The sequence below is a fragment of the Conexibacter sp. CPCC 205762 genome (genome assembly GCF_030646155.1).
Taxonomy (GTDB): domain Bacteria; phylum Actinomycetota; class Thermoleophilia; order Solirubrobacterales; family Solirubrobacteraceae; genus Conexibacter.
In genome coordinates, this window is sequence record NZ_JAUTDN010000015.1 from 1 (window position 1) to 106,787 (window position 106,787).

A 106,787-nucleotide genomic window follows, 5' to 3' on the forward strand; every position below is an offset into this window, starting at 1 on the left:
GGCGCGGCGGGCGCCTCGCGCGGCGGCGCGGCAGCGCGGCGCGCCCTACAGCGCCGGCGCGTCCGGCAGCGGGTCGGGCAGCTGCCAGCCGCTCGCGCGCGCCCACGCCTCGGCGCGGGCGGTGATCTCCACGATCACGTCGCCCTTCGCCTGCGCGTAGTCGTTCATGTCGCCCCACGCGCGCTCGGCCAGCTCGGCCTTGACGGCGCCGTAGCGGGCGCGGTCGGCGCGCGAGTGGCGCAGCCAGTCGCGGAACAGCAGGTGGCGGCGCTCGTCGTCGCTGCCGGCGACCCAGACGTGCAGGTGGACGTCGTGCGCCGGCGTCCGGTACATCAGGTGGTCGCGCTCGCGCACGCGCAGCTCGAAGCCGAGCCGCGCCAGCCGCGGCGTCAGCGGACCCTCGTCGGGCAGGCCGTCGACGCTCGCCTGCAGGTCGACGATCGGCTTCGCCGCCAGCTCCGGCACCGCGGTCGAGCCGATCGGCTCGACCCGCACCGCGATCCCCGTCAGCGCCGCCGCGACCCGCCGCCGCAGCGCCAGCGCCCGCCCGGCCCACGCCGGGTCGTGCGGGACCAGCACGATCTCGCGCTGCTCGCGGCCGCCGATCAGCTCCATCCCGGCAGCCTACGACACGAGCGCCGACGCGTCAGCTCGTGCGCTTGACCGTCACCAGGATCGAGCCCTTGACCGTGCAGTCCGACGACTTCTTCGCGGCCGCCGTCGCCAGTCGCGCGGCGAACGTGATCTCGGCCTTCTTGCACGCCCCGCCGATGCGGATCACTCTGACGATCTTGCGCCCCTTCTTGAGGCTCGCGAAGCCGGCGTCGCTCGCGCCGAGCGGCACCACCAGCCCGCCCGGGTCGCTCTGCAGCACCGACAGCTCGCTGTGGTCGCGGTAGAGGCGCGTGTCGAATCCGCCGGACAGCCAGCCGAGGCAGTTCGTCTCCTGCGTGCCGCCGCCGGTGCGCGCCAGCGTCAGCGCGACCGGGTGTGTGAGCGGCGCCGGGGCGTCCGGGTCCGGGGTCGCAGCGCTGATCGAGCCGCCGAGTGAGACGAGCAGCTTGCCGGCGTGCCGTCTGCAGGCCGGATCGGGGATCTCGGTCTTGGCCGACGGCGGGCAGTAGTTGGTCTCGCGATAGGCCTTGATCGTGCCCTTGTGGATCGCGCCGCCGCGCGCCGCCACCTGCGCCGTTACGACGACGCCATCGATCACGGTCACTCTCGTCCTTCTCGGCCCGCCCAGCTCGAAGTTGGCCTCGAACTCGAGCGTCCCGTCGACGCCCGGGTAGCAGTCCTGCGCCGTGTCTCTCTCGGCGGTGACGACGACCTGGCCGGCGACGTCGATCGTCGCGTCGTAGGCGATCACCTTCGGCGCTCTCGGGAGCGACGGGAGTCTCGGCGCTCTCGGCGCCGCGGCGGCGCCCGGGACGAGCGCGACCGCCGTCAGCGCGGCGGCCGCGAGCAGCGGTGGGAGGAGCTGGCGTCTGCGCACGCTCCCACCCAACCAGCCGCCTGACGGCGCCGCATCAGTCGTTCCACGGAACCAGGGTCAGGTGCGCGGCGCGTAGCGTCTGTGCAGCATCAGCACGTTGCCGTCGGGGTCGGCGAAGTGGGTCATGTGACAGACGCCGGTGTCGATCGTGTCGCCGAAGAAGCTCACGCCCTGCGCCTCCAGCTGCTCGCGCGCCGCCTGCACGTCCGGCACCCGCAGCGCGATCGGGAAGCGGTGCGGCGAGGGCTCCTGCCCGATCGCCTTCGGGTCGATCAGCGCGATCGTGACGGTGCCGGTCTCGAACTCCATCCCCAGCGCCGGCTGCCCCTCTCTCTGCCAGACGGCCGACCGCTCCAGCCCGAGCACGTCGCCGTAGAAGCGCGCCGACGCCTCCAGGTCGCTCACGGGCAGTGTCAGGAAGTCGACGCCGATCACCAGCTCCGTCTGCGTGGACATGCCGTTCTCCTCGTCTCGGGTGTGTCGACTGCTTCTATCGCGCTAGGGTCGGAACCGCAACGAGCGAGGAGCATTCCGATGAGCCTCGCCCCGGTCATGTCGGCGGACGCCCGCCTGGGTCGAGCAGGGGGCCGGCCTACACGTGGTGGCGCAAGTACGACGAGTACGAGCGCTGACGCGCGGATTCGCGAACCGCGCTTGCGGGGAGCCTGGGGTCGATGCTTCCACGCGGCACGCTCACCCTCGACGACGGACGTGAGCTGCGCATAGAGATCGTGCGCTCCTCCGGCGACGGCCGCGCGCTGCTCGTGCGCGAGGCCGGCGAGCAGTTCGGCCGCTCGCGCGGCGCGCCCCGCACCGAGGCGATCGAGCGCTCCGCCGCGCTCACCCGCGCCAGCCGCGAGGAGCTGCCCGACGAGCCGGTCACGCCGGCCGCCGCGCGCGCCGTCGCGGCCGCGATCGGCGCCGCCGAGTTCCCCCAGCCGCCGGGCGTCGACAGCGCCGGCTCGATCGACTGGGAAGGGCGCTGCGGCGGCGACGCGATCACCTTGGGCGAGCTGCACGAGCTGCTGGAGCTGACCGCCGCGCGCGACTGGCTGCGCTTCGCCGCCCGCCACCGCCTGACGGCCGAGCAGCGGCTGATCCTCAGCGACGTGCCGCGCTGGCCGCGGCTGCGCGACCAGCCGCTCGGCGACGAGGTCGCGGCCGCGGTCGCCGCGCTGCTGGCCGACGGCGACGCCGAGCCCATCCGCGCGCTCGCCGACCGCCTCTCCCGCCCGGCCGCCTGCCGCTGACGCCCTCGCGCGCCGCGCGCCGCTGGCCGCCGCCGAACTCTGCGGCGGAGTGCATCGCATGGATGTACTCAGCCGCAGACTTCAGCGCACCAGCACCGGCGTGCCGGGGTCGGCGCGGGCGGCGAGCCAGCTGACATCGGCGCTGTTCATGCGGATGCAGCCGTGCGAGGAGGCCGAGCCGAGCGGATCCGCCAGCAGCGCGCCGGCGCGGCCGTGGAGGGCGACGCGGCCGGGGCCGCCGCCGTAGTCGTCGAGCACGTCGGAGTGGCCGGTGATGTGCAGCGCCCACGGCCCCAGCTCCGAGCCGCGCGGCTGGCGCACGCGCTCGTAGACGGCGAACAGGCCGCGCGGGGTCGGCGTCGCGGCGGTGCCGATCACGACCGCCCAGCGGCGCATCGCGCGGCCGTCGCGCAGGGCTGTCAGCCGCCGCGCGCGCAGGTCGACCTCGATCCGCCAGCGGGTCGGCGTCAGCAGCGCGCGGTCGGCGTCGATCCAGCCGGAGCTGCCGTTGGGCCGGCTCGGCAGCGCGACCCGCAGCCACGTGCGCTCGCGTTCGCGGCGCGTCTCCAGCACCAGCAGCTGCACCTCGCCGCCGTTCCAGACGGCGACCGGCGCGAGCCGCATCAGCTCCCGCGCCCCCGCCCGCGGCGCCGCCAGCACCGGCGTCGCCGCCACCAGCCGCGCCGTCCACGCCAGCGCGCGGGTGGGCGACGCCGGCGCGGCTGCCGCAGCTCGCGGCGCGGGTGTTGCAAATCGCGGCGCGGTTGTTGCAAATCGCGGCGCGATTGTTGCGAATCGGGGCGCGGCTGTTGCAGATCGCGGCGCGGATGACGCGGGGAGGGCGGGCGCGGGCTTCGCCGGGCCCGCACCCGCATCCCCTGCACCCGCCGCCGAGGCGGCGGGCACGCTTGACACGGCCAGCAGGGCGGCGGCGCTCAGCAGCGCCGCAGCGCCTCGGCAGCTCCGGCTCCGCGCCAGCGCCGCCACACCGCCGCGGCGCCGGCGCGATGCCGACGCCGCCCTGCCGCGCCGCGAGCCGCTAGCCCGTGACACCGCCGCCTCTGCCGAAGCCCGGCAGCACGCCGCCGAGCCCGCCGAGGCGGATCGTCGCCTTCGCGCTCACGCCGGCGGCGTTGCTCGCCGTCGCGTTCGCGACGTTGGTGATGCGCGTGCCGCTGGCGTCACGCAGCACGCGCGCGGTGAACGTGAACGTGCGCGACGCTCTTGCGGGCAGCAGGCCGACCTGCCAGCAGAGTCTGCCGGCGCGCAGTCTGCCGCCGCCCGTCGTGCGCAGCGTGAGGCCACGCGGGAGCGTGTCGCAGACGACCACGTCGGAGGCCGCGACCGCGCTCGCGTTCGTGACCGTCGCGCGGAAGCGGACGCTGCCGCCGCGTGCGACCGGCTGGCGGCCGAGCGCGCGCTTGGTCAGCTTCAGCGTCGCGCGCGGCGAGGTCACCCGCACCGTCACCGCGTCACGGTCGTTGGCCGGGTTGCGATCGGCGACCGCGGCCGAGACGACGGCCGCGTTTCTCACGCTCCCCGCTCTGACCGCCGTCACGCGCACCGTGACCAGCCGCGACGCGCCGGCCGCGAGCGTGCCGAGCGGGCAGCGCACGACCTGCCCTCTGATCGTGCAGCTGCCGCCCGAGCCCCCGCTGACGCTCGCCGAGCGCCCCTTCAGCGCCTGCGGCAGCGTGTCGGTGACGACGACCGAGGTCGCCGTCGCCGGGCCGCTGTTGGAGACTCTGAGCGTGTACGCGAACGAGCCGCCGAGGACCGCTCTGGCGCCCGCGGCGAGCTGCTTGTCGATCGCGAGGTCGTAGTTGCCCGCATCCGGCGGGCCGACTCTCGTCGGCAGCTCGGCGCGGTTGTTCGACGGCACCGGATCGGGCTCGGCGCCGCCGATCGTGGCGACGTTCAGCAGCTGCGCGCCCTCCAGCGAGGCCGGCACCTGCGCCGTCACCGTGATCTGCGCGCTCGCGCCGGAGGCGAGCGTGCCGAGCGCGCACGACAGCGTCGTGCCGGCCAGCGAGCAGCCGCCCTGCGAGGCGGTCGCGCCGCCGAAGACGACGCCGCCCGGCAGCACGTCGGTCACGACCACGCCGGTCGCCGTGCTGGGACCGTTGTTGGTCGCGATCAGCGTCCAGGCGATCGTGCCGTCGGCGGCGACGGTCGCCGGGCCCTGCTTGACGATCGCGAGGTCGGCCGCCGGGCCGACGGTCGTCGTCGCCTCCGAGCTGTTGTCGCTCAGGTCGGGCTCGAGCTCGTTGCCCGTCACCGACGCGTTGTTGACGAGCGTCGCCGAGCCGAGCGCGACCGGCACCGTGGCGCCGATCTCCAGCTCGACCGTGTCGCCGCTGGCGAGCGCGCCGACGGCGCAGCTCACCTCACCGCCCGCGACCGTGCAGCCGGCCGGGGCCGCGACCTCGGTCACGCCCGCCGGCAGCCTGTCGGTGACGGTCACGCCGGTGGCGTCGTCGGGCCCGTCGTTGCGGACCGTCAGCTGCCACACGATGCGACCGCCCGCGGCGACCGTCGCCGGCCCGCTCTTGACGATCGACAGGTTCGTGACCGGGCCGACCTCCAGCGTCGCCTCGTCGTCGTTGGGCTCGCCGCCGCCGACGGGCTCCGGCGTCGTCGTCGTGACCTCCGCTCTGTTGACGTAGGAGCCGACGAGGTCGCCTCTGACGACGACGTTCACGCTCGCCGACGCGCCGACCGCGAGGTCGCCGAAGGCGCAGGCGACCGTGCCGGCGGTCTCTCTGCAGGCGGCCGAGTCGGCCGAGACGAACGTCAGGCCGGCCGGCAGTCTGTCGCTCAGCTCGACGTCACGCGCGACCGACGGGCCGATGTTTCTGGCCGTCAGTCTGAACGTCGCCGTCCCGCCTCTGGGGATCGCCGCGGTCGAGACCGTCTTCTCGACGGTCACGTCGGCGATCGGGTCGGGCGCGGCGTCGTGGTCGTCGTCGTTGTCGGAGGCGTCGGTCTCGGTCGTGTCCGACGACACCTCCGCCGTGTTCAGCAGTCTGCCGGTGCGCGCCGGATCGGCTCTGACCGTCACCGCGTACGTTCTGTCGAAGCCGGGCGCGACCGTGCCGAGCGCGCAGCTGACGACGCCGGCCGCGAACGTGCACGGCGCGTCGGCGGAGACGAACGTCACGCCGGCCGGCAGCGGGTCGCTGACGACGACGTTCTGCGCGTCCGACGGGCCGGCGCTGGTCACCTGCAGGCTCCAGCTGTACTGCTCGCCGGGCGTGTAGCTGGCCGGGCCGTCCTTGACGATCGCGAGGTTCGTCTCGGCGGAGACGTCGAGCGTGCCGTCGTCGGTTATCGGGTCCGGCTGCTCGTCCGATCTGACGCTGGCGCTGTTGGTCAGCGTCGTCCCGTCGAGCACGCTCGCGGCGACGCTGACCGGGACCGTGATCGTCACGTCGGCGCCGGCCGCCAGCGAGCCGACCGTCCAGACGATCGTCGAGCCGCTCGCCGATCTCTCGGCGAAGCCGGCGCTCGGGGCGGCGGTCGCGTCACCGGCTCTGTACGTCATGCCGGCCGGCAGCGTGTCCTCGATCACGAGGTTGTTCGCGACCACGGCGCCGGTGTTTCTGACCAGCACGCTGAAGGTCGCTCTGCCGCCGGCGGTCACCGTGCCGCCGTCGGGCGTCTTGGCGATCGTCAGCGACGGGATCTGCAGCGTCGCTCTCGCGTCGTCGGCCGGCGTCCCGTACGGGCCGCCGGCGTTGCCGCTGTTGCCGGCCTCGTCTCTGGCCGAGCTGACGAGCGCGCTGTTGACGTTCGCGTCGACCCCGAGGCCGGGCGTCGTCGCCGCGTCCGCGGTCGGTCTCGCGCTGTAGGCGATCGTGACCGAGGCGCCGGGCGCGAGCGTCGCGACCGTCCACGCCAGTCTGTCGCCGCCCGCGTTCGCGGTCACGGCCGGCTCGCTGGCGCCGCCCGGCGTCAGCGTCGCCGAGTTGGCGACGTAGACCCAGTTGGCCGGCAGCGTGTCGGTGACGACGACGTTGGAGGTCGTCGCCGTCGCCGACGTGTTCGTGACCGTGACGCGCCACGGGAAGGCCTGCCCGACCTGCGCTCTGCCTCTGTCGGGGAAGCCGCTGAGGCCGGTCGTCTTGTCGAGCGTCAGCGTCGGGAAGTCGAGCACCACTCTGGTGCTGTCGCTGCCGCCGTCTCTGTACTCGCGGTAGTCGACGGCGGTGTTGGCGGGATCTCTCCGCTCGCTCTCCGGGACGCCCCAGTAGGAGGGCAGTCTCGCGGTGTTGTCGATCGCCTGGCCGTCGCTGAGGTTGCTGGCGGCGACCAGTCTCGCCGTGTAGGGGATCGTGACCGTGTCGCCGGGCGCGATCGGGCCGGCGACGTGCCAGACGATGCTGCGGTCGGCGCTGCTCCACGCCTTCGTGACGGTGACGCCGCTCGGCAGCGTCCCGATCGTGACGTTCTCCAGCTCCGCGTCCGGCAGGTCCTCGACCGTCAGGTCGTAGGCCGGCGCGTCGCCCGTGTTTCTGACGATCACGCGGTAGCCGAGCGTGTCGTTGGAGAGCGCGGTCGCGGGTCCGTCACCGAAGGCGCCGCCACTGACGCTGACCTGCTTGTCGATCGCCATTCTCGGCTCCGTCACGGTGACGGTCGCGCTCGCGTCCGGCGATCTGTCCTCGAAGCCGGTCGGTATGGCGGTTCTGTCGAACGTCTCTCTGTCGCTGCGGTTGGTGCCGACGAAGACCGTGTTGACGCCGGTGTCGCCGGCGACGACGTCAGTGCCGCCGTTGTCTCTGGCCAGCACATGCCCCTGGTAGGTCAATCTCAGCACGGCCGGCGCCGCCAGCGGGGAGGCGATGTCGCCGAGGTCCCAGGCGACGGTCGTCGTGCCGTTGCCGTTTCTGACCGGGTCGTACGTCTGCACGCTCGGGCAGGCGCCGCTGACGCAGCTCGAACCGGTGAATCTGTCGAAGCCGATGGTGTCGGGCAGCAGGTCGGTCACGGTCACGTCGTAGAGCGACACGTCCGCCGGTATCGTCACCGTCAGCGTGTAGCCGACGTGCTCGCCGACGGTCGCTCTCGCGGGCGTCACGCTCTTGCTGACCGAGGCGCCCTGGATCTGGATCGTGTCTCTCGCGTTCGCCGCGTAGCCGCTGCCGGTCGTGCGGCGGTCGGTGTGGGCGCTGTCGAGCGACGTCGCCGTCGTGTCGACGACGTTGGTCAGCTCGGCGCCGCCGATCGCCGGGTCGTCGACGCTGACGCGGTATCTGCGCACCAGCGTCGCGTCGGGCACGAGCGTCGCCGCTCTCCACGTGATCGTGCGCGCGGCGGTGTTCCAGACGCCGCCGTCGGCGGTGCTCGCGCCGTCGGCGAGCGGCGTGTTGCCGGGCGCGGGGCCGATCGGCGTCACGCCGATCGGGACTCTGTCGACGGTCACGAGGTCGTGCGCGGTCGAGACGCGGCCCGGGGCGCTTCTGTTCGTCGTCGTCAGCGTGTACTCGACGATCTCGCCGGGGACGACGCGATCGGGGTGTCTGTCGTCGCCCTTCGTCTGGCCGATCAGCGGCTCGACGATCTGCGTCGTGACGGTGTTCGAGTCGGCTCTCTTGCCGTTCTCGATCGGGTCGGTCCAGGTCAGCGACGCTCTGTTGGTGAGGTTGCCGGAGGCGCGCGTGTTGCCTGCGACGTCGGCGACGATCACGTCGAAGGTGAGCGTGATCACGCCGTCGGCGCCGTCAGGGGCGACCGCGTAGCCGCTCGGGAACTGCACGCCGGGCGTCGTGCCGCCGGTGATCGAGGCGGTGTTCGGCGCGGTCGTGCTGTATCTCAGTCTGGCGCTGCCGGCGACGTAGGCCTGGCGCGTCGTGCTGTCGAGCACATCGGTCACGAGGCCGTCTCTGGCGAGCGTCGTGCCGGCCGGGACGGTGATGTCGACCGTGTAGGTGATTCTCTCGCCGATCGACGCCTGGGCGCCGTTGTTGCCGTTCTCGGTGACGTCGGTCGCCGCGCTCTTTCTGACGAGCGCGAGGTTCGTGTAGACGTCGCTGGGATCGTCGGCGGCGGGCGCGTTGACGTCTCTCGGGTCGACGCTCGGGTCGACGTTGTCGGCCGGGAAGTACGGGTAGAGCGTGTTGAGGTTCGTTCTGCCGGCGTAGGTGCGGATGCCGGCGGTGTTCGTGATCGTGCGGTTGGGCCCGACGTCGGCCGGCACGACCGCGGTGTAGGTCAGCGTCGCGGTCGCCCCTCTGGCGACTGCGAGGCCGCTCCAGACGATCCGGTCCGGTCTGATGCCGCCGTCGATGCAGGCGCCGCCGTTGCTGATTCTGCTGACGACCGTGCAGTCGTAGTCGCTCGGCAGGTTGTCCCAGACCTCGCCCGCCTCGGCGTCCTGACCGCCGCTGTTGGTGACGTCGAGCCGGTAGGTGACTCTGTCGCTGGCCTCGACCGGTCTGTGGTCGTTGTTGGCGGCGTAGGGGCCGAGCACGACCGTGCCGGAGCGCTCGACCGTCTGCACGCCCTTGAGCAGGTCGAGCACCGGCGTCTCGACGACGATGTCGCGCTGGTCGCGCAGCGGCTCGGAGACGCCGGCCGTGTTTCTGGCCGCGAACTTCATCAGGTTGCCGAGCACCTCGCCATTCTGGGCGGTGGTGCCGGAGGGGCCGACGATCGTCGAGATCGTGCGCTCGAAGACGAGGCTGCCTCTCGGGACCGTTCTGCCGGTGATCTCCCACGACAGCACGCCGTTGGACGCGTTCGTCTCGTCAACGGTCGCGGAGACGGTGTTGGCACCGGTCGGCGGGTCGTAGGCGGCGTCGGTGCCCAGCTCGTATCTCGTGCCGGTCGGCAGGTAGTCGCTGATCACCTGCGGGTTGGTGTCGACGCCGGTCGGGAAGGTGACGTGCAGCAGCCAGCAGACGCGGTCGCCCGGGTGGTAGGTCGGGACCGTCTCGACGTACGTCGCCGTTCTGCAGACGGTGCCCGACTGGGCGACTCTCTTCTTGATCTCCGGCCGCGCCGCCAGCTCGCTCGCCTCGGAGGCGTCGGGGATGCTGACGCCGGTGCCGTAGCCCGCGTCGTGGTTGATCTCGGGCCCGGTCGTGGTGCAGTCGGGCGTGCCCGGCGCGATGCAGCGGACGATCTGGTCGGCGTCGGTCGTGACGCTGTTGGTGATCGAGTCGCGCGTGAGAATCGGCGTCGTGCCGTCGAAGTTGCTCTGGTATCTCGTGCGCGTGATCGTCGGGAATCTGAGCGTGAACGTCTGGCTGACGTTCGTCTGCGCCAGCTGCGGGAAGGTCGATCTGTCCCAGACGATCGTGAAGGTGCCGTCGGCGTTCTCGGTGACGCTCGTGTACGGCTGCGTCGGGAGGTCGCCGGTCGGCGCGCACTCGGAGTCGTCGGCGCTGTTGCCGGTCGTGAAGTTGACCGCGCCGACCGGGCAGAGGCCGCTCGGGACGGTGTCTCTGACGACCGCGTCTCTGACCGAGCGGTACTCGGAGGTCTGGAACGTCAGCGTCCAGATCGTCAGCGCGCCCTGGACCAGCTCGGAGGTGTCGCTCTCCTTGTGCACGACCCAGTCCTCGGCGGTGCGGGTCAGCCAGTCCTCGTCGCTGACGGCGAGCGTGCCGTTGTATCTGCCGGCGGCGGTCGCGTAGTTGGTCAGCTCCTGCTCGTCGCGCGTCTCGGGGCCGTTGTTGTTGTCGAGGTTGACGGCCTGCGCGCCGGTCGTCGCGGGCGTCGCGCCGCTCCATGTCATCGTGTTCTCGCGGATCGGGATCGCGGCGCGGTAGCTGATTCTTCTCGTGGTCGTGCTGGCGAGCGTGCCGAGCGACCACTCGACGCGCGTGTAGACGGCGGCCGGCAGCGGGCCGGCGCCGTCGGGGTCGACGTTGACCGTCTCGACTCTGCTCGGCGTCAGGCAGTCGCTGACCGCGCCGACGACGATCGGGCCGGCGCCCGGATACTCGACTCTCGTGCCGGGGTTGGTCGGCGCGTCGGTCGTGTTGTCGGGGTTGCCGGCGCAGCCGAGGAACTCCAGCCCGGCCGGCAGGTAGTCGACGACGGTGACGCCGTCGGTTCTTCTGATGCCGTTGTTTCTGACCGTCAGCGTGTACGTCGTCTGATGGTCGTGGACGCCGCGCATGATCTCGCCCTCCCAGGAGGGCTCGTCCTTCTCGATGTCGATCGCGTTGATCGTCGTGACGCCGTTGAGGACCGCGGTGTAGCCGGTGTAGCTGTCGGCGGCGGGGCCGAGCGGGAGGCCGGCTCTGTCGAATCTCGGGATCCAGCGCGGGTTGTCGTTCGCGAACGCCTGCGCCTGGATCGTGAATCTGTCGCCGACGTCGTATCTGGCGGTGTCGTAGACGACCTCGAAGTCGAGCGCCTGGGTGGCGTTCTGCGAGATGTCGGCGACGTTGCGGAAGATCAGCGTCGTCTCGCCCGCACCGGGGCCGGCGATCGTCGTCGGCGCGATCGGCGCGCCGCCGGAGTAGCTGACGCCGGCCGGCAGCACGACGCGGAAGGAGACGTTGTACCCGTACGCCCCGCCGCTGGGATTGGTCGCCCTGATCGAGACGGGGACTCTTTCACCATGAAGGATCGTCGGCGAGTTGATCTCGCCGGCGAGGTCGGGCGATCCTGCGGCGGTGGCCGCGGATGGCAGCAGCAGCACGCTGAGCAGGCCGAGACAGGCGGCCAGCGTGAGGAGGGCGGCGCGAAGGCGCACGGGGACGGACATGCGGAAGGGCACCTCTGTGTTTCGTTGAACGAAGCGGTCTGCGCATACGTCGCGCGACCGAGACCGCTTCCCCCCTGCCAATCGGCAGAACGCGCACGCGCCTAAACCCCTGGGGTTTTACGGTGACCTCGCCGCCGATGGACCTCAATTGCGAGCGCCGACGCGCCCGTGGCTCAGCGCAGGTCGAACTCTTCGGCGCCGTCGCGACTCGGCTGCGGCTCGACCGCTCTCGGCGCGGGCGTCGGCGTCGGTGCGGCGGGCGCCGGGTCCGGCGCGGGCGTCGCGGCGGGTGCGGGCGTCGCGGCGGGCTCGGTCGCGGCGGCGGGCTCGGGCGCTGCGGCCGGCGTCGTCGCCGCGGGCGGATCGGCGGCGGTCGTCGTCGCCGGCGTGGTCGCGGCGCCGGCACGGCGGGCGTTGCGGCGGGCCGCCTCGCGACGGGCGCGGGCTCTCGCTCTGGCGCGGGCCTGCGCGCGGGCGCGGGCTCTCGCGCGCGCGGCACGCTCGGCCCGCGCTCTCGCGAGCTGCTGCTGCGCGGTCGACTGCGCCGGCGGCGGCTGCGCGGGCTTGTCGTCGCCGCCGACGAGGTCGAGCGCAAACGCCCCCGCGACGGCAGCCGCCACGACCGTGACCGTCGCCACCGCCGCCGCGACCTTCGCTCTGACGGCCAGCCCGTGGCCGGCCAGCGAAGCCGCGCCATGCCCGCCCCCGGCAGACGCGCCAGAAGCCGCGCCGCCAGCTGCCGCACCGCCACCTCCGCCCGCCGCGCCGCCGGAAGCCGCGCCAGCGCCAGCCGACGCACCGCCTCTGCCCGCCGCCGCGCCGGTGCCGGACGCCGCCCCCACCACGCCCGCGCCCACCAGACCTCCGGCGAGCGCGAGCAGCGGCAGCGGCGGGGCGACGGCGGCGATGCCGCGGGCGCGCAGGACGGCGCGGCGGCAGGAGGAGCAGCCGTCGAGGTGCTCGCGCGCGAGCCGGTGGCGCTCGCCGGCGGGCTCCAGCAGCTCGAGCGCGTACGCCGTCATCAACGATCGGTGCTGCTCGCACCAGGCGCCAGCGCGGATCTCGCCGAGCAGCGGCGTGATCTTCTTCGAGACCGCGTCCATGATCTTCTCCATCCGCTTCGGCTTGACGCCGATCGCGGCAGCCGCCTCTGGACGGGTGTACTCATAGACGTAACAGAGCGCCGCCGCCTCCAGCTCGCGGCGGTCGAGCCGCTCGCGCAGGCCGGCGACGAACTGGCGCAGCTCGGTGACGTCGTCGAGCCGCTCGGCGACCGCGTCCTCGCGCGGCAGCTCGTCCAGCTCGGCGGCGTCGGCGCGACGGCTGGGATGGCTCGCGCGGTGCTCGTCGAGCGCCCGCCGGTGGGCGATCGCGACCAGCAGCCCGGCGCGGTTGCCGACCTCCTCGCCGGCGGCCAGCTTCGTGTGCAGCGCGTGCCAGGCGAGGTTGTAGACGGCGTCGAGGTCGGCCTCCGGCAGCCGCACCCCGCTCGCCGCCAGCTTCGCGCCGACCGTCCGCACGACCTCCGGCTTGAGCGCCTCGTACTCGCGCGCCAGCAGCGCGTCGGCCTCGGCGCGGGCACGGCGCTGTTCCGGGGTGAGGATGCTCACGCCGGCAGCGACTCCGTCAACGTCGTCGCCAGTAGGTAGAGCGCGACGACGTAGCCGAGCGCCGCCGCCAGCCGCATCGGCACGAGCACGCCGTCGCGCTCGCTCGCCGCCAGCGCCTCGAACAGCTCGCCCGCCGCCGCGCGCGCGATCGCGAGCGGCTGGCGCGGCGGCAGCTCGCCCCCGCCGGTGCCGCGCAGCACCCGCCGCGCGACGCGCGTCGCGCCCTCGCGCCCGTTGCCGAGCTCGTAGCTGGAACGCGGATGCGCCTCCAGCGCCCGCCACAGCAGCCGCGCCGCGACCGCGCTCGTGTCGCGCAGCAGCGCCAGCGACTCCGCCGCGCGCGCATCGCGCAACCCGGCCGCACCGGCCGCCTCGCGCCCACCGACGCCGGCTGTGTCGCGCAGCCCCGCCGCGCCGGCCGCCTCGCGCCCGCCGACGCCGGCCGCGTCGCGGAGCCCCGCCGTGCCGGCGATGTCGCGCGCGCCGGCCGCGTCGCCGGCTCCGGCGCCAGCCGCCGCGCCGCGCAGATCCCGCACCACGGGCGTCCCGCTCCACCCCCACGCCGCGCGCAGGTCGCGCTGCAGCGCCTGGGCGATCAGCGCCAGCTCCAGCAGCAGCTCGGCGCTCGCCGCCATCAGCGGGCGGCTGCCGCAGCGGCGCTCGGCGAACGGGTCGGCGGCCGTCGCGAGCGCGCCGTGGGCGACGGCGCCGTGGAGCGCGGCGGCGATCATGGCGTCGTCGGCGGCGGCGCAGACGGCGAACAGGTTGGAGGACGGCGACATCGGTGCTCCCGGGCGATCGAGCGGAGAGGGGTGCATTTGGACGTCGCGCCGGCGGCGCCCGCTCCCCCCTACCGATCGGCGTCGACGCGAACCTGCAGCGATCTGCTGCGCAGTTCCGGCCACGGCCACCCGGGGCTGCTGCGGACGAGCGCGCGGAACGAGAAGATCGTGTCGCGCGTCGTGTTGACGAAGCGGTAGCGCCAGCGATAGCGGCCGTCGGCGGCGGCGAAGACCGTGCCGACCGTCCGCCAGCGCCCGCGCACGACCGCCTGCAGCTCGACGACCGCGCCCTTGGCGGCGAGGCCGGCGCGCTCGATCCGCCCGCCGATCACGACCGCCTGGCCGCGCTTCAGCCGTGCCTTCGAGCGCGTCGCGGTCACGCTCGCGTCGCTGCGCACGACCGTCGCCGCCGACGTCGTCGGGCTCTCGATCTCGTCCGGCGAGAAGCTGACCTCGACCCGCTGCGCACCGCTGTCGCGCGCGGCCGGCGCCGGCAGCGCCAGCGAGAAGCGGCCGTAGCGATCGGTCACGACCGCGTCGCCGCCGGTGCGCCGCGCCGCGACCGTGCCGAGGTCGCGCGTGCTCAGCTGCAGGCGCGCGTCGGTGATCGGGACGCCGTCGGGCGTGCTGAGCGTGCCGCCGACGCGGACGGCTCTGCCGCCGCTGCGGACGTAGGTCGCGCGGTCGAACGTCAGCAGCGGCACGCGCACCGCCGGGAAGCCGTTGGCGCGCGGGTCGGGCAGCGCCGTGACCCGGTCGGGGACAGCAGGCGGCGGCGTGACGATCGTCGTCGCGCCCTCCCCGCCGCTCGGCGGATGCGCGACGGTGAAGGAGACCGGCCCGTACGGCGTGACGTTGCCGGCCGCGTCCACGACTGCGCCGGAAGCGCTGTGCGCGCCCGCAGCGAGCGCCGCCGTGTCGACCTCGAAGGCGCGTGCGGCGGCGGCCGGACAGGGCTGCGGGGCGGTGTACGGCAGCGCGCAGGCGCCGCGCGGCCCGGCCGGCGCGACGATCGCCGGCGCGCCGCCGTCGATCGCCAGCGTCGTCGCCGCGATCCCGCCGCCGTCGTCGCTGCTCTCGACCACGAGCGTGCCGCGCGCGTCGAGCGCCGCGCCGGCGACGAGCGAGCCGCTCAGCTGCGGCGTCGTCGGCGCGCTCGTGTCGGACAGCGTGATGCGTGCGCGGTAGAGCCGCACGAGCGCGCCCGGCGGATAGAACGGTCTGTCGCAGCCGGCGCTGTCGCAGGTGACGCGCAGCTGCAGCGCGTCGAGCGCGACGCCCGTGCGCAGGACGGCGTTCGCAGGATCGGCCGGGTTCGTGCTGGAGCCCATCGCGCTGCACGGATAGTCGGGCAGCGCGAGGTAGGAGGCGCAGGCGCTGCGCGTGTCGGTCGTCGCCGTCAGCTCGTGCACGGCGACGGTGAAGACGTGTCTGTCGCCGGGGACCGGCACCGCCGCGTTCATGTAGCGGTCGAGCTGGTAGCCGGCGATCGTCGTGCCGGGCGGCGCGGCGAAGGTCAGCATCCCCTGCGGGCTGCCGGGCAGCGCCTGGTCGGCGAGCCGCAGCTCCAGCGAGCCGCCGCCGGCGCAGCCGTCGCCGGCCGCGACCTCGCCGGCGCTCGCGCCGCGGCTCGTCAGCCGCCAGCCCTCGGCCGGCAGCGGCTGCCCGCTCGCGTCGCGACACGACCAGACGTCGTAGGAACCGGCCTGCGCGGGCGCGGCCAGCAGCAGCGTGGACGCGGCCAACGCGACCCCGCTCGCCACCCCGCGAGCGATTCGATGCGACATTCGTCCAGACACAGCGAGCTGCCGCGACCATACTGCACTCGCGCCAAGCCCGCCGCGCGAGCCGGCGCCGCTACGTCGTCTTGATCAGGCCGCCGTCGATGATCCAGTTGGCGCCGGTGACGTTGCCGGTGCGGGCGGAGGCGAGCGTGACGGCGAGCGTCGCGACCTCCTCCGGGGTCGTGAAACGGCCGGTCGCGAAGCCGCCGATCGAGGCGATCACGTTCGCGCGGGCGGTGTCGGCGTCGGTGCCGGACGCTCTCGCGACGGTGTCGGCGACGCCGCCCTCGCCGAGCCACAGGTCGGTCGCGACCGGCCCCGGCGAGATGCAGTTGACGCGGATACCGCGCGGCCCCAGCTCCTGCGACAGCGACTTGCTGAGGTTGAGCAGCGCCGCCTTCGCCGCGCCGTAGTCGATCGTGCCGCCGTCGGGCTCGAAGAAGGCGTTGACGGAGGCGATGTTGACGATCGCGCCGCCGCCGCTCTCAAGCATCGCGCTCACCGCCGCCCGCGTCGCCCGCAGCGCGATGAAGAAGTTGACGTCGAAGGCATGCTGGAACTCGGCGTCGTCGATCGCGAGGAAGCCGTCCATCCGCAGCTTGACGGCGCCGACGTTGTTGACGAGCACGTCGACGCGGCCGTGGTCGTCGAGCGCGCGCTGCACCAGCGCGGACGGCGCCTCCGCGGCGGACAGGTCGATCGCGACGCCGGTGACGCCGTCGATCCCGTCGAGCGTCGCGCTGCTGCGCGAGCCGGCGACGACGTGCGCCCCCTCGGCCGCGAGCGCCTTGACGATCGCCAGCCCGATCCCCTTGCCCGCCCCGGTGACGACCGCGACCCTGCCATCGAGTTCCAGGTCCATGCCAAGCGCTCCTTCGACGTTGTGCGGCGAGCGTACGGTCGCCGCCCGCCGTTGTCGAGCGATCGCCTGCCACCATCAGGGCAGGATGCGCGACCGTCTGCTCACCGCCGCCGCCGTCGCCTGGCTCGCCGCGGTCGTGCTGATCGCGATCTTCGGCTTCGGGGTCGGCCCCGACGACGTCGGCTCCAGCCCGGACACGCTGGTCGCCGGTCACGTCTGGCGGCTGCTGACCAGCTCGCTCGTCGTCGAGGACGTGCTGCCGTATGCGCAGCTCCTGCTGCTGCTGCTCGTCAGCGCGCTCGTGCTGCTGCGCGCCGGCCCGCTGACGTGGTGGCTGGCGGCGGTGCTGGGCCACATAGGGTCGGCGCTCGTCGCCTACGCCGTCATGGGCGTCGCCGTCCTGCTCGGCTCGCTGTCGGCGGAGGAGGCGACCGACAACGTCGACTACGGCATCTCGTGCGTCTTCGCCGCGCTGCTGGGGGCGCTCGCGCTCGGCGCCGCGCGGCGCACCCGCGTCCGCCGCGCCGGCGGCACGCCGGCGCCGGCGCCGTACGCCTCGCGCCGGATGGACCTCGTCGTGCTCGCCGGTGCCGCGATCGCGATCTTCTTCTTCTTCGTCACGATCGGCTGGTACGGGCAGGAGCACCTCTACGCCTTCGCGATCGGCTTCGCGGTCGCGGCCTGGCGCGCGCCCGCCCGCACGACCGCGCCCACGCGTCGCCGCGCGGCACGCTAGCCTCGCGCCCGTGGAGATCGTCCTCGCGCTCGCCGCCGCGCTGCTGTTCGCGCTCGGCACCGTTCTGCAGCAGAAGGCCGGCCTCGACGAGCCGGAGGTCGCTGCGGGCTCCAGCGGCGGGCTGCTGCTGCGGATGGCGAAGCGGCCGGTGTGGCTGCTGGGGATCGCCAGCGACGCGCTCGGCTTCGTCGGGCAGGCGATCGCGCTGACGATCGGCCGGCTGGCGGTCGTGCAGCCGCTGCTCGTCTTCTCGGTCGTCTTCGCGCTGCCGCTCGGCGCCCGCTTCACCGGGCAGAGGGTCCGCCGCGCGGACGTGATCGCGGCGCTCGTCGTGACGGCGGCGCTGGCGGTCTTCCTGATCGCGGCCGATCCCTCCGGCGGCCGCGACGACGCCCCGATCGGGCAGTGGCTGATCGCAGGCGGCGCGCTCGGCGGCGTCTCGGCGCTGCTGGTGCTGGCCGCGCGCACGGCCCACGCGGCCGCGAAGGCGGCGCTGCTGGGGATCGCGACTGGTCTCATGTTCGGCCTCAGCGCCGCGCTGACGAAGGCGGTCGGCGACCAGTTCGCGCAGGGGCCGCTGACGATCTTCAGCGACTGGCACACCTACGCCCTGATCGTCGTCGGCTACGCCTCGATGACGCTCAGCCAGCTGTCGCTGCAGACCGGCGTGCTCGCCCCCGCGATCGCGACCAGCATGGCCTTCGACCCGATCGCGAGCGTGATCCTCGGCGTCACGCTGCTGCAGGAGTCGCTCCACACCAGCGCCCTCGGCGCCGCCGCCGCGATCGCCGCCCTGCTCGCCGCCCTCGGCGGCCTCGCCGTGCTCGCCCGCACGCAGGAGACCGGCGTCGCCACCAAGCCCGCCCAGGGCACGCAGTCGGCGGCGCTGGCGAGTGAAACGACTTCTTCCTCATAACGCACCTCAAAGCAAGCACTAAACGGCACAGAGCCACTCAGTGCCTGCTTTGACAAGCACTACCAATAGACTTGATATCTTGTCGCCCATGGCCGCCGCCACCCTCACTGACGACGCCGTCCTGCGCCAGCTCGGCGAGCGCGTCGAGCGGCAGCGCCTGGACCGCAACCTGACGCAGCAGGTCCTGTCGGAGCGCGCCGGCGTCGCCCGCACCGTGGTGCAGCGGCTGGAACGAGGCGATCCGATCGCCACCACCGGGCTCGTCCGGATACTGCGGGCGCTGGATCTGCTCGCAGCGCTCGACGCGGCGTTCCCCGAGCCGCTCCCGAGCCCGGTCGAGGCGGCCGCGCGAGGCGGCAGACGGCGCCGTCGCGCACGCGCCTCCAGCAGAGACACGACGGACCAGGGCGGGTGGCGCTGGGGCGACGAACAGTGACGCTGGCGAGCGTCCGCCTGTGGGGCACCGTCGTCGGCGCCGTCTCGATCGAGAGCGGCCGTGCCGCGACCTTCCAGTACGACCCGGCGTTCACCGGCAGCGGGATCGAGCTGTCCCCCCTCGTCATGCCGCTGCGCACCGCGCCGTATTCCTTTCCAACACTCGCCCGCAGCAGCTTCAACGGTCTGCCGGGACTGACCGCCGACTCGCTCCCGGACCGCTACGGCAACGCGCTGATCGACGCCTGGCTGGCATCTCAGGGACGCACCGCGGCCAGCTTCGATCCGGTCGAACGCCTCTGCTACGTCGGCCGCCGCGGCATGGGCGCACTGGAGTACGCGCCCGCCCGCGGCCCGCGCCGGAGCGCGAGTCACGACCTGCACATCGCCGCGCTCGTCGCGCTCGCCTCCGACGTGCTCAGCCAGCGCGGAAGCCTGACCGCCTCGCTCGACCTCGACCACCGCGAGGCCGCGCTGCGGGAGATCCTGAGCGTCGGCACCTCGGCCGGCGGTGCCCGTGCGAAAGCGCTGATCGCGTGGAACCCGGAGACCGGCGCGGTCCGCAGCGGCCAGCTCGACATCGACCCCGGCTTCTCGCACTGGCTGCTGAAGTTCGACGGCGTCGCGACCGCCCCCGACCGCGAGACGCTCACCGATCCGCAGGGCTTCGGCGCGATCGAGCTGGCGTACGCACAGATGGCGCGCGACGCCGGCATCGAGATGACCGAGTGCCGCCTGCTGGAGGAGAACGGGCGCCGGCACTTCATGACGAAGCGGTTCGACCGCACCGCCGACGGCGGCAAGCTGCACATGCAGTCGCTGGCCGCGCTGCTGCAGCTCGACTTCGAGCAGGCCGGCGCGCACTCCTACGAGCAGGCGTTCCAGGCGATCCGGCTGCTGGAGCTGGGCGCGGCCGCGGCCGAGCAGCAGTTCCGCCGCATGTGCCTCAACGTCGTCGCCCGCAACCAGGACGACCACGTCAAGAACATCGCCTTCCTGATGGACCGCTCCGGACGCTGGCGGCTCTCGCCCGCGTTCGACGTCGCCTACGCCTTCAACCCGTCCGGGCGCTGGACGGCGCGCCACCAGATGTCGCTGGCGGGCAAGCACGACCGCTTCACGCTCGAGGACTTCCGCGCGGTCGGAACGGTCGCCGGCCTCAAGCGCGGCCAGGCCGTGCGGATCCTCGGCGAGGTCGTCGACGTCGTCTCGGAGTGGCGCCGCTATGCCGCCGCGGTCGACGTCGCGGCTGACGACGCGCGCCGCATCGAGCCCGCGCTGCGGCTCAGATTCCCGGCCCGCTAGGCGCGACCGCCGCCATCGCGCGGTCGATCCAGTCGCCGAGCGCGCCCTCGCCGTCGCTCGCCAGCCACCCGCGCTGCGCCGCCAGCAGGCAGCCGAAGGCGGCGCCGACGAGCGCGCGGGGGGTGACGTCGCCGAGGGCCCACGGCGTCCCGGCCGCCGCGGCGCGCTCGCGCAGCACCGCCACGACCGCCTCCTCGATCGCCTGCAGCCGCTGCAGGTAGACCGCCAGCAGCGTCGGCGTCTCGAACACGACCCGCTGGATCGGCTGCGACAGCTCGCGCTCCTCCGGCGCGTCGACGACGTCGAACAGCCGCCGCAGCGAGGCCCAGACGGGCTCGTCGCCGGGGCGGGCGCGCAGCCGGTCGAGCATCTCCTCCGCGCTCAGGTCGAGCTTGCCGACGACGATCTCCTCCTTCGTCGCGAAGTAGCGGAAGACGCTGCGCTGCGACATCCCGACCGCCGCGGCGATGTCGTCGATCGTCGTCGCCTCGAAGCCGCGCTCGACGAACAGCTGCAGCGCCGCGTCGCCGATCTCCTTCTGCACCGCGCGGCGCGTGCGCTCGCGCAGGGTGGGCTGCGGGCCGCTCATCGTCCGCCCAGCCTATCGCGCACAGACGTATCTGTCAGTTACTGACAAGTTCGTCATATACTGTCCAGCCATGACCACCAAGACGATCGTCATCACAGGCGCCAGCGACGGCATCGGCGCCGCCGCCGCGCGCCGGCTCCACCACGACGGCCATCGCGTGGTGATCGTCGGCCGCTCGCCGCAGAAGACCGACGCCGTCGCGCGCGAGCTGGGCGCCGACCGCTTCGTCGCCGACTTCACGCGGCTTGACGAGGTGCGCACGCTCGCCGCCGAGCTGGACGCCGCCTGCCCCCGCATCGACGTGCTCGCCAACAACGCCGGCGGCGTCTTCGGCGACCGCCGGAAGACCGCCGACGGCTTCGAGCAGACCTTTCAGATCAACCACCTGGCGCCGTTCCTGCTCACGAGACTGCTGCTCGGCAAGCTGATCGCCTCCGACGCGAGCGTGCTGCAGACCTCCAGCGTCGCCGCGCGGATCGCGGCCAGAAGGCTCGACCTCGACGATCTCGACCACGACCGCAGCTACTCGCCGATCCGCGCCTACGGCGCCGCCAAGCTGGAGAACATCCTCTTCACGCGCGAGCTGCACCGCCGTCACCACGCCGACGGCATCTCCGCCGTCGCCTTCCACCCGGGCAACGTCGCGTCGAGCTTCGGCAGCGGCACGACCAGCCGCGTGATGCGCTTCTTCACCCACAACCCGCTCGCCCGCATGGCGCTGATCACGCCCGAGAAGGGCGCCGACCAGCTCGTCTGGCTGGCCGCGGGCAGCGCGGGCGCCGACTGGCAGCCCGGCCTCTACTACGAGAAGCGCAAGCCGGCCAAGCGCGTCAACAGACAGGCCTACGACGCCGAGCTGGCGACCGCGCTGTGGGAGCGCTCGGAGCAGCTGCTCGCGCGCTAGTCGCCGGCCGGCGCCGGCTCGGCGTCGGAGCCCGCGGCCGTCGCGGCCGCCAGCCTGGCCATCCGCTCGGTCGAGCGCGGCTTGGCGTAGGCGAAGAAGATCACGAGGCCGATCAGCAGCCAGACGGCGAGGCGGATCCAGGTCGTGACCGGCAGCAGCGCGATCAGCAGCGCGGCCGAGATCATCCCGGCCGGCGCGACGACGTTGACCGCCGGCACGCGGAAGGGGCGCTCGAGGTCGGGCCGGCGGCGGCGCAGCACGAGCACGGCGCCGGAGACGATCACGAACGACAGCAGCGTGCCGATCGAGACGAGGTTGGTGAGCACGTCGATCGGCGTGAAGCCGGCGCAGAGGCCGCCGGCGACCGCGCACACGAGCGTCGCCGTCCCGGGCGTTCTGAAGCGGCCGACGGCGCCGAGCCGGTCGGGCAGCATCCCGTCGGAGGCCATCCGCATGAAGATCCGCGTCTGGCCGTAGAAGGTCACCAGCACGGTCGCGGCGAGGCCGATCACGGCCGCGATCGAGACCGCGCTCTCCAGCCAGCCGAGCGACGGCCCGGCGGCGCGCACCGCCTCCGCGATCGGGTCGGCGACGTCGAGCCGGTGGTAGTCGACCATGCCGGTCATCACGATCCCGATCAGCACGTACAGCAACGTCGAGACGCCGACCGTCGCCATCAGCCCGATCGGGATCGTCCGCTGCGGTCTGCGCGCCTCCGCGGCGGCCGTCGAGACGGCGTCGAAGCCGACGTAGGCGAAGAAGACGACGCCGGCCGCGCGCAGCACGCCGGTGATGCCGAAGTCGCCGAAGTGGCCCGTGTTGTCGGGGATGAACGGCTCCCAGTTGGACTTCGTCACGTAGAAGATCCCGAAGCCGACGAACAGCACCAGCACGCTCAGCTTCAGCGCGACCATCCAGTTGTTCGCCTTCGCCGACTCGCGCGTGCCGGCCCACAGCAGGCCGCAGGTCAGCAGCACGATCAGGATCGCCGGCAGGTTGATCACGCCGCCGTCGTCCTGGAACGGCGCGTTCGTCAGCGAGTGCGGCAGCGTGATGCCGATCGACTGCAGCATCGCGTCGAAGTAGCCCGACCAGCCGACCGCGACCGTCGAGGCCGCGAACAGGTATTCGAGCAGCAGGTCCCAGCCGATGAACCAGGCGAGGAAGATCCCGAAGGTCGCGTAGGCGTAGGAGTAGGTCGAGCCGGCGGCCGGGATCATCGCCGCCATCTCGGCGTAGCAGAGGGCGGTCACGGCGGCCGCGAGGCCGGCCAGCAGGAACGAGAAGACGACCGCCGGCCCGGCGTACTGCGCGGCGGCGGCGCCGGTCGTGACGAAGATGCCGGCGCCGACGACCGAGGCGATCCCGAGCGCGGTCAGCGAGCCGGCGCCCATCGCGCCGCTGTTGAGGCGGCTGCGGTCGCGCTTGGCCTGCGCGACGATCGCGTCGAGGTGGTCGGGTTGGGGCATCTCTGAAGACTCCGATCGACCGCAGGCGCCCGCACTTGACCAGCGCAGTCCGCCTGCAGCGGTTTCGCCCCGGAATCCTGCCAGCGAAGGCGGCGGCGCTTGACGCCGTCCGATCCGGCGAGGAGCATCACCCCGCTATGGGCGCCACGGACGAGACCTCAGACGCGCGGCCGGCGAGCGGCGCCGCCTTCGAAGACGCCGAGCGCGAGCGCCGGCTGGCGAAGCTCGACGCGCTGCGAGAGCGCGGGATCGAGCCCTACCCGGTCCGCTTCGACCGCGACGCGACCGCCGCCGAGCTGCACGGCCGCCACGGCGCGCTGGCGGCCGGCGAGCGCGCCGGCCGCACGGTCAAGCTGGCCGGTCGCGTGATGGCGCTGCGCCGCCACGGCGGGCTCGACTTCGCCGACCTGATGGACGAGACCGGCACGATCCAGCTGCTGGCCGAGCGCGACCGCATCGGCGAGGCCGCGCTGGCTGACTTCGCCGCGCTCGACCTCGGCGACTGGGTCGGCGTCAGCGGCGAGCTGATCGCCTCGCAGACCGGCGAGCTGACGGTCGAGCTGGCCTCCTTCGAGCTGCTGTCGAAGGCGCTGCGGCCGCTGCCCGACCTGCGCCACGGCCTCACCGACCCGGAGGCGCGCTATCGCCGCCGCTACGTCGACCTCGTCGTCAACCAGAGAGCGCGCGACGTCTTCCGCGCCCGCTCGATCGCGATCTCCGCCGTCCGCAAGGTGCTGCTCGACCGCGGCTTCCGCGAGGTCGAGACACCGGTCCTGCTGAGCCAGGCCGGCGGCGCCTCGGCGAAGCCGTTCCTGACGCATCACAACGCGCTCGACATCGAGATGAGCCTGCGGATCGCGCTGGAGCTGCCGTTGAAGCGGCTGCTCGTCGGCGGGATGGACCGCGTCTTCGAGATCGGCCGCGTCTTCCGCAACGAGGGGCTCGACACTCGCCACAACCCCGAGTTCACGCTGCTGGAGGCGTACCAGAGCTTCGGCGACTACAGAGACATGATGGAGCTGACGGAGACGCTCGTCTCCGAGGCGGCGCTCGCCGCCAACGGCACCACGATCGTCAGAGTCGGCGAGCGCGAGGTCGACCTCAGACCGCCCTTCCGCCGCGCCTCGATGATCGATCTGATCAAGGAGTACGGCGGCGTCGACATGCATCCGTCGATGCCGGTGCAGGAGGCGCGCGCGATCGCCGACAGATTCGGCGTCGAGTGGCTGGAGGTGTGGGGCTCGGGCAAGATCCTCTCCGAGGTCTGCGACGAGCTGTCGGAGGCGCATCTGATCGAGCCGACCTTCGTGATGGACCATCCGAAGGAGATCTCGCCGCTGGCGCGCACGCACCGCGACGACCCGCTGCTGACCGAGCGCTTCGAGCTGGTCGTCGCCGGGCGCGAGCTGGCGAACGCCTACTCCGAGCTGAACGACCCCGTCGACCAGGCCGAGCGGTTCGCCTACGAGGCGCGCCAGCAGGCCGGCGGCGACGAGGAGGCCGAGCCGGTCGACGACGACTACGTGCAGGCGCTGGAGTACGGCCTGCCGCCGACCGGCGGCCTCGGGATCGGGATCGACCGCCTGATCATGCTGATCACCGGCGTCGAGTCGATCCGCGACGTGATCCTCTTCCCCACGCTGCGCCCGCAGGAGGGCGGCGGCCAGCACGCGCCCGCGACGGCGACCGCGCCCGACTCGCTCGCGCTGCACGCGATCGGCGCGCCGCTGGCCGACAACGTCGACACCGACGGCGACGGGATCCCCGACGCGCCGCGCGCGCCGGCACCGGCGCCGGTCCCGGTCACGCGCCGGCCGCGCTCGCTCAAGCCGCTCGCCTGGCTGACCGCCTTCGTCGGCCTGCTGTCGTTGCTGCCGTCGCTGCCGCTGGCCGACTGGTCGTTCGGGATCGGCGAGCTGCTGGAGCGGCCCGGCCGCGCCACCACCTTCGTCATCTCGGTCGTGCTCGGCGTCGCGCTGATCGCGGTCGCGCGGCAGATCGCGCGCGGCAAGCGGCGCGCCTGGTGGATCGCGATCGGCCTCTTCGGCGCCGCGACGATCGTGCACGTGCTGAAGGGGCCGGACCCGGTCGCCGCGCTCGCGAATCTCGCGATGCTGCTCGCGTTCGTCTGGTACCGCCACGACTTCGAGGCGAAGGGCGACCCCGGCTCGTTCGTCGACGCGCTCGCCTTCATCCCGCTCTACGTCGGCGCGGTGCTCGTCTTCGGCGTCGTCTCGCTGCTGACGCAGGCCAACAACGTCACGCCCCACCTCGGCGCGGGCGGCGTGCTGCGGACGATCTTCGGCGGCCTCGTCGGCGCCAGCGGCCCGTACACCTTCCACCGCGACCTGTTCGAGGACTTCTTCGCCGACGCGCTGCTGGCGCTCGGCATCGCCGGCCTCGCGATCCTGCTCTACCTGCTGTTCCGGCCGCTCGTTCAGCGCACGCCGCCGGACGCAGGCGAGCGCGAGCGGGCGCAGGCGATCGTGCGCGAGTGGGGCTCGGACACGCTCGCCTACTTCGCGCTGCGGCGCGACAAGAGCTACTTCTTCTCGCGCGACGGCCGCTCGCTGATCGCCTACGCCTACGTGCGCGGCTACGCGATGGTCGCCGCCGACCCGATCGGCCCGCCGCGCGAGCGCGCGCGCGTGCTCGACGAGTTCCTCGCCCACTGCCACGAGCAGGGCTGGGGCGTCGCCTTCCTCGCCGTGCGCGAAGCAGACGCGCCTTTGTATCGGGAGCGCGGCATGCACGCGATCTACCTCGGCGACGAGGCGATCCTGCGCTGCGACACCTTCACGCTGGAGGGCAAGGCGATGAAGCCGGTGCGCGAGGCGGTCAACCGCGTCGGGCGCGACCACACGTTCGAGCTGCTGCGCGAGGACAGAGCGTCGCCCGAGCTGGTCGCGCAGCTGAACGCGATCTCGGCCGAGTGGCGCAGAGGCTCCGGCGAGCGCGGCTTCACGATGGAGCTGGGCGAGGACGTCAAGGGCGACGATCCCGACTTCGTGATCGCGCTGGCGCGCGACAGATCGGGCGCGCCGGCCGGCTTCCTCCGCTTCGTGCCGGCCTACGGCGCCGACCCCGGCTACTCGCTCGACCTGATGCGGCGCAGACTCGGCTCCGCCAACGGCCTGACCGAGTACCTGATCGCCAACGCCGCGCTGCAGCTCGGCCCGCAGGGCGTCAGACGGCTGTCGCTCAACTTCGCCGCCTGGGGCCGGCTGCTGGACTCGGCCGAGGACGCCGGCTGGCTCGGCCGCTTCGAGCAGAGGGTCGCCAAGGGCCTCAACCCCTACTTCCAGATCCAGTCGCTGCGCGACTTCAACGCCAAGTTCGGCCCGCAGTGGCTGCCGCGCTCGATCGTGATCGACGACGTCGGCGAGCTGCCGAAGGTCGCGCTGCTGTACGCGAGCGTCGAGGGCTTCCTCGACCTGCCGCTGGTCGGGCGGCTGTTCGTGCCGCCGGTGCGGGCGGCCGTCGCGGCGGGCGATGACCCGCCGGCCGGCGCCACCGCAACTTAAGATCTGAGTACGGGGTTGATGGGGCGTCCCTCGACTTGGAGGCAGCCCCGAAATGCCCCGACGCCCTTTTGCTTTCGCCGCAGCGCTCGTTGCGATCGTGCCGGCGATCGCTTTGCCGAGCGCCGCCTCAGCGGCCACGATCACCGGCAGCGACCGCGGCGAGCGGTTGCTCGGCACGAGCCAGCCAGACGTGATCAGCGCCCTCGCAGGCCGTGACCGCGTGATGGGCCGTGCCGGCGACGACCAGATCGACGGCGGTGCCGGCGCCGACGTGCTGCGCGGCAACCTCGGCAACGACACGATCTTCGGCGGTCTCGGCGCCGACCTGATCACCGGCAACGGCGGCGACGACGTGCTCGACGGCGGCCTCGGCCGCGACGCCGTCTTCGGCGGGCCGGGCAACGACACGATCAGAGGCGGCGACGTCGGGCCGGGCGCCGGTGCCTCCGCCGCGCACCGCGGCTTCCGCCCGCGCGGCTGGTTCTGGTTCGGCGGCGACCGCCTCCACGGCGGCAAGGGCAACGACACGATCAGCGGCGGCAACGGCCGCGACTTCATCTCCGGCGGCTTCGACGACGACACGATCACGGGCGGCGCCGGGGCCGACCGCATCATGGCCAACCAGGGCGTCGACACGGTCGACGGCGGCGACGGCAACGACGACCTGTGGGCGCTGTCGCGCAAGGACGTCACCGGCCCCGGCGACCCGGTCGGCGACACGCTGATCGGCGGTGCCGGCAACGACACGTTCCACACCTACGACGGCGAGGTCGACAAGATCACCTGCGGCGACGGCGACGACCGCGTGATCGCCGACGTCTACGACGTGATCACCGACGCCACGCCGGAGAACCCGAACGGCTCCTGCGAGCGCGTCACGCGGACCGTGCCCGAGTCCGACTCGCAGGAGAGCGCGACCGAGGCGCCGTCGGAGGACGGCGCCGAGCACGTCTGACGTTCAGCAGTTCCCCGTTCTGAAGCGGAGGTCCCAGGAGACGCCGGCGCGGGGCGCGCCGGCGTCGGGCCGGACGGTCGCCACGGCGGTGCTGATGCCGCCGCAGTCGTCGCCCGCGCCGCCGGCGTTGACGACGTCGAGCGTGCGCGCCGCGGCCGCCGCGGAGCCGGGCCAGCGGCCGACGATCACGCGCGTGCCGACCGTCCGCAGCGGCTGTTGGAGCCCGGCGCCGTTGCCGCCGCGCGCGCCGACCGTCCGCGGCCCGCGCTGCTGCGCCGGGACCGCCGCGACCATCGTGCCCTTCGCGGTCACCCAGGCGGCCATGTAGGAGGCGGCGGCGAGCGCGGTCACGCGGCCGTCGTCGAGGTCGCCGCCGGGGACCGGCGCGGCGTTGGAGAAGGTCGCGGCGCCGGTGCCGACGTCGACGCTGGTGAGGCGGTCGCGGATGCGTCTGCCGCTGCCGCTGCGGATCGTCCAGGTCGCCCAGCGGCCGTCGAAGGCGACCTGCGAGCCGCGGCCCCACGCGCCCAGCTTGCGCGTCACGGTGTCGCCGTCCTTGAAGAAGGCGGTGCAGCCCCACAGCGCCCCGTCTCTGAGGAACACGGCTCCTCTCCACGCCCGCTGCAGCTCCTGGCCCTGCTGGGGGCAGGTGGCGGCGGAGGCGCTGCCCGCGGTGACGGCGGTGACGGCGGTGAAGGACAAGGCAATGGCAAGAACTCGCATCGCAGCAGCCTTGCCAGCGCCGCCGACGCGCCAAACACCGGCACGTGTAACGCCGGCGCCGCCCCGCGCAATGAAGCCGCTGATGTCACCCTCTCCAACCATGACCAGCGACGCCGCGCTGCTGGCGCGGGCGCGCAGCGATCCGGACGCCTTCCGCGAGCTGTACGAACGCTACGCGCGGCCGCTGCACGACTGGTTCGTGCGCCGCACCCGCTCCGAGCAGGCGGCGCTCGACCTGACCGCCGAGACGTTCGCGCAGGCGTGGCTCGTGCGCGCCCGCTTCCGCGACGAGGCCGGCGGCTCGGCCGCACCGTGGCTGTACGGGATCGCCCGCAACGTGCTGCTGATGTCGATTCGCCGCGGCGCGCTGGAGCGCCGCGCGACCGAGCGGCTCGGCCTGCGCGAGCGGCTCGACGCGCCCGGCGGCGCGACCGTCCGCCCCGACGAGTCGTGGGCCGACGGCGCCGACGAGCTGCTCGACACGCTCCCGCCGGCCCAGCGCGAGGCGGTCCGCCTGCGCGTCCTCGACGGGCTCGACTACGACGCCGTCGCCGGCTCGCTCGGCACCAGCAGCGGCACCGCGCGCGTGCGCGTCCACCGCGGCCTCGCCGCGCTCCGCTCCACCCTCTCTTCGACCTCCAAGGAGTCGCGATGACCGCGCCCGACCCGATCGACGCCCGTCTCGCCCGCCTCGGCGACGACCTCCACGCCGCGACCGCGGCGGACCTCGCCGCCCACGGCGCCCCCGCCGCGAGCCGCGCGCCCGCCGACCTCGCGTCCGCCACGTCCGACGCCGGCCGCCCGGCCCGCCGCTCCCCCGCCCGCCGCCGCGCCGTGATCGCGAGCGTGCTCGCCGGCGCGATCGCGATCCCAGGCGTCGCGCTGGCCGCGAACGCGCTCTTCTCCTCCGGCGAGGCGGCCCGCTCGCTGCCGCAGGGCACGCTCGCGCTCGCCGGCACCGACCCGACCTGCACGGTCGTGCGCGAGGGGGTCGAGTTCGACTGCACGCTCGCGCGCGCGCCGCAGGGCGAGCTGGCGCCGGGCGCCTGGAAGGGCACCGTCGAGCCGGCGGTCGGCGACGACAGAACGGTCGTCGGCGGCTGCCGCTCGCAGAACGCGAACGGCACCCGCTGGACCTGCTGGATCGGCAGAGAGGCCGTGCGCAACAGAACGATCAGCGACGAGTTCCTCGGCACCGAGGTCGCGGGACCGGGCGCCGGGTGACACGACCGCGCGGCGCGCCCGGGGCGCGCCGCGCGGGGACGTCCCTCTGCAGCGCGGGTATGGTCGATGCATGCCCTCCTCCTGGCCCGCGCTGCCGCCCTTCGAGGCGTGGGGCGCGACGATCGACACCGTCCACGCCCACACGCAGGTGCTCGGCAAGCTCGCGGTCGCGCTCGCGCCGCCGCAGCCGCAGTTCCAGCACGTCGCGCTGCACCTGACCGCACGCGGCTGGGAGACGGCGCTGCTGCCGGCGCCCGACGGCTCCGGCGCGCTCGTCGCCGCGCTCGACCTGCGCAACCACGAGGCGGTCGCCGAGCACACCGACGGCCGCGCCGTGCGCGTCCCGCTCGGCCCCGACCGCCCCGTCGGCGAGGTCACGCGCGAGCTGCTGGAGGGGATCCGCGGCCTCGCCGGTGACGTGCGGATCGACCCGACGCCGCAGGAGGTGACGTGGACGGTCCCGCTCGACGCGGACGACGAGCACCGCACCTACGACCCGGCGCACGTCGCGACCCACTTCGCCGCGGCGACGCGGGTCGCGCTCGCGCTGGCCGAGTTCCGCGCCCCGTTCCGCGGCCGGCAGACGCCGGTCAACGCCTGGTGGGGCTCGTTCGACCTCGCGGTCAACCTCTTCTCCGGCCAGCCGGCCGCGCCGCCCTCCGACGACTACCTGATGCGCAACGCGATGGACAGCCAGGAGGTCGCGATCGGCTGGTGGCCGGGCGACGCGAGATACCCGAGAGCGGCGTTCTACGCCTACGCCCACCCCGCTCCCCCCGGGTTCGAGAACGGCGAGCTGGAGCCGACCCCGGCGCGCTGGGAGCCGGCCCTCGGCGAGTACCTGCTCGACTGGGAGGACGTCGTCGCCTCCGACGATCCGCACGCCTGCGTGCTCGCCTTCGCCCGCTCCGCCCTGCGCCACTCCTGCTCCGTCTGCGACTGGGATCCGAGCCTGCTCGCGAGCGCCGAGGGCAGCCCGCCGCCGATCCGCTGACGGATGCCCGGCGCCGCCGACCTGCAGCGGTTCGTCGATGCGCAGGAGGCCGGCGGCGTCTACGAGCGCGCGCTCGCGGAGCTGCGCGCGGGGCGCAAGACGAGTCACTGGATGTGGTTCGTCTTCCCGCAGCTGGCCGGGCTCGGCCGCAGCGAGATGGCGCAGCGGTACGCGATCGGCTCGCTGGAGGAGGCGCGCGCGTACCTGCTGCACCCGCTGCTCGGCCCGCGGCTGCGGGAGTGTTGCGCGGCGCTGCTGAGCGGCGCCGGAGCGGCCGGCTCGGAGCAGGTGCTGGGCGCGATCGACGCGCTCAAGCTGCGCTCCTCGATGACGCTGTTCGCCCGCGCCGACCCGGCCGAAGAGCTGTTTGCGCGCCTGTTGGAGCGCTTCAACGGCGGCCTGCCGGACCCGGCGACGGTCGCGTTGCTGGCGGGGTGATCACCCTCACAATCGCGGCAGCGATCGGTCCGTACCTTCGTACGTACCACCACAGTCGCAACCGAAGAAAGCCCCCCACCATGAAGCTGTTTGCCAACGCGCTGCTGAACGCGCTCACCCCCTTCAAGCCGGCGCCGTACCACCTCCACGCCAATGAGACCGGCACGTACGTCTGCGAGAACCCGCACTGCTCCTCGCCGGCGGCGTTCTACCGCCACGACGGCGAGTAGGCCACAAGCGTCTCTGCCCGCGGCGCCCGTGTCCCCAACGCCGCGGGCAGAGCCGATCTGACGGGCGCCGCCCGGCGCCCTCCCCTCCCCGACGCGGCGCCGGCGCACCTCATCCGCGGCGCCGCTCGCCCCTCCCCATGCGCGGCGCCGGCTCCCGGCGCCGCCCTTCGTTGCGCCCCTCGCCCCTCCCCATGCGCGGCTCCGGCTCCCGGCGCCGCTCGCCGTTGCGGCGCTAGGGTGAGCCCGTGTCCTCCCCCGAGATCCGCGCCTCTGACGCCGAGCGCGAGCAGACGATCGAGCGCCTGCGCCTCGCCGCCGGCGAGGGTCGTCTGACGCTGGAGGAGCTGGCCGACCGCGTCGAATCGGTCGCCGGCTCACGCACCCGCGCGGAGCTGGAGCAGGCGACGATCGACCTGCCGCCGGCCGACGCCGCGCTCGTCGGCACGACCGCACCCGGCGCCGCCGCGCCCGCCTCCGTCCCCGCCGGCCCGCTCACCGGCAACAGCTCGGTCTTCGGCGACCTGAAGCGCTCCGGACCGTGGCAGCTGCCGGCCCGCAGCGGTTGGAGCACCGTCTTCGGCGACGTCGTGCTCGACCTGCGCGAGGCGCGCGTCCCCGCGGGCGAGATCGCGATCGACGCGCGCAGCGTCTTCGGCGACATCGAGCTGCTCGTGCCCGAGGGCGTGCTGGTCGACCTGCGCGGCCGCGCCTTCTTCGGCGACGTCAAGCAGCAGGCCGGCCTCGACGCCGCCGCCGGCGCCCCGCGCATCGTGCTGACCGGCTCGACCGTCTTCGGCGACGTCAGAGTCCGCGCCAGACGCCTCCGCGAACGCCTCGCCGCGCGTCTCCGCGGCGGCGGCTCCTCCTAGCCCGAGCAAGCGCCGCCGCGCGTCCGCCGGCCCGCCGCGCGCCCGCCCGCCGTCGCAGTCCGCCCGGCGCGGCCCGCGCGCCCGGCGGCGCCCTACCCCAGCAGCTCGTCGAGCAGCGCGGCCTCGGCCCGCAGCGCCTGCGCCCGCTCGGCCTCGCCGACGCGGTCGTAGTCGTCGGCGGCGGCGCGGCGCTCGTCAGCCTCCGCCCGCACGACCGCCCGCGCACCCTCCTCGTCAAGCGTCGCGCGCGGCACCTCGCCCGCCCCGAGCCCGCCGACGGTCCCCGCGATCCGCTCATGCTCGACCTCGGCCAGCCCCGCCCCGGCGGGATCGACCGCCTCCGCGTTGTCGAGCGCCGCCAGCGCCGACCGCAGCGTCGCCGTAGCCGCCCGATCGCGCTCCTTCATCGCCGTCTTCAGCGCCGCTCTCAGCCGCGCCCGCACACCCTCGTCGTCCATGCGACGCAGCGTAGTTCAGCCGCCGGCGCGCGCGTCCAGCGCCGCCGCGAGCGCGTCGAAGCGCGGGACGCCGAGGCCGCTGGCGAGGTCGTAGCCGGGCGCGGCGGTGTGGCCGGGCACCTTCGCGAGGTAGCGGTTGTCGCCGCTGACGATGTCGAACAGCGGCGCGGTGGCACCGGCGCGGGCGAGCGCGTAGACGAGCCCGTTGACCGGGCCCAGCGGCGCGCGACCGGCGGCCCGCTCGCGGGCGCTCAGGGCGGCGAAGGCGCCGGCCAGCAGCGGCGCGGAGGCGCTCGTGCCGCCGTCCTGCACCCAGTTGGTCGAGATGCTGACCGGCCAGCCCGGCAGCATCGAGGCGTGCGCGGCGAGGTCGGGCACGGCGCGACGGGCGCCCGCGACGGCGGTCAGGCCGCGCTGGTACGCGGGCCGCGGCGAGACCGCCGACAGCCCACCGCCGCCCGCGCCGCCGCCGTCGTCGCTGGAGAGCCACGGCAGGTCGTTCCAGACGACCTCGTCGACGCGCGCGTTGGCGGCGTCGAGCACGAGCCGCGTGCCGCCGACCGCGGTCAGGTACGGCGACGAGCCGGGCCAGGCGACGCCGGCGAACGGCTGCCCGTTGCAGGTCGAGCCGAAGTCGCCGGCGGAGGCGAACGCGGACACGCCCGCGAGCCCGAGCCGCACCAGCACGCTGTCCATCAGCTCCGCCCCGGCGCGCGCGACGGCCGGCGCGCCGGCAGCGCGGATCTGCCGCTCGCACTGGCCGTAGGAGATCGACAGCGCGTCCGGCAGACCGGGCGCGTCGAGCACCGCGACGGGCGCGAGGAACCACAGCTCGGCGGCGAGCCACGCCTGCGCGAAGGTGACCGACGCGAGCCCCGGCGCCATCCCGCGCGCGAGCGCGAGGTCCTCCTGCGGCTCCAGCGTCCCGCGCCCGAACGGTCTGCTCTGCCCGTCGGTCAGCAGCGTGCGCGTGCGCAGGGACGGCAGCCCGAAGCAGCGCGCGCCGATCGCGACGTCCTGCGCCGCGATCCCCTCGCCGACGTTGACGATCGCGACCCGCCCGCCGCGGCCGGGCGCGGCCCCGAGCGCGTCGAGCCCGTAGGCGGTGCGGACCTGGCCGAAGGCGTAGGCGCCGGTCGCCTGCGCCTGTCTGCAGCCGCCGGTCCAGCTGCCGGCGTTGGCGGGCGCGGGAGATCTCGTCGCGCTCGCGCGCGCCGCGGCGCCCGCGCCGCCGCGAGCCGATGCCCGCGTGGCGGAACGCGCGCCGCCGCCGCTCGCCCGCGCCGCGGCGCCGGGCGTTCTCCGCTGCGAGCGCGTGTAGGAGCCGACGATCTCGCGGATCCACGGCCGCAGGTCGCGCGCGGGGCGGGGCGCGGCGCCGCCGGCGACCGTCCAGCCGAATGAGAGCGTGTCGTTGTCGTAGGCGTGGACGATCCGCACGCCGAAGGCCCGCTCGAGCCGCGGCACCGGCGCGGTGAGGCGCGCGAACAGCCGCGAACGGTCGACGCCGACGCGCAGCCCGTGCCGCCGCGCCGCCCGCCGCAGCCCCGCGACCGTCGCCGCCGTCGCCCCGTACCGCCGCGCGACCGCCCCCGCGCCGTCGAACCGCCGATAGCGCTGCGAGGCCGGATCGGAGACCGCCGTGAACGCCGCCCGCGCGGCCGCCTCCGGCCGTCTCAACCCGACGTAGAAGGAGATCGTGTGCGGTCTGGTGGCGATCGCCGGCGCGGCGCCGACCAGCAGCGCGCAGCAGGCGAGGGCGATGATCCGGCGCATACGGGCAGCCTACGCGCCCGCGCGCCGCGCTCGGCTACTCGCAGGCGATCCCGTCATGGTCGGCGTCGAGCCGGTACGGGTCGCTGCCGACCACGCGGAAGGGGCCGCTGACGTAGTAGGGCCCGTTGCCGCTGCCGCCCGCGCAGTCGTAGTCGCTCGCGTTCGGCTTCAGACAGCGGCCGCGGTAGTTCGGGTGGCAGCGCCGCTTCGCAGCGCCCGCCTCCGGTCCGCGCGCCGCCCGCGCGTCGGCCGCATGTCCGCCGCCCGCAGCGCCCGCGCCGCTCGCGCCGGCGCCGAGCGCAATCAGCCCTGCCGCCGCGACGCCGACGAGTCCTGTCGTGAAGATCCGCATGACCGCTCCTTGGTCGTTGAGGGGGCGAGGAACCGTAAACGACCGACTGACCACGATGCGCCGATTACTGGATCGACCATCCGCGCAGCCGGGGCGCGGTAGCCTCCGCCCCATGGCGACGGCGGAAGAGGCGTTCGCGACGGTGGCGAAGGAGCTGCTGCGCGAGCCCGGCACGACGGCGGGGACTGGCTTCGGCTCCAGCCCCGGCGTGAGAGTCGGCGGCAAGATCGCCGCGATGCTCGTCGGCGGCAGACTGGTCGTGAAGCTGCCGGCCGAGCGCTGCCAGGAGCTGATCGCCGGCGGCGCCGAGCCGCTCTCGATGGGCAGCCGCACGATGCGTGAGTGGGTCTCGCTCGGCCCCGAGCGCGAGCCCGAGTGGCTCCCGCTCGCGCGCGAGGCGCTCGCCTTCGTCCGTTCGCGCTGAACGCCGCCGGCGGCCGCTCCCCCACCTTGACGCCGCCGCGCCCGCCCGCCCCGGCGCGCACTCGCACCCCACCGCTCAGTTTCCGCGCGGTCGCCGGTCTGTACCAGCATGCGAGGCGATACGGCGGTTGTCCCCACCCTCATCCACCGGCCCTCCGGCTGGTCGCGGCGGCCCGCGGCGGCGAGGCTGCATGGCATGCCCGCCGCCCCTGCCATCAGCGCGATCGAGGCCCCGCCGCGTCCGTTCGAGCGCAGCAGGATGGTGCGCGGCGGGCTGAAGGTCGGCGCGCTGATCGCGCTGCTCGGCCTCGTCGCCGCGTTCGCTCCCGGGCTCGGCGAGGTGCGCAACCGGCTCGCGCACGCCGACCCCACCTGGGTCGCGGCCGCGGTCGCGCTGCAGGTGCTGTCGTGCGGCTCGTACGTGCTGCTGTTCCGCCCGCTGTTCAAGCAGGCCCGCGACCGCACGCTGAGCTGGGCGACGACGCAGCGGGTCGCCTGGTCGGCGCTCGCGATCGGCTCGATCGTCCCCGCCAGCGGCGCCGCCGGGCTCGCCTACGGCGGCTGGGCGCTGGCGCGCGAGGGAGTCGAGACGGAGACGGTCGCGCGCCGCTCGGTCGCGTTCTTCCTGATCAAGGGCTCGGTCAACTTCGTCGCCGTCGCGCTGCTCGGCAGCGTGATGGCGCTCGGCCTCGTCGGCCCGCCGGTCTCGCTCTGGCTGACCGCCTTCCCGGCCGCGCTCTCCGTCGCCGCGATCGCGGCCGTCGTGCTGCTGACCCGCCTCGGCGAGGGCGACGCCGACGCGACAGGCAAGCTCCCGCGCGCCCGCCGCACGCTCGTCGCCGGCACGCGCGAGGCGATCGCGATCGTCGCCCGCCGCGACCCGCTCGTGATCGCCGGCGCGCTCGGCTACTGGATCTTCGACAACGCCGTCCTGTGGGCGGCCTTCCACGCCTTCGGCGCGCACGTCGACGTCAGCGTGATCCTGCTCGGCTACCTCGTCGGCCAGCTCGGCGGCCTGCTGCCGATTCCCGGTGGCGTCGGCGGCATCGACCTCGGCCTGATCGGGATGCTGGTCGCGTTCGGCGCGCCGGCCGCCGCGACCGCCGCCGCCGTGCTCGTCTACCGCGTGATCCTCTTCTGGATCCCGCTGCTGGGCGGCGCCGTCGCGCTCGGCACCACGCGCGGCGCACGCACCCGCACCCGCCCCGCGGCGCACCCCGCCTACGCGACCGCCAGCACTCCCGCCAGCTCCCGCCGCGAGCCGATCCCGAGCTTGCGGTAGGAGGCGCTGAGGTGGACCTCGACCGTCTTCGGGGTGACGAACAGCCGCTGCGCGATATCGCGGTTGGTGAGCCCGTCGGCGGCCAGCTCGGTGGCGCGCCGCTTGTCGCGCGCGATCACCGGGCGGCGATCAGCGCCGCCGCCCGAACGTGAAGTAGGCGAGCGGCCCGACGAAGTTGACGAAGCTCGCCGCGGTCCACAGCTTCTTGCTGCCGCGGACCTGCTCGGCCGGGCGGCGCCGCAGGTCGAGCAGCGCCGCGGCGCTGAGGCTCAGCTGGACGATGCCGGCCGCGACGAGCCCGCCGCGCTGCCGGCCCGACAGCTCGCTCCATCTGCGCTTTCCGTTCGGCCGCGGCATCTGCCAGACGAGTCTACGCCTGCGCCGGCTGCTGCGAGATCCAGCGCGTGATCGCCTTCGAGTGGATCAGCGCCGTGCCGTCGTCGAGCACGAGCGCGGGCAGCTTCGTGTCGCCGGTCGCCGCGCGCACGTTCTCGCGCGAGCCCTTGCGCAGGAACGGGATCGGGTTGCCCTTGGCGGCGACCACTCTCTCGTAGGCGATCCCCTTCTCCCGCAGGGCCTTCTGCACTCTGGCGCAGGGGTGGAACTGCGCTCCTCTGTCGTCGCCGTGGCAGACGTAGAGCGTCGGCATCGCGTCCTCCCTCTCGATTCGGATCTCGTGAGGCTGGGACCGGCGCGGACTGCGAAACTCATCACGGCGTTCGACCGCCGTCCGCTTCCGACCGGATTCCAGGGGGTACCCGTGAGCAAGCTCGTCATCACGTCTGTCGCGATTGCGCTGTCTGCGGTCACCGCCGCCGTCGCCGCACCCGCCGCTTCGGCCGCCCGCCTGGCGACGCCGGAGGAGCGCGCCGCGATCGTCGCGACCGACGGCCGTCCCGCCGCCTGCCTCACCGTGACGGTGTCGACCGTCCAGGACGGCTGGGCGCTGATCTCCGACGTTGACAGCGCTGCCTGCGCGTCGGAGGGCCGCCCCTCGATCGTCACCTTCACCGACGGCGCCTGGAAGGTCTTCTACAGCGGCGAGGATCTGCCCGACGCCTCCTGCGACGACATCGCCGTCCCGCGTGCAGTCGGCGAGGACCTGGAGGCCTGCGACCCGGTCGACCTGCCGCCGGCCAGCGCGGAGCCGGTCCCACAACCGCAGCCGCGGCCGGCGCCGCGCCTGCGCAACTGCGGCAACTTCGACGGCAGCCGCTGGACCAGCCTGCAGATACAGGGTGCTGGCATCTTCGGCGTGACCGCACGCCGGACCGACTGCCGTTTCGCACGCTGGCTGTCGCTCCACGCCTTCGACAGCCTCAGGAAATCGCCCGGCCGAGGCGGTCGCTGGCGCGTGCGCGCGTGGACCTGCCGCCTGGTCGACAGCGGCTACGAGTACGGCTCGATACGGTGCCGCGCGTCGGGCGACCGGATGGTCGCCTGGGAGTCGGGCGCCTGATCGCGGCGCCCGCCCGCCGTCACCCCTGCGCCCGCACGAAGCTCGGCTGGATCTCGATCTCGCTTGTGAGCGAGTTGGCGATGAAGCACTCCCGATGCGCCACCTCGACCAAGTGCAGCAGCCGTGTGTCTCTCGGGATCACACCCCGGATCGTGATCCGCGGCCGCAGCACGATCCGCGCCACCCGCATCGGCCGCAGGTCCTCCGGCATCTCCCCCAGCGCCCGGTCCTCATAGCCGACGACGTCGACCCGCGCCCGCGCCGCGACGGCGAGAAAGCTCAGCAACTGGCAGGAAGAAGCGGCCAGCACCAGCAGCTGCTCCGGGTTCAGCCGCGCCGGATCGCCGCGGAAGCTGGGGTCCGAGGAGAGCCCCAGCTCCCCCGCCACCGGCTCCGCGCTCACCTCGTGCGCCCGCTCGTATCCGTCGTACCCGACGCCCGTCGATCCCTGCCACCGCGTGGTGGTCGCATAGGTGTGCACTCTGCCCATACCGTCCAGAGACGGTAGCCCCCGCGCCGAACGGCCGTATACTCGACAAGGTTGCGGGGCGTGGCGCAGCCTGGTAGCGCGCTCGCTTTGGGAGCGAGAGGTCCCGGGTTCGAATCCCGGCGCCCCGACTAGACGGATCCCCTGTAGTACCGGCGTTTGCGGGCGTTTTTCGGGCCTCAAGGTTCCAAGAGGCGCGTTTTGGGGTGCGCGGCGGGGGGCGGGAGGTGGTCTCAGATTTGTGGGGTGGTCTCGGTCCGTTCGCAGGGCAAGACGGATCTCCGAAGGCTCGCGACGACCGGGACAGGCAGCGCGCAAGGTCTCGACCTGACGACATCGGACAGAATCCTTTCTCTAGCGCTACGGTTCTGGTCGTGATCGACCCTCTCTCGGTGCGCGAGGCAGCGCAGCGGCTCGCCGTCTCGCCGGTCGCGGTCCGCCAGCAGATTGCTGGCGGACGACTGCCCGCGATCAAGCGCGGGCGGGACTGGTGGGTCGATCCGAGAGCGGTGGAGCGCATGCGACGGCTGCCCGCGAGAAGCGGGCGGCCGCTGTCGGCGTCGCTGGCGTGGGCGGTGCTGCTGCTCGCGTCCGGCGACGAGGAGGCCGCGGATCGCGTCGTGCAGCACCCGCGCTACCGGACGCGTGCCCGAGCGTGGCTGCGAGAGCATGCGCTGAGCGAGGCCGCCCCTCGCCTGCGAGCGCGAGCCGTTCTCGAGGACTTCGACGCCCACCCGTCGGAGCTGAGACGGATCGCCGCTCGACCGGACGTGCTGCTCACGGGCGCCTCGGCCGGTGCCGTGGTCCGACTGGTCGGGAAGCCGTCGGCGGTGGAGGTCTATGCGTCAGCCGGTCGGCGCGAGGCGATGATGCAACGACACGCCCTCACCCCCGGCTCCGGGCCGGTGCGCATCCGATGGGTCGCCGACGAGATCTGGAACGCGTTGCGGGCCAACGGAGAGAAACGCGCGCCTCGCTCCGCCGTCTTGCTCGACCTGCTGGAGAGCGACGAGCCGCGTGCGCGTCGCGAGGCGGTCCGGGCGCTGGCGTCGCTCAGAAGCTGATCCGGTTGGCAGTCCACTTGCGGATGTCTAACATCCTCGTTCGCGATGTCTAACATCCCGATCACCTCGACTCAGAGCGCCGACTCTCTCCTTCGCGCCCTCGGCGAGCAGTTGGCGGCGGCCGGCGCTGCCTTTGACGTCGTCGTAGTCGGTGGCTCAGCGCTGCTGGTGCTCGGCCTTGCGTCGCGGGCGACGAAGGACGTCGACGTGCTGGCCGTGCGGACCGGCGGGTCACTTGTCTCGGCCGATCCCCTGCCGCCGGCTTTGGTCGAGGCGAGCGATCGGGTGGCGCGCGATTTCGGCCTGCCGGCGGACTGGCTCAACAGCGGACCCGCGGGCCTGATGGACTTCGGACTGCCGGAGGGTTTCGCCGAACGGGTCGAGGTGCGCGAGTACGGGCCGGCGCTGACGGTTCGGTTCGCCTCGCGCTTCGATCAGATCCACTTCAAGCTCTATGCGGCGGTTGACGCGAGCACGCCCGGCAAGCATGCGGCCGATCTCCGCGAGCTGTCCCCGACCCGCGACGAGCTGATCGCGGCGGCGCGTTGGAGTCTCACGCACGATCCGTCGGACGGCTATCGCGAGATGCTGGAGCGCGCGCTCGAGTACTTCGGAGTCGAGGATGCCGATCTCTCCGCTTAGGAGATCACTCGACGCGGCGCTGCTCGACTTCGCCTGGTCGGAGTGGGCGCAGATGGGCGTGCTCGCGTCGGCGCCGCGCCGGAGTCCGTGGGCTGAGGATCCGGAGGCGCTGGTCGTCTTCACGCTGGAGGTCGCGCGAGACGATCCGCGGCTGTTCGACGAGCTGCTGGACTGGCTGCTGCGCAACGAGCCGCTGGTGAGCGTGCGGCGCCTGCGCAGCTTCGCCGTCGATCCCGAGGACAGACGGCTGGTCGACGGTGCGCTGACGTGGCTCGACGCGCACCGGCCCCGCGCTCGTCTGAGAGGTCGACGGCAGCCGCAGCCGTCCGGCGAGCCGGTGCCGCTGTTCACCGAGAGCGGCTTTCCGATGCGTGAGCCGGATCCGTCGTTCCTCTCGGCAGGGCTCGTGCGACCGCCGGTCGAGCCGAGCGGGAAGTCGCAGGCGCCGGACCTGCGAGCGCCGATCAACTTCGCCTTCCGGCTGCGGCAGGTGCTCGGGCTCGGCGCGCGGGCCGAGGTCGTCCGCCTGCTGCTGACGAGTGCGGCGCCGAGCATGAGCACGGCCGATCTCGGGGCCGGTGCCGGCTATGCGCGGCGCAACGTGCTGGATGCGGTCGGAGCGCTGCAGGAGGGCGGAGTCGTCCCAGCCGTCCGCGGCGCCGGTGGTCAGCGGTTCGCGATCGATCGCGGCGCGTGGGCCGCGCTGCTCGGGCTCGACGCGGAGCAGCTTCCCGAGGCGCGCGCGTGGTCGCAGTTGCTCGGTGCGCTGGTGCGAGTCCGGCGGTGGCTGCGCGACGTCGAGAGCGAGGAGCTGTCGGACTACATGCGAGCGAGCCGGGCGCGGGACCTGTTGGAGACGATCGCGCCGCCGCTGTCGATCGCGGGCGTCGAGGTCGCAGTCAACCCTGGGGTCGAGCTTGCTTGGCCGGAGGTTGAGCGGACCGTGGCGTCCGCGCTGGGCGCGCTCGGCGGCAGCGGTCCGGCTCTTCAGCCGGCCCGAAGACGCCCGCAGGCCAAGCGCTCCGCCGGCGCCGTCGAGCGGCTGGGCCGGTAACCGGCGAGCTTGCCGATCGCTCGTACCTGATCGGCAGGGTGCGAGCTGCTCCGATCGCCAGTGGCACCGGCGGTTGGGGGTGGTGCGGGCGCGCCTGACTCTTCTCCCTGGATCGAAGTGCCGAGAGTGTTGTCGTGGATAGGAGTGGTGTCGCGTCGAAGCCCGCTGGCATGCGCGGATCGGCGAATGCTCGCTCGTAGCCGCCCCTTGCACCATCGCTGTCGCCGCTCGGCACCGGTCACGGGGCCCGGGATGGAGAGGCGCCGGCCGGGCGGCGTGTCCCCGCGCTGGCTCGCTCCCCGCTCGTGACCGTTCTCGCCAGTCTGTCTGTCGACGGCGGCGCGGTCCATTGGGTCCGCGCTCGGGGCTAGGCTGCGCCGAGGATGGCCTACGACGAGGAGCTGGCGAGCCGCCTGCGCGCCCTCCTCAGCGGGCTGGACGGGATCTCTGAGCGGCGGATGTTCGGCGGGCTGTCGTTCCTGTGGAACGGCAACCTCGTCTGCGGCGTGTTGGGCGACACCCTGGTGGTGCGACTGGGCGAGGCGCAAGCGAGCGCCGCGTTGGCCGATCCGCACGTGCGCCTGATGGACCTTCAGAGACGGGCGTCGAGAGGCACGGTCTACGTCGACCCGCTGGGTGCGCGGATGATGCCGCGCTGCGCGGCTGGGTCGAGCGTGCGCTCGGCTTCGTCGCAACGCTGCCGTCGAAACCCGTTGGCAGAGCGGCAAGCGGTAGGGAGGCGGTGGCGACCGCGGCGTAGCGCGGCCCGCGTGACGCCGGCCGCTACGGCGATCTCCCAGGGAGTGGTCGTGCGACACGCCGGAAGGTAAGGTGAAGCCGTGCCACTCGTCGTGCGAGCCGCATCGCTCATCGCCCTGTCCGCGCTCGTGCTTGCGGCTTCAGCGACCTCCCCTGCGCACGCTAGTGGCAGAGCACGGAGTTGCAGACCTCCAGACACATCGACTTTCTTCGGTGTCGATCGCGGTAAGCGGATCGTTCTTCGCGGCGACGCGTACGCCTGTCGTGATGCGCGACGGTTCGCCCGGTCTTTCGCCCGGTCGTGCGGTGATAGGCGGAGAAGCTCGGGGGACTGCTCCGGGACGTACAGTGCCCCGCGCGGTCAGGCGCAGTGCATAGAGCAGATCGTCGGGCCTCCCGGCTCTGGCGGCTATGCGCGGGAGAGATGCCGCATCGAGATCCGCGGCGGCGGCGCGGTGGGGATCACGTTCTACGCTGCGTTTGGCCTCTAGACGTATCCGGCACTCGGGCGAGGCGTCTTACGGCGGCGCCCGCCGTCACAGGTTCACCTTGGATTTGGGACTGCTTCGGCGCCTCTAGATGTAGTTCCTGAGGGGGTTGTTCATCCGGGCCTCCTTGGAGGCTGGTGGTTCTCGAGGCCGCCAGACCGCCAAGGAGGAGCACCGGACGAGGTTGCACGCTAACGCGCCGCTCGGCCCGAAGGAGCGACGCACGATGGTCAGGCGGGTGGTCGAGCTGGGGTGGCTGCTTGCGGAGGCCGCGTTAGCGGCCGGAGTGAGCGGCCGTACCTGCTCGAAATGGCTGGCGCGCTATCGGGCCGAGGGGCCTGGCGGACTGGTCGATCGGTCCTCGGCAGCGAGCCGGGTCGCTAACCGCACCAGCGAGGAGACGGTCCAGGCGATCGCTGCGTTGCGACGGGTCCGGTTCACCGGCCCGGAGATCGCCGAGCTGCTCGACAAGCCGTTGTCGACGATCTCGGGAACCGACGCCGCCGGCCGCCGGCGCCGCCAGACCGGCTGGGAATTCGTGCACGTCGCGATCGACGACCACAGCCGCCTCGCCTACGCAGAGGTCCTGCCCGACGAGAAAGCGACCACCGCGATCGCGTTCCTCAGACGCGCGATCCGCTTCTACCGCCGCTACGGCATCACCGTTCAGCGGCTGATCACCGACAACGGCTCCGCCTACCGCTCAACGATCCACCAGATCGCCTGCCACACGCTCGGCATCCGCCACCTCCGCACCCGCCCCTACCGGCCCAGACCAACGGCAAAGCCGAACGCTTCATCCGCACCCTCCAAACCAGCTGGGCCTACGGCGCGATCTACGCATCAAGCACCGACCGCACCGCACACCTTGACGGCTGGCTCCACCACTACAACCATCACCGACGACACTCAGCCCTCGGCCACAAACCACCCATCACCCGAACGAACAACCCGCTCGGGACCTACAGCTAGCGCGGCAGATCGTGAGAAGGACTCTCGCAGCCTGACTCGAGCATCGCTCAAGCACTCGAGCGGCCGGGAGGCCCGGCGACTGCGGGCGCGGGAGGCGTCTCGCACGTACTCGATCGTCATACGGCGGAGACGCCCGCTGCGTGATCTCCTGCCAGACCGAAGCGAGGGGCGGGCCTCCTCTGGTGAGCAGTCCGTCACCGTGCGTGAGAACGGCGGCGCGGGTCAACTCGGCGGGCTCAGCTGCCGATTCAGGAGCGGAACGAACACGACACAGGAGGAGCAGAGCAGATGCGCAACAGATCGCTTCGCGTCGCGGCCGGACTCGCGGGCCTCGGCATCGCCGGCGCCGCGCTGGCGCCGGCCGCGCAGGCGGCGCCGAGATGCCAGTCGGTCCTGCCCGCGGTGGCGAAGGAGAACGCCGCCGCCGGCCGGCTCGTGAGAAGGCTGATCTCGACCACCGCCTTCACGCCGGTCGAGCGGACCGTCACGCCGAAGATCACCAGAACCGTCGGGTTCGTCGGCTATGGCTCGATCGTCGTGCCCGCTCCGCGCGGCACGACGCCGGTCGTGGGCAGCTTCCGTCTGAGAGGCGCCGACCGCTGCGCGATCACGATCACGGCGGCGCAGGTCGTGCTGCGGCGCAACGCCTACGTGATCGACTTCATCGCCCCCGGCGAGCAGGGCGACCCAGGCCGCGTGACGGTCACGCTGATCTCCGTCTGAGGTCGCGCGGGGCGCGGCCCCGACGGCGCGCGCGATCGCTCCCTGACCAATCAAACGACAGTCGGTCAGGTGACCTCGCCGCGCGTGTCGAGACGCACCCGCTGAGCGGTTCGCGCGGCGCGCGCTTCAGACGCGACCGGTCGGCGGCTCAGCCGCCGACCGGTCCGCGTTGAATGCCAGAGCGGACCGGTGCAGCCGCTGCGGCGGCACGCGGGGAGCCTGCATGAGCCTCATCCCGCCAACCGCAGCAACGAAAACGCCCCGGCCCGCCTCCCGGGCGACCGGGGCGCCTCGCGCGTACTCAGAAGCGAGGAGAAGGGAACTCTCTCGCACCAGCAATGCGCCGAGCGATCCCCGCTGGATCACCGCGCGCGGATCGGTGGACGTTTGTACGAACGCGTTCGCACGGCAGTCGCGCAGGAGCACTCCGCGCTTCCCAGCGCCGCCACGATCTGGCGCGTTTACGATATGCACCTATGGCTTTTCCCGACACGTCTCCGCGGCGGATCGCGCGCGGCCTCGTCCTCTCGCTGACGGGCGCGACGCTGCTCGCCGCGCTCCCCGCCGGGGCGCAGGCCGACTACCAGCGGCTCTTCCCCGCGTCCGGCGGGACCGGCTGCTATGACGCCGCCTCGAACGCCGGCAGCCGCCTCGTCGTCCCCAACGGCGTCACGGCGATCGACGTCGAGGCGAAGGGCGGCGACGGCGACGGCGATCCCTTCGCCTGGCCGTCTCCGACGGTCGGTCAGGGCGCCGCGGTCGATGCCCGCGTCGCGGTCATCGGGATCGGCACGCTGTACCTCTGCATCGACGCCGACCGCCAGCAGGGCGGTGGCGGCTTCACCGCCGTCAGCGCCGCGCCCACGGTGAGCGAGTCGAGCCTGCTCGTGCTGGCGGCCGGCGGCGGCGGAGCCGGCTTCAACCGCGAGATCAAGGGCGGCGACGCCGGCGGGATCGCGGACGGGATCGCGCAGAATGCCCAGGACGGCGCGATCGACGGTCGCTACGCGGGCGTGCGGCCGGGGAGAGGCGCGACAGGCGGCGCCGTCCCGGCCGACGGCAGCGGCGGCACGAACGACGAGGGCCCGCTGCTCTCCGGGGCCGGCGGCTCGTTCCTGCTCGGCGGCGCCGGCGGCGACGGCGGCGGCCGCATCGGCGGGGCCGGCGGAGCCGGCTTCCGCAGCGGCGGCGGCGGCGCCGGCACGAGACCCGTGAGCCCCGGCGGCGGCAGAGGGGGCTCGGGCGGCAGCGGCTCGCTCCCGCTCTCCGGCGGCGGTGGAGGCGGCACCAGCTACTGCGCCCCGGCTCCCGCGGTGAGCGACTGCGACGGCGCGCCGTCCACATCCGAGGCGGGCCTGCGGCTGCGGATCCCCGAGGTCACGACCTCGACCGGGCTGACCGCGGAGCCGGCCGTCCCGGCGCCGGGCGACGCGGTGACCTTCAGAGCGGTCGTCGCGCCCGCGCCGTCGTGGGGCACGGTGCGCTTCGCGGACAGCGCGGGAGCGATCGCCGGCTGCGCGGCCGTCATCGTCGTGGACGGTGCGGCGACCTGTGAGGCGACGGCATCGTCGGGCGTGCGCGTGATCACCGCGACCTACCTCGACGGCGGCAGCTCGAACGACGACACGCTGCTCTACCGGTCGTCGTCGGACACGCGGTCGCTGCAGGCCGTCCCGCCCGCGGCTGGCCCGCAGCCGGAGCCGAAGGTGGATCCGCCGCTGCAGCCCCAGCCGGAGCCCAGGCAGGACGGCACGCCGAGAGCGGAGCCGAGACAGGGCGACCGGCCGTCCGCGACGGGAAGAGCCGGCCCGCGCGGCGCCACGCTCGCTCCCGGCAGAACCGTCGTGACCGTGCGCGAGGGGGGCGGCGCGGCCAGCGCCAGGGTTCCGCTCGCCTGTCCGGCCGGCGCGCCTTGCCGATCCGCCGGCACGCTGGTCGCCCGCATCGGCGCGCCGGGCGCGGAAAAGCGCGGAGACAGGGCGGCGCAGCGGCTGCTCGCGCGCTTCTCCGAGGTGCGCATCGCAGCCGGCAGATCGCGGCAGCTGAGCGTGCGGCTTCCGCGCGCGTTCGTCCGCGCCGCACGTCGCGCCGGCCTGAAGACGGTCGTCGCGACGCTGACGGTGACGACGCGCTTCGACGCCGGCAGACCGGTGACCGAGCGCCGGCGCGTGACGCTGCGGCTGCCCCCTGCCGGCCGGACGTGACCGAGCCGCCCGCCGATGTGCCCGATCCCCCGTTCGACCGCGACGAGCGCGCGACCGCCGTCGCGCGCCTGACCGGCGATCGCGCGATCCCGCTCGACCGGCACACCGTCGCGCCGCTCGGCGGGGCGGGCACGGCGGGGCGACCGGCGGGCTCTGGCGCGTCACGGCGGAGGAGGGAGCGCGGCGTCCCTGGTCGCTCGTGGTCAAGCGCGTCGGTCTCCGCGCGCCGCGCTGCCTGCTCGTCGCCGAGCGCGCCGACGACCGCGCGGCGCTGTGGCTCGACCGTCGTCCTCTCGCTCTGCGGCCTGAGCGCCAGCGCCCTCGGCTACGAGCGTCCGGCCGGCGGCAGATGGGCCTTCGCCAACTCCTTCGACGACAGGCAAGCTGCTGCTGCTGTTCGACCAGACCGGCAGGGTGCTGAGCAGCGGCAAGATCGAGCTGCCCGGCGGCTGCCGCATCAGCTTCAACGCGCGCAAGGGCGGCGTCGGCGCGTCGGCGGGGTCTTTCGCGCGACCGCGCTGTGCGCCGGCGGACCGGTCGCGGCGCGCACGCAGGAGAGCGCCTCCGGCGAGCGGCAGAGCGGGCTGGCCGCTGACCTTCGCGACGGCCGATGGCAAGCCGGCCGTCGCGGCCACCGCGGTCGCGCTCGGCATCACCTGCGCGGCGCCGCGCTGAGGGCGGCTACGCGGCGGGCGGCGCGCCGCCCGGCGGCGGGCTCGTGGGCGGCGCGGCGAGCGCGTCCGGCACGTCCGCCAGCGCCTTCGCGAGCTGGTCGCGGGAGCGGATCCCGAGCTTGCGGTAGACGTTCGTGAGGTGGACCTCGACGGTCTTCGGCACGACCCCGAGGTCGGTCGCGATCTCGCGGTTGGTGCGGCCGTCGGCGGCGCGGCGAGCGATGCGCGCCTCGCTCGGCGTCAGCGCGTCGCGATCGGCCGAAGGGCCGCGGCTGACTCTCGCGCCCGTCGCCGCCAGCTCCTCCTCCGCCCGCCGCACGATCGGCTCGGCGCCGCGTTCCGACGCGAGCGCGTGCGCCTGGCGCAGCGGCTCGCGCGCGTCGGCGCGGCGGCCGGCGCGACGCAGCGCGGCGCCGAGGTCGCAGAGCGCGCGGGCGTGTTCGAGCCGCGTGTGGGACGGCGCGAGCAGCGCGACGGCCTCGGTCAGGAGGGCGACGGCGTCCTCCTCGGCGTCGACGGCGGCGAGCACGCGCAGCGCGGCGCCGAGCTTCGCCGGGCCCTCTGGTCCGCCGCGCGCGCGGGCTACGCGCGCACGCGCCTGCACGACCGCCTCCTCGACCCGCCCGACGGCGGCGAGCCCGAGCGCCAGCTCACGGTGGACGGGCAGGATCTCCTGCCACGACAGCAGCGGGAACAGCTCCTCCAGCAGCGCGACGCCCCGCGCCGCCTCGCCGCGCGCGACGAGGCTGGCGGCGTGGCCGGCGAGCGGCATCAGCATGATCGGGTAGGGCGTCTCCGGCCGGCGCCAGCCGTCGAAGAGCGCGTCGGCCTCGTCCCAACGACCCTGCTGACTGAGACCGTCGATCAGCAGGCAGATCGCGAACGTCCGCTGCCACGACAGCTCCTCATGCAGCGCCAGCGCCTCGCGCAGCAGCCGCTCGGCGGCCGGCAGCTCGCCGCGCTTGTTCGCGAGGAAGCCGAGGCACAGCACGCAGGAGCGGTAGGCGCGGCCGGCGCCCTCGGCCCGTGCCAGCGCGCGGCCGTCGGTCAGCCAGCGCTCGGCGCCGTCCAGATCCTCCGCGATCACCTGCGTCACGACGACGCTTTCGAACGCCATCTCGCCGAGCGAGAGCACGATCGCCGGGCGCTCGATCAGCGGCGCGACGAACGCGGTCGCGCGCTCGATCGCGCCGACGCCCAGCTCGTAGTACGCGCGCATCGCGAGCAGCTCGCGTTCGCGGTCGTCGCGCGGCTGCAGGCCGGTGGTCGCCGCCAGCAGCCGGCCGACGGCGTCGGCGGCGTGCGCCGGGGCCATCAGCAGCTCGGCGTTGGCGATCTCCAGCGCGATGCGCAGCTCGTCGGCGCCGTCGGGCAGGGCGGCGCGGGCCGTGTCGAAGGCGGCGGCCGCGGCGGCCGGCGCGCTGTGCTCGATCAGCAGACGGCCCTTGGCGATCCCGATGCGGACGTGCTCGCGAGGGTCGTCGCTGGCCGCGAGCGCCGGCTCGAAGGCCGCGGCGGCGCTCGGGCCCTCCAGCCGCACGGACGCCTCCGCCAGCCGCGTCAGCAACGTCGCCCGCAGCGCGGCCGGAGGCGGCTCGGCCAGCGCGCGGCGCAGCAGCGCGGCGGCCTGGGCGGCGTCGCCCCACGCGGCGGCGCGGGCGGCGGCGGCGCGCAGCAGCTCGACGACGTCGGCGCGACCGGCCGCGGGCGCGTGCAGGAGGTGGACGGCGATCGTCTCGGCGGGCGCGCCGCGGGCGATCAGCAGGTCGGCCGCGCGCGTGTGCAGGAGCGCCGCGGTCCCGGGCGGGACGGCGGCGGCGAGCGCGGCGCGCAGGAGCGGATGGCGGAAGTCGATCCGCTCCTCCTCGACGCGCGTCAGGCGCGAGTTGAGCAGCGCGTCGACAGTGGTCGAGACGGTGCTCAGCGGGAGCGCGGCGACCTGCGCGAGGGCGGCGAGGTCGGCGGCGCTGCCAAGGACCGCGAGCGCCCGTGTGACCGCGACCGCGTCCTCGCCGAGCGCCTCCACGCGCGGTCCGGCGAAGCTGCCGACGTCGTCGATCGCGAGCGCCGGGATCGCGTCGGGCGCCGGCGGCTGGTGCCCGTCGAGCCGCTCGAGCAGCGTCGTCAGCAGGAAGGCGTTGCCGCCGCTGGCCTGGTGGCAGGCGGCGCAGAGTGCGTCGTCGGTGGTGTGGCCGAGCGCGCGGCGCGTCAGCTCCGCGCTGTCGGTCTTTGCGAGCGGCGCCAGCTCCAGGTTGGGGAGCGTCGTGCGCAGCTCCTCCGCGCAGCGGCGCCCGTCTTCCCGCGTGGCGACGACGATGCCGAGCGGGAGCGCGTCGAGCCGGCGGGCGAGGTAGGCGAGGACGCGCAGCGACGCGGCGTCGGCCCACTGCGCGTCGTCGAGGACCAGCAGCAGGGGGCGTTCACGGGCGAGTTCGCCGATGAGCTGCGCAAGGGCGTCGGCGGCGACGAAGGTGTCGGGGTCGCCGGTTGCGCGGCCGGGGCGGGTCACGTCGTCCAGACGCCGCTGGGCGGCCGGGCCGAGCGCGGCGGCGGCGGGGGACAGCAGCTCGCGCGCGACGGCCAGCTCGAAGCTCTGCTCGGCCTCGAAGCCGACGGCGCGCAGGACGAGCGCTCCCGAACGCTCGGCGGCCGTCGCCACCTCCGCGATCAGGCGCGTCTTGCCGACGCCGGCCTCGCCGGTCAGCAACAGCGCGGCGCCGCGGTCAGCGCGCACATGCGCGAGCAGCTCGTCGAGCCGCGCCAGCTCCCGCTCCCGTCCGACCACCGGCGTCGTGCCGGTGCGCTCGCTCGATCCTCCCGCCGTCATCCTCGCGGGCGAGTCTGGCACGAGCGAGCGGCCGAGTGCCCGCTCGTGGGGCGGTGATGTCAACGCGGCGCCAGCACGCGCAGCCAGCGGTGCAGCGGGGCGGAGCGGCGTCCGTCGCCGAGGTCGGCGCGGACGGTGAGGCGGTAGAGGCCGGGTGCGAGGCGCAATCTCAGCGCGCGGCGGCCGGTGACGGTTGCCGCGCCGGCGAGCGGTCCGAGTCCGCGCTCACCGCCGACATCCACGAGCCGCCCGCTGAACCGTCCGCCACCGCTGCCGCGCGGGCAGCGCTTGAGCGCGCGGCTGCCGACCGCTCGCGCGAGCCGCCACCGCAGCTGCTCGGTCCGCGCGAGCGCGACGCCCAGCTCGACGCGGACGGTGCCGTCGGCGGCGGGTCGCAGGCAGTTGCGGCGCAGCGTGAAGCGCTCGATCAGGCGGCCGGCCGGCGGCGCCGAGGCGGGCGGAGCAGGGAGGACCGGCGGCGCGGTCGTGGGCGGCGCGCCGGGCGTGGGCGGCGTGTTCGTCGGCGGCGTGTCCGGATCCGCAGGCGGCGTGCCCCCGCCGTTCCCACCGCCACCGCCCGGCTCCGGCGTGACCGGCGTCGTCGCCACCGCTGTGAGCGCCGCGGCCGGGGAGCCCTCGGCGTTGTCGTCGAAGGTCAGCTCGGCGCTCTTCGCCCCCGCCGACGACGGCGTCAGGCGCAGCCGCACCACGCAGCCGGCGTTCGGCGCCAGCGTCGAGCCCGAGCAGCTGTCGGCGACGACGGCGAACTCGGCAGCGTCGGGGCCGGCGAGCGCGATCGCGTCGATCCACAGCCGCACGCCGCCGCTGTTGCGCACCGTCACGCTCCGCTCGGCGGTCGCGCCGACCGCGACGGTGCTGAAGTCGGCGTCGTCGGGATCGCGTCTCGTCGGCGGCGTGAAGATCGACGCTCTCGCCGTCCGCACGATGGCGGGCGCGCGTGTCGTGCCGCCCGCGAGCAGCACTCTGCCGTCGGGCAGCGACGCGAACGACGCGTCCATGCGCAGCTCGGGCAGCGGGAAGCTCGCGACCGTCGAGCCGGTCGCGAGGTCCTGGACGACGGTCTCGGTGACCCAGTTGCCGGTCAGCAGCAGACGGCCGTCCTGGAGCGCCACGCCCTTCCACTTCTCGCCGTCGACGGGCAGGCTGCCGCCCGGCCGCCACTGCGCGATCGCGGGATCGAACCGCTCGACGGTCGCGAAGCCGCCGCTGTCCCCGGCCACCGCGAAACCTCCGTCCGCAAGCGGGATCGCGTTGCCGGCGTAGCGTGGCGCGGCCATCGCCGGACCTGCGCTCCAGCTGTCGGTCGCGGGGTCGTACAGCTCCGTGCTGGCGTAAAGGTAGGGAGCGCTGTAGTCGTCGCCGCCGGCGACGAGCACGCGGCCGTCGGGCAGCCGCGACGCCGCCGCCAGCCGGCGTCTCGTCGCCATTGCGGGCGCGGACGTCCAGCTGTCGGTCGCGGGGTCCCACAGCTCCGCCGTCCCGGTCCAGTCGCCGCCCTCCAGCCGTCCGCCGGCGACGAGCACGCGGCCGTCCTGGAGCAGCACGGCGACGTGATCCTGGCGGCCGGTCGGGAGATCGGCGGCGGCGCTCCACTGCTCGGTGAGGGGATCGTAGATCTGGACGGAGGCGGTCGCGCGCCCCGCGACCCAGCCTCCGACCAGCAGCACCCGGCCGTCGGCAAGGACGGTCGCGGTCGCGGCGTGGCGCGGGTTCGCGGGGGTCGCGGTCATCCGCCAGGTGCCGCTGGCCGGGCTGTAGATCTCGCTGCTGTCGGCATCGCCGTTGCCGTCGTAGCCGCTGATGACGAGCACCTCGCCGTCCGGGAGGATCGCGCTGGCGGCGTCCTGGCGGGCGTCGCGCATCGGCGGCGCGTCGCTCCAGCCGGAGGCGGCGAGGGCGGGCGATGTGCTCGACGCGAGCGCGGCGACGGCGAGGAGAGCGAGCGGCAGCAGGCGCGGCAGACGGCGTGAAGGCATAGGTCGAGGAGCGTATGCGCGCCACCCGGTCGCTCGCACCGGGGGCCCCCCAACGCCGTCCCCGTGCGGACATCGCGGTGATGCGGAGAGCGGTCCGGGCTGCCAGACTGCCGCGCTCCCCTTCGATCGAGGAGCAGGCATGGCCGGGACAGGCGACGTGGTGAAGCAGCACATCGAGGCGTTCAACGCCAGAGACGTCGCAGGGGAGCCGTGGGCGGCCGACGCGGAGATGACGGCACCCGGCGCGAGCGTGAGCGGCCGCGACGCGGTGCTCGGCTTCCTCGGCGTCTTCCACGAGGCGTTCTCCGACGGCCGGCTCGTGATCCAGAAGCTGATCGTCGACGGCGCCTCAGCCGCGGCCGAAGGCCGCTTCGTCGGCACCCACGACGGCGTCCTGCACACCCCGAACGGTGACGTCCCCGCCACCGGCCGCGCGATCGACTTCCGCTGGGCGGCGGCGTACGAGGTCAACGGCGAGGAGCTGCTCTCCGAGCACCTCTACTTCGATCAGCAGGAGTTCCTGACGCAGCTTGGGTTGGTGTAGGGGCAGCGGAGGACAAGCGAGAGCGCCGCTCCACCCGCCTGGACAGCCCCGCTGCGGGATTTCGAGTCCCGGCGCCCCGACGAGCAGTTTCCCCCTGTCGTACTGACCAGCGGGCGCGGGAACTCGTCGCACGAGCCCCCGCGACCGCCCGGCTCAGTCGACGAGCAGCGCGTCGAAGGCGATCCAGGTGCCGCTCGAGGCCGCGTTCTTGCTGCCGCTCACCTTGATCGTGATCGAGTGTCTGCCGTACGGCAGCGTGCCGGTGTCGAAGACCTGCGCGTGCCAGGTCGCCGACGCCGCGTAGAGGTCGACGTTGACGGGCGTGCCGCCGTCAACGGAGACCGACGCGATCCCGTAGCTCGGCAGCTTCGGCGCGATCACTCTGCCGCGCGTGCCGGTGAAGGGGATCGTGAGCGTGTTGCCGGTGCCGTTGTCGTGGTGGTGGGTGCCGCCCATGTCGGCGCCCCAGTCGCGGCCCCACGTGCCGACGGTGCGCAGCGACGGGTCTTCGTTGCCGACGACCTGGCCGCGCAGCTCGACGTCGTCGATCAGCGCCCAGCCGCTCGTCGCCGTGCCGCGGTCGATGCCGACGTGGACGCGACCGCAGCTGCTCGTGACCGTGATCGGCAGCGAGATCCGTCTCGCGCTCGTGGTGGAGACGGTCGTCTGCGCCAGCGTCGTGTTCGTGCAGGTGTCCTGCGCGAGCAGGCGGAACGGCTGGCCGCTGGTGACGACGGTCGCGTCGAGCGTGTATCTCGCCGCGCCTGTGATCCCGACCAGCGGCAGGCCGAGGTCGCTCGCGCTCTCGAGCCCGACCCCCTGCACGAGGCTGGTCGTCGTCGTGCCGCTCGGCAGCACGAAGCCCGCCCAGCCGCCGTTCGCTCTCAGCGCCGTGCCGGCCGCCGACGGCAGGCTCGACGGATCGTTCGTCGCGCCGCCGACGCCGCCGATCGACCACCACGCGCTGCCGGTCCGCTCGAAGTCGCCGTTCATCACCGACGGCGTGTTTCTGATCACGCCCGGCGCGCCGCTCAGGCCGCCGAAGGTCGAGTCGGTGAAGGTCGCGCCGACCCAGGTCGGGAAGTTGGGGATTCTGTTTCTCGAGACGAAGGTGTTGTTCCACATCGAGAAGCGCGTCATCGGCGACTGGTCGCCGCGGTCGGTGTCCTGGAAGTATCTTCTCGTCCCTCTCCAGGGGTTGTCGCAGCGGCAGTCGACCGCCTGCGCGACGTCGGCGATGAACGTGTTGTCGTGGATCGAGACGTCGGAGATCTCGACGTTGCGCTGGTCGGGGTCGAGCGAGCCCCACGGGATCAGCGTGAAGGCGTTCTGCTCGCCGAAGTCGACGACCTCGTTGTTGGCGATCTCGATGTAGCGCGCCGCGCCGCCCACGTCCGGCGCGCGCCACGGGGCGACGAAGCGTGGGTCGGCGTAGCTGACGGCGATGTAGAGCCCGTCGTCGCCGGCGTTGATGTGGTTGTAGAGGACCTTGACGTGCTGCGAGCCGGTGATGTTGACGCCGTCGCTGCCGAGGCTGCCGGCCTTCGAGTTGAGGTACGTGCCGGTGATGTCGCAGGAGTTCGCGCGCACGAGCGTGATGTTGAACCCGATCGTGTTCTGCGTCGTGACGTTGTTGATCCAGCATCTGTCGACGTCGCGGAAGCCGATCGCGTCGAGGCGGATGTCGAGGGCCGGGCTGACGGCGACGCCGAGCTCGATCGTCCCTCTGCCGCTCGTCGTCAGCGTCACGTTTCTGGCGTTCGCGGCGAAGACGAACGGCTGGTTGTGGAAGGCGTTGGAGTCCCAGTTGAGGTTCGAGCCGGGGACGTCCGGGCCGAGCGCCGGCGGCGTGTCGTAGTGGCTGACGTCGAGGCTCTGTCTCAGCGTTCCGTCGAGCTGGAAGACGACGTTGGAGCGCAGCCGGATCCCGCCGCTGAGGAAGGTTCTGCCGGCCGGCACGAGGACGGTGCCGCCGCCGGCCGCGGAGGCGTCCTCGATCGCCTGCTGGATCGCGAGGCGGTCGTTCGTGACGCCGTCGCCTCTGGCGAGGTAGGGCGCGGCGGTGACGTCGTACGTTCTGGCGGCGGCGAGCGCCGGCAGGGCGAGGCAGAGCAGCAGCGCGGCGAGGAGGGCGCGGACGGTCCTCCGGCCGCGTCCCTCCGGACGATGCAGGTGCATGGCGTCGATCTCCCCGCGACGGCAGGTGTGGATCGCCGGTGCACGAGGGCGGGCCGTCGCGTCGCCACCCCCAGCAACGGCGACGAGAATGCCATAGCATGTGTCATATGTCAAAATTGGTGCGGAACCGGTCACTGCGGGCGCGTGCACGTGCCAGACTGAGTCGATCGTCACCTTCCTCCTGCATCGTCGCGGCCGAGCGCACGTCGCGCTCGCGGTTCTCATCGCACTGACGCTGCTGGCCGGCGCCGGCTGTGGAAGCGGCGGCGACGAGGGCGACGGCCCGCTCGCGCTGACGGAGCGAGACGACGCCGGCGACGTGCTCGACATGCGTGCCGTCGAGCGGCTGGACGACGACGAGTGGGACGAGGCGACCATCGAGTCGTTGACGACCGACGGACAGCCCGGCCTGGACCTGCGCGGCGCCGGACTGGCGGTGAAGGACCGGACCCTGCGTCTCGACGTGGAGACCGAGGGCCCGATCCGGACCGGCACGTTCGGGCTGACCGCGTCGACCAAGGCGAGCTGCGGGAGTGCTCAGCTGACCGTTTCCATCCACGTGAGGGAGGGCGGGACGACGGTCAAGGCGACTGATCTCCCGCACGGCCGCGGCAGACGGGTCGAGGCGACGGTGAAGGTGGACGGCGAGCACCTGACGCTCTCCCTGCCCCTGCTGACCTCGGCACGCTTCGAAGACTGGACGGTGTCGAGCACAGATGCCGCGTCGTCTCGCCTCGAGCGCTCCCGCTACGGGGACTACGTCCCGGACCAGGTCATCGAGGGCGCCTATTTCACCCGCGGGACGGGCACGCCGAACTACGCGGGCACGTTCGGGGATGAGCCCTGCGGCCCGCCCGATCCGCCGCTGCTCGCGCACTAGGCGCCCCGACTCAGCTGCGAATCAGGACCCGCCTTCCTCGCCCGGCCCGGAGAAGCGGCGCGGGTCGTACGGGCGCGTGCCGGGCTCGCAGTGGTAGCACCGCTCGGTCGTCGACCAGCACGGACACTGAAGCTTGACATGTGACAAAAAGGTCACCTATTGTCCAAGCCATGGACGCGGTCTTCAAGGCGCTCGCGGATCCGACCCGGCGGGAGCTGCTCGACGAGCTGTTCCGGCAGGACGGCCAGAGCCTCGGCGCGCTCGAACAGCGGCTGCCGATGACGCGCTTCGGCGTGATGAAGCACCTCAGAGTGCTGCAGGAAGCCGGGCTGATCACCGCGCGCAAGCAGGGCCGGGAGAAGCTCCACTTCCTCAACCCGGTCCCGATCCGGCTCGTCCACGACCGCTGGGTGAGCAAGTACGCAGCGCCCTGGGCGGCGACGCTGAGCGCGCTGAAACAGACGCTGGAGGACGAGACGATGAGCACGGTCAAGACGGTCTCCTGGAGCGACGGAACCGCCCCGGTGGCGAGCGGCACGGCGGTCTTCGAGGTCTTCGTCAAGACGACCCCGGAGCGGCTGTGGGAGGCGATCACCGACCCGCAGCAGCGGGCGAAGTACAGCTTTGGCGTGGAGACGCACTCGGACTGGACGCCCGGCTCCGACTACAGCGCGGGCGTCCCGGGCGTCGTCGACATCGCCTCCGGCACGAACGTCGAGGTCGACCCGCCGCGGCTGCTGGTGCAGACCTTCGACGCGCTCTGGAGCGACGACGTCAAGGCGCAGGGCACGACCCGCGTCACCTGGGAGATCGAGCCGGTCGGCAGTTCCTGCCGTCTCACGGTCACCCACGACCAGCTGCCCGCGAGCGCGCACTCGGAGCTGTACGGCGGCTGGCCGATGATCCTCTCCGGCCTCAAGACCTGGATCGAGACCGGCGAGCTGCTCGATACGCCCGGCTCGCTGCGCTACGCCGGCTGACCTCAGCAGGCGGCTCGCGCACGCGGCGCGCCGGCGGCGGCAGCGGCGGAGACGGCCGCGTCGCACCCCGGCGGCGCGAGCGGGCGGATCAGGACCGCCGCGGAGGCGGTGCCGGCGGCGCGTGCGTTGGCGGCGCTCACGCGGGCGCGGTTGAGCACGCTGCGCGCGTCGGTGAAGCCGTCGCCGACGCGCGCGGTGACGGTGACGACGAACTCCCGCCCCGGCGCGAGCGGCGTGCGCAGGGTCCAGCACAGCGGTCTCGCCGCACGCGCGCCCGGCATGTCACCGCCCGCCGAGGCGACCGGCCCGGCCGCCGCGCCGTCCGGATGCCGGGCGCCGACGCGCGCCCGCGCCGCCCCGCTCACCAGCTGCACCCCCACCCCCGGCCTGTCGCAGATCCGCACGCCGCGAGCGGGCACGCCGCCGTCGGAGAGCGCCGTCAGCGTGTAGCGGACGAGCGCGCCGGGTCGCGCGACGCGCGCCGAGGCGCGCTTGGTGAGCGTCACCCGCGCGCCCGCGAGCGCCCGGCCGAGGCCGCGCACGACCACCCTCCGCGCCGCCACGCCGTCGCCGCGGACCGTCACCGCCGGCCGCACCTGCGCGCCGGCGCGCAGACCGTTCACCCGCACCCGCACGCGCGCCGCCGCGCCCGGCGCCAGCGAGCCGACCGTGCAGCGGACCGTCGACCCGCGCGGCGCGCCGCAGCGGCCGCCGGCGATCGTCGCGCCGAGCACCTGCGCGCCGGGCACGCTCACCACGACCGAGACGTCCTCGATCGCCGCAGCGGTCGTGTTGCGGACCGAGAACGCGACGACCGCCGGCTCGCCCGCGACCGGCCGCGACGGCGCGATCGACGGCGTCACGATCGCCAGCGGCGGCTCCTCGACCGCCGGCGGAACGGGCGTAAGAACCGGCACGCGTACGACCGTCCGCACCGCGTTGGACGAAGCAGCGACCGGCTGACGCGCCACCACCCCGACCCCGCTCGCCGACGCGCTGTTGACGATCGCGAAGCCGTCCGCGACCTGTCCCACGCGCACCTCGAAGACTGCGGTCGCCGCCGCGCCCGGCGCCAGTGCGCCGAGCGGGACCGAGGACGCGCCGGCCGCGGCCGTCCCGGCCGGCGCCGGATCGCTGACGACGACGTCCTCGGCGACGTCGTCGCCGTTGTTGGTGACCGTCACCGAGTAGCGCAGCAGGTCGCCCGGCGCCGCGACGGAGCCGTCGCCGCCGGTCGTCACGTTCGCGACCGTCTTCGACGCCGCCAACGCCGGTGCCGACAGATCGGTCGCGAGCGAGACCATCTGCGTCAGGTACTGGTCGAGCGTCGTCGACAGCTCCAGCGTCGCGCTCGTCGCGCCGTTGGCGATCAGGCCGGTCGTGACGATCCGGTCGGCGTCGAAGCCGAGCTGGTTGACGTAGCCGGGCGTCCGCGTCGCGACCGAGTCGACGCCCTCGAACGAGATCGAGCTGTTGAAGAGGTTGTTGGCCGGGTTGGCCGCGTCGGTCAGCGGCTGGCCGCCGAGCAGCCCGCGGTCGCCGGCGCTGCCGCGGTCGCCCTCGTAGGCGACGAGCCCGACGGCCGTCCGCACCGCGCCGGTGCGCGGCGTCACGAAGCCGCTGACGGTCAGCGCCAGCGGCGGGTCGCCCTGCTGGATCGTCGCGAGCCCGTCGAAGACGGTCAGGTTGCGCAGCGGCTGGGTCGCCGATCTGTAGACGATCACGAGCCCCCAGCCGGCGTAGCGGTCGAGGCCGGTGCCGGCCTGCACGTTGGCGACGGTGTACTGCCCGGCCCCGCCGGCGACCACCTGCGCGGTCACGTCGGCGAAGCCGCCGTAGGCGCCCGGCACGGCCGCGGAGTCGGCGACCGAGCCGCTCACCGGCACGTACCCGCCCGAGGCTGGCGTCCGCAGCAGCACCGCGCCGCGCGCGCCGGCCGCGGGCGCCACCGCCCCTCTCGTCCCCGCCGTCACGCGCCCGCCCCAGTAGAGCCCGGCGAACAGCACCTGCGCGTCCGCAGGCGGCGCGAACGAGGCCGTCGAGGAGTCGAACGTCGTCGGGTCGCCGTCGACGTCGACGTACGTCATCGCGTAGCCGTTGTTGTTGAGCGCGGCACCCGTGGCCGTCCCCGCCTGCGCGCCCGCGCAGGCCGGCTCGGCCGCCGGGCACGTCATCAGCGTGTTGCCGGTGACCCAGGTCGCGCCCGTGTCGTTGGTCGTGTAGCGGATCGCGAACGGCTGCTCGACGACCGCGCCCGCGGAGGAGCAGACGACCAGCAGCGCGACCCACGCGACCATCACCGCACGTACCACGCAGCGTTGCTACCCGCCTGAACAACTGGTTGAAGCCGATCCGGCTCCCCTGCAAGCGACCGTGCAGAAGCCCCGTTTCCTCCCGGCGGCTAGCCTCCCGGCATGGCCGAGATCCTGCCGCTCACCGCGCTGCACTACGACGCCGCCGTCGCCGGCGACTACGACGCGCTCGTCAGCCCGCCCTACGACGTGATCGACGACGAGCAGCGCGCCGCGCTGGCCGCCCGCTCGCCGTACAACGTCGTCGGGATCGACCTGCCGCAGGGCACGCAGGAGACCCCGGATCCGTACGCGCGCGCCGCCGAGCTGCTGCGCGCCTGGCAGGCCGACGGTGCCGTCACGCACGACGACGTCCCCGCGATCTGGCCGCTGCAGCAGGAGTTCGTCGGCCCCGACGGCCGCAGACGGACGCGCAGCGGCTTCCTCTGCAGAGTCCGCGTCGAGTCCTACGGCGCCGGCCGCATCCGCCCGCACGAGCGCACCCATCCCGGCCCCAAGCAGGACCGCCTCGACCTGACGCGCGCCACCAGAGCCAACCTGAGCCCGATCTTCAGCCTCTTCTCCGACCCCGGCAACACCGCCTGGAGCGCGCTCCAGCCGCACGTCCGCACGAGCGCGCCGTTCGCGACCACCACCGACGAGGACGGCACCGTCAACCGCCTCTGGCGCGTGACCGACCCGAACGCGCTGGAGACCGTCGTCGAGGCGGTCGCGCCGGCCGAGCTGCTGATCGCCGACGGCCACCACCGCTACGAGACCGCGCGCGCCTACGCGGACGAGGTCGGAGGCGGCGACGGCCCGCACCGCTGGGTGCTGATGTGCCTCGTCGCGCTGGAGGATCCGGGCCTGACGGTCTTCCCGACCCACCGCCTCGTCAGCGGCGTCGAGAGCGGCTCCGGCCAGCAGGACGCGCTCGACCGCGTCATCCGCGAGCAGTTCGACGTGACCGAGCTGCCTGACCGCGGCTCGCTCGTGCCCGAGCCGCGCCGCGGCGACGAGCGCGTTCAGTTCGGCTACATGGACGCCGTCGGCCAGGTCCCGTTCATGCTCGCGCTGAAGGAGGACTCGATCGCCGAGCAGCTGCTGAGCGACCGCTCGGAGGCGTACCAGCAGCTCGACACGGCGGTGCTGGAGGCGGTCATCCTCAAGCACGCGCTCGGCATGAGCGACGAGCAGATCGACCACAGAGACGGGCTCGACTACGCGCGCGACTTCGACGAGGCGCTCGACCTGCTCGACTCCGAGGAGGCCGACGCCGGCTTCTTCATGGCGCCGATGCCGATCGAGCAGGTCCAGGAGGTCGCGGAGGCCGGCGAGAGCATGCCGCCGAAGTCGACCTTCTTCTACCCGAAGGTTCCGACCGGCCTGCTCTTCAATCCACTGTTCGAATAGGGCCGAACGGCCCGCTACGATGGGCCGCTCTCTCCGCTCCCGACCAATGAAGGACGACATGAAGGCGAACGCGCGACGAACCGGGACCTTCACGCACGAGATCGACGTGCGCGGCCACCAGATCATCGCGGACGAGCCTGCAGAGCACGGCGGCGAGGACGACGGCCCCAGCGCGCAGGAGCTGCTCGCGGCCAGCCTCGCGGTCTGCACGGCGACGACGATCGAGATGTACGCGAAGCGCAAGGGCTGGGACATCGGCAAGATCGCGGTCGAGGCCGAGTACTCGCCCGCCGAGCGCGGCGCGCCGACCCGCTTCAGGCTGACGCTGAAGCTGCCCGCGAACCTGACCGAGGAGCAGCTCGAGCGGCTGTCGGTGATCGCCGCCAAGTGCCCGGTCCACCGCACGCTCGACGGCGAGGTCATGTTCGACGAGCGGATCGAGCTGGTGGCCTGAGCGCTTATCCTCGGCAGCGGATGACGACGGCGATCGCAGACGAATTGCGCCGGCGCCTCGCCGGCGACGAGGCGTCAGCGAACGTCGACCTCGCGCACGAGACCGAGGCGGCGGTGCTGGTGCCGCTGTTCCTCGTCGGCGAGGAGCTGCACGCCGTCTTCACGAAGCGGCGCGAGGACATGAGACGTCACCCGGGCGAGATCTCGTTTCCGGGCGGCCGCCGCGACCACGAGCGCGAGCCGCTGCAGACGACGGCGCTGCGCGAGGCCGAGGAGGAGGTCGGGCTGACGCCCGCGTCGGTCGAGCTGGTCGGCACGCTGGCGCCGGTGCGGACGTTCGTGACCGGCTACGTGATCTACCCGCACGTCGGCCTGATCCCGCGGCCGGACACCGACTGGGTCGTCAGCGAGAACGAGGTCGCGCAGGTGATGGAGCTGCCGCTGAAGGCGCTCGTCGCCGGCTTCGACAAGCGACCGGTCACGCGCCGCGGGATGACCTGGTCGACCGACTCCTACGTCGTCGGCGACCACTTCATCTGGGGCGCGACGGCGCGGATACTGGGCGATCTGCTGGAGCGGATCGGCCCGCTCGGCTCGGCCTAGTCGTCGCCGCGCCGCGACGCCCGCTCGGCGCGGAAGCGCTCCAGCGCCGCCTCGACGTCGTCCTCGTCCGGCTCCTCCGGCTCGCCCATCAGGCTCGCGACGGTCAGCTCCGCCTCGCCGCGAGCGCGGCGGCGCGAGTTGGTCGCCTCCAGCATCTGCTCGAGGTCCTCGGAGTCGCGCGCCGCCTCGGCGTCGGCGTGCTCGCGCGGCGTTCTCCAGCCGACCTGCGCCGCGCCGGAGCCGGGCGCGAAGAGCCCGATCGCGACGACGGCGATCAGGCCGAAGGCCACGATCCCGAGGATGATCGCCACGAACGGGTCCATGCGGGGCGAGTCTACCGGCGTCTTTCCGGTGCGACCCAAGTCCGCCGCAACTCCGCGCCCGCGCACGGGTTTCAGCAGTTGTCCGTGACGCCGCGGAGATCCCACCCGACGGCGGCGGCGTCCTCCCCGGCGCGGCCGCGCCCGCGGATTCGACGTCACGGCAGCCGATGGGCCCAGTGGCTCCCGACCACAACATCGCCCCCCGTGGTCGGGAGTCGTTGGCGCTCGGCGCACCGCTCCGCGCCGCCCGCATCCGCACTGCGAGCGGATGGTCGTATGCTCTCGCGCCGATGATCGACCTCACCTGCGTGGTCCACGTCCACTCGCAGCACTCCGACGGGACCGGCACCGTGCCCGAGATCGCGGCCGCCGCTGCGGCCGCCGGCGCCGACGTGGTGCTGCTGACCGACCATGACACGCTCGCCGCCCGCTACCACGGCCACGAGCGCTGGCACGACTCCGTGCTCGTCTGCGTCGGGGAGGAGGTCACCAAGCGCCCCGGCCACCACTACCTCGCGTTCGGCCTCGACGACCCGGTCGACCATCGCCGCCTGACGCCGCAGCAGGTCGTCGACGCGGTGTCCGCCGCCGGCGGCTTCGGCTTCACCGCCCACCCCTTCTCGGTCGGCGTCAGACCGTTCCCGTTCGTGCCCGCGACCGGCTGGGACGATCCCTTCCCGCAGGGCGCGACCGGCGCCGAGCTGTGGTCGCTCGTGACCGACACGCTGGAGCGGTTCGAGCACCGCCGCGACGCGCTCCGCTTCCTGCTGGCGCCGCGCGCCGCGCGCCAGCTCGACCATCCCCGCCGGGAGGCGCTCGCCGCCTGGGACCGCGCCGCGCAGACGCGCCGCGTCGTCGCGATCGGCGGCCTCGACGCGCACCAGTTCGGCCTGCGGCTGGCCGGCCGCGTGCCGCTGCGGATGATGAGCTACCGCCGCTCGTTCGAGCTGCTGCGCACGCACGTGCTGCTGGAGCGCCCGCCGAGCGGCGATGCCGACGCCGACCGCGCCGCCGTCTACGGAGCCCTGCGCGAGGGCCGCTGCTACATCGCCCGCGACGCGCTGGCCCCCGCCGGCGGCTTCCGCTTCTGGGCCGACGGCCCGACGCACGTCGAGATGGGCAGCGAGTCAGATGCCGGCGGCTTCACGCTGCACGTGCGGCTGCCGCGCAGAGCCGACGTCCGGATCGTCCGCGACGGCGCCGAGTTCGCGCGCGTCCACAGCGGCACGAGCCTCGACGCGCCGGCCCACGAGCCGGGCGTCTACCGCGTCGAGGCGAGCCTGCTGGACCACGGCCGCCCGCGCACCTGGGTCGTCTCCAACCCGATCTACCTGCGCTAGCGCGCCGCGTCGGATGACGCGGCGCGGGAGCGGTCAGGCCTGCAGCTCGACCGGGTCGGCCTCGCGCGCGGCGACGGCCGGCGGCGTGTCGCGCAGGTACCACTCGGCGTCGAGCGCGGCCTTGCAGCCGGAGGCGGCGGCGGTGATCGCCTGGCGGTAGGTGTGGTCGACGAGGTCGCCGGCGGCGAAGACGCCGCGCAGAGTCGTTCTGGTCGACAGCCCGCTCGTCTTGACGTAGCCGTTCTCGTCCAGCTCGACCTGACCGCCGAACAGCTCCGACTGCGGCTCGTGGCCGACCGCGATGAAGGCGCCGGTCGCGCTGTGCTCGAGGATCTCGCCCGTCTCGACGTGCTTGAGGCGGATCTTCTCCATCGCGCCTCTCTCGCCGGCGACGAACTCCTCCACGACGTACGGCGTCAGCCACTCGATGTTGTGCGCCTCTCTGGCGCGGTCGAGCATGATCGCCGAGGCGCGGAACTCGTCGCGGCGGTTGACGATCACGACTCTGCCGGCGAACTTGGCGAGGAAGATCGCCTCCTCCATCGCCGAGTCGCCGCCGCCGACGATGACCGTCTCGTGCTCCTTGAAGAAGGCCGCGTCGCAGGTCGCGCAGTAGGAGACGCCGCGGCCGGAGAGGTCGACCTCTCCGGGCACGCCGAGCTTCTTGTGCTGGGCGCCGGTCGCGAGCACGACCGCCTTCGCCTTGTAGGCGTCGTCACCGACCCAGACGGTGTGGATGCCGCCGTCGGACAGCTCGACGCTCGTCACGTCGTCGGTGATGAAGCGCGTCCCGAAGCGCTCGGCCTGGTCGCGGAACTCCTGCATCATCACCGGGCCCATGACGCCTTCTCTGTAGCCCGGGTAGTTCTCGACCTCGGTCGTCTGCTGGAGCAGGCCGCCCCAGGCGAAGCCCTCGATCACGAGCGGTCTCAGATCGGCGCGAGCGGTGTAGAGCGCCGCGGTGTAACCGGCCGGACCGCTGCCGACGATGATCACGTTCTCGACGTCTGACATGGGTGCTGATGCTCCGATCCGGGGGTCGCTCAATACTTCATTTATGATAGCGCCCCGCGGCAGGGTCCGCAGGGACCCTGGAGCTTACGCTCGCACCGGTTCTCGCCGCCACGACTCGACTCTCTTGCGAAGGCCGAAGTAGGCGAGGATCCCCGGGATCGTCGGCAGCCAGAACGCCAGCAGCCGGTAGGCGAGCACCGCCAGCACCGCGAGCGAGCCGGCGACGCCGAACGCGACGAAGGCGCCGATCATGCCGCCGTCGACGCCGCCGATGCCGCCCGGCAGCGGCAGCAGGTTGCCGAGCATGCCGACGAAGTAGCCCTGGATCACGACGGCCAGCGGCGGCGCGTCGCCGAAGGCGTGGAAGCAGGCCCACAGGATCGCGACGTTGAAGATCCACCAGGTCGCGACGCCGAACATCGCGCGGTCGGGATGGCGGACCTTGTGCAGCGCGAAGCGGATCCCGCCGCGCATCGAGGCCGGGCCGAGCGCGAGCCGCCGCAGCCACTTGGCCGTCTTCGGCCGTCTCGCCGACATCCGCTCGATCCGCTGCGGGAAGTCCTCCGGCACGAACACGAGCGGGACGAAGATCGCGACGCCGACGAGCCCGACGATCGCGGGCAGGATCGTCAGGCCGAACGGCGCCGGCCCCGGGAACAGCCCGGTCCGCAGGCCGAGCCCGCAGACGATCATCGCCGCCACGTAGACGCCGTACAGCAGCACGAGGAAGGCGATCATCCGCTCGGCGACCTCGCGCCGCGGCAGGCCGGCACGGCGCAGCGCCCACGCGGTCAGCGCGACGCCGCCGGCGCCGCCGGCCGCGAACAGGCGCGTCGCCGCGAGGCTCGCCATCGTCATCAGGTAGCTGTCGCGCAGCGTCACGCGCGAGCCGGGCGGGATGTGGATGCCGTGGAAGAGCGCGATGTAGCTGCCCATCGAGAGGATCTCGAAGGCGAGCGCCGCCGCCAGCCAGGCGTGGTCGCCCTCGGTCACTCTGTCCCAGGTGTCCTTCATGCCGCCGATCTCGGGCAGCACGAAGTAGAGGAAGGCGAGGATCGCCACGATGAAGATGCCGGAGAGGATCAGCTGGCGCCGCGTGATCTGGATCCGCGGCATCTCCTCGTCGTCGTGACCGTGCTCCTCGTCCGGATGCGGCTCCTTGACGGGCGCGTCGGTCATCGCGTCAGCCTCGCGCTCTGAACTCGAGCGCCTGTACGGCTCTGGAGATCGCGCTCGCGGCCGGTGACAGGGCGGGCGCGGCGGCGCGCACGCCCTCGGTCAGCGCGAGCCCGGCGAGCAGGTCGATCACGTAGTGCTCGCCGAGGTAGACGAGCGCCAGCCCGAGCGTGCCGGCATAGGTCCAGCCGACGATCCCGGAGATCGGGCCGGCCTCCTGCAGCAGGTGTGCGGCGTTTACGGAGGTCGCGAAGTGCAGGGACGGCATGGCAGCCAAGGGGTTTCCCGCGAACAGAGAGTAGAGGGGCCCCCAGCGGTGCTTCCAGAACTGCTCGCCGTACTCGATCATCATCCGCCGCACGCGCGTGTGGTCGGCGTCGTCGAGTCTGCCCTGCTGGTGGGCGTACCAGGGCGGCGCGGTCGGCACGAGCCAGTAGACGAGCGCGCCGAGGTCGAAGACGGCGTAGGTGGTGACGGCGGCGCGCCCGAATCTCTCGCGTCTGCGCAGCAGGATGTACGCGGTCGTCGCGTGCGGCACCGCGAACCACAGCCAGTGCGACCAGACCAGCACCTTCTCGATCGGGCGGATGCTGCCGGGCGCCGACAGCAGCCGCTGGAGCCGCAGCGTCGGCGGCGTGCCGAGGCCGATCACGGTGTCGACTCTGACCGGGTAGTCGACGTGCACGCGCCGCTGCGCCGCCTCCGGATCGTCGTGCGGCATCTCGTATGCGGCGAGGTACGCCCACATCTGCAGCGTGCAGGTCAGAACGTCGCGGGTGCGAGAGCGCGGGACGACCACGCAGAGGGCGACCGGCGCTGCCGCAGAGGCTGCCAGCACGACCGGTTTCGGGACGCGCATGCGCCGGCGCACGAGGGGTGCGGCGACGCCGGCCACCAGGACAGTCCAGGCGGCGGCTCGGAGGGCCTTCGACTTCCGCAAAGCGCCGGGAGTATATGAGGGTCGTCTCACAACTCCTTCACACGTGTCGCAGGATCGGCGCCGATGTCCGCCGTTCGGCCATAGGATCACGGGCCATGAGCGCCTACGAGCCCGTGCACGAATACGCCACGGTCACCCTTCACCGGGCCGGCGCGGTCGCCCGCATCGAGCTGAACCGCCCCGACAAGATGAACGCCTGGGACACGCAGCTCGGGCTCGACCTGCGCGCGGCGGTCGAGCAGGTGCGCGACGACGACACGATCCGCGCGGTGCTGCTCACCGGCGCCGGCCGCGGCTTCTCCTCCGGCGCCGACCTGTCGGCCGGCTTCGAGCCGACGCCCGAGGGCCATCCGGACGTGCACACGGCGCTCGTCGAGCGCTACCACCCGATCATCAGCGGGCTGCGCGAGCTGCCGAAGCCGGTCGTCGCCGCCGTCCACGGCCCCGCCGTCGGGATCGGCTGCTCGCTCGCGCTCGCCGCCGACCTCGTGCTCGCGGCCGAGTCGGCCTACTTCCTGCTGGCGTTCGTCAACATCGGGCTCGTGCCCGACGGCGGCTCCTCCGCCTTCATCCCGGCCCGCATCGGCTTCACCCGCGCGATCGAGCTGGCGCTGCTGGGCGAGCGGCTGCCGGCGCCCAAGGCGCTCGAGTGGGGGCTGATCAACGCCGTCCACCCCGACGCCGAGCTGCCCGCCGCGGCCGACACGCTCGCCGCGCGCCTCGCCGCCGGGCCGACGCGCTCCTACGCCGGCACCAAGCGGCAGCTCAACAGCTGGGTCTACGAAGGCTTCGGCGCGCAGCTGGAGTTGGAGGCCGCGATCCAGCAGGAGCAGGCGGCCAGCAGCGACTTCGCGGAGGGGGCGCTCGCATTTCTGCAGAAGCGGGCGCCTGAGTTCAAAGGTGTCTGAGGTGGTCAGAGTGCAGGGAAAAGCCCGTCGCGACGGGGGTTCTGCGGACCCTAGGTTCCAGAGCGGGGCACGTGGCGCAGCATCCGGCGGCGCGGTGGGTAGAATCCGCGCCGCCTTGCGACCTGAAACTGCTTCCATTCGCCGCCGCGCTGTCGCGGCCCTGCTGCTCGCGACGATCGGATCGCTCGTCTTCGCCAGCGGCGCGTTCGCCGACTTCCTCACCCCTGAATCGGGTGGCTCGCCGAACGCAGACCAGATCGACTCGCTCTACAAGATCGTCCTCTACATCGCGATCGTCGTTTTCATCGTGGTCGAGGGCGCGCTCTTCTACTCGATCTGGAGATTCCGCGCCAAGAAGGGCGCCGTTGCCGCGCAGATCCACGGCAACACCCGTCTCGAGATCTCCTGGACCGTCGGCGCCGCGCTGATCCTCGTCGCGCTGGCCGCCGTCACCTTCTCGAAGCTGAGCTCGATCCAGGACCCGCCCAACAGCGGCAAGGACGGCCTCCAGCTCGCCGACGGCGTGCTGACCGCGTCGACCGACATGCCGAAGCCGCCCAACGGCAAGTCGCTGACGATCTGCGTCACCGGCCGCCAGTACATCTGGCGCTACACCTACGGCGCGGAATGCCAGAGAAACGCCTTCGGCCTCGTCTACTCCTACGAGGAGATGGTGGTCCCGGCGAACACGACCGTCGTGCTCGACATCCAGGCGACCGACGTCATCCATTCTTGGTGGATCCCGAAGCTCGGCGGCAAGTTCGACGCCGTGCCGGGGTACAGAAACTACACCTGGTTCAAGGCCCCAAAGGCCGGCGAGACCTACAGAGGGCAGTGCGCCGAGCTGTGCGGGCGCAACCATGCCGACATGACGGCGCGTGTCCGCGTCGTGACCCCGCAGGCGTATGAGGCGTGGGTCGACCAGCAAAGAAGCGACATCGCCGACGCGGACAGAGAGGTCCAACAGTTGCGCGAGCAGCTCACGCGCGACGGCGACCTCAACTAGGGAAAAGGAACCCGACCGATCATGGCAACCACCGACTTCGCGACGCAGCCCGTGCCGCAGGTGCTCGCCCACGAGGTCCACAAGGAGCGCCAGAAGGCGCGGTGGATCGACTGGGTGACGACAACCGATCACAAGAAGATCGGGATTCTCTACATCGTCTTCACGTTCGGCTTCTTCCTTGTCGGCGGCATCGAGGCGCTGCTCATCCGCCTCCAGCTGGCGACGCCGAACAACAACTTCCTCACGCCTGAGCATTACAACGAGCTGTTCACGCTCCACGGCACGACGATGATCTTCCTCTTCGTCGTACCGATCATGGCGGGCTTCGCGAACTACTTCCTGCCGCTGATGCTCGGCGCGCGGGACATGGCCTTCCCGCGTCTGAACGCGCTCTCCTTCTGGCTGCTCGCGTTCGGCGGCATCGTCTTCTACGCGTCGCTGCTGTGGCAGCCGCCGGAGGCCGGCTGGTTCTCCTACACCCCGCTCTCGAACGAGATGTTCACGCCGAGCGGCGGTCAGGACGCGTGGATCTTCCTGATCCACATCACCGGCATCTCCTCGCTCGTCGGCGCGGTCAACTTCTACGCGACGATCGTCAACATGCGCGCGCCCGGCATGGGCTGGGGCCGTCTGCCGCTGTTCGCGTGGACGATCCTGATCTACGCGCTGCTGCTGATCCTCGCGCTCCCCGTCATCGCGGGCGCGGTCACGATGCTGCTGACCGACCGCCACTTCGGGACGCACTTCTTCGACCCGACCGAGGGCGGCTCGCCGATCCTCTGGCAGCACCTCTTCTGGTTCTTCGGCCATCCAGAGGTGTACATCATGATCCTGCCGGGCTTCGGGATCATCTCGGAGATCCTGCCGGTCTTCGCCCGCAAGCCGATCTTCGGCTACAAGGCGATCGCCGCCTCGACCGCCGTGATCGCCTTCCTGGCGGCGCTCGTGTGGGCTCACCACATGTTCGCGGTGCCGGTGCCGACCGTCGTGCTCGGCTTCTTCATGCTGTCGTCCTTCCTGATCGCCGTCCCGACGGGCGTCAAGATCTTCAACTGGATCGCGACGCTGTGGCGTGGCTCGATCGTGACGGCGTCGCCGCTGTACTTCGCGGTCGGCTTCATCTCGATCTTCGTGATCGGCGGCATCACCGGCATCTTCCTCGCCGTCTTCCCCGTCGACTGGCAGCTGACCGACACGTACTTCGTCGTCGCTCACTTCCACTACGTGCTGATGGGCGGCGCGGTCTTCACGATCTTCGCGGGCCTCTACTACTGGTACCCGAAGATGACCGGCCGTCTCTGCAACGAGACGCTCGCGAAGGTGTCGTTCTGGTGGATGTTCGTCGGCTTCAACATGACGTTCCTGGTCCAGCACGCGGCCGGCCTCTCGGGCATGCCGCGGCGCATCTACCAGTACCCGGGCGACGCCGGCTGGACGCTGTACAACCAGATCTCGACCGTCGGCTCGTTCGTACTCGGCGTCGGCATCCTGATCAGCCTCGTGAACTTCATCCGCAGCTACAAGAACGGCGCGATCGCGGGTCCCGACCCGTGGAAGGGCAACACGCTGGAGTGGTTCACCACCTCTCCCCCGCCGGTCAACAACTTCGACGAGGTCCCGCGGGTCCGCTCCGTCGAGCCGATGAAGGACATTCGCCGTCAGGTCGAGCGTCAGTCCGGCATCGAGCACGAGACCGCCACGACGCCGCACGCGAACGCGTAGGCTCACCGTCGTGGAAGCGTCACGCTTCACAACCCCGGTCAAGGCGCACGCCCACAGCGGCGTGCGCCAGGTCGTTGCCGACTACCTGACGCTGACCAAGCCGAAGGTCCAGCTGCTGCTGCTGCTGACGACGGTCGCGACGATGGAGATCGCCGGCGACCCGTCGATCGGCCTGATCCTGCTGACGCTGCTGGGCGGCTACCTGTCGGCCGGCGGCGCCGGCGCGGTCAACCACTGGTACGACCGCGACATCGACGCGAAGATGGCCCGCACGGCCAACCGGCCGATCCCGTCGGGCCGCGTCAGCCCGCGCGCCGCGCTGATCTACGGCTTCAGCCTGCAGGTCGCCTCGTTCGCGCTGCTGTCGCTGACCGTGAACGTGCTGGCGGCGAGCTTCGCGCTGCTGGGCTTCCTCGGCTACGTCTTCGTCTACACGCTGTGGCTGAAGCGCTCGACGCCGCAGAACATCGTGATCGGCGGCGCCGCCGGCGCGGTCCCGCCGCTCGTCGGCTGGGTCGCGACGACCGGCTCCTTCGATCCGGCCGCGCTCTACCTGTTCGCGATCGTCTTCTACTGGACGCCGCCGCACTTCTGGGCGCTGGCGCTGCGGATGAAGGACGAGTACGCCGCCGTCGACGTGCCGATGCTGCCCGTCGTGCGCGGCGAGGAGGAGACGCGGCGGCAGATCACGCTCTACTCGTTCCTGCTCGTCGCCGTCAGCTTCCTGCCCTTCGCCGGGCAGCTGTTCGACGGCATCTACGCCGTCTGCGCCGCGCTCCTGGGCGGCTGGTTCCTGTTCCTCGCGATCAGACTCCAGCGCAAGCCCGACCGCGCCTCCGCGCTCAAGCTCTACCTCTTCTCGATGCTCTACCTCGCGCTGCTGTTCGGCGCGATGGTGGCCGACGTGAAGCTCTGAACTTCTTTGAACCCGACTCACCCGTAGAACTCGAGGACACCATGGACCGCCGACTCGCTCGCAAGAACATCCGCTCCGCGCTGATCGCCACGGCGGTCTGCGTCTTCATGTTCGGCGCGTCGTTCCTGGCCGCCGCGATCTACATCTCCTAGGAACCATGAGCCAGCAGCCTGAGCAGACCACCCCGCCGGTCGGCGAGGAGATCCACCTCCCCGGTCCGAGCCTCCTGCCGATCCTGAACGCGCTCGGCATCACGCTGACCGTCGTCGGCATCACCGGCGGGCTCCCGATCCTGATTATCGGCCTCGTGCTGTTCCTCAGCACGACGGTCAAGTGGATTGCCAGCACGCGCAAGGACATCTCCGAGCTTCCGCTCGAGCACTCGCACGGTCCCGGCGACCACCACTAGCCAGCCTCAGATGACGAGCGGCGCCTCCCGGCGCCGCTCGCACATCGCATCTCTCAGCGGCCGCTCCTTCGAGCGGCCGTTTTTTGTTCTCCCGGGCCGGACCAGCGTGCGGCTAACGCGCCGCGGCCCCGCTGCCGGCCATCGGCACGGCGCAGACGGCGCCGTCCTCGGTCCAGCAGCGCACGACGTCACGCATCGAGAGCACGCCCACCAGCTCGCCGCCCTCGACGACGATCAGGTGGCGGAAGCTGCCGCGCACCATCTCGCAGGCCGCCTGCTCGAGCGACCAGTCGGGAGCCGCGAACACGAGGTCGCTGGTGAGATGGTTCCCCACCAGCTCGGCGTCGGGATCCAGCCCCCGCCCGATCGCAGCGAGGACGTCGCGCTCCGTGAGGAGCCCCGGCCCTGGCTGGTCGGCGTCGAGGACGATCGCAGAGCCGATCCTCCGTTCGTGCATCAGCTGAGCCGCCTCCCGCAGCGTGTGGCCGGGGCCGACGGTCAACGATGTCGCGGACATGCCCTCGCGTACCTGCATCGCCGCCTCCGTGGTCGCTTGCAACGATTGCAGCAAGCTTACCCCCTCGGTCCACGCCGACACGCCCGTTCTCTCTCCGATCCGGTCAGAGTGACGCCGATGCGCCATCTGTAACACGAGAAATGCCCGCTCCGCTGGTCTTTTTCAGCAAACGCACCAGTTCGGTCGACTCAATGAAATCGACTCGTTCGTTAACGTACCCAAAGACTTTGAGTGCGCCAGCTTGTCGCAAGCGCGCTGTACGGACCATCCAAAACTGGTCCTCGCTCCGTATCTCTGTCCGGTGCCCACGCAACGACCAGGAACAGTCCGCCACCGCACGCAGCTCTATAACGAGGCTGTGCGGATCGTCGAAGCCGAGTACGCCTCGGACCTCGAGCTCGACGACATCGCCCGTCGCGTCGCCTCGTCGCGTCGCCAACTCCAACGGGCCTACGCCGAGATCGGCGACACCACCTTTCGCGAGCATCTCACGAGAGTCCGCATGGAGCGGGCCGCCGAGCTGCTCGCGAACGGGTCGCTGACCGTCCGCGAGGTCGCCCGCCGGGTTGGCTACCGACAGCCGGCGCAGTTCGCCAAGACCTTCCGCCGCCACCTCGGCAACGTGCCGTCGGCGTACCGCGCTCGCGCCCGCGAGGGCGTGTCGCAGACGCCGCGCGCCGCCTAGGGGCGACTCGACCGGCTGCTGGCGTGCGATGCGACCGCCCTTTCGGCGGTCGCTTTCGCGTGCCTGCACGCGGTCGCGCGCACTCGCGCGACGCCCGCACGCGACGCGCGCGCAACGCCCGTTTCCGACCCTGTCAGGAGCGGCGCTCTCCCCTACCCCGAGGGGTCAACGCTGAACGGTCCGCGGTCCGGTGACCGACCACATTTGCGCACCGTCTCTCCGCTCGCTTAGGATCGGCACAGGAGAGCAGGCCCACGGCGGCAGCGAGGAGTATCTGCGTGCGTAGACATCCGGTCGCATTGATGGTTGGCGTTGGCTTGGTCGCTTCGGCGATCGGCATCGCGCTGGCCCTCATCATCGACTGGTTCCCGACCGACGCTGCGAAGCAGGCGGGACCGATCGACACGCTCTACGACGTGTTGATGATCATCTCCGTCCCGGTCTTCGTGCTGGTGGTCTGCGCGACGCTGCTGTCGGTCTGGCAGTTCCGCATGCGGCCTGGCCAGGAGAGACAGGACGGGCCGCCGATACACGGCAACACACGCCTCGAGATCGTCTGGACGGCGATCCCGGCGATCGTGCTCGTCTCGCTCTGCTCCTACGCCTACACGGTCCTGACGGACATCGAGGAGAAGAAGCCGAACACCCTCACCGTCAACGTCACCGGGCAGCAGTTCGCCTGGAGATACGCCTACGACCAGGACGGCAGAACGATCGAGACGACGCAGCTGGTGCTGCCGAAGGACCGGCCGGTGCTGTTCAAGGTCAGAGCGCTTGACGTGATCCACGACTTCTGGGTTCCGGCCTTCCGCGTCAAGATCGACGCGGTCCCCGGGATCGTGACCGAGGTGCGCGCGACGCCGACCAAGACCGGCACCTTCGAGGTCGTCTGCGCGGAGCTGTGCGGCCTCGGCCACGCCGTCATGCGCTCGACCGCCAGAGTCGTGACGCCGGCCGCCTACGACAGCTGGATCGCCGAGCAGGTCAGAGGCGGCAGCGCCGGCGGCGGTGCCGCGGGCGGCGGGGACTCCGGCGGCGGCGCGAGCGGAGGCGGCGGCGACGCCGCCGCGCTCGGCAGAGAGACGTTCGTCTCCAACTGCGGCAGCTGCCACACGCTCGCGGACGCGGGCACCAACGGCAGCGCAGGCCCCGACCTCACGACTGCGCTGAGAGGCCAGTCGGAGGACGAGATCAGAGAGGACATCGTCGACCCCGACAAGAGAGTCGAAGAGGGGTATCAGCCCGGTGTGATGCCGAGCAACTTCTCCCAGACGCTCTCGAGCGAGCAGATCGACGGCCTCGTGACCTACCTCGCGAGCGTGTCGAGATGACCGAGGTGCGTGTGCAAGTGACGGAGGAGATCCGCTGATGACCGCCAAGCTCCGCGCCCCGGGCTGGTACCGCGCAGCGCTGTTCATTCTGCTCGGCCTGGCCTTCTCGTACGCGCTCGTGGGCGTCGTGCGGACGCTGATGCACTACCCCGACGCGTGGTCGGACGGCAACGCGATCACGACGGTCTCGCTGATAGCGATACCGCTGTTCTTCCTCGTCGGCCTCGGCTGCTTCGACTACTGGTTCTACTACGCGGCCGGCCGCCCGACGCGCGCGGAGGACCACTCCTCCCACGGCGCGACGAGCTGGAAGGCGTACTTCCGCGTCAACACCGATCACAAGGTGATCGGGATCCAGTACATCTGCGTCTCGTTCTTCTTCATGTTCCTCGGCGGCCTGATCGCGATGCTGATGCGCGCGGAGCTGGCCCAGCCGGGGATGCAGTTCGTCGACAGCGCGACCTTCAACGGCCTCTTCTCGGTCCACGCGGCGCTGCTGATCTTCCTGTTCGTGATCCCGGTCTTCGCCGGCATCGCCAACTACGTCCTGCCGCTGATGATCGGCGCGCCGGACATGGCCTTCCCGCGCCTGAACGCGCTCTCGTTCTGGATGCTGCCGATGGCCGGCCTGCTGCTGACGGCGAGCTTCTTCGCCCCCGGCGGCGCCTTCGCGAGCGGCTGGACGGCCTACGCCCCGCTCTCGACCGACATGCCGCTCGGACAGGTCTTCTTCACGATCGGCGTCCAGTTCGCCGGCGCCTCCTCGATCGCGACGGCGCTCAACTTCCTCGTCACGATCATCACGATGCGGGCGCCGGGGATGAGCTTCTTCCGCATGCCGCTGCTCGTGTGGGCGAACTTCTCGACCTCGCTGCTGGTCGTGATCGCGACGCCGTTCGTCGCCGCCTCGCAGTTCTTCGTGCTGCTGGACCGCGCGCTCGGCTTCAACTTCTTCGACGCCTTCGTCGGCAGCGGCAAGAACGGCAGCGTGCTGATGTACCAGCACGTCTTCTGGTTCTACTCCCACCCGGCCGTCTACATCATGATGCTGCCGGGCTTCGGGATCGTCTCCGAGGTGCTGTCGGTGAAGGCGCGCAAGCCGATCTTCGGCTACCGCATGATGGCGTTCTCGCTGCTGGCGATCGTCGCGCTCGGCTTCACCGTCTGGGCCCACCACATGTTCGTCTCGGGCATGCAGGCGTGGATCCGCGTGCCGATGATGATCACGACCGCGATCATCGCCGTGCCGACCGGGATCAAGATCTTCTCGTGGCTTGCGACGCTGTGGCGAGGGGTGCTCCACCTCGACACGCCGATGCTGTTCGCGCTCGGCTTCCTGACGACCTTCACGCTCGGCGGCATCTCCGGCGTGATGCTGTCGATGATCCCGTTCGACATCTACGTCTCGGACACGTACTTCATCGTCGCCCACATCCACTACGTGCTGTTCGGCGGCTCGCTCTTCACGATCTTCGCCGGGATCTACTACTGGTTCCCGAAGATGACCGGGCGAATGTACGACGAGCGGCTCGGGAAGATTCACTTCTGGTGCACGTTCGTGTTCTTCAACGTGACCTTCGCGCCGATGCACCTGCTCGGCCTCGACGGCATGCCGCGCCGCGTCGCCGATTACGCCGAGCAGTACGCGACGCTCAACCTGCTCGTCACGATCGCCTCCTTCGCGCTCGGCCTGAGCATGCTCGTCTTCCTCTACAACATGGTCGCGAGCTGGCGCGGCGGCCCGCGCGCGGCGGCCAACCCGTGGCGCGCGCTGACGCTCGAGTGGCAGGTCAGCTCGCCGCCGCCGATCTTCAACTTCGACGCCGTCCCGACGGTCGTCGGCGGCCCGTACGAGTACGGGGTGCCCGGCGCCGTCCACGGCATCTTCCAATCGCCCACAGAGGCGAAGCCGACTCCGGCCGGCTCCGTCGCGACGTCACCGACCAGAGAGTGAGGTGAAGCGCACCATGGCCAGAAGAGTCCTCGTGGTCGCGAACGAAACACACGGCGGCCACAGCCTCGTCGAGGCGATTCGCGCCCGACACGCGAGAGGCGACGCCGAGTTCGTCGTGATCGCACCCCAGAACCGCCCGCGCAACGGCTACGTGATCTACGACGACGCCGTCCGCGACGCCGCGCTGATGCGCATCAACGAGACGCTCGACGCGATCGGCGAGCACGGCATCAGAGCGACCGGCGACGTGATGGATCCCGATCCGTACACCGCCACGCTCGACGCCGTGCGCGAGTACCGGATCGACGAGATCATCGTCTCGACCCATCCGGAGACCCGCTCCGGCTGGCTCCGTCACGACCTGCTCGAGCGGATCCAGCTCGCGACCGGCCTGCCGGTCGAGCACGTCGTCGTCGACCTCGAGAGCGAGCGCGAGAGAGATCCCGAGACGCACACGCTGATCGTCGCCAACAAGACGGCGAGAGCGGAGGCGCTGTTCGAGGAGCTGAGACGGCGCGCGACCGACTCGCCCCACCGCTTCCTCGTCGTCGTGCCCCAGGAGGGCGGCCACGGCCACCACATCGAGCAGGCCAAGGGCCGTCTGCAGACGCTGCTGGACAGACTCTCCTCCGCCGGCATACCGGCGATGGGCGGGATCGGCGACCCCGACCCCTACGACGCCGTCGCGAACGCGCTGCAGTTCCACCGCGTCGACGAGATCGTGATCGCGACGCTGCCGAAGATGCGCTCGCGCTGGCTGCGCAGCGACCTCGTCGACCGCGTCCAGAAGATCACCGTCGCGCCTGTGACGCACGTCGAGATCGACGTCGCCGAAGAGGCCCCGGCCGCCGCCGAGTCCGGAGTGAAGGCCGCCTGATGGAAGCCGTCTCCTCCACGGCCGGGCTGCACCACGCCGGCGAGGCCGAGCACCATCACGGCCCGCCGGCGGCGCACAGAAGCTCCCGCGTCGACCCGCAGCTGCTCGGGATGCTGCTTTTCATCATCTCCGAGATCATGGTCTTCGGGGCCTTCTTCACGGCCTACTTCTTCATCCGCGTGGTCGACGGGAACCCGTGGCCGGCGGAGGGGACGGAGCTGCCGAAGCTGATCGCCGGCGTCAACACGGCGATACTGCTGTCGTCCTCGATCACCCTCCACTGGGCGCTCGAGGCGATCAGACGCGGCAACCGGGCGGCGTTCAAGGCGGGGATGGCGACGACCTTCCTGCTCGGCGCCACCTTCCTGTTCGTCCAGATCAACGAGTACGTCCACATCGGCTTCGCGCCGTCGAACAGCGCCCAGGCGTCGGTCTTCTACGGCTTGACCGGCCTCCACGGCGCCCACGTCGCGCTCGGCCTGATGATCCTCCTGATGGTGACGGTGCGCGCCTTCCGCGGGCACTTCTCGCCGGAGGAGCATCGCGGCGTCGAGGTGCCGGGCATCTACTGGCACTTCGTCGACGTGATGTGGGTGATCGTCTACTGCACGGTCTACCTGCTGTAGCGATGCTGAACCCGCTTCGCTCCGAGGGGGAGGCGTTCCGCCTCCTCCTCTACGTCCTGGTCGCAGCGGTCGTGATCGTCGGCCTCGTGCTGCTGGCACGAGCGCTGACTTGATCGCCACCGGCCGCGCGCGATCGCGCGACACTCGGTCGAGGCCATGAGAGTCGCCTTCGACCCCGTCGTCCTGCTGCTGCTCGCCGGCGTCTGCTGGCTCTACCTGCGCGCGCTGCGGATCGTCCGCCGCCGCGGCCTGACGATCGGCCGCGGCCAGCAGGCCTGCTGGTGGATCGGGATCGCGCTCGTGACGGTCGCGCTCAACGGCCCGCTGGACGCCTACGACAGCGAGCTGATGAGCGCCCACATGGCCCAGCACCTGCTGCTCGGCGACATCGCGGCGCCGTTCCTGCTGGCCGGCCTGCGCGCGCCGCTGCTGCTGTTCTGGCCGCCGCGCCCGGCGCTCGTCCTGCTCGCCCGCCAGCGCTGGCTGCGGCGGATCTTCCGCACGCTGCGCCAGCCGCTGGTCGCGCTGCCGCTGTACGTGCTGACGATCTGGGTGTGGCACTACGGCGTGCTGTTCGAGGGCGCGCTGAGACATCCGCTGCTGCACGTGCTCCAGCACGAGTCGTTCCTCGCCGCCAACCTGCTGCTGTGGTGGCCGGTGCTGGAGCCGCAGAAGCGCCGCATGCCCGGCCAGCTGTGGAAGATCGGCTACATCTTCGCGGCGCGGATGTCGTCGATGTTCCTCGGGATGATCTTCGTCTTCGCCAGAGGCGTCCTCTACGAGGGCGCCTACGGCAGCGGCGAGCGGCCGCTCGGCTACTCGCCGCGCGGCGACCAGGGCACGGCCGGCGGGCTGATGATGGTGCTCGACATCGTCGTCATCATGGCCACGCTGACCTGGTTCTTCTGGAAGGCCTCCCAAGAGGAGGACCGCGACCAGGAGGCCGCGGCCCAGAGCGGCGCGCGCTCGGCGACGCCTATCTGACGGTCAGCGTGCCTTCCATGCCAGCCTCGCGGTGGCCTGGAAGGGTGCAGAAGAACGTGTATCTGCCGGCTCTGAGGTCGACCGACACTCTCGAGACGCCGCCGCCGGAGACCGTCTCGCCCTTGCCCAGCTCAGCGCCGTCGGCGCCTTCGAGCGCGATGTCGTGCGGCACCGAGGAGGCGTTTCTGGAGTCGATCTCCAGCGCGCCGGCCGGGGCCGAGGCGCTCGCGACCGTGTAGGCGAGCTGGCCGTCGGGGTTGGCGTCGATCTCGACTCTGCCGTTCTCGGCCTCGGCCGAGCCCTGGTCCGCTCTTCTGACCGCGGACGCGAGCGCGCCCGTGTCGTCGCCGGACTTGGCGGCCGCGTCGGCGACGTAGGCGGCGACGTCGGTCGCTGCCGCGCCCGTCACCAGTCTCGCCGGCATTCTCGAGTTGGGATAGAGGATCTGCTGGTGCACGACACCTCTGACGGTGCTGCGCCCGAAGCCGTCTCTGATCGACTGCGCGAAGGCCTCGTCGAGGTCAGGACCGACGTTGCCTCTGGTTCCGGCGCGGGCGAGCGTGTGGCAGGCTCCGCATCTCTCGACGAACAGCTGCTTGCCGTGCACGACGTCGGCTCGCTGTCCCTTGAGATCGTCGGCGCCACAGCCCGCGAACAGGCCAACGAGCGCTGTCGCCGCGACCGAAACAACGAGTCCTCCGCGTCTCCTCATCATCTCCATGCGCGACTCTATCCGGAAGTCACGACGAGATTCCAGTTCCTACTGCTCAGAACGTCTGGGCGGCAGCGGCAGCTCGTCCAGCCGACCCTGCGCCGCGGCGATCACGCCGCGCGCGACGCCCTCCCACGACCAGCGCTCGCGGACGGTCGCGACGATCGCCTCGCGCGTCTGCTCGCGGATGCCCGCGTCGGCGCCCAGCCAAGCCAGCAGCCGGCCCGCGAGCCCCTCGACGACCGGTCCCTCGTCGGTCGGGAAGGCGAACAGGCCGCCGACCTCGGCCGGCGCCGCGGCGGCGAGCGCGCCCGCGACCTCGGCCAGCCCGGAATGGTCAGAGCAGACCGGCAGCGCGCCGCAGGCGGCCGCCTCCGCCGCGACCATCCCGAACGCCTCCGGGAAGGTGCTCGGGACGACCTGCGCCGCGAACGCCGGCAGCAGGTCGCGCAGCTCGTCATGCTCCAGCCGGCCGGTCCAGACGACCCGCTCGCGCAGCGACGCGGCGGCGCTCACGTACCGCTCCAGCGCGGCCGGCTCCGCGCTGAGCCGCGCGAGGAACTCCTGCAGCAGCCGCAGCGGTCTCCCCTGCGGGCCGCCCTCGGCGGCGCGCCCGGCGGCCGCGATCGCCGCGACCGTCTCCAGATCGCCGACGGCGAGCGCGTTCTGCATCCGTTCGAGCGTCGCGCGGTAGCCGCCGAAGCCGACGACGACCAGGCGCGCGTCGGGATGCTCGGCGAGCACCAGCGGCCACGCCGCCAGCAGCAGGTCGACGCCCTTGGAGACGATCAGCTTGCCGACATAGCCGACCAGCGGCGTCCTCGCGGGCAGCTCGAGCAGCGGCTCCAGCGCCCGCAGCGCCTCGCGCTCGTCGCGCGCGAACGCCGACGGCGCCTCGCCCGGCGTCTCCGCCACCGCGGCCTCCAGCGTCTCCGCCGTCAGCGGATCGATCGGCGTCTCCGCGATCGCGGCCTCGATCGTGTCGTTCTCCTCGATCGTGCGGGCGATGCGGTCGACCAGCTCGCGCAGGCCGGCGCGCGCGGCGAGCGGCTCGCGCGGCGCGAAGGAGCCGACGTCGACGCCGGGCGGGCCGAGCCGCGTGCGGGGCGGCAGGTCGGGCTCCTGCAGCGTGTCCCACAGCCGCTCGGCCGTGTGGCGCGAGCCGACCAGCACGCCGCGCGCGCCGCTGACGCCGCGGCGGGCGGCGGCGAGGAACCGCTCGGGGTGCGGCGCGACCGTGTACTCCAGCGCGCTGCCGTGGATCTTGACCGCGTACGGGACGCGCGGCAGCGCGCGCGAGAGGATCAGCGGCCCCATCACGAGGTGGTTGGCGAGCGCGACGTCGGGCTGCACCAGCTCGGCGACCTCGCGCACGGCGCGCACGTTCGCCTCGACGTAGGCCTCGACCTCGGCGTCGCTCAGATCGGGGTACGGGCGCGCCTCGATCCCCTCGTAGCGGTCGGCGACGTAGACCGGCAGCAGGCCCGCGAGCGCCGGCCGGTAGGCGGTGCAGCGGACCGGCTCGACTCTCGTCGTCAGCCGCAGCGCGCCGCCGTCCCAGTCGCCGTAGGCGTCGACGAACGGCAGCCGCTCCGGCGCCCGCTCCTGGCTCAGCAGGTGGACCTCATGGCCGAGCCGGCGCAGCGCCGCGGCCAGGTTGGCGTTGTAGACGTTGGAGCCGGTGCCACCCAGCAGGTAGCCGTGGAAGATCAGCACGCGCATATCGGTGCGACAGCCTATCCGTGCCGGCAGACCGCGAACCCCGCTGGGACCGGGCCGTTCGACCTGAGGCGTTGGTACCATTCCGCCCCGTGAGCATTCAACAGCGTTATCGCATGCGGACTCCGTCGACCGGCCGTGAGGTCATCATCGAGGCCGACGCGGACCGTACCTACACGGACCGTGAGACCGGCGAGGAGCTCGAGGTCGTCGCTCAGCTGCTCCCGCTTGCGCCGTCGCCGTCGGATCTGCCATGGACGGTGGAGAACCTGCGCATCTGCAACTGGTGTGACCAGATGTGCCAGAAGGACCTCAACGACTGCCCGACCTGCGGCCGTCGGATGGCTCCGCTCCCCCGCTGAGGCGATTCGCCCTTTGCTGCCTCGCCTTCACCCGCTCAGACCACTGCTCGCGCTGCTTGCCGGCGCGACGCTCGTCGTCGGCCTGTCGGCCTGCGGCGGTGGCGGCAGCTCCAGCGCAGGCACGCTCGATACGCCGCCGCTGACCGTCGGCACGAGCGCCACGATCCCCTCCGGCGCGACGGCGAGATCGACCTCGACGACCTCGACCACCAGCACGACCGCCACCACCCCCGGCGGCGACACCAGCTCCCCGGACACGAGCAGCAGCGACAGCTCCAGCTCCTCCGACACCAGCAGCGGTGACACCGGCAGCTCCTCCGACACCGGCTCCACCGACACCGGCGGCGGTGACACGGGCGGCGACACCGGCGGCGGCACGACCGGGACCGGTGGCGACACCGGCACCGGCGGCGACACCGGCGGTGCGGGCACCGGCGGCGGCGCAGGCGTCGGCGGCGGCGGTGACACCGGCACCGGCGGCGACACCGGCACCGGCAACAGCGGCGGCGGCAGCTCCGGCGGCGCCGGCACCGACGCGTTCTGTGACCAGAACCCGGGTGCGTGTTAGGCCTTCCCGGCCGCCGCGCCCCGCTGACGCCTCCCGTCTCCGTCCGTAAGGCCCTCAGCCGCTGATCCGCTCGGCCAGGCCGGGCGCTTCGCGCTCGAACCAGTCGCGGCGTCGGGCGACGCGGTCGCGGCCGCCGGCGGCCCACATCGACAGATAGGCCGGCTCGCCGCGTTCGACGTGGCGGGCGAGGAAGGCGTCGCCGACGGCGATCGCGTCGCCGAGCGCGGCGATCAGCTGCGGGCGCTCCTGGGGCGTCAGGCCGTAGCCCTCCGCCAGCACGCGCAGGCCGCGCTCCGGCGCGACCGTGCCGCGGGTGTGGTCGCCGGGCATCCCGAGCGCCAGCCACAGCTTCGCCGTCATCGCGAGGTCGTAGATGCCGCGCCCGGGCGCGGCGAAGTCGAAGTCGAGCAGCGCGAAGGCGCGCCCGTCGCGGAAGACGACGTTCTGCGGGCAGACGTCGTTGTGGCAGATCAGCGTCCCGCCGCGCGGATCGGCCAGCTCGCGCGACCAGCCGGCGTCGGGCGCCTCGAACCCCTCGCTCGCGCGGTGCATGCGGCGCAGCAGGGCGGCGACGGAGCGCAGCGCCGGCTCCCCCGCCGCCCAGCGCGGGAGCGGCGGCAGCGGGACCTCGCCGGGCACGTACAGCAGCGTCTCGGTCTGCCGGTCGCGCGCGACCGGCAGCGGGGCGCTGTCGAAGCCGTCGCGGCGCAGCGCGCGCAGCAGCGCGTGGACGCTGGCGGCATGCGGCCCCGCCGGGCGCTCGACGCGATCGCCGAGGCGGAAGACCGCGCCGGCGTGCTCGTCGCCGCCCGGCAGCGGCTCGCCGCGCTCGCCCGCGACGCTCACCCGCGCCTCCTCGCCGCGCTCATCCGCGTTCGGACGGCCGCGTCGGCTGCTCGGCACCGTGCGGCTCGCGCGCGGGCGCCGGCAGCGGCTCGCGGCGGCGGTCGGTCCGCGGCGGGCGCGGGGCGCCGTGGTCGCGGATGCGGCCGGGCCAGGGCTCGGCGTCGGGCAGCGGCAGTCTGAGACCGGAGCCGCCGGGATCGGGCGGATCGGGACGGTCGGGCGGCGGGTCTCTGTCCCAGTCCTCCCACTCGGGCCAGTCGTCGTCCTCTCTCTGGCGGAAGTACCAGACCAGCCAGACGATCATGCCGCCGAGATCGAAGACGCGCATCCCGACGAGGAAGATCCAGCCCGCTGCGCTCACGGACGCAGGGTAGCTCGCGTCAGCGCGAGCGGCGAGGCGCGCGGTCGGCGTGCCCGACCGCGCCCGCGCCACGACTCATCTGGTCGTCGTGGTGGTTCTTCTCGTCGTCGAGGTTCTTCTCGACGTGTCGTCTCTGCTCGAGCTTTCGTCCTCGAGCTTTCTCGCCTTCGGCGTCGAGATCATCGTCGCCGTGTACGTGACCTTCGCCGTTCTGTAGATGCACTTGTACGCAGCCTCTCTGTCGAGGATCAGCTGCGCGGTCTGGGTGATGAAGATCTGCTCGTCGTTGCATCTGCTGGCGCGGCTGGCACGCCAGCTGTTGGCGTCGTCGAGGTTGACCGACAGCACCGGCGCCCACGTCGGCACCGTCAGCGCGAGGAAGTCGCCCTTGGCGACCTCGAGGCTTCTCTCCAGCGGGAACTGGGCGGTCGTGCCGAGGTAGTCGGTGACGCGGAAGACCTCGCTCTGCGCCTTCGCCGTGTAGAGCCGCTTCGGCTTCTGTCTCGAGTCCTGGCTGAGCACGGTCAGCTGGACGCGCGGCGTGCCGCCGTAGGTGGCGTTCAGTCTTCTCACCTGGCTGACCGTCAGCGAGCCGAGCTGGAGCGACAGCGCGACGACCCGGCCGGCGGTCGGCACGGTGATCGGATACGCCTTGCCGCCGGTCGAGACCTGCAGCGCCGTCGTCTTGGTGACGACGCGGCAGTTCTCCGGGCAGCTCGGCGCGGCCGCGGTCGTACTCGCGCCGATCTCGTAGATCTTCGCGGAGGCAGTTGTGGTGACGACGCCGAGCGCGCAGACGAGGGCGACGACGCCGAGAAGGATCCGCTTCATAGCCTCATTCAACACGAATGCGCGCGAAAGGTAGCGCTTGCGAGCATGCCTGCAAGCGCGACCAGCGCGCCATCGCTGCCGTGAATGGCGCCCGGAGCCCCGGGCGCCGATCAGATTCTGGCGACGTTGACCGCCTTGGGGCCCTTGTCGCCCTGCTCCTCCTCGTACGAGACCTTCTGGCCCTCGGGAAGCGAGCGGTAGCCGTCTCCCGTGATGCCGCTGTAGTGGACGAAGAGGTCGCGACCACCGTCATCGGGAGTGATGAACCCGAAGCCCTTGTCGTCGCTGAACCACTTCACCGTACCCGTTGCCATTGCGTCCCCCGAGGACTGCATGCCGGTGTCCCGGCAGGTTTGCACCAGGCTCTAGCCCGGTCGTTCAAGAAAGAAGTCAACCGCACCAGAGGGGTGAACTGCAAGTGGCATCTGCCGCGAGCAGACCCGCGGTGTGCTGAGAATCAGCCGATCAGCTGAGCTGCGGCGGTTGCGATCTCGTCCGGATCGCCCTGCGCCGGGACCCACGGAAGTCTCAGCGGATCGTCCTGATAGCGCGGGATCACGTGCATGTGGAAGTGGAAGACCGTCTGCCACGCGGCCGCGCCGCACGAGTTGATCAGGTTGATCCCGGCGGCGCCGAAGCGCTCCTTCGCGCGCGCCGCGATCGCCTGCGCGGCGACCGCGACCGCCTGCAGGTCCTCCGGCTCGATCGCGAGCAGGTCGGCGGCGTGGTTGCGCGGGATCACCAGCGTGTGGCCGTAGGTCGCCGGAGCGATGTCCATGAAGGCGATCGTGCGCTCGTCCTGGCGCACGATCCGCGCGGGCAGCTCGCCCGCGACGATCTTGCAGAAGATGCAGTCGTCCGAGGTGGTGGGCACGCGCCGAGCATATCGGTAGCCTGACGTCCAAGTGCCCGACCGACGTCACCTCCGCGACGCGATCGCCCACCTGGCGGCGATCGACCGCCCCTCGGCCTCGCCGGGGGAACGCGAGGCGGCGCAGTGGATCGCGGCGCGGCTCGGCGAGTTCGGCTGCACGGCCCGCGTCGAGGAGGAGCGCGCCCACGGCGGCTACTGGTTCCCGCTCGGCGTTCCGGCGGCGATCGCCGGCGCCGCCGGCCTCGCCGCCCAGCTCCATCGCGGCCGCGCGACGCGGATCGCGGCCGGCGCGGCCGGCGCCTTCGCCGCCGCCGCGATTGCCGACGACGTCAGCGGCGGCAGCCTCTGGTTCCGCCGCCGCTTCCTGCCCAGCAGACCGACCTGGAACGTCGTCGCCGAGAGCGGTGACGTCGACGCCGAGCGGACGCTCGTCTTCGTCGCCCACCACGACGCCGCGCACTGGGGGATGCTCTTCCACCCTGGCGTGCTGCCGCTCGTCGCCAGATACGCGCCCGCGCTGCTGGAGCGCAGCGACACCTCTCCCCCGCTGATGGCGCCGGTCTTCGGCGGCCCCGCGCTGGTCGCGCTCGGCGCGCTGACCGGCTCGCGGCGGCTGCTGGCGGCCGGCACGACGCTGTCGCTCGGCTCGGCGGTGACCTTCGCCGAGATCGGCGCGCGCGACGCGGTGCCGGGCGCCAACGACAACCTGACCGGCGTCGCGACGCTGCTCGGCGTCGCGACCGAGCTGGCCGAGCGCCCCGTCGAGGGCCTGCGCGTGCTGCTCGTCTCGACCGGCTCCGAAGAGGGCTTCATGGAGGGGATGCAGGCGTTCGCCAAGCGTCACTTCCCGCAGCTGCCGCCGGAGACGACCCACGTCGTCTGCGTCGACACGGTCGGCTCGCCGCAGCTGGCGCTGATCGAGGGCGAGGGGATGCTGCGGATGCGCGAGTACCCGGAGCCGTTCAAGCAGCTCGTCGCGGACGCGGCGGCCGACAGCGGCGTCGAGCTGCGCCGCGGGCTGCGCTTCCGCAACGCGACCGACGGGCTGATCGCGCTCAAGGCCGGCTACCGGACGGCGACGATCGGGTCGGTCACGCCGCACAAGGTGCCGGCCAACTACCACTGGCCGACGGACACCGCCGAGAACGTCGACCACCGCTCGGTCGACAACGCCGTCACGCTCTGCAGCGCGATCGCCCGCCGCCTCGCCACGACGCCGGCCGCCGCCGGCGCCACATCCGCGTAGCGTCACCTGCAATCTGTGGGTCTGTCAGACCCACTGCGTGCGCCTACGCGGCCGGGTGCTCGGCGAGGAAGTCGCGGGCGTGGGCGATCGCCTGCTCGCGCGTGCCGACCTCGCCGGCGTACTGGGCCGCCTCCAGCTCCGCCATCAGCGCGCCGAGGCCCGGCCCGCGCGCGATCCCGAGCGCGTCGGCCAGCTCGTCGCCGCGCAGCAGCGGGCGCGGTCTCGCGCCGGCGTCCCACGCCAGCGCCGGGCCGATCAGCTCGCGCGCCAGCTCGAGGTGCTTGGCGATCGCCTCGTCGGCCTTGCGGCCCTTCGTCGCGAGCCGGTCGGCGACCGACAGCAGCGAGACATCGACCTCGACCGGCTGGCAGCGCTTCAGGTAGCCGTGCACCTGCCGTCTGGAGAGCGGGCGCTCGTGCACGAGGAAGCCGAGCCGCAGGTGGTTGCGGGCGAGCGCGGAGACGTGCGCGCGCAGCTTCTCGCTCGTGCGCAGCCGCGTCAGGATCGCGCGCGACAGCTCGGCGCCCTGCTTGTCGTGGTCGAAGAAGGTGACGCGGCCGTTGTCCATCACGCCGCGCGTCTGCGGCTTGGCGATGTCGTGCAGCAGCGCGCCGAAGCGCAGCGCGGTGCCGCGCGTCAGCTCGTCGGAGAACGGCTGCGCCAGCAGCTCGGCCAGCGCCGCGCCGTGCTGCTCGCCGAAGACCGCGGCCGGGTCCTGCTCCAGCGCGACCGCCTCCGCCAGCACCGCGAGCGTGTGGCCGTGGACGTCGAGGTGGTGGTAGACCGACTGCTCGACGCCGCGCAGGGACGCCAGCTCCGGCAGCACCGCCTCGGTCGCGCCGGTCGCGTCCATCAGCTCCAGGCCGCTGAGCGGGTCGCGCGCGGCGACCACGCGCCGCAGCTCCGCGAAGACGCGCTCCTGCGCGACGTCGGCCAGCCGCTGCGACTGCAGCGAGGCGGCCGTCAGCGTGTCGGCCTCGACCTCCAGCTCCAGCTCGACGGCGAAGCGCGCCAGCCGCATCACGCGCAGCGGGTCGGTGCGGAAGGAGCGCGGCGAGACCATCCGCAGCCGTCTGCCGGCGAGGTCGCCCTGGCCGCCGCCGGGGTCGACCAGCGCCCCGCCGGCGAGCGGCTCGGCGATCGCATTGACGGTGAAGTCGCGCTGCGCCACGTCCTGCTCGATCGTCTCGCCCTGCAGCGGCGAGAGGTCGGCCTGCCAGCGGCCGTCGCGCGCGATCACGCGCCAGCCGCCGAACGCCTCCGACAGCGGGAAGACGGCCGCGCGCACAGCCTTCGCGAGCGCCCGCGCCGCGCCCTCCACGTCACCGGCGACGGCGAGGTCGAGATCCTTCGTCGCGCGGCCGAGCAGACGGTCGCGGACGGCGCCGCCGACGAGCCAGGCATCGTGGCCGGCGAGCGCGGCGCGGGCCGCTTCCAGCGGGTCGACGGTCGTGCTCACGCCGGCGTCCCGTCGCGATGGTGCTGCCACACGACGCGCGCGCTGAGGGCGGTCGTGATCTCGTAGTTGATCGTGTCGATCCGCCGCGCCAGCTCCTCGGCGCCGATCCGCTCCTCCCCCATCGCGCCGATCAGGACCGCCTCGTCGCCGACCGCGATCCCGGCCGGGTCGGGCCCGACGTCGACGCAGACGTTGTCCATGCTGACGCGGCCGACGAGCGGCACGCGGCGGCCGCCGACGAGCGCGACGCCGTTGTTGGAGAAGGCGCGCCGGAAGCCGTCGCCGTAGCCGATCGGCAGCGTCGCGATCCAGGTCGGCGTCGTCGCCGTGAAGGTGCCGCCGTAGCCGACCGTCTGCCCCGGCGCCAGCGGCTTCAGCGCTGCGACGTAGGAGCGCAGCTCCAGGGCCGGCTCCAGCCCGTGGTCGGCCGGGTCGCGCTGCCACGGGTCGAGCCCGTAGACGGCGATCCCGCAGCGGACCATGTCGAGCCGGCTCTCCGGCAGGCAGAGCGCGGCCGGGCTGTTGGCGGCGTGCAATATCGCGCCGGGCACCAGCTCGCGCAGGCGCGCGCCGAAGGCGACGAAGCCGGCCAGCTCGCGCCGCGTCCGCTCGACGTCCTCGTCGGCGCTGGGGAAGTGGATCATCGCCCCGGTCAGCTCCAGCCCCGGCGCCGCCAGCGCCGCGCGGCCGACGGTCAGCAGCGCGTCCGGGTCGCGCGTGCCGAGCCGGCCCATGCCGACGTCGAGCTTGAGGTGGACGCGGATCGTGCGTCCGCGCGCCGCCGCCTCGTGCGCGAGCCGCGCGACGAACGGCTCGCTCCAGGCGACGACGTCGGCGTCGGCGTCGAGCGCCTGCGACAGCTCCTCCCCGCCGATCGCGCCGAGCACCAGCAGCCGCCCCTCGATCCCGCCGGCGCGCAGCTCGGCCGCCTCGCGCGCCGCCGCGACCGCCAACCAGGTGGCGCCACCGGCCTGCGCCGCACGCGCCGCCTGCACCGCCCCGTGGCCGTACGCGTTCGCCTTCACGACGGCGCACAGCGCGGCCGCCCCGATCCGCTCGTCCAGCAGCGCGCAGTTGCGCTCGATCGCGGCGAGGTTGACGCGGGCGAGTGCGCGCGCGGGGCTCACGCTTCCGAGACGAGCGCTTCCAGCACGTCGAGACGGGTGACGACGCCGACGAGCCGTCCGTGCTCGACGACGGGGAGGCGGTTGTGCTTGCGCTCCGCGATCAGCCGCGCCGCCTCGCGCACGTCGGCGTCAGCGTCGACCGTCACCGGATCGGCGGTCATGATCTCCTCCGCCGTCGTCGCGATCGCCTTGCGGAAGCGCTCCTCGAAGCGCTTGACCGGCCCGAGGAAGATCTGCGCGCCGAACAGGTCGATGTGCAGCGGGAGGCGCAGGTCCTCCTCCTCGTCGATCATCACGAGGTCGGCCTCGGTGACGATTCCGATCGGCCGCCCGCCCTCGTTGACCACCGGCACGCCCGGCAGCTCGTGATCGCGCAGCGTGCGCAGCACCGTCTCGACGGTGTCCTCCGGCGTGACCGTGACGGGGTCACGCTCCATGATCTCGGCGACCTTCGGCATGCGCGGCAGCCTATCCGACGCCAGCCTCGCGGCGAGCCGCGGGCAGCGCCTCGATCACGTCGCCGGCGATCGCGCCCTCGACGCCGATCCGCTCGCCGACGATCCGCCCCGCGCGACGGTGCAGCTCGACGCCGGCGCAGGCGGCCTCGAAGGCCGGCACGCGGCGCGCCAGCAGCGCGCCGATCGTGCCGCTCAAGACGTCCCCGGTGCCGGCGGTCGCGAGCGCGGGCGCGTCGCCGCGGCTGATCGCGACCGGCCCGCCGGGCGCGACGACGACCGTGTCGTCGCCCTTCAGCACGACGACCGCGTTCGCCGCCTCGGCGGCCGCTTGCGCGAGCGCCAGGCGGTGGGCGCGGACCGCGTCGGAGTCGACGTCGAGCAGCCGCGCCAGCTCGCCGCCGTGGGGCGTCAGCACGGTCGCGTGGGAACGGCCGTGGAGCAGGTCGAGCCGGCCGGCGTGGGCGTTGAGGCCGTCGGCGTCGAGCAGCAGCGGCAGCGGCGCCGCGGCTGCGAGCGCGCGGGCGAACGCGAGCGCGTGGTCGGAGCGGCCGAGGCCGGGGCCGAGCACGAGCGCGTCGGCTCGCTCCAGCCGCTCCAGCAGCGGCGCGGCCGCCTCCTCGGCGAACGCGCCGTCGCGCTCGGGCAGCCCGACCGACATCACCTCGCGCTGGCCCAGCTCGAAGACGAGCTCGAGCGACTGCGGGACGGCGGCGGTGACGTAGCCGGCGCCGGCGCGGGCGGCGGCGGCGCTGGCCAGCCGCGGCGCGCCGCTGAGGCCGCTCGACCCGCCGGCGACGAAGACGTTGCCGCCGTCGAACTTGGTCGCGTCGGCGCCGCGGCGCGGCAGCGCCTCCAACGCGCCGGGGCCGATCAGGCCGGCGCGCGCCGCGGTCTCCGCGGGCCGCTCGGCGCTCGCCGGGATGCCGATGTCGATCACCTCGACGGTGCCGGCATGCTGCTTGCCGGGGCTGATCCAGAGGCCCGGCTTGGCGGCGTGGAAGGTGGCGGTCGCGGTCGCCTGGACGGCCGGCCCGGCGATCTCGCCGGTCGAGCCGTCGACGCCGCTGGGCACGTCGCAGGCGACGACCTTCACGCCCCGCTCGGCGGCCAGCACTATCGCCTCGATCGCGTCGCCGACGAGCCCGCGCGGGAGGCCGCTGGCGCCGGTCCCGAGCACGGCGTCGACGATCCCCGCGACCTCGACCAGCGCGCCCGGGTTGAACTGCCGCGGCGGCGCGCCGCAGAGGCGGCCCAGCGCCAGCAGCGCGTCGCCGGCCAGCTCGCTCGGCTGCGGCAGCAGCTGGACGTCGACCTCGCGGCCGGCCTCGCGCAGCAGCCGCGCGACGACGAGCCCGTCGCCGCCGTTGTTGCCCTTGCCGCAGACGACCGCGATCGTCCCCTGCGGAATCGTCCGCTGCGTCAGCTCGAAGAGGCCGCGGCCGGCCCGCTCCATCAGCTCGATCCCGGCGATCCCGCGCACTCTGATCGCCCAGCCGTCGAGCGCCCGCTGGGCGGCAGCGTCGGGCAGCGGCTCCAGCCAGGCGGGCAGCGCGCTCATGTCGCGATCGCCACCGCGGAGGCGTCGGTGCGGGTGTGCGTCAGCGAGACCTTGACCTCGGTCACGCCGAGCGCGGCGGCCGCGTTGGCGGCGGCGCCGTGGAGGACGATCGCGGGCGCGCCGTCGCCGCGCACGACCTCGACGTCGGTGAACGACCACGCCTGCAGGCCGAGCGCCTTCGCGACCGCCTCCTTCGCGCAGAAGCGGGCCGCGAGATGCTGGCCGGGGCGGGCGCGCTCCTCGGCGTACGCCAGCTCGGCAGCGGTGAAGAGCCGCCGCGCGAGCGCCGGGCGGCGTTCGAGCGCGCGCTCGATCCGCTCGATCTCCAGCTGGTCGATCCCGACGCCCTTCACGGCCGTGATCGTACCCGCGCCCGCGCCGGTCCTACTCGACCGTGACGGTCTTCGCGAGGTTGCGCGGCTGGTCGACGTTCAGTCCGCGCAGGCGGGCGATGTGGTACGAGAGCAGCTGCAGCGGCACGACCGCCAGCAGCGGCGCCAGCATCCAGTCGGTCTGCGGCACCGTCACGACCTCCTCCGCGTGCTCGCCGATCTCCGTGTTGCCCTCGCTCGCGATCGCGATCACGTGGGCGCCGCGGACTCTCACCTCCTGGATGTTGGAGATGACCTTGTCGAGCACCGGCGAGTCGGTCGCGACGCAGACGACGGGCGTGTTGTCGTCGAGCAGCGCGATCGGCCCGTGCTTCATCTCGCCGGCCGCGTAGGCGTCCGTCGCGATGTAGGAGATCTCCTTCAGCTTGAGCGCGCCCTCGAGCGCGACCGGCAGGCCGATGTGGCGGCCGAGGTAGAGGAAGAACTCAGCCTGGTAGTGGCGCTCGGCGATCGCTCTGATCTTCTCGTCGCCGGCCTCCAGCATCTCGGCGATGTGGTGCGGCAGGTGCTTGACCTCGCCGACCAGCGCCGTCAGCTTCGCCGGCTCCAGCGTCCCGCGCAGCTCAGCCAGCCGCAGCGCGAGCAGGTACATCGCCGCCACCTGGCTGACGAACGTCTTCGTCGCCGCGACGCCGATCTCCAGCCCGGCACGGGTGAAGAGGACGCCGTCGGCGTCACGCGTCGCCTGCGAGCCCATCACGTTCGTGATCGCCAGCACGTGCGCGCCGCGGCTCTTCGCCAGCCGCATCGCGGCGAGCGTGTCGGCCGTCTCGCCCGACTGCGAGATGCCGACGACGAGGTCGCCGGGGCCGACGACCGGGTCGCGGTAGCGGTACTCGGAGGCGACGTCCATCTCGATCGGGACGCGCGCCCAGCTCTCGATCGCGTAGCGGCCGATCAGACCGGCGTGGTAGGAGGTGCCGCAGGCGACCACGACGATCCGTCTGACGTCACGCAGGAAGGCGTCGTCGATCGTGCCGAGGTCCCCGAGGTCGACGCCGTCGCCGCGCGCCGTGCGGTCGGCGACCGTCTCGGCGACCGCGTCGGCCTGCTCGTGGATCTCCTTCAGCATGAAGGTCTCGTAGCCGCCCTTCTCGGCGGTGTCGGCGTCCCAGTCGATCGTCGTGACCTCACGCTCGATCGGCTCGCCGGCCGGCGTCATGAACTCGACGCCGCCCGGGGTCAGCACGACCAGCTCGCCGTCCTCGATGAACTGGACGTCGCTGGTGTGCTCGAGGAAGGCGGGGACGGCCGAGGCGAGGAACTGCTCGCCGTCGCCGCGGCCGACGACCAGCGGGCACTCGCGGCGCGCGCCGACCAGCAGGCCGGGCTCGTCGGCGGCCATCGCGACGAAGGCGAAGTGGCCGACCAGCTCGCCGTAGGCGGCCTGGACGGCGGCCGGCAGGTCGCCGTCGTAGTGGCGCGAGATGACGTGCGCGATCACCTCGGCGTCGGTCTCGGAGGTGAAGCGGACGCCCTGCTCGCCGAGCTCGCGCTTGAGCGCCATGTAGTTCTCGACGATGCCGTTGACGACGATGTGGATGCGGCCGGCCTCGTCCTCGTGCGGATGGGCGTTCTGCTCGCTGACGCGGCCGTGGGTCGCCCAGCGGGTGTGGCCGATGCCGGTCGTCGGCTCGGCGGTCGCGACGGCGGCGCCGGCCTCCTCGGTAGCGGCGGCCGGCTGCGCGGCGACGGCCTCGCGCAGCGCGCTGAGGTTGCCGACGGCGCGGACGGAGTCGACGTGGTCCCCGTTCAGGACGGAGATGCCGGCGCTGTCATAGCCGCGATATTCGAGCTTCTCGAGCCCCGCGAGGAGAAGGGGCTGGACTTGACGGGCGCCGACGTATCCGACGATGCCGCACATGGGGGAACCTCCGTGTGGAACGACGAGCGCCGCGCTGGCTGGTGCGGCTGCAGGTATGGCGCTGACGGCGCGCCGCAGAATTCTAGCGGGCGTCCGGTCGGCGCTCTGACGCGCGCCGCCCGCACTGGTTTCAGGTATCGGCTCGGCGCGAGCCGCGCTTGAGCCGCAGCGCAGCTCAGCCGGCCGGCTGCGAGGCGGCGGCCTCGGCCTGCTCGACGAGGCGGGCGCAGACGGCGTCGGCCTCGTCGTCCTCAGGCGCCTCGACCATCACGCGCAGCAGCGGCTCGGTCCCGGAGGCGCGCACGAGCACGCGCCCGCGACCCTCCAACCCCGCCGACTCGCGTTCGATCGCCGCCTGCATGCGCGGATCGGCCGCGGCCCGCTCCAGCGACGAGCGGTCGGGCAGACGGACGTTGACGAGCCGCTGCGGCAGCTTCTCCATCCCGCCGCGCTCGCCCAGCGACTTGCCGCCCAGCGCCTCCAGCGTCAGCAGCGCGCTGGCGATGCCGTCGCCGGAGGGCGCGAAGCCCAGCTCGACGATGTGGCCCGACTGCTCGCCGCCGAGCGCCCAGTCGCGCTCGCGCAGCGCCTCCAGCACGTAGCGGTCGCCGACGGAGGTGATCGCGACCTCGATCCCGGCCTCCGCCATCGCCGCGTGGAAGCCGTAGTTCGTCATCACCGTCACGGCGACGCCGTCGCCGCGCAGTCTCCCCTGCGCGCGCAGGTGCAGCGCGGCGAGCGCGACCAGCTCGTCGCCGTCGACGACCGTGCCGTCGCCGTCGACGGCCAGCACGCGGTCGCCGTCGCCGTCGAAGCCGAAGCCGGCGTCGTGGTCGCCGGCGCGCATCGCGGCGGCGAGGCCGTCGAGGTGGGTCGAGCCGCAGTTGGCGTTGATGTTGCGGCCGTCGGGCGCGTCGGCGAGCACGTCGACGTGGGCGCCGAGGCGGCGGAAGATCTCGGGCGCGGCCTTGTAGGTCGCACCGTTGGCGCAGTCGAGCAGGATCCGCCGGCCGCTGAGGTCGAGCGCGCCGAAGCGCGTCTGCAGCTCGCGCAGGTAGTCGTCGAGCGTGCCGTGCAGCTGGCTGACGCCGCCGATCGCGAGCGGCTGGACGGGCGGGCCGTCGAGCAGCGCCTCGATCTCCTCCTCGACCGCGTCGGAGAGCTTGTCGCCGTCGCTGCCGAAGAACTTGACGCCGTTGTCGGCGTAGGGATTGTGCGACGCCGACAGCACGACGCCGAGGTCGAAGCCGTAGCGGCGGATCAGCAGCGGCGCGGCCGGGGTCGGCAGCACGCCGCCGAGCAGCGCGAGTCCGCCGGCGGCAGCGACGCCCGCGGCGACCGCTGCCTCCAGCATCTCTCCCGACTCGCGCGTGTCGCGGATCACGAGCACGCGCGGGCGGTGGTCGGCGGCTGACGCGGCGATGCGCGCCGTTGCGGCGCGCGCCAGACCGAGCGTCAGCTCAGCCGACAGAAACTCGCCGGCGACGCCGCGGACACCGTCCGTGCCGAACAACCGGCGAGCCATGGCAGAAAGCTAGCGCTTCGAGAACTGCGGACGCTTACGCGCCTTCTTGAGGCCGGCCTTCTTGCGCTCCTTGACGCGCGGATCACGCGTCAGGAAGCCGCGCTTCTTCAGCTCGCCACGAAGGTTCGGGTCGGCCACCAGCAGCGCACGCGAGATGCCGTGACGCAGCGCGCCGGCCTGCGCCGAGACGCCGCCGCCGTGCATCTTGGCGATCACGTCCATGCGCTCCTCGAAGCCGACGGCCTCGAGCGGCTGACGGATGTTGCGCTGCAGCGTCGGGCGCGGGAAGAAGTCGTCAAGCGGCTTGCCGTTGATCGTGTACTGCCCCGTGCCCGGCTTCAGGATCACGCGCGCGACGGCCGTCTTGCGCTTGCCCGTCGCGGTGTAGCGAGCGTCGGCCGCGAGCGAGATCGCCGCGTCGGCGATCGGCTGGGCCTCGACCTCGTCCTCGGAGTCCGAGTCGCCCGAGGCGGTCGCCTCGTCGTCCTCGTCGTCGTCCTCGGAGGGCTCGCCCTCGAGCACGATGTCCGGCACGAGATCGGCACCGGGGATCTCCGGCTTGACGCGCGGGGTCTCCTCGATCTCCTCCTCGAGCAGCTCCTCGTCGCCACCCTCAGCCTTGGGCTGCTCCTGCACGGCGGGCTGCTCGGCAGCCTCGTCGGCGGGCGGCGCGGCCTCGGCGACGGGCTCCGGCGCCTCGTTGGCGGCCTCGACGGGCTCCTCGGGCGTCTCGCCCGCGGGGTTGCGCTCGTCTTCGGGCTGCTCGACGTCGGACACTAGGCTTCGATCTCCATCGGTTGCGGCTGCTGGGCGGTGTGCGGGTGCTCCGGACCGGCGTACACCTTCAGCTTCGTCAGCTGCTTGCGCGCGAGGCGGTTGCGGGGCAGCATGCCCCTGACCGCGATGCGGATGACTTCCTCGGGCCGGCGCTCGAGCATCTCCTCGAGGGAGCGCGAACGGAGACCGCCCGGGTAGCCGGTGTGCCGGTAGTAGCGCTTGTCTGCCCGCTTGTTGCCCGACACCGAGATCTTCTCGGCGTTGACCACGACGACGAAGTCGCCAGTGTCGACGTGGGGCGTGTAGGTGGGCTTGCGCTTGCCGCGGAGAGCGTCAGCGATCTGCGTCGCGAGGCGTCCGAGCGTCTGCCCGTTCGCGTCCACGACGAGCCAGTTGCGCTCGCGGTCAGTGGGATTGGCGACGTAAGTTCTCATGGCAAGAAAAGGGCCGCGCACCGTGGCGCGGCGGGGTGAGCACTATAGAGAACAGTTCCGCTTGATGTCGAGCGATGGCGCCCGACCGCCCGTCCGGCGCTCGCGGCCAACAGTGATCGGCAGCCTGCGGAAGAGATTTAGCTTTCTCCGTCGGCGCGATCCATATACTGCCCGGCGTTCCATAAGCCTGCCGAATCCCTCCACGCGAGGGAGCGGGGAAACCACTGGCGACCGCGCCCACACGCGGACGCTGGGGCGAATCCGAGCACAGGCGCTCGGTAGCGCGGCCCTTTCAGCGCGAGCCCGTCAGCTAACCCCGTAGGCCGTCAAGAAAGGGGCATCGCATTTCGATGCTGCCCGGAACGGGGTCTTCCAGACCTCGTGTGGTCGCCATGACGACGTCGTTCGCCGCCGTGCTCGGGCTCGGAGCCCTCGCGCTCCCCTCCGCCGCGCTCGCCGAGGCCGGCGGCGCCTCGATCAACCAGACGGCCTCCGCCCCCGCGGACGCGCCCGCGTCGAGCCCCTCCGCGCCCTCCGCAGCAGACGGGGGTCAGCCGTCGCTCAGCGGACTGGTCTGCAAGACCGGCTGCCCCGCTCCCGGAACGGTCGAGCGCGGCGGCACCCTCACGCTTCAGGGCCAGGCGCTCGACGCCGCCCGCACGGTCGTCTTCCTCGGCGGTCGCGGCAGCAGGGACGACGCGCGCGTGCGCGTCAGCTCCAAGAGCGCGACCAAGCTCGACGTGACCGTCCCCGCCGCCGCCGTCAGCGGCCAGGTCGTCGTCGAGACCTCCGCCGGCACCGCGATGCGCTCCTCCGCGCGCCTCTCGGTCAAGGTCGTCAAGGCCGCCACCGCCCTCTCCGCGACGCTGCCGGCGCCGAAGCTCGCCGCCGTCGCCGGGATCGCCGACCTCGACGCCGGCATCTCCACGCGCAAGGCCGGCAAGGGCGTCTCCGCCGTCCAGGTCGCGTTCGTCTCGCAGGCGCCGGGGACGGTCGGCGTGCGCGTCGACGTCGTCCGCGCCGCCGATGGCATCTCGGTCTTCAGCGACACGCGCAGCGCCGCGCCCGGCAAGCAGCAGACGCTGACGTGGGAAGGCCGCAACAGCGGCGCCGACTTCGCCGCCGACGGCAGGTACGAGCTGCGCCTCTCGGCCGGGACCGAGGTCAGCACCCGCACCGCCAGCAGCGAGATCGCCGCCGGCGGCGGCGCGTCGATCGAGGGCGGCTCGCCGGCCCCCGACGGCGCCGTCAAGCTCGGTGCCTTCACCTTCGTCGGCGCAGTCTTCCCCGTCCGCGGGACGCACGACTACGGCCAGGGCGCCGCTGCCTTCGGCGCCGGCCGCGACGGCCACTCGCACGAGGGCCAGGACGTGATGGCGCAGTGCGGCACGCCGGTCGTCGCCGCCCAGGGCGGCGTGATCAAGAACAAGGCGTACCAGTCCAACGCGGGCAACTACGTCGTGATCGGCGGCACCGCCTCCGGCGAGGACCACATGTACGCCCACTTCCGCGCTCCGGCGGTCGTCGCCAGAGGCCAGCGCGTGCAGACCGGCCAGGTGCTCGGCTACGTCGGCGACACCGGCTCGGCCTCCGCCTGCCATCTCCACTTCGAGATCTGGACGGCGCCGGGGTGGTACTCGGGCGGCCGCCCGGTCAACCCGGTCGCGACGCTGAGAGCCTGGGACCGGCTGGGGTGAGTACCCTCGGTCCCGTGACCGTCTTCGCGATCTCCAACAATGCGCTCGGCTACATCGGCCTCGGCGTGGTCGCGATCGCGATCATCGTGCTGCTGGTGTCGACCTTCCATCCCGAGGGGATGAAGCGGCCCGGCGGCTATCTCGACGGCGAGTCGCCGCAGGCCGACGAGATCGAGCGCGACGAGCACGGCAAGCCGCTCAAGTAGAAACGCGAAACGCCCCGTTGCCGGGGCGTTTCGCGGTACTGCATCAGGCTGTCGCGGGAGCTATTCCCACTCGATCGTGCCGGGCGGCTTGCTCGTGATGTCGAGCACGACCCGGTTGACCTCGCGGATCTCGTTGATCATGCGCGAGGCGATCTGCTCCAGCAGGTCGTACGGCAGCCGCGCCCAGTCGGCCGTCATCGCGTCGTCGCTGGTGACGGCGCGGATCACGACGACGTAGCCGTAGGTGCGCTCGTCGCCCTGCACGCCGACCGTTCTGACGTCCGGCAGGACGCAGAACGACTGCCACAGCTCGCGGTAGAGACCGGCTCTGCGGATCTCGTCCTGGAGGATCGCGTCGGCGTCGCGGAGCGTGTCGAGTCGCGCTCTGGTCGCCTCGCCGCCGACGACGCGGATCGCGAGCCCCGGCCCCGGGAAGGGCTGGCGCCAGACGAGCCGCTCCGGCAGGCCGAGCTCAGCGCCGACGGCGCGGACCTCGTCCTTGAACAGCGCGCGCAGCGGCTCGACCAGCTCGAACTGGAGGTCGTCCGGCAGGCCGCCGACGTTGTGGTGCGACTTGATCGTCGCGGCGCCGGTGCCGCCGCCCGACTCGATCACGTCCGAGTAGAGCGTGCCCTGGACGAGGAATCTGGCGCCGCCCTCGGCGAGCTTGCCCGACTCCTCCTCGAAGACGCGGATGAACTCCTCGCCGATCGCCTTGCGCTTCGCCTCCGGGTCGGTGACGCCCCTGAGGCGCGCGAGGAAGCGCTCCTCGGCGTCGACCGCGACGAGCGGGACCTTGTAGTGATCGCGGAAGGCCGTGATCACCTGCTCGCCCTCGTTCTTGCGCATCAGGCCGTGGTCGACGAAGACGCACGTCAGCTGATCGCCGATCGCGCGGTGGACGAGCAGCGCCGCCACCGACGAGTCGACGCCGCCGGAGAGCGCGCAGATGACGCGCCCGCCGCCGACCTGCGTGCGGATCTTCTCGAGCTGGTCCTCGATCACCGAACCGGCCGACCAGCTGCTGGCGCAGCCGCAGATCTCGGTCAGGAACCGTCTCAGGATCTCCTGGCCGTAGGGCGTGTGGACGACCTCCGGGTGGAACTGGATCCCGTAGATCTGCCGCTCGGTCGACTCCAGCGCCGCGACCGGCGACTCAGTCGACGAGGCGAGCGCGGTGAAGCCCGGCGGCGGCGCGAAGACGGTGTCGCGATGCGACATCCAGCACGTCTGCTCCTGCGGCAGCCCGGCCAGCAGCCGGCCCGGCTCGGTGACGGTCAGCCTGGAGCGGCCGAACTCGCCGACCTCCGCGCCCTGCACCTCGCCGCCGAGCTCGGTCGTCAGCAGCTGCATGCCATAACAGATGCCGAGCACGGGGATGCCGAGCTCCAGCAGCTCCTGCTCGAGTCTCGGCGCGTCGGGCGCGTAGACGGACGCGGGCCCGCCGGAGAGGATCAGCCCCTTCGGTCTGCGGCGCCGCACCTCCTCCGCACCGACGTGGTGCGGCAGCAGCTCCGAGAAGACGCCCAGCTCGCGCACGCGGCGGGCGATCAGCTGCGAGTACTGGCCGCCGTAGTCGAGCACGACGACCTGCTCGGCGTCGACGTTGGGCTCAGCGACGATCTCGCCCGCCGCGACCGACGCCGTGGCGCCGGTCGGGAGGTGGGTGGAGAGCCCGTCAGTCGTTGACAAGGGCGACGGCCCGGCCGTTGGAACCCATGCCGACCTGCTGGTCGCGCTGAAGGCTCTTGCCCTCCGTCTGCAGCGCCGGGGCGACCATCAGCTCGGCGCGGTTGAACTCCGCGATGTCGCGGTAGCCGCACGTCGCCATCGAGGTGCGGAGCGCGCCCATCAGGTTGAACATGCCGTCGTTCTCGCGCGCGGGGCCGAGCAGGATGTCCTCGATCGAGCCGTTCTGCACCGTCTTGACGCGCGTGCCGCGCGGCAGCGTCGGGTGGAACGTCGCCATGCCCCAGTTGTAGCCGCGGCCCGGCGCCTCGTAGGCCTTCGCGAGCGCGGAGCCGAGCATGACCGCGTCGGCGCCGCAGGCGATCGCCTTCGAGACGTCGCCGCCGTTCTTCATGCCGCCGTCGGCGATCACGCGGACGTAGTCGCCGGTCTCGAGCATGTGCTGCGAGCGGGCGGCCGCGACGTCGGCGATCGCCGTCGCCTGCGGGACGCCGATGCCGAGCACGCCGCGGGTGGTGCAGATCGCGCCCGGGCCGACGCCGACGAGCACGCCGGCCGCGCCGGTGCGCATCAGGTGGAGACCGGTGTGGTAGCTGGCGCAGCCGCCGACGACGACCGGCACCGGCACCTCGCCGATGAACTCCTTCAGGTTGAGCGGCTCGCTGACCGTCGAGACGTGCTCGGCGGAGACGACCGTGCCCTGGATCACGAGGATGTCGAGGCCGGCCTCGAGCGCCAGCTCGTAGTGCTCGCGGACCCGCTGCGGGGTCAGCGAGGCGGCGACGACGACGCCCTGGTCCTTGATCTCGCGGATCCGCTGCGCGATCAGCTCCGGCTTGACCGGCTCGCGGTAGATCTCCTGCATCTCGCGGGTCGCCTCCGCCTGCGGCAGAGCGGCGATCCGCTCGAGCTGGGCGTCGACGTCCTCATAGCGGCAGAAGATGCCTTCGAGGTTGAGAACGGCAAGACCGCCGAGCTTCCCGATCGTCCCGGCCGTCTCGGGCGAGACGACGCCGTCGAGCGCCGCACCCAGGAGGGGCAGCTCGAAACGGTACGGACCAAGCGTCCAGGAGATGTCGACGTCATCGGGGTCGCGGGTGCGTCGCGAGGGGACGATGGCGACATCGTCGAACCCATAAGCGCGCCGGGCTTTCTTACCGCGGCCGATCTCTATTTCCATGGAAGCACCCTACGGGTCGAGGCGGACGAAACAGCCCCGCGCAGGGCGGGGCCGGAGGGGGAGCGAATCGTCGTCGTGGCGGCAACCAGCGACACGTTCCATCGTAGCAACGCGTTTGAAAAAGCCTTCCCCCGCGGACGCGCCTGGATGAGGCGCATCGCGGTCGCCGCTCAACCGACTTCGGCCGAGAGCGAGACCGGTATCGCCTCGACCTCGCCGAGCAGCCGCTCGACGTTGTGCGGATCGATCACGCCGGCGCCGAAGTGCTGCGTCGACTCGGCGCCGCAGGCGACGCCGAAGCGGAGGCACTCCTCGGGCGTGCCGCCGGTGTAGCGGCAGGCGACGTAGCCGGCCAGGAAGGCGTCGCCGGAGCCGACCGCCGCGCGCGCCTCCTGCTGCTCGACGCGGACGCGGTAGAGCTGCGGGCCGGCCTCGGTGATGACCTTCGCAAAGACCCCGTCGGGGACGGTCATGATCGCCTCGCGCGGACCCTGCTCGACGATCTCGGCGACCGCCAGCATGCGGTCCTCGTCGTCGTTGAACTCGTGGCCGACCAGCTCCTCGGCCTCGATCACGTTCGGCGAGACGACGTCGGGCTCGGCGCGGACGGCGTGGCGCAGCGGCTCGCCGTCGGTGTCGACGATCGTCGTCACGCCGAGCTTGCGCAGCTCCTTGATCAGCGAGCCGTAGACGTCGGGCTCGACCGCGCGCGGGAGGCTGCCGGCGAAGACGCAGATGTCGGCGCCCTGGGCGAGGTAGAGGAGCTTGTCGCGGAACAGCTCCATCTCGCGCTCGGTCACTCTCGGACCGCGCTCGTTGATCTCGGTCTGCACGCCGGTCGTCGGATCGAGCACGGCGGTGTTGGTGCGCGACTCCTCGCCGATGCGGATGAAGTCGGTCAGGACCGACTCGGCCGTCAGCGCCTCGACGATGCGGGTGCCGGTCGCCCCGCCCGCGAAGCCGGTCGCGATCACCGGGCGGCCGAGCCGCTTGATCGCGCGTGCCACGTTGACGCCCTTGCCGCCCGGCATCGTCGTCTGGTCGACGGAGCGGTGACGGCGGCCGAGGCGGAAGTTCGGCACTTCCAGCGTCTTGTCGATCGCCGTGTTGAGGGTGACGGTGATGATCATGCTGCCTCCATGTCCGCACGGCGCCTGCTGCGCCGAGCCCCGTGGCGACGGCGCAGGAGCAGCGCTGCCGCCACGCCCCCGACGACCACCACGATCGCTACCAGGCTACCCGGTCTGGCCGCTGCGTCGCCAGCGCGTTCGAGCAGTCCGACCTCCGGGACCGCGGTCGCCGACACCAGCGGCACGGTCGTCAGGACTCTGCCGTCGACGCGGACCGTCAGCGAGCCGACGACGGCGTTTCTCGGCAGCGGCCCCTGCAGCTCCTCGGGCGCTCTGACGGCGACGGCGACGCGCGCGTCGCGTCTGAGCAGCTCTCTGACGGTTCTCGTCGCGATCAGCCGTATCGAGTCCTCGGGGCGGTACTTGAGTCTCGCCGTCGCGTAGACGGCGCTGCTTCTGACCGGCGTCTTGAACGCATGCGTCGCGAAGGCCCAGTTCAGCAGCGCGAGCGCGTCGGCGTCGCGCGCGGACTCGCTCGGCGTGCCGGTGACGGCGGCGACGTAGGTGACGCCCTTCTTCGTGCCGGAGGCGACCAGCAGGTAGCCGGCGGCGTTGGTGTGGCCGGTCTTGACGCCGTTGATCCAGCCGACGCTCTGGACGAGCCCGTTGCGGTTGATCACCGTGCGCGGCGCGGCGCCGGTCGTCAAGGTCGCCGATCTGAGGTCGACCGTGCGCGCGAGGAACCTGTTTCTGCGCAGCGCGATGCCGAGCCGCGCGAGATCGGCGGCGCTGGAGTAGTTGGCGCTGGAGTCGAGCCCGACCGGCGTCGAGTAGTGGGTGTTGGTCAGCCCCAGCGCGCGCGCCTTCGCGTTCATCTCGCCGATGAAGGCCGAGCGCGTGCCGGCGGCGCAGGTGGCGAGCGTCTCGGCGGCGTCGTTGGCGCTCGGCAGCAGCAGCCCGCGCAGCAGGTCCTTGACGCTCATGCGCTCGCCGGCGTGGAGGCCGATCTGCGTCTCGGCCGGCTGCGGGACGTAGCCGCCGACGGTGCAGATCTTGTTCAGCGGCAGTCTGTCGACGACGACCAGCGCGGTCATGATCTTCGTCGTGCTGGCGATCAGATGGCGTGCGCCGGCGTTGACGCCGTAGAGCGGCTCGCCGCTGGATGCCTCGAAGACGGCGGCGCTGGCGGCCGACAGCTGCGGCGGACGTGGCAGCTTGGCACTCGCCGAGCCGGCGGCGGACGCGAGCAGCAGGGCGCTCACGAGCGCGATCAGCGCGCAGCGCAGCGCGAGCGCTGACGCGTCTCCGCGTCGCGCCCGTCGGTGAGGCGCGACCGTCACTGCGTCAGTCTCAGCTTCTGTCCGACGCTCAGCGACTGCGCGCTGACGTCTGGGTTGAGCTGCTGCAGCGTCTCCAGCGGGACGCCGGTGCGCTCGGAGATGATCGTCAGGTTGTCGCCGGATCTCACGACGTAGGTTCTCGCTCTCGCGCGTCTTCTCGCCTGTCTTCTGTGCGGCGTGGTCTTGACCGTAGCGGTCGGCGAGCCGCCGTTCGGAGAGTCTCTTCTCGCAGCCTGAACGACGGCGAAGACTCCGACGACGACTGCGACCAGTGCGAGCGGCGCGAGAAAGCGCACGGGATTCCGGTGACGCATCGGCGGCGATCATACCCGTGGGGTCGGGCGAAGGCGCGGAACCGGCACGGCTCCTGCCGCTGACGCGGCGGTGTGGCCGAAGCCGTGCCGGATCCGAGGAGCGCCCGTTGCTGTCCTGCGACGGCGACGGGCGCCGGATGCGAGAGGTCTCGGCCTGTGGTGGCCGGGTCGAGGTCCGGGCGTGCCGGACCTCAGTGTGGGTGGATCAGCCCTTGACGGCTCTCTTGAGGCCCGAGCCCGGCGTGAAGCGCGGGACACGGGACGCGGCGATCTGGATCTTCTCGCCGGTGCTCGGGTTGCGACCCTCGCGGGCGCCACGCTCGGCGACGTGGAACTTGCCGAAGCCGGAGAACGTCACCTCGCTGCCACGCTTGAGGGCGTCCTCGATGGTCGTGAGGACGGCATCGACAGCGTCTCCGGCGTCCTTCTTGCTCAGTCCGCTGTTCGCGGCAACCTGGTCGACGAACTCTGATTTCGTCACAGTGATCCTCCTTCGAGGTCGTGGGGAGGGCCGAAGCTAACAACCCGCGCGGACGGGAACAACGCGAATCCCCCGCCAGCACGGGAAATCTGACCGTCTTCGCGGCATCGAGACGATCTTCGCGCTCGATTAACCACAAAACGGATATTCCCGTATTTGCGGGCGATTCGCGCTCGGCGCTCAGTTCCTCAGGCCTTCCCCGCCGCGGGGAAGCCCAATCCCGCGAAAATCGCCGCGCTGACGGCGGAATCGGCGCGCTCGAACACCTGGACGGAGCTGGACGCGCCCTCGTCCCCCATGTCGGCGAGCAGCGTTTCGAGGTCGTGGCGCAGCAGCGGCAGCAGCGCATGCGGCCCGGCGAGGACCGCCAGCACGTGCCGCTCGCCGGAGATCGCGAGGACCGTCCCGGTTGGCGCGTCGGCGCGTCCCGCGGGCTCGCGGGCGAGGACCGCGAGGTCCCCGGCGGCGAGCACGACGGCGGCGCGCACGTCGGTCGTGAGCTGGCGCAGATGGCGAAGCGCGAGCGGAGGCGTCAGAATGGCCGTCATGTCAGAGCCCGAGGATACGAGGGTCCCGCTCGAGCGGATCGCCTGGATGGTGACGGTGGTCGTCTGCCTCGTCACCGCGCTGGTGACGCTGCTGAGCGGCTACGTCGGCTATGCCGCGGTCGTCTTCGCGATCGCCTGCTCGGCCGCGATCAACCTGCGCTGAGCGGCGGCCGCGCCGCGCCGCACCCGCCGCGCACCCTCTTGGCGCCGGCGCGCTCAGCGGCCGTCGAGCCACTCGGCGAACGCCCGCAGCGCACGGCCGCGGTGGCTGATCGCGTCCTTCTCGGCGTCGGTCAGCTCCGCCATCGTGCGGCCGGGAGCGCCGTCGGGCAGCTCGTCGGCCGGGATGAAGGCGGGGTCGTAGCCGAAGCCGCCGGCACCGCTCGGCCTGGCCGCGAGCGTGCCGCTGCAATACCCCTCGACGACGTGCTCGACCTGCTCGACCGGGTCGACGAAGGCGATCGCGCAGACGTAGCGCAGCCCGCTGCCGGCGGGCGCCTCCGCGAGCAGCTTCGCGAGGTTCTGCTCGTCGCTGGCGCCGGGGCCGGCGAAGCGGGCCGAGTGGATCCCCGGCCGGCCGCCGAGCGCCTCGGCCTCGACGCCGGAGTCGTCGGCGATCGCGGCGCGACCGGTCGCGGCCGCGGCGGCGCGCGCCTTGCCGAGCGCGTTGGCGACGAAGCTGTCGCCGTCCTCGGGCGGCAGCGTCACCTCCGGCGGCAGCGGGTCGAGCGCGAGCCGCCCGCCGGTCAGCCGCGCGAACTCGCGCACCTTGTGGTCGTTGCGCGTCGACAGGATCAACCGCTCGCTCATGCCGCTCCTTCCGCCCGCGGCGCGCTCCCGCGGCCGCTTGTCGCGTTCACGCTCATGCCGCCACCGCTGCCTGCTGGGCAGCGCGCAGCTGCTCGATGCCGGCCTCGGCCAGCGCCAGCAGCTCGTCCAGGTGGGCGCGCGAGAGCGGCGTCCGCTCCGCCGTCGCCTGCACCTCTACGAGCCCGCCGTCGCCGGTCATCACGACGTTCGCGTCGACCTCGGCCGACGAATCCTCCGGGTAGTCGAGGTCGAGCAGCGGCACGCCGCCGACGACCCCGGCCGAGACCGCCGCGACCGATCCGGTCAACGGCAGCCGCTCCAGCCTCCCCTCCGCGACGAGCCGGTCGAGCGCCCGACGCAGCGCGACCCAGCCGCCGGTGATCGCCGCGCAGCGGGTGCCGCCGTCGGCCTGCAGCACGTCGCAGTCGACGTAGACGGTGCGCTCGCCGAGCGCGTCGAGGTCGACCACCCCGCGCAGCGAGCGCCCGATCAGCCGCTGGATCTCGACGCTGCGACCATCGACTCTGCCCTTCGTCGCGTCGCGCGGCTTGCGCCGGCCGGTCGAGGCGGGCAGCATCCCGTACTCGGCGGTCAGCCAGCCGCTGCCGCGCCCGGCCATCCAGCGCGGCACGCTCTCCTCGATCGACGCGGTGCAGATCACACGCGTGTCGCCGACGGAGATCAGCGCCGAACCGGTCGCGCTGCGGACGAAGTCGGGCTCGAACGCGACCGGCCGCAACTGCGCCGGCGAGCGTCCGAGGCTGCGCTCTGGAGCCATCGGCCCATCGTCGCATGCGCGCCCTATCTGAGCCCGCTGATCGCCGTCTTGATCTTGTCGACGATCGCCTTCGCGATCCCGCCGTCGCCGATCGACGATCTCTTCGTCGCCGCCACGACGCCCGCCAGCAGCGCCGCGACGAGCAGGATCAGCGCGACGTACTCGACCGTCCCCTGCCCGCGTTCGCCGCGCCGCACCTGCGTCATCCGCTCGCCGTTCAGCGCGAGCCCGATCCGCGTGTGCAGCAGTCCCATCAGCCGGTAGATCACGGCTTCCTCCAGTTCGCTCGACAACGGCGATCGAGTCTGCGGATCGAGCTGTGGAGCTTCTAGACGCGTTCGTGCCGATCGTCAGCAGGCTTTGCAACAAATCACGCGCAGGTGCCGGGCTCGCACGAGCCGGGCGCGGCGGGCGGCTAGGCTGCCGAAGCTGATGCGCGCGCTCGTCGTGACGAACATGTACCCCACGGCCGCCCGGCCGGCGCTCGGCCGCTTCGTGCAGGACCAGATGGAGGCGCTGCGGCGGATCGACGGGATCGAGGTCGAGCTGTTCGCCTTCCCGCCTGGCATGCGCTCCTATCCGCGCGCCGCGCGAGAGCTGCGGCGGCGCTTCCGCGGCGAGCGCTTCGACGTGATCCACGCCCACTTCGGCCTCACCGCCTGGCCGGCGCTCGCGCTGCGCGGGGCGCCGCACGTCGTCACCTTCCACGGCACCGACCTGGCGCACCCGCGCTCGGGCCGGCTGAGCCGCGCCGTCGTGCCGCTGGTGACGCTCGCCGCGACCGTCTCCGCAACCCTCGCCGAGCTGATCCCCGGCGCCGGCGTCAGACGACGGGTCGCGGTGCTGCCGTGCGGCGTCGACCTCGGCCGCTTCAGACCGCTGCCGCGGCGCGCGGCGCGGGAGCGGTTCGGGCTCGACCCCGACGGCCGCTACCTGCTCTTCCCCGCCTCCCCCGCGCGGCCGGAGAAGCGCGTCGACCGCGCCCGCGAGGTCGCCGGGGAGGCGACGCTGCTGAGCCTCGACGACGTCCCGCCCGACGAGGTGCCGCTGTGGGTCAACGCCGCCAACGCGGTCGTGATCCCGTCCGAGCGCGAGGGGCTCGGGCTGGCGGTGCTGGAAGCGCTCGCCTGCGACGTGCCGGTCGTCTCGACGCCGGTCGGGATCGCCCCGCAGGTGCTCGAAGGGGTCGCCGGCACGCTCTGCGCGCCGTTCGACCGCGATGCCTGGTCGGCGGCGCTGGCGCCGCATCTCGCGGCCGCGGACCCGCGGGTCGCCGGCCGCGCGCGGGCGGACCTCTTCTCGGCCGATCGGATGGCGCGCCGCGTCGCGATCGCCTGGGCGGCGCTGGCCGGGCAGGCGGAGGGGCCGGTCGGGGCGCCTGCGTATACTCCCCGCCTCGGCGCCGCTGAGGCAGGAAACGCGGCGCCCACCGACCGATGAGTGGCCTGTTCCAACGCATCGCGCGCCGCCGTGCCGGCGACCCCGACGAGGCGCCCGCTTCCGCGCAGCCCGGCGCCGACCCGTCCGCGCCGGCGCCCGCCGAGCCCGCGGCTGCCGACACACAGCCGACCCGCTTCATAGGCGCGCCTGCCCCCGCCGCGCCGCAGGACGAGGCCCCGCCGGCCGATGCCCCATCAGCCGATGCCGCGCCGGCCGATGCCCCATCAGCCGATGCCGCGCCGGCCGATGCCGCATCAGCCGATGCCGCGCCGGCCGATGCCGCATCAGCCGATGCCGCGCCGGCGAGCGAGCGCGCGGGCGAGCCGCCGGCGCCCGGCGAGCAGGGCGGCGAGACCGCCCTCTTCCCGGCGCAGGAGCAGCCGACCGCGCTCTTCCCGCTCACCGAGCAGCCGACTGAGGCGATCCCCGTCGTGCCGCTGAGCGCCGCCGACGCCGGCTCGACGCCGCAGTCGGCGACGCAGGGCTTCGCCGTCGTCGACCCGGCCGCCGGCCAGCAGCCCGCCGGCGACGCCGCGACGGCGCCCGCCGACGCGCAGACGTCCGCCGCCGACGGCGCCCCGCCCGCCAGCGCGGGCG

102 protein-coding genes, 1 tRNA gene, 3 pseudogenes and 1 riboswitch are annotated in these 106,787 nt (G+C 72.8%); of the genes and pseudogenes, 52 read left to right on the forward strand and 54 right to left on the reverse strand.

Annotation, left to right across the window (positions count from 1 at the left end; translation table 11 throughout):
* Nucleotides 1-45: 45 nt before the first annotated feature.
* From Q7L73_RS13480 to Q7L73_RS13490, 3 genes are read right to left on the reverse strand one after another with little or no spacing between them, the layout of a single operon-like run.
* On the reverse strand, nucleotides 46-615 hold the full coding sequence (locus Q7L73_RS13480) for a GrpB family protein (RefSeq protein ID WP_304696033.1): 570 nt from the start codon (nucleotides 613-615) through the stop codon (nucleotides 46-48).
* A gap of 31 nt (nucleotides 616-646) precedes the next feature.
* Complete coding sequence (locus Q7L73_RS13485) at nucleotides 647-1,492, reverse strand: hypothetical protein (protein ID WP_304696031.1); 846 nt, start codon at nucleotides 1,490-1,492, stop codon at nucleotides 647-649.
* Between the two features lie 57 nt (nucleotides 1,493-1,549).
* Complete coding sequence (locus tag Q7L73_RS13490; protein WP_304696029.1) at nucleotides 1,550-1,948, reverse strand: VOC family protein; 399 nt, start codon at nucleotides 1,946-1,948, stop codon at nucleotides 1,550-1,552.
* A 218-nt stretch (nucleotides 1,949-2,166) separates the two neighbouring features.
* Between Q7L73_RS13490 and Q7L73_RS13495 the strand changes: the two genes are divergently transcribed.
* The gene (locus Q7L73_RS13495; RefSeq protein ID WP_304696027.1) at nucleotides 2,167-2,742 is read left to right on the forward strand and encodes a hypothetical protein; all 576 of its coding nucleotides are present in this window, start codon (nucleotides 2,167-2,169) and stop codon (nucleotides 2,740-2,742) included.
* Nucleotides 2,743-2,823: 81 nt separating this feature from the next.
* On the opposite strand, the gene Q7L73_RS13500 is transcribed toward Q7L73_RS13495, so the two are convergent.
* From Q7L73_RS13500 to Q7L73_RS13525, 6 genes are all read right to left on the reverse strand, one after another.
* Nucleotides 2,824-3,417 (reverse strand): L,D-transpeptidase, encoded by a 594-nt coding sequence (locus Q7L73_RS13500; protein ID WP_304696025.1) that lies wholly within the window; start codon nucleotides 3,415-3,417, stop codon nucleotides 2,824-2,826.
* 364 nt (nucleotides 3,418-3,781) lie between these two features.
* Nucleotides 3,782-11,464: a hypothetical protein gene (locus tag Q7L73_RS13505; RefSeq protein WP_304696023.1), complete on the reverse strand. Its 7,683-nt coding sequence runs from the start codon at nucleotides 11,462-11,464 to the stop codon at nucleotides 3,782-3,784.
* 173 nt (nucleotides 11,465-11,637) lie between these two features.
* Nucleotides 11,638-13,074, reverse strand: a complete 1,437-nt coding sequence (locus Q7L73_RS13510) for a hypothetical protein (RefSeq protein ID WP_304715571.1) — start codon at nucleotides 13,072-13,074, stop codon at nucleotides 11,638-11,640.
* Nucleotides 13,071-13,856, reverse strand: a complete 786-nt coding sequence (locus tag Q7L73_RS13515; protein ID WP_304715572.1) for a hypothetical protein — start codon at nucleotides 13,854-13,856, stop codon at nucleotides 13,071-13,073. Before Q7L73_RS13515 ends, Q7L73_RS13510 begins: the two co-directional genes overlap by 4 nt.
* 68 nt (nucleotides 13,857-13,924) lie before the next feature.
* Nucleotides 13,925-15,601 (reverse strand): hypothetical protein, encoded by a 1,677-nt coding sequence (locus Q7L73_RS13520; protein WP_304694218.1) that lies wholly within the window; start codon nucleotides 15,599-15,601, stop codon nucleotides 13,925-13,927.
* 112 nt (nucleotides 15,602-15,713) lie between these two features.
* The gene (locus Q7L73_RS13525; protein ID WP_304694216.1) at nucleotides 15,714-16,502 is read right to left on the reverse strand and encodes an SDR family NAD(P)-dependent oxidoreductase; all 789 of its coding nucleotides are present in this window, start codon (nucleotides 16,500-16,502) and stop codon (nucleotides 15,714-15,716) included.
* Between the two features lie 85 nt (nucleotides 16,503-16,587).
* Here Q7L73_RS13525 and Q7L73_RS13530 point away from each other — a divergent pair, with 85 nt between their 5' ends.
* The 4 genes from Q7L73_RS13530 (at nucleotide 16,588) to Q7L73_RS13545 (ending at nucleotide 19,894) form a co-directional block, all read left to right on the forward strand.
* A complete protein-coding gene (locus tag Q7L73_RS13530) occupies nucleotides 16,588-17,238 on the forward strand; it encodes a hypothetical protein (RefSeq protein WP_304694214.1) in 651 nt (216 codons plus the stop codon).
* 10 nt (nucleotides 17,239-17,248) lie between these two features.
* Entirely contained in the window at nucleotides 17,249-18,154 is a 906-nt protein-coding gene (locus Q7L73_RS13535) for a DMT family transporter (protein ID WP_304694212.1), read from the forward strand.
* A gap of 88 nt (nucleotides 18,155-18,242) precedes the next feature.
* Nucleotides 18,243-18,590, forward strand: coding sequence for a helix-turn-helix domain-containing protein (locus tag Q7L73_RS13540; RefSeq protein WP_304694210.1), 348 nt, complete (start codon nucleotides 18,243-18,245; stop codon nucleotides 18,588-18,590).
* Complete coding sequence (locus Q7L73_RS13545; RefSeq protein WP_304694208.1) at nucleotides 18,587-19,894, forward strand: type II toxin-antitoxin system HipA family toxin; 1,308 nt, start codon at nucleotides 18,587-18,589, stop codon at nucleotides 19,892-19,894. The genes Q7L73_RS13540 and Q7L73_RS13545 overlap by 4 nt, the downstream gene beginning before the upstream one ends.
* Here Q7L73_RS13545 and Q7L73_RS13550 read toward each other — a convergent pair.
* A complete protein-coding gene (locus Q7L73_RS13550; RefSeq protein ID WP_304694206.1) occupies nucleotides 19,875-20,483 on the reverse strand; it encodes a TetR family transcriptional regulator in 609 nt (202 codons plus the stop codon). The genes Q7L73_RS13545 and Q7L73_RS13550 overlap by 20 nt on opposite strands.
* A gap of 70 nt (nucleotides 20,484-20,553) precedes the next feature.
* Here Q7L73_RS13550 and Q7L73_RS13555 point away from each other — a divergent pair, with 70 nt between their 5' ends.
* Nucleotides 20,554-21,387 (forward strand): SDR family NAD(P)-dependent oxidoreductase, encoded by an 834-nt coding sequence (locus Q7L73_RS13555; protein WP_304694204.1) that lies wholly within the window; start codon nucleotides 20,554-20,556, stop codon nucleotides 21,385-21,387.
* Here the strand turns inward: Q7L73_RS13555 and Q7L73_RS13560 are convergent.
* Nucleotides 21,384-22,856, reverse strand: coding sequence for an amino acid permease (locus Q7L73_RS13560; RefSeq protein WP_304694203.1), 1,473 nt, complete (start codon nucleotides 22,854-22,856; stop codon nucleotides 21,384-21,386). The two genes, Q7L73_RS13555 and Q7L73_RS13560, sit on opposite strands and share 4 nt — an antisense overlap.
* A 137-nt stretch (nucleotides 22,857-22,993) precedes the next feature.
* Here Q7L73_RS13560 and lysS point away from each other — a divergent pair, with 137 nt between their 5' ends.
* Both lysS and Q7L73_RS13570 read left to right on the forward strand, forming a co-directional pair.
* Nucleotides 22,994-26,380, forward strand: a complete 3,387-nt coding sequence (gene lysS / locus Q7L73_RS13565; protein WP_304694201.1) for a lysine--tRNA ligase — start codon at nucleotides 22,994-22,996, stop codon at nucleotides 26,378-26,380.
* 97 nt (nucleotides 26,381-26,477) lie between these two features.
* Nucleotides 26,478-27,335: a calcium-binding protein gene (locus Q7L73_RS13570; RefSeq protein WP_304694199.1), complete on the forward strand. Its 858-nt coding sequence runs from the start codon at nucleotides 26,478-26,480 to the stop codon at nucleotides 27,333-27,335.
* Nucleotides 27,336-27,338: 3 nt separating this feature from the next.
* Here Q7L73_RS13570 and Q7L73_RS13575 read toward each other — a convergent pair whose 3' ends face one another.
* On the reverse strand, nucleotides 27,339-28,037 hold the full coding sequence (locus Q7L73_RS13575; protein WP_304694198.1) for a hypothetical protein: 699 nt from the start codon (nucleotides 28,035-28,037) through the stop codon (nucleotides 27,339-27,341).
* Nucleotides 28,038-28,158: 121 nt separating this feature from the next.
* On the opposite strand from Q7L73_RS13575, the gene Q7L73_RS13580 reads away from it, so the two are divergent.
* The 6 genes from Q7L73_RS13580 to Q7L73_RS13605 all read left to right on the forward strand — a co-directional run bounded on the left by Q7L73_RS13580 (nucleotide 28,159) and on the right by Q7L73_RS13605 (nucleotide 31,813).
* A complete protein-coding gene (locus tag Q7L73_RS13580; protein WP_304694197.1) occupies nucleotides 28,159-28,713 on the forward strand; it encodes an RNA polymerase sigma factor in 555 nt (184 codons plus the stop codon).
* Nucleotides 28,710-29,282 (forward strand): hypothetical protein, encoded by a 573-nt coding sequence (locus Q7L73_RS13585; protein ID WP_304694195.1) that lies wholly within the window; start codon nucleotides 28,710-28,712, stop codon nucleotides 29,280-29,282. The genes Q7L73_RS13580 and Q7L73_RS13585 overlap by 4 nt, the downstream gene beginning before the upstream one ends.
* 70 nt (nucleotides 29,283-29,352) lie before the next feature.
* Entirely contained in the window at nucleotides 29,353-30,276 is a 924-nt protein-coding gene (locus Q7L73_RS13590; protein WP_304694193.1) for a DUF5996 family protein, read from the forward strand.
* A gap of 3 nt (nucleotides 30,277-30,279) precedes the next feature.
* A complete protein-coding gene (locus tag Q7L73_RS13595) occupies nucleotides 30,280-30,714 on the forward strand; it encodes a DUF1810 domain-containing protein (protein WP_304694192.1) in 435 nt (144 codons plus the stop codon).
* Nucleotides 30,715-30,794: 80 nt separating this feature from the next.
* Nucleotides 30,795-30,944, forward strand: coding sequence for a hypothetical protein (locus tag Q7L73_RS13600; RefSeq protein ID WP_304694190.1), 150 nt, complete (start codon nucleotides 30,795-30,797; stop codon nucleotides 30,942-30,944).
* A gap of 245 nt (nucleotides 30,945-31,189) precedes the next feature.
* Nucleotides 31,190-31,813: a DUF1707 domain-containing protein gene (locus Q7L73_RS13605; protein WP_304694188.1), complete on the forward strand. Its 624-nt coding sequence runs from the start codon at nucleotides 31,190-31,192 to the stop codon at nucleotides 31,811-31,813.
* 92 nt (nucleotides 31,814-31,905) lie between these two features.
* Here Q7L73_RS13605 and Q7L73_RS13610 read toward each other — a convergent pair whose 3' ends face one another.
* The 3 genes from Q7L73_RS13610 to Q7L73_RS13620 are packed head-to-tail and all read right to left on the reverse strand — an operon-like array spanning nucleotide 31,906 to nucleotide 34,399.
* Nucleotides 31,906-32,271 carry a hypothetical protein gene (locus tag Q7L73_RS13610; protein ID WP_304694186.1) on the reverse strand — a complete coding sequence of 122 codons (366 nt, stop codon included), beginning with the start codon at nucleotides 32,269-32,271 and terminating at the stop codon, nucleotides 31,906-31,908.
* A gap of 15 nt (nucleotides 32,272-32,286) precedes the next feature.
* Nucleotides 32,287-34,047 (reverse strand): protease pro-enzyme activation domain-containing protein, encoded by a 1,761-nt coding sequence (locus Q7L73_RS13615; RefSeq protein ID WP_304694184.1) that lies wholly within the window; start codon nucleotides 34,045-34,047, stop codon nucleotides 32,287-32,289.
* Nucleotides 34,048-34,081: 34 nt separating this feature from the next.
* A complete protein-coding gene (locus Q7L73_RS13620) occupies nucleotides 34,082-34,399 on the reverse strand; it encodes an excalibur domain-containing protein (protein WP_304694182.1) in 318 nt (105 codons plus the stop codon).
* Nucleotides 34,400-34,511: 112 nt separating this feature from the next.
* On the opposite strand from Q7L73_RS13620, the gene Q7L73_RS13625 reads away from it, so the two are divergent.
* Both Q7L73_RS13625 and Q7L73_RS13630 read left to right on the forward strand, forming a co-directional pair.
* Nucleotides 34,512-34,823, forward strand: a complete 312-nt coding sequence (locus tag Q7L73_RS13625) for a hypothetical protein (RefSeq protein WP_304694180.1) — start codon at nucleotides 34,512-34,514, stop codon at nucleotides 34,821-34,823.
* 195 nt (nucleotides 34,824-35,018) lie between these two features.
* Nucleotides 35,019-36,104: a YbhN family protein gene (locus Q7L73_RS13630; RefSeq protein WP_304694178.1), complete on the forward strand. Its 1,086-nt coding sequence runs from the start codon at nucleotides 35,019-35,021 to the stop codon at nucleotides 36,102-36,104.
* Here the strand turns inward: Q7L73_RS13630 and Q7L73_RS13635 are convergent.
* From Q7L73_RS13635 to Q7L73_RS13645, 3 genes are read right to left on the reverse strand one after another with little or no spacing between them, the layout of a single operon-like run.
* Nucleotides 36,044-36,223 carry a helix-turn-helix transcriptional regulator gene (locus tag Q7L73_RS13635; protein WP_304694176.1) on the reverse strand — a complete coding sequence of 60 codons (180 nt, stop codon included), beginning with the start codon at nucleotides 36,221-36,223 and terminating at the stop codon, nucleotides 36,044-36,046. The genes Q7L73_RS13630 and Q7L73_RS13635 overlap by 61 nt on opposite strands.
* Before the next feature lie 10 nt (nucleotides 36,224-36,233).
* Complete coding sequence (locus tag Q7L73_RS13640; RefSeq protein ID WP_304694174.1) at nucleotides 36,234-36,461, reverse strand: PLD nuclease N-terminal domain-containing protein; 228 nt, start codon at nucleotides 36,459-36,461, stop codon at nucleotides 36,234-36,236.
* A gap of 13 nt (nucleotides 36,462-36,474) precedes the next feature.
* Nucleotides 36,475-36,753, reverse strand: a complete 279-nt coding sequence (locus Q7L73_RS13645; protein WP_304694172.1) for a glutathione S-transferase N-terminal domain-containing protein — start codon at nucleotides 36,751-36,753, stop codon at nucleotides 36,475-36,477.
* A gap of 111 nt (nucleotides 36,754-36,864) precedes the next feature.
* Between Q7L73_RS13645 and Q7L73_RS13650 the strand changes: the two genes are divergently transcribed.
* Entirely contained in the window at nucleotides 36,865-37,563 is a 699-nt protein-coding gene (locus Q7L73_RS13650; RefSeq protein ID WP_304694170.1) for a hypothetical protein, read from the forward strand.
* Nucleotides 37,564-37,582: 19 nt separating this feature from the next.
* Here Q7L73_RS13650 and Q7L73_RS13655 read toward each other — a convergent pair whose 3' ends face one another.
* Complete coding sequence (locus Q7L73_RS13655; RefSeq protein WP_304694168.1) at nucleotides 37,583-38,053, reverse strand: OsmC family protein; 471 nt, start codon at nucleotides 38,051-38,053, stop codon at nucleotides 37,583-37,585.
* 54 nt (nucleotides 38,054-38,107) lie between these two features.
* On the opposite strand from Q7L73_RS13655, the gene Q7L73_RS13660 reads away from it, so the two are divergent.
* The 9 genes and pseudogenes from Q7L73_RS13660 to Q7L73_RS13700 all read left to right on the forward strand — a co-directional run bounded on the left by Q7L73_RS13660 (nucleotide 38,108) and on the right by Q7L73_RS13700 (nucleotide 46,631).
* Nucleotides 38,108-38,181 (forward strand) — tRNA-Pro (locus Q7L73_RS13660).
* 243 nt (nucleotides 38,182-38,424) lie between these two features.
* On the forward strand, nucleotides 38,425-39,114 hold the full coding sequence (locus Q7L73_RS13665; RefSeq protein ID WP_304694166.1) for a helix-turn-helix domain-containing protein: 690 nt from the start codon (nucleotides 38,425-38,427) through the stop codon (nucleotides 39,112-39,114).
* 45 nt (nucleotides 39,115-39,159) lie between these two features.
* Nucleotides 39,160-39,756: a DUF6036 family nucleotidyltransferase gene (locus Q7L73_RS13670; RefSeq protein WP_304694164.1), complete on the forward strand. Its 597-nt coding sequence runs from the start codon at nucleotides 39,160-39,162 to the stop codon at nucleotides 39,754-39,756.
* The gene (locus Q7L73_RS13675) at nucleotides 39,737-40,810 is read left to right on the forward strand and encodes a hypothetical protein (protein WP_304694162.1); all 1,074 of its coding nucleotides are present in this window, start codon (nucleotides 39,737-39,739) and stop codon (nucleotides 40,808-40,810) included. The genes Q7L73_RS13670 and Q7L73_RS13675 overlap by 20 nt, the downstream gene beginning before the upstream one ends.
* 383 nt (nucleotides 40,811-41,193) lie before the next feature.
* The gene (locus tag Q7L73_RS13680) at nucleotides 41,194-41,640 is read left to right on the forward strand and encodes a TfoX/Sxy family protein (protein WP_304694161.1); all 447 of its coding nucleotides are present in this window, start codon (nucleotides 41,194-41,196) and stop codon (nucleotides 41,638-41,640) included.
* Nucleotides 41,641-42,283: 643 nt separating this feature from the next.
* Nucleotides 42,284-43,029 (forward strand): annotated as a pseudogene (locus Q7L73_RS13685) (integrase core domain-containing protein).
* A 288-nt stretch (nucleotides 43,030-43,317) separates the two neighbouring features.
* Nucleotides 43,318-43,752 (forward strand): hypothetical protein, encoded by a 435-nt coding sequence (locus Q7L73_RS13690; RefSeq protein WP_304694160.1) that lies wholly within the window; start codon nucleotides 43,318-43,320, stop codon nucleotides 43,750-43,752.
* Nucleotides 43,753-44,228: 476 nt separating this feature from the next.
* Complete coding sequence (locus Q7L73_RS13695; protein ID WP_304694159.1) at nucleotides 44,229-45,956, forward strand: hypothetical protein; 1,728 nt, start codon at nucleotides 44,229-44,231, stop codon at nucleotides 45,954-45,956.
* Nucleotides 45,957-46,370: 414 nt separating this feature from the next.
* Nucleotides 46,371-46,631: a hypothetical protein gene (locus tag Q7L73_RS13700; RefSeq protein WP_304694157.1), complete on the forward strand. Its 261-nt coding sequence runs from the start codon at nucleotides 46,371-46,373 to the stop codon at nucleotides 46,629-46,631.
* Between the two features lie 6 nt (nucleotides 46,632-46,637).
* Here Q7L73_RS13700 and Q7L73_RS13705 read toward each other — a convergent pair whose 3' ends face one another.
* Nucleotides 46,638-49,457 (reverse strand): LuxR family transcriptional regulator, encoded by a 2,820-nt coding sequence (locus Q7L73_RS13705; RefSeq protein WP_304715574.1) that lies wholly within the window; start codon nucleotides 49,455-49,457, stop codon nucleotides 46,638-46,640.
* 59 nt (nucleotides 49,458-49,516) lie between these two features.
* A complete protein-coding gene (locus Q7L73_RS13710; RefSeq protein ID WP_304692442.1) occupies nucleotides 49,517-51,454 on the reverse strand; it encodes a kelch repeat-containing protein in 1,938 nt (645 codons plus the stop codon).
* 139 nt (nucleotides 51,455-51,593) lie between these two features.
* Between Q7L73_RS13710 and Q7L73_RS13715 the strand changes: the two genes are divergently transcribed.
* Nucleotides 51,594-51,998: an ester cyclase gene (locus Q7L73_RS13715; protein ID WP_304692440.1), complete on the forward strand. Its 405-nt coding sequence runs from the start codon at nucleotides 51,594-51,596 to the stop codon at nucleotides 51,996-51,998.
* Nucleotides 51,999-52,151: 153 nt separating this feature from the next.
* Here the strand turns inward: Q7L73_RS13715 and Q7L73_RS13720 are convergent, their stop codons facing one another.
* Nucleotides 52,152-54,176, reverse strand: coding sequence for a glycosyl hydrolase family 28-related protein (locus Q7L73_RS13720; RefSeq protein WP_304692438.1), 2,025 nt, complete (start codon nucleotides 54,174-54,176; stop codon nucleotides 52,152-52,154).
* A gap of 100 nt (nucleotides 54,177-54,276) precedes the next feature.
* Here Q7L73_RS13720 and Q7L73_RS13725 point away from each other — a divergent pair, with 100 nt between their 5' ends.
* Entirely contained in the window at nucleotides 54,277-55,056 is a 780-nt protein-coding gene (locus Q7L73_RS13725; RefSeq protein WP_304692436.1) for a hypothetical protein, read from the forward strand.
* 170 nt (nucleotides 55,057-55,226) lie between these two features.
* Nucleotides 55,227-56,036: a metalloregulator ArsR/SmtB family transcription factor gene (locus Q7L73_RS13730; protein ID WP_304692434.1), complete on the forward strand. Its 810-nt coding sequence runs from the start codon at nucleotides 55,227-55,229 to the stop codon at nucleotides 56,034-56,036.
* A gap of 2 nt (nucleotides 56,037-56,038) precedes the next feature.
* On the opposite strand, the gene Q7L73_RS13735 is transcribed toward Q7L73_RS13730, so the two are convergent.
* Nucleotides 56,039-58,348: a hypothetical protein gene (locus Q7L73_RS13735; protein ID WP_304692432.1), complete on the reverse strand. Its 2,310-nt coding sequence runs from the start codon at nucleotides 58,346-58,348 to the stop codon at nucleotides 56,039-56,041.
* Between the two features lie 102 nt (nucleotides 58,349-58,450).
* Here Q7L73_RS13735 and Q7L73_RS13740 point away from each other — a divergent pair, with 102 nt between their 5' ends.
* The 3 genes from Q7L73_RS13740 to Q7L73_RS13750 are packed head-to-tail and all read left to right on the forward strand — an operon-like array spanning nucleotide 58,451 to nucleotide 60,796.
* Entirely contained in the window at nucleotides 58,451-59,740 is a 1,290-nt protein-coding gene (locus tag Q7L73_RS13740; RefSeq protein WP_304692431.1) for a DUF1015 domain-containing protein, read from the forward strand.
* A gap of 46 nt (nucleotides 59,741-59,786) precedes the next feature.
* Nucleotides 59,787-60,194 carry an OsmC family protein gene (locus tag Q7L73_RS13745; RefSeq protein WP_304692430.1) on the forward strand — a complete coding sequence of 136 codons (408 nt, stop codon included), beginning with the start codon at nucleotides 59,787-59,789 and terminating at the stop codon, nucleotides 60,192-60,194.
* Between the two features lie 20 nt (nucleotides 60,195-60,214).
* Nucleotides 60,215-60,796: a CoA pyrophosphatase gene (locus Q7L73_RS13750; protein ID WP_304692429.1), complete on the forward strand. Its 582-nt coding sequence runs from the start codon at nucleotides 60,215-60,217 to the stop codon at nucleotides 60,794-60,796.
* Here the strand turns inward: Q7L73_RS13750 and Q7L73_RS13755 are convergent.
* Nucleotides 60,793-61,119 carry a hypothetical protein gene (locus Q7L73_RS13755; protein ID WP_304692428.1) on the reverse strand — a complete coding sequence of 109 codons (327 nt, stop codon included), beginning with the start codon at nucleotides 61,117-61,119 and terminating at the stop codon, nucleotides 60,793-60,795. The genes Q7L73_RS13750 and Q7L73_RS13755 overlap by 4 nt on opposite strands.
* Before the next feature lie 290 nt (nucleotides 61,120-61,409).
* Between Q7L73_RS13755 and Q7L73_RS13760 the strand changes: the two genes are divergently transcribed.
* Nucleotides 61,410-62,459 (forward strand): CehA/McbA family metallohydrolase, encoded by a 1,050-nt coding sequence (locus Q7L73_RS13760; RefSeq protein ID WP_304692427.1) that lies wholly within the window; start codon nucleotides 61,410-61,412, stop codon nucleotides 62,457-62,459.
* 33 nt (nucleotides 62,460-62,492) lie between these two features.
* Here the strand turns inward: Q7L73_RS13760 and trxB are convergent, their stop codons facing one another.
* The 3 genes from trxB to Q7L73_RS13775 all read right to left on the reverse strand — a co-directional run bounded on the left by trxB (nucleotide 62,493) and on the right by Q7L73_RS13775 (nucleotide 65,508).
* Nucleotides 62,493-63,473, reverse strand: coding sequence for a thioredoxin-disulfide reductase (gene trxB, locus Q7L73_RS13765; RefSeq protein WP_304692425.1), 981 nt, complete (start codon nucleotides 63,471-63,473; stop codon nucleotides 62,493-62,495).
* 84 nt (nucleotides 63,474-63,557) lie between these two features.
* Nucleotides 63,558-64,652, reverse strand: coding sequence for a lysylphosphatidylglycerol synthase transmembrane domain-containing protein (locus Q7L73_RS13770; protein WP_304692423.1), 1,095 nt, complete (start codon nucleotides 64,650-64,652; stop codon nucleotides 63,558-63,560).
* Nucleotides 64,653-64,656: 4 nt separating this feature from the next.
* The gene (locus Q7L73_RS13775) at nucleotides 64,657-65,508 is read right to left on the reverse strand and encodes a phosphatase PAP2 family protein (RefSeq protein ID WP_304692421.1); all 852 of its coding nucleotides are present in this window, start codon (nucleotides 65,506-65,508) and stop codon (nucleotides 64,657-64,659) included.
* Nucleotides 65,509-65,684: 176 nt separating this feature from the next.
* On the opposite strand from Q7L73_RS13775, the gene Q7L73_RS13780 reads away from it, so the two are divergent.
* The 5 genes from Q7L73_RS13780 (at nucleotide 65,685) to Q7L73_RS13800 (ending at nucleotide 70,550) form a co-directional block, all read left to right on the forward strand.
* The gene (locus Q7L73_RS13780) at nucleotides 65,685-66,497 is read left to right on the forward strand and encodes an enoyl-CoA hydratase-related protein (RefSeq protein ID WP_304692419.1); all 813 of its coding nucleotides are present in this window, start codon (nucleotides 65,685-65,687) and stop codon (nucleotides 66,495-66,497) included.
* Between the two features lie 115 nt (nucleotides 66,498-66,612).
* A complete protein-coding gene (coxB, locus tag Q7L73_RS13785) occupies nucleotides 66,613-67,503 on the forward strand; it encodes a cytochrome c oxidase subunit II (protein ID WP_304692417.1) in 891 nt (296 codons plus the stop codon).
* Nucleotides 67,504-67,524: 21 nt separating this feature from the next.
* Entirely contained in the window at nucleotides 67,525-69,225 is a 1,701-nt protein-coding gene (gene ctaD, locus Q7L73_RS13790; RefSeq protein ID WP_304692415.1) for a cytochrome c oxidase subunit I, read from the forward strand.
* A 10-nt stretch (nucleotides 69,226-69,235) separates the two neighbouring features.
* The gene (locus tag Q7L73_RS13795; protein ID WP_304692413.1) at nucleotides 69,236-70,141 is read left to right on the forward strand and encodes a heme o synthase; all 906 of its coding nucleotides are present in this window, start codon (nucleotides 69,236-69,238) and stop codon (nucleotides 70,139-70,141) included.
* A gap of 157 nt (nucleotides 70,142-70,298) precedes the next feature.
* Complete coding sequence (locus tag Q7L73_RS13800) at nucleotides 70,299-70,550, forward strand: hypothetical protein (RefSeq protein WP_304692411.1); 252 nt, start codon at nucleotides 70,299-70,301, stop codon at nucleotides 70,548-70,550.
* Nucleotides 70,551-70,662: 112 nt separating this feature from the next.
* Here Q7L73_RS13800 and Q7L73_RS13805 read toward each other — a convergent pair whose 3' ends face one another.
* Nucleotides 70,663-71,085: a cyclic nucleotide-binding/CBS domain-containing protein gene (locus tag Q7L73_RS13805; protein WP_370552427.1), complete on the reverse strand. Its 423-nt coding sequence runs from the start codon at nucleotides 71,083-71,085 to the stop codon at nucleotides 70,663-70,665.
* A 340-nt stretch (nucleotides 71,086-71,425) separates the two neighbouring features.
* Here Q7L73_RS13805 and Q7L73_RS13810 point away from each other — a divergent pair, with 340 nt between their 5' ends.
* From Q7L73_RS13810 to Q7L73_RS13835, 6 genes are all read left to right on the forward strand, one after another.
* Nucleotides 71,426-71,752 (forward strand): helix-turn-helix transcriptional regulator, encoded by a 327-nt coding sequence (locus Q7L73_RS13810; RefSeq protein ID WP_304692407.1) that lies wholly within the window; start codon nucleotides 71,426-71,428, stop codon nucleotides 71,750-71,752.
* Between the two features lie 317 nt (nucleotides 71,753-72,069).
* Nucleotides 72,070-73,083 (forward strand): cytochrome c oxidase subunit II, encoded by a 1,014-nt coding sequence (gene coxB, locus Q7L73_RS13815; protein WP_304692405.1) that lies wholly within the window; start codon nucleotides 72,070-72,072, stop codon nucleotides 73,081-73,083.
* 37 nt (nucleotides 73,084-73,120) lie between these two features.
* Nucleotides 73,121-75,037 carry a cbb3-type cytochrome c oxidase subunit I gene (locus Q7L73_RS13820; RefSeq protein ID WP_304692403.1) on the forward strand — a complete coding sequence of 639 codons (1,917 nt, stop codon included), beginning with the start codon at nucleotides 73,121-73,123 and terminating at the stop codon, nucleotides 75,035-75,037.
* A gap of 13 nt (nucleotides 75,038-75,050) precedes the next feature.
* Entirely contained in the window at nucleotides 75,051-75,914 is an 864-nt protein-coding gene (locus Q7L73_RS13825; RefSeq protein WP_304692402.1) for a hypothetical protein, read from the forward strand.
* The gene (locus Q7L73_RS13830) at nucleotides 75,914-76,540 is read left to right on the forward strand and encodes a cytochrome c oxidase subunit 3 (protein ID WP_304692401.1); all 627 of its coding nucleotides are present in this window, start codon (nucleotides 75,914-75,916) and stop codon (nucleotides 76,538-76,540) included. Before Q7L73_RS13825 ends, Q7L73_RS13830 begins: the two co-directional genes overlap by 1 nt.
* 156 nt (nucleotides 76,541-76,696) lie before the next feature.
* Nucleotides 76,697-77,524 (forward strand): cytochrome c oxidase assembly protein, encoded by an 828-nt coding sequence (locus tag Q7L73_RS13835; protein ID WP_304692399.1) that lies wholly within the window; start codon nucleotides 76,697-76,699, stop codon nucleotides 77,522-77,524.
* Here Q7L73_RS13835 and Q7L73_RS13840 read toward each other — a convergent pair.
* Both Q7L73_RS13840 and Q7L73_RS13845 read right to left on the reverse strand, forming a co-directional pair.
* Nucleotides 77,517-78,131, reverse strand: a complete 615-nt coding sequence (locus Q7L73_RS13840) for a plastocyanin/azurin family copper-binding protein (protein ID WP_304692397.1) — start codon at nucleotides 78,129-78,131, stop codon at nucleotides 77,517-77,519. The genes Q7L73_RS13835 and Q7L73_RS13840 overlap by 8 nt on opposite strands.
* 153 nt (nucleotides 78,132-78,284) lie before the next feature.
* A complete protein-coding gene (locus Q7L73_RS13845; protein WP_304692394.1) occupies nucleotides 78,285-79,958 on the reverse strand; it encodes a glycosyltransferase in 1,674 nt (557 codons plus the stop codon).
* An 89-nt stretch (nucleotides 79,959-80,047) separates the two neighbouring features.
* Here Q7L73_RS13845 and Q7L73_RS13850 point away from each other — a divergent pair, with 89 nt between their 5' ends.
* Together Q7L73_RS13850 and Q7L73_RS13855 are read left to right on the forward strand one after the other, a co-directional pair.
* Nucleotides 80,048-80,317: a hypothetical protein gene (locus Q7L73_RS13850; protein ID WP_304692392.1), complete on the forward strand. Its 270-nt coding sequence runs from the start codon at nucleotides 80,048-80,050 to the stop codon at nucleotides 80,315-80,317.
* Nucleotides 80,318-80,330: 13 nt separating this feature from the next.
* Complete coding sequence (locus Q7L73_RS13855) at nucleotides 80,331-80,885, forward strand: hypothetical protein (protein ID WP_304692391.1); 555 nt, start codon at nucleotides 80,331-80,333, stop codon at nucleotides 80,883-80,885.
* A gap of 54 nt (nucleotides 80,886-80,939) precedes the next feature.
* Here the strand turns inward: Q7L73_RS13855 and Q7L73_RS13860 are convergent, their stop codons facing one another.
* The 5 genes from Q7L73_RS13860 to Q7L73_RS13880 form a co-directional block, all read right to left on the reverse strand.
* Complete coding sequence (locus Q7L73_RS13860) at nucleotides 80,940-81,731, reverse strand: phosphotransferase (RefSeq protein ID WP_304692390.1); 792 nt, start codon at nucleotides 81,729-81,731, stop codon at nucleotides 80,940-80,942.
* Between the two features lie 19 nt (nucleotides 81,732-81,750).
* Entirely contained in the window at nucleotides 81,751-82,092 is a 342-nt protein-coding gene (locus Q7L73_RS13865) for a hypothetical protein (RefSeq protein ID WP_304692388.1), read from the reverse strand.
* Nucleotides 82,093-82,167: 75 nt separating this feature from the next.
* Nucleotides 82,168-82,923 (reverse strand): hypothetical protein, encoded by a 756-nt coding sequence (locus Q7L73_RS13870; protein WP_304692386.1) that lies wholly within the window; start codon nucleotides 82,921-82,923, stop codon nucleotides 82,168-82,170.
* A 110-nt stretch (nucleotides 82,924-83,033) separates the two neighbouring features.
* Nucleotides 83,034-83,237 (reverse strand): cold-shock protein, encoded by a 204-nt coding sequence (locus Q7L73_RS13875; RefSeq protein WP_304692384.1) that lies wholly within the window; start codon nucleotides 83,235-83,237, stop codon nucleotides 83,034-83,036.
* Nucleotides 83,238-83,380: 143 nt separating this feature from the next.
* Nucleotides 83,381-83,797 (reverse strand): HIT family protein, encoded by a 417-nt coding sequence (locus tag Q7L73_RS13880; protein ID WP_304692382.1) that lies wholly within the window; start codon nucleotides 83,795-83,797, stop codon nucleotides 83,381-83,383.
* A gap of 31 nt (nucleotides 83,798-83,828) precedes the next feature.
* Here Q7L73_RS13880 and Q7L73_RS13885 point away from each other — a divergent pair, with 31 nt between their 5' ends.
* Nucleotides 83,829-85,043: a M28 family peptidase gene (locus tag Q7L73_RS13885; protein ID WP_304692380.1), complete on the forward strand. Its 1,215-nt coding sequence runs from the start codon at nucleotides 83,829-83,831 to the stop codon at nucleotides 85,041-85,043.
* A 43-nt stretch (nucleotides 85,044-85,086) separates the two neighbouring features.
* Here Q7L73_RS13885 and Q7L73_RS13890 read toward each other — a convergent pair whose 3' ends face one another.
* The 9 genes from Q7L73_RS13890 to rplM form a co-directional block, all read right to left on the reverse strand.
* The gene (locus tag Q7L73_RS13890; protein ID WP_304692378.1) at nucleotides 85,087-86,502 is read right to left on the reverse strand and encodes an HDIG domain-containing metalloprotein; all 1,416 of its coding nucleotides are present in this window, start codon (nucleotides 86,500-86,502) and stop codon (nucleotides 85,087-85,089) included.
* Nucleotides 86,499-87,629, reverse strand: a complete 1,131-nt coding sequence (gene alr, locus Q7L73_RS13895) for an alanine racemase (RefSeq protein WP_304692376.1) — start codon at nucleotides 87,627-87,629, stop codon at nucleotides 86,499-86,501. The genes Q7L73_RS13890 and alr overlap by 4 nt, the downstream gene beginning before the upstream one ends.
* Nucleotides 87,626-88,087, reverse strand: a complete 462-nt coding sequence (locus tag Q7L73_RS13900; RefSeq protein WP_304692374.1) for a CBS domain-containing protein — start codon at nucleotides 88,085-88,087, stop codon at nucleotides 87,626-87,628. The genes alr and Q7L73_RS13900 overlap by 4 nt, the downstream gene beginning before the upstream one ends.
* 10 nt (nucleotides 88,088-88,097) lie before the next feature.
* The gene (locus tag Q7L73_RS13905; RefSeq protein WP_304692372.1) at nucleotides 88,098-89,645 is read right to left on the reverse strand and encodes an NAD(P)H-hydrate dehydratase; all 1,548 of its coding nucleotides are present in this window, start codon (nucleotides 89,643-89,645) and stop codon (nucleotides 88,098-88,100) included.
* Nucleotides 89,642-89,998 carry a holo-ACP synthase gene (gene acpS / locus Q7L73_RS13910; protein WP_304692370.1) on the reverse strand — a complete coding sequence of 119 codons (357 nt, stop codon included), beginning with the start codon at nucleotides 89,996-89,998 and terminating at the stop codon, nucleotides 89,642-89,644. Before acpS ends, Q7L73_RS13905 begins: the two co-directional genes overlap by 4 nt.
* A 31-nt stretch (nucleotides 89,999-90,029) precedes the next feature.
* On the reverse strand, nucleotides 90,030-91,901 hold the full coding sequence (gene glmS, locus Q7L73_RS13915; protein ID WP_304692368.1) for a glutamine--fructose-6-phosphate transaminase (isomerizing): 1,872 nt from the start codon (nucleotides 91,899-91,901) through the stop codon (nucleotides 90,030-90,032).
* A 175-nt stretch (nucleotides 91,902-92,076) separates the two neighbouring features.
* Nucleotides 92,077-93,426 (reverse strand): phosphoglucosamine mutase, encoded by a 1,350-nt coding sequence (gene glmM / locus Q7L73_RS13920; protein ID WP_304692366.1) that lies wholly within the window; start codon nucleotides 93,424-93,426, stop codon nucleotides 92,077-92,079.
* 9 nt (nucleotides 93,427-93,435) lie between these two features.
* Nucleotides 93,436-94,203, reverse strand: a complete 768-nt coding sequence (gene rpsI, locus Q7L73_RS28745) for a 30S ribosomal protein S9 (protein ID WP_370552426.1) — start codon at nucleotides 94,201-94,203, stop codon at nucleotides 93,436-93,438.
* A complete protein-coding gene (rplM, locus tag Q7L73_RS13930) occupies nucleotides 94,203-94,637 on the reverse strand; it encodes a 50S ribosomal protein L13 (protein WP_304692364.1) in 435 nt (144 codons plus the stop codon). The genes rpsI and rplM overlap by 1 nt, the downstream gene beginning before the upstream one ends.
* Before the next feature lie 178 nt (nucleotides 94,638-94,815).
* A riboswitch (cyclic di-AMP (ydaO/yuaA leader) is annotated at nucleotides 94,816-94,977 on the forward strand.
* Nucleotides 94,978-95,029: 52 nt separating this feature from the next.
* On the opposite strand from rplM, the gene Q7L73_RS13935 reads away from it, so the two are divergent.
* Entirely contained in the window at nucleotides 95,030-96,334 is a 1,305-nt protein-coding gene (locus Q7L73_RS13935) for a M23 family metallopeptidase (RefSeq protein WP_304692362.1), read from the forward strand.
* Nucleotides 96,335-96,348: 14 nt separating this feature from the next.
* Nucleotides 96,349-96,540, forward strand: a complete 192-nt coding sequence (locus tag Q7L73_RS13940; protein WP_304692360.1) for a hypothetical protein — start codon at nucleotides 96,349-96,351, stop codon at nucleotides 96,538-96,540.
* Between the two features lie 60 nt (nucleotides 96,541-96,600).
* Here the strand turns inward: Q7L73_RS13940 and guaA are convergent, their stop codons facing one another.
* The 7 genes and pseudogenes from guaA to Q7L73_RS13975 form a co-directional block, all read right to left on the reverse strand.
* The gene (gene guaA / locus Q7L73_RS13945; RefSeq protein WP_370552428.1) at nucleotides 96,601-98,163 is read right to left on the reverse strand and encodes a glutamine-hydrolyzing GMP synthase; all 1,563 of its coding nucleotides are present in this window, start codon (nucleotides 98,161-98,163) and stop codon (nucleotides 96,601-96,603) included.
* A 55-nt stretch (nucleotides 98,164-98,218) separates the two neighbouring features.
* Entirely contained in the window at nucleotides 98,219-99,409 is a 1,191-nt protein-coding gene (locus Q7L73_RS13950; RefSeq protein ID WP_304692356.1) for a GuaB3 family IMP dehydrogenase-related protein, read from the reverse strand.
* 170 nt (nucleotides 99,410-99,579) lie between these two features.
* Nucleotides 99,580-100,539 (reverse strand): 1-phosphofructokinase family hexose kinase, encoded by a 960-nt coding sequence (locus Q7L73_RS13955; RefSeq protein WP_304692355.1) that lies wholly within the window; start codon nucleotides 100,537-100,539, stop codon nucleotides 99,580-99,582.
* The gene (locus Q7L73_RS13960) at nucleotides 100,536-101,741 is read right to left on the reverse strand and encodes a D-alanyl-D-alanine carboxypeptidase family protein (RefSeq protein WP_304692353.1); all 1,206 of its coding nucleotides are present in this window, start codon (nucleotides 101,739-101,741) and stop codon (nucleotides 100,536-100,538) included. Before Q7L73_RS13960 ends, Q7L73_RS13955 begins: the two co-directional genes overlap by 4 nt.
* Nucleotides 101,742-101,815: 74 nt before the next feature.
* Nucleotides 101,816-102,133, reverse strand: a complete 318-nt coding sequence (locus Q7L73_RS13965; RefSeq protein ID WP_304692350.1) for a LysM domain-containing protein — start codon at nucleotides 102,131-102,133, stop codon at nucleotides 101,816-101,818.
* A gap of 205 nt (nucleotides 102,134-102,338) precedes the next feature.
* A pseudogene (locus Q7L73_RS13970) lies at nucleotides 102,339-102,623 on the reverse strand (HU family DNA-binding protein); the annotation flags it as partial.
* Between the two features lie 179 nt (nucleotides 102,624-102,802).
* Nucleotides 102,803-103,162: a hypothetical protein gene (locus Q7L73_RS13975; protein ID WP_304692348.1), complete on the reverse strand. Its 360-nt coding sequence runs from the start codon at nucleotides 103,160-103,162 to the stop codon at nucleotides 102,803-102,805.
* On the opposite strand from Q7L73_RS13975, the gene Q7L73_RS13980 reads away from it, so the two are divergent.
* On the forward strand, nucleotides 103,161-103,325 hold the full coding sequence (locus Q7L73_RS13980; RefSeq protein WP_304692346.1) for a hypothetical protein: 165 nt from the start codon (nucleotides 103,161-103,163) through the stop codon (nucleotides 103,323-103,325). The two genes, Q7L73_RS13975 and Q7L73_RS13980, sit on opposite strands and share 2 nt — an antisense overlap.
* Nucleotides 103,326-103,378: 53 nt before the next feature.
* Here the strand turns inward: Q7L73_RS13980 and Q7L73_RS13985 are convergent, their stop codons facing one another.
* From Q7L73_RS13985 to Q7L73_RS13995, 3 genes are read right to left on the reverse strand one after another with little or no spacing between them, the layout of a single operon-like run.
* Nucleotides 103,379-103,972: a non-canonical purine NTP pyrophosphatase gene (locus tag Q7L73_RS13985; RefSeq protein WP_304692344.1), complete on the reverse strand. Its 594-nt coding sequence runs from the start codon at nucleotides 103,970-103,972 to the stop codon at nucleotides 103,379-103,381.
* Between the two features lie 52 nt (nucleotides 103,973-104,024).
* Nucleotides 104,025-104,750, reverse strand: a complete 726-nt coding sequence (gene rph / locus Q7L73_RS13990) for a ribonuclease PH (protein ID WP_304692342.1) — start codon at nucleotides 104,748-104,750, stop codon at nucleotides 104,025-104,027.
* 23 nt (nucleotides 104,751-104,773) lie between these two features.
* Nucleotides 104,774-105,043 (reverse strand): hypothetical protein, encoded by a 270-nt coding sequence (locus tag Q7L73_RS13995; RefSeq protein ID WP_304692341.1) that lies wholly within the window; start codon nucleotides 105,041-105,043, stop codon nucleotides 104,774-104,776.
* A 139-nt stretch (nucleotides 105,044-105,182) separates the two neighbouring features.
* Between Q7L73_RS13995 and Q7L73_RS14000 the strand changes: the two genes are divergently transcribed.
* Both Q7L73_RS14000 and Q7L73_RS14005 read left to right on the forward strand, forming a co-directional pair.
* Entirely contained in the window at nucleotides 105,183-106,190 is a 1,008-nt protein-coding gene (locus tag Q7L73_RS14000; protein ID WP_304692340.1) for a glycosyltransferase, read from the forward strand.
* A pseudogene (locus tag Q7L73_RS14005) lies at nucleotides 106,187-106,787 on the forward strand (hypothetical protein); the annotation flags it as partial. The gene Q7L73_RS14000 and the pseudogene Q7L73_RS14005, both read left to right, overlap by 4 nt.

Bases quoted from the DNA above. Each gene is read 5' to 3' on its own strand.
- Q7L73_RS13480 (WP_304696033.1), bottom strand. From the start codon at position 615: ATGGAGCTGATCGGCGGCCGCGAGCAGCGCGAGATCGTGCTGGTCCCG.
- Q7L73_RS13490 (WP_304696029.1), bottom strand. From the start codon at position 1,948: ATGTCCACGCAGACGGAGCTGGTGATCGGCGTCGACTTCCTGACACTG.
- Q7L73_RS13495 (WP_304696027.1), top strand. From the start codon at position 2,167: ATGCTTCCACGCGGCACGCTCACCCTCGACGACGGACGTGAGCTGCGC.
- Q7L73_RS13505 (WP_304696023.1), bottom strand. From the start codon at position 11,464: ATGTCCGTCCCCGTGCGCCTTCGCGCCGCCCTCCTCACGCTGGCCGCC.
- Q7L73_RS13515 (WP_304715572.1), bottom strand. From the start codon at position 13,856: ATGTCGCCGTCCTCCAACCTGTTCGCCGTCTGCGCCGCCGCCGACGAC.
- Q7L73_RS13525 (WP_304694216.1), bottom strand. From the start codon at position 16,502: ATGGACCTGGAACTCGATGGCAGGGTCGCGGTCGTCACCGGGGCGGGC.
- Q7L73_RS13530 (WP_304694214.1), top strand. From the start codon at position 16,588: ATGCGCGACCGTCTGCTCACCGCCGCCGCCGTCGCCTGGCTCGCCGCG.
- Q7L73_RS13540 (WP_304694210.1), top strand. From the start codon at position 18,243: ATGGCCGCCGCCACCCTCACTGACGACGCCGTCCTGCGCCAGCTCGGC.
- Q7L73_RS13550 (WP_304694206.1), bottom strand. From the start codon at position 20,483: ATGAGCGGCCCGCAGCCCACCCTGCGCGAGCGCACGCGCCGCGCGGTG.
- Q7L73_RS13555 (WP_304694204.1), top strand. From the start codon at position 20,554: ATGACCACCAAGACGATCGTCATCACAGGCGCCAGCGACGGCATCGGC.
- Q7L73_RS13560 (WP_304694203.1), bottom strand. From the start codon at position 22,856: ATGCCCCAACCCGACCACCTCGACGCGATCGTCGCGCAGGCCAAGCGC.
- lysS (WP_304694201.1), top strand. From the start codon at position 22,994: ATGGGCGCCACGGACGAGACCTCAGACGCGCGGCCGGCGAGCGGCGCC.
- Q7L73_RS13580 (WP_304694197.1), top strand. From the start codon at position 28,159: ATGACCAGCGACGCCGCGCTGCTGGCGCGGGCGCGCAGCGATCCGGAC.
- Q7L73_RS13585 (WP_304694195.1), top strand. From the start codon at position 28,710: ATGACCGCGCCCGACCCGATCGACGCCCGTCTCGCCCGCCTCGGCGAC.
- Q7L73_RS13590 (WP_304694193.1), top strand. From the start codon at position 29,353: ATGCCCTCCTCCTGGCCCGCGCTGCCGCCCTTCGAGGCGTGGGGCGCG.
- Q7L73_RS13595 (WP_304694192.1), top strand. From the start codon at position 30,280: ATGCCCGGCGCCGCCGACCTGCAGCGGTTCGTCGATGCGCAGGAGGCC.
- Q7L73_RS13600 (WP_304694190.1), top strand. From the start codon at position 30,795: ATGAAGCTGTTTGCCAACGCGCTGCTGAACGCGCTCACCCCCTTCAAG.
- Q7L73_RS13610 (WP_304694186.1), bottom strand. From the start codon at position 32,271: ATGGACGACGAGGGTGTGCGGGCGCGGCTGAGAGCGGCGCTGAAGACG.
- Q7L73_RS13615 (WP_304694184.1), bottom strand. From the start codon at position 34,047: ATGCGCCGGATCATCGCCCTCGCCTGCTGCGCGCTGCTGGTCGGCGCC.
- Q7L73_RS13620 (WP_304694182.1), bottom strand. From the start codon at position 34,399: ATGCGGATCTTCACGACAGGACTCGTCGGCGTCGCGGCGGCAGGGCTG.
- Q7L73_RS13625 (WP_304694180.1), top strand. From the start codon at position 34,512: ATGGCGACGGCGGAAGAGGCGTTCGCGACGGTGGCGAAGGAGCTGCTG.
- Q7L73_RS13630 (WP_304694178.1), top strand. From the start codon at position 35,019: ATGCCCGCCGCCCCTGCCATCAGCGCGATCGAGGCCCCGCCGCGTCCG.
- Q7L73_RS13640 (WP_304694174.1), bottom strand. From the start codon at position 36,461: ATGCCGCGGCCGAACGGAAAGCGCAGATGGAGCGAGCTGTCGGGCCGG.
- Q7L73_RS13645 (WP_304694172.1), bottom strand. From the start codon at position 36,753: ATGCCGACGCTCTACGTCTGCCACGGCGACGACAGAGGAGCGCAGTTC.
- Q7L73_RS13655 (WP_304694168.1), bottom strand. From the start codon at position 38,053: ATGGGCAGAGTGCACACCTATGCGACCACCACGCGGTGGCAGGGATCG.
- Q7L73_RS13670 (WP_304694164.1), top strand. From the start codon at position 39,160: ATGTCTAACATCCCGATCACCTCGACTCAGAGCGCCGACTCTCTCCTT.
- Q7L73_RS13675 (WP_304694162.1), top strand. From the start codon at position 39,737: ATGCCGATCTCTCCGCTTAGGAGATCACTCGACGCGGCGCTGCTCGAC.
- Q7L73_RS13680 (WP_304694161.1), top strand. From the start codon at position 41,194: ATGGCCTACGACGAGGAGCTGGCGAGCCGCCTGCGCGCCCTCCTCAGC.
- Q7L73_RS13690 (WP_304694160.1), top strand. From the start codon at position 43,318: ATGCGCAACAGATCGCTTCGCGTCGCGGCCGGACTCGCGGGCCTCGGC.
- Q7L73_RS13695 (WP_304694159.1), top strand. From the start codon at position 44,229: ATGGCTTTTCCCGACACGTCTCCGCGGCGGATCGCGCGCGGCCTCGTC.
- Q7L73_RS13705 (WP_304715574.1), bottom strand. From the start codon at position 49,457: ATGACGGCGGGAGGATCGAGCGAGCGCACCGGCACGACGCCGGTGGTC.
- Q7L73_RS13710 (WP_304692442.1), bottom strand. From the start codon at position 51,454: ATGCCTTCACGCCGTCTGCCGCGCCTGCTGCCGCTCGCTCTCCTCGCC.
- Q7L73_RS13715 (WP_304692440.1), top strand. From the start codon at position 51,594: ATGGCCGGGACAGGCGACGTGGTGAAGCAGCACATCGAGGCGTTCAAC.
- Q7L73_RS13720 (WP_304692438.1), bottom strand. From the start codon at position 54,176: ATGCACCTGCATCGTCCGGAGGGACGCGGCCGGAGGACCGTCCGCGCC.
- Q7L73_RS13730 (WP_304692434.1), top strand. From the start codon at position 55,227: ATGGACGCGGTCTTCAAGGCGCTCGCGGATCCGACCCGGCGGGAGCTG.
- Q7L73_RS13740 (WP_304692431.1), top strand. From the start codon at position 58,451: ATGGCCGAGATCCTGCCGCTCACCGCGCTGCACTACGACGCCGCCGTC.
- Q7L73_RS13745 (WP_304692430.1), top strand. From the start codon at position 59,787: ATGAAGGACGACATGAAGGCGAACGCGCGACGAACCGGGACCTTCACG.
- Q7L73_RS13750 (WP_304692429.1), top strand. From the start codon at position 60,215: ATGACGACGGCGATCGCAGACGAATTGCGCCGGCGCCTCGCCGGCGAC.
- Q7L73_RS13755 (WP_304692428.1), bottom strand. From the start codon at position 61,119: ATGGACCCGTTCGTGGCGATCATCCTCGGGATCGTGGCCTTCGGCCTG.
- Q7L73_RS13760 (WP_304692427.1), top strand. From the start codon at position 61,410: ATGATCGACCTCACCTGCGTGGTCCACGTCCACTCGCAGCACTCCGAC.
- trxB (WP_304692425.1), bottom strand. From the start codon at position 63,473: ATGTCAGACGTCGAGAACGTGATCATCGTCGGCAGCGGTCCGGCCGGT.
- Q7L73_RS13770 (WP_304692423.1), bottom strand. From the start codon at position 64,652: ATGACCGACGCGCCCGTCAAGGAGCCGCATCCGGACGAGGAGCACGGT.
- Q7L73_RS13775 (WP_304692421.1), bottom strand. From the start codon at position 65,508: ATGCGCGTCCCGAAACCGGTCGTGCTGGCAGCCTCTGCGGCAGCGCCG.
- Q7L73_RS13780 (WP_304692419.1), top strand. From the start codon at position 65,685: ATGAGCGCCTACGAGCCCGTGCACGAATACGCCACGGTCACCCTTCAC.
- ctaD (WP_304692415.1), top strand. From the start codon at position 67,525: ATGGCAACCACCGACTTCGCGACGCAGCCCGTGCCGCAGGTGCTCGCC.
- Q7L73_RS13800 (WP_304692411.1), top strand. From the start codon at position 70,299: ATGAGCCAGCAGCCTGAGCAGACCACCCCGCCGGTCGGCGAGGAGATC.
- Q7L73_RS13805 (WP_370552427.1), bottom strand. From the start codon at position 71,085: ATGCAGGTACGCGAGGGCATGTCCGCGACATCGTTGACCGTCGGCCCC.
- Q7L73_RS13820 (WP_304692403.1), top strand. From the start codon at position 73,121: ATGACCGCCAAGCTCCGCGCCCCGGGCTGGTACCGCGCAGCGCTGTTC.
- Q7L73_RS13825 (WP_304692402.1), top strand. From the start codon at position 75,051: ATGGCCAGAAGAGTCCTCGTGGTCGCGAACGAAACACACGGCGGCCAC.
- Q7L73_RS13830 (WP_304692401.1), top strand. From the start codon at position 75,914: ATGGAAGCCGTCTCCTCCACGGCCGGGCTGCACCACGCCGGCGAGGCC.
- Q7L73_RS13835 (WP_304692399.1), top strand. From the start codon at position 76,697: ATGAGAGTCGCCTTCGACCCCGTCGTCCTGCTGCTGCTCGCCGGCGTC.
- Q7L73_RS13845 (WP_304692394.1), bottom strand. From the start codon at position 79,958: ATGCGCGTGCTGATCTTCCACGGCTACCTGCTGGGTGGCACCGGCTCC.
- Q7L73_RS13870 (WP_304692386.1), bottom strand. From the start codon at position 82,923: ATGAAGCGGATCCTTCTCGGCGTCGTCGCCCTCGTCTGCGCGCTCGGC.
- Q7L73_RS13875 (WP_304692384.1), bottom strand. From the start codon at position 83,237: ATGGCAACGGGTACGGTGAAGTGGTTCAGCGACGACAAGGGCTTCGGG.
- Q7L73_RS13900 (WP_304692374.1), bottom strand. From the start codon at position 88,087: ATGCCGAAGGTCGCCGAGATCATGGAGCGTGACCCCGTCACGGTCACG.
- Q7L73_RS13905 (WP_304692372.1), bottom strand. From the start codon at position 89,645: ATGAGCGCGCTGCCCGCCTGGCTGGAGCCGCTGCCCGACGCTGCCGCC.
- glmS (WP_304692368.1), bottom strand. From the start codon at position 91,901: ATGTGCGGCATCGTCGGATACGTCGGCGCCCGTCAAGTCCAGCCCCTT.
- glmM (WP_304692366.1), bottom strand. From the start codon at position 93,426: ATGGCTCGCCGGTTGTTCGGCACGGACGGTGTCCGCGGCGTCGCCGGC.
- rplM (WP_304692364.1), bottom strand. From the start codon at position 94,637: ATGAGAACTTACGTCGCCAATCCCACTGACCGCGAGCGCAACTGGCTC.
- Q7L73_RS13935 (WP_304692362.1), top strand. From the start codon at position 95,030: ATGACGACGTCGTTCGCCGCCGTGCTCGGGCTCGGAGCCCTCGCGCTC.
- Q7L73_RS13950 (WP_304692356.1), bottom strand. From the start codon at position 99,409: ATGGAAATAGAGATCGGCCGCGGTAAGAAAGCCCGGCGCGCTTATGGG.
- Q7L73_RS13955 (WP_304692355.1), bottom strand. From the start codon at position 100,539: ATGATCATCACCGTCACCCTCAACACGGCGATCGACAAGACGCTGGAA.
- Q7L73_RS13965 (WP_304692350.1), bottom strand. From the start codon at position 102,133: ATGCGTCACCGGAATCCCGTGCGCTTTCTCGCGCCGCTCGCACTGGTC.
- Q7L73_RS13980 (WP_304692346.1), top strand. From the start codon at position 103,161: ATGTCAGAGCCCGAGGATACGAGGGTCCCGCTCGAGCGGATCGCCTGG.
- Q7L73_RS13975 (WP_304692348.1), bottom strand. From the start codon at position 103,162: ATGACGGCCATTCTGACGCCTCCGCTCGCGCTTCGCCATCTGCGCCAG.
- Q7L73_RS13985 (WP_304692344.1), bottom strand. From the start codon at position 103,972: ATGAGCGAGCGGTTGATCCTGTCGACGCGCAACGACCACAAGGTGCGC.
- rph (WP_304692342.1), bottom strand. From the start codon at position 104,750: ATGGCTCCAGAGCGCAGCCTCGGACGCTCGCCGGCGCAGTTGCGGCCG.
- Q7L73_RS14000 (WP_304692340.1), top strand. From the start codon at position 105,183: ATGCGCGCGCTCGTCGTGACGAACATGTACCCCACGGCCGCCCGGCCG.